Below are 115343 nucleotides of genomic sequence, written 5' to 3' on the forward strand. Positions count from 1 at the left end.
GTCATCGTCGATGACTCGGTGGCAAAGAGCAACAACCTTGTCGCAGGGGCGAACGAGGAAGGGTATCACCTACTGAATACCAACTTTGAACGCGACTATACAGGCCAGACCGCCGACATTGCAAGTGCTGCAGCCGGCTATGCCTGCCCCGAGTGCGAAGGGAGTCTTTCTGCTTCCAAAGGCGTTGAGGTTGGAAATATCTTCCAGCTCAACACCCGCTACAGCGAGAGCATGAACTGCAGTTATCAGGATGAGGGAGGAGTCCGCAAGCCTGTCATCATGGGTAGCTACGGCATCGGGGTGGGACGCCTTCTCGCCTGTCTTGCCGAGAACTATAGTGATGAACAAGGGCTTTCCTTGCCCATCTCCGTTGCACCGATGCAGGTACATCTTGTCAGCCTGGTAAAAGACGCCGAGATCGGCGAGCAACTGTACAAGCAGCTCAGTGCTGCCGGTGTTGAAGTGCTTTATGACGACCGCAAGGAGTCCGCCGGTGTCAAGTTCGCCGATGCCGACCTCATCGGGCTTCCGATCCGCATCACTTTGGGCAACCGCTCCCTGAAGGAGGGCAAGGTCGAGGTGAAACTGAGAAGAAACCTAGAAGAGACCTTCAGCTTCGAGCTGGCCACGGTTGTGGAAGAGACCAAGGCCCTCATTGCAAAACTCAAGGCCGAGCTTGAGGATCAGGTTATCGAGAAAGAGTGGAAGCAGGCATAAGCCGATGTGCTTCCTTCCAAAAAACCTTCGTCTTCGGGCGAAGGTTTTTATTTGTCCGCACCCGCTCTCTTGGCATCGGGAATAGACGGCCTTACACTGCAAAAGGAGGCTGATGATGAAACACATCTCTGCACTTCTCATTCTTTTGCTGGTTCTCATGTTTCCCTGCTTTTCTTCGGATGAGGACCTTTACCGTGCGGCGTCAGTGGGCAACCCTTCCGATGTCGTGCTCGCAGCTGTCAGTACAGGCTCCCTGTTTGTCGAAGAGGAGGACGGCTGGAACGCCCTCTTCTATGCGGCGACCAACAATGCCGATGTCACAGTCCTGCAACTGTTGCTCGACAATGGGTTTGCCGTCAACCAAACCGACAATCAGGGAATGACTCCTTTGATGTACTGTTGTGAGTATAATAAAGCTCCTTCAGTGACTGCCTTTCTGTTGGAAAAGGGGGCCGACGTACAGACACGCTCTCCCAAAGGAGAGTCCGCCCTGCATCGGGCCTGCCTCGGCAAGGCGGGCAAAGAAGTGATCGACCTACTATTGAAGGCCGGCGCTTCTGCCGGACAGACCAATATCTACGGACAGACTGCTCTCCACTTTGCAGCTTACAGCGGAAGCGGTGGAGACATCCTCACCACCCTCATCCTTGCAGGAGCAGCGGTGAATCAGAAAGATTATATCGGAAAGACGGCGTTATTGTACCTGATGGAAAGACAACCGGATAAGGATGCGATAGAAGCAATGCTCATATTCGGTGCAAATCCGGATCTTGCTGACAACGAAGGCAACACCGCATTGATGATGGCGGCGGGAAGAGCAAACGATGGAGATATTATCAAGCTGCTGGTACGCCATGGGGCCAAAGTCGAGTCGCGCAACCTCTCTGGTGTCACCGCCTTGATGTATGCAGCTGCGTACAATCAGAATCTTGATGTGCTGGATGAGCTGATCAATGCAGGGGCTGAAATCGACACAACCTCCATAACAGGGATGAGTGCATTGGCATATGCGGCCTGGCACAACAGCAACAGGTCCATCACCTCCCGCCTGCTCGCCCATGGTGCCTCGATACACAGCACCGATGAGAAGGGGCAGACACCTTTGATGTATGCAGCTGCAGCAAATCCCAATGTCGAGGTGGTCAAGCTGCTTCTTCAGGCAGGCTCGGATTCCGACAGGAAAAATCTGGAAGGCTATAGCGCCCGAGAGTTTGTACAGATGAATCCCAACAAAGAGAGTATTGCTCCTCTGTTCAAATAAACTCTTACCGCTCAGACTGTTCAATGGGGTCAATGCAGAAGCGTAGTACATTTGCTCAAGCAACGTGAGCCACAGTCAGCCTCTCATACAAAACAGGCTTTCTTCCATACCCTGGGAGAAAGCCTGACTGCTTGGATAGAGAAGATTTAGTTCGCTCCCATCTTCTTCAGCTGGTTAACAATATAGGTTCTCTTGGCAGCCTTGGCATACTCGAGTACCGAGTGGCCCTGATAATCCCTCGCATTGATGTCTGCGCCTGCTTTCAGCAGGGCTGAAATGACGCGGGTCTCGGGGTTGCTGTTCACCGCCATGATCAAGGCGGTCTCTCCGAGGTAGTTTCGGGCGTTGAGGTCGGCCCCTGCCTTCAAAAGCTCCTCGATGATCTTCGGGCTTTCGCTCTTGTTTGCTGCAAGGTGCAGGGAGTTGGAGCGGTACTTCGGCTCGGCTTCCTGAATGTCAGCCCCTGCTTCCAGCAAGGCTTTCAATACATTGACCGAGGGGTTGTACTGGGCTGCAAGCATAATGGGAGTAAGGCCCCACTCGTTCTGGGTGTGAATGTCAGCACCCTGGTCCAGAAGGCTCTTGATTTCCTTCACCTTGGTAGCGGTTACAGCAGCTGCGAGCAACTTTTTGTTCAGGGTTTCTTCACGTTTCGCCATATCACTATATCTCCTTACTCATTATTTGATTTACACTTATCTATACACAGTATTTCAAGTTTTCCTGATATTGTATAGCCTCGCAGGTGATAATTTTCTGAGTTTGGCTTTCCCCTCCCCCAATTGACTGCTTTAGGATTTGCCAGTTCATACAAATATGCTGTATGATGCTTGTATGGTAACGAAGGAAATCATCCAGCAGGTTCCGAAAGTGGAACTGCATGACCATCTTGACGGTGGATTGAGGATCCAGACCATTCTGGAGCTTGCCAAGGAGCAGCACGTTGAGCTTCCCAGCAATGATCCGCAGAAGTTGCATGACTGGTTTGTCCGCGGTTGCAAGCAAAAAAGTTTGACTCTGTATCTGGAACCCTTCGGTGTAACCACCCAGGTAATGCAGACCCAGCAGGCCCTCGAGAGGGTTGCCTTCGAAGCGGTTGAAGATCTGGCGCGCGAACATGTCTGCTATGCAGAAATTCGTTTTGCTCCCATTCTCCATGTCAACAAGGGCTTGAGTCTCGAACAGGTGGTACAGGCTGTGCTTGATGGACTGCAGCGGGGAACAAGGCAGACAGGCATGCCCACCGGCTTGATTTTGTGTGCAATGCGCAACCAGAGCCCGAGCATCAGCCACACCATTGCAGAACTTGCAGTTGCCTTTGCCGACCGGGGTGTTGTCGGATTCGACCTGGCAGGTGATGAGATCGGCTACCCTCCCAAGAAACATCTGGAGGCTTTCCAGTTCATCCGCAACAAGAACTTCAACATTACCATTCATGCAGGGGAAGCCTTCGGCGTGGAGTCGATCTGGCAGGCGGTACAGCTGTGCGGCGCCCACCGCATCGGACACGGTGTGCGTCTGGTCGAAGACATGGGGCTTGAAGGGTCAAGAATCGATGAGATGGGTTCGCTTGCGAATTTCATCCTCGACCGCCGCATCCCGATGGAGATGTGCCTGACCAGCAACGTAGGAACAGGAGCCGCCAAGGACTATGCAAGCCATCCCTTCCCTATCTTGTTCCGCAACAAGTTCCGTGTATTTTTGTGCAGCGACAACCGCCTGATGAGTGATACCAATCTCACCCGTGAGATGGAACTCGCCGTACAATATTATAACCTGAACATTCGTGACCTGGAGAAAATCACCATCAATGCGATGAAGTCAGCTTTCATCCATCACGACCAGAAGCTTTCCATCATCTACGATGTGATCAAGAAAGGATATTTGGCCATCAGGGAGCAGTACGGTATCACCGATTATTAAAGGGTTCGCTTGAACACGTCGATGGGGTTGATACGCATCCTGATCCTGCAATACAGATACCCGAAAACCAATCCGCTCAGATGCGTCAGGTGAGCTACGTTGCCGCCTCTGCCGAACACATGGCTGGACAGTTCGATGATGGCATAGAGAATGACCAAGATCGGGGCCCGAACGGGAATGAAGCCAAACACAAAGATTACCGAATAAGGGTAGAAGACGGCGAACATCAGCATCACCCCGTAGATGGCTCCTGAAGCTCCTACCAGAATTACGTTGGTTCCGGCCAGGTAATAGCTGACAAAACTGGCAATACCGCCGAACAATCCGGTCAACAGGTAGAAAAGCAGAAATTCCTTGCTGCCGATTCTTTTCTCGACCATCGAACCAAAAATGAAAAGGCTGAGCATGTTGAACAGCAGATGATTAAAACTTCCATGCACAAACATGTAGGTAAACAGCTGCCACAGATAGCCGTTGAGCACGAAGGAAGGAATCATTGCCAGGTAGTAGGCACTACGAGGATACAGAAAAGCGGTAAGCAGATAGATCAAGGCATTGATCACCACCAGCTTCAAGGTATAATTCTTATATGTACCATCCCGGAATCTCCGGTTGATGAGAGATGCTTTCTTCATAGGCTATACAGTATAAATTGCAGGTCAAATCGTCAATTGTGCAATTTTTGCACAATAATCAGAGGGTGTGCAAGCAATGCACAGTGCTTTGGGAGGAAAATCCTATCCAGACACCGTCATTTGAAGGATTTCAAGTTGGCATGCTAATTGCATTGTTATAAGTAGAACAGAGCAACATTTTTTTCATACTCCTCCTTTTTCATACCGACAGGGTGCCAAGAGATTTACCCCAATCAGCTTTTGGCATCCTTCTTTTTTTGTACTTATTCTGCGCATTTTTGTATTGCTGTAACTTTTTTTCACACTGGGTCTTTCAGTTCTACCTTCAACTCCATTACATTAAGCTATATAGCAAGTCCATATGTACAACTTATTAAGTTGGCACGCAAGTTGCAGTATAATTAGCAGAACAGAGCAACAGTTTTTTTCAAACCTCCTTAAAGTGTGATTTCTTTGGTGCCAGCGGTTCTCTCTCCCCACCCCACAAATTCCGCTGGCACCATCTTTTTGCCCTCCGGTGTGCAATCGAGAAACCATGTGAAGAAATTGCACAGGTGTCACCCATCTACATAACTCAAATACATGTCTTAAAGTATTTATACATAGCTAATAGTTGTCTATTTAATACTTGGCATGCATGTTGCATCATGATTGACAGAACAGAGCAACCGTTTTTTCAACCTCCTTTTCGTGTTTTACCTTGGGTGCCAGTGAGAAAAACCTTCCCACCCCACATATTCTCACTGGCACCTTTCTTGTACCCTTTTGCCTGCTTTGGTATAGTCTAGATATGGCAACCAGCAGAAGAGACCGTGCAGACTCCTATACAAAACGTGCACACAAGGAAGGCTACCCTGCACGCTCCGTCTACAAACTTGAAGAGCTGCAGCAGAGTTTCAAGCTCATCAAGAGCGGCGATACCGTATTGGATGTGGGTGCAGCTCCAGGGTCGTGGACGCTCTATACCCATAATGAATTGATCAAGGGCAAGGGAACAATTATTGCAGTCGACCTCAATCCCCTGAACCTCAATCCGGTACCTGTAACCGTCACATCCTATGTCGGGGATGCATTCGGAAAAGAGATGAGGGAAAAACTCATCTCCCACGGCCCCTACGATGTCATCATCAGTGACGCCGCCCCCATGACGATGGGAAACCGGGCAGTCGATACTGCACGCAGTGAGAATCTTGCCGAGCAGGTTGTCTACCTTGCCCAGGACCATCTGAAGGTACATGGAAATCTAGTGGTCAAAATCTTTCAGGGGGGAGGACAGGTTGAACTGCTCAAACTCATGCGCACGCTCTTTGCAAAAGTTAAACCTTTCAAGCCGAAAGCCTGCAGGGATGACTCCTTCGAGATTTATCTGGTAGGCTTGGATCGGTTGGAGAAGTGATTCAGGATTTTTTTGCCTTGGCAAGGTTCCTTGCTGCACCTTGGTGGTCAACCAATTCCAGAACTCTGATGAAGTATTGAATGGCCTGCTCTTTCCGATGATAATGCTCAAGCTCAAGAACTCCAAGATTGTTCAAAGCCTCTATCTGTGTCGGGTCTATTTCCACAATTGAGCAATACTGTTCATATGCGATGTCAAGATTCTTTGTCATCGCATCATGTGCTGTTTGCATACGTGAAAGAACATCAAGGACACGGTCATAGAGTTCAGCATTTGCAAGAATATCCATCCGCAAAACAATGAATTTCTTTTCTTTGCTGGAAATTACTTCCTTCTGGGCTTTTGCATACCAATCGATTGCATCCTGTCTTTTGCCGCTCAAATAGGCAATATCGGCAAGTAAGCGACAAAGCCTGAGACTTTCTCCATATGTCTGTATTGCTCCTAGAAGCTGTGTATACGCGTCTTCCATCTTGCCGGCACCAAACGTTATCAATGCCAGGTTGTACACCAATCCAACGGAGGGACCGCTGTGCTTGATGAGTTTTCGTGTGAAGCGTTCTGCTTCAGGCCAAGAATTCTGCACCATGGCGTTTAGCATTCTTCGTTGATAGTACCATTTCAATACATCCATACTTTCCCCACATGTTGATGCCGATGATTTTTTCCTCGGCATCAACTATTCACTGAGATTTTACAGTACGAATACACCAATAATCATCAGAACAGCCAACGTCGTGATGCCTTGTAACAAGGTAACACCAGTCTGCGTCTTGTAGGCGGTGGTAGTATCCATATCGGAGAACTGAGAAACCACCCAGAAATAACTGTCGTTTGCGTGTGAAACAGTCATGGAACCGGCTCCGATGGCCAGCAAGGCAAGGACCTTAGCAATCTCGCTAGTCCAGCCAAGTTGACCCATCAACGGTGCAATCATTGCACTAGTGACAATCATGGCAACAGTTGAAGCACCCATTGCGGTTTTAAGCAATGCTGCAATTAAGAAGGGAATCAGCAATCCTGCATTCATCTGCATTAAAGAGTTACTAAGTATATCGGCAATCGGCAGGGTCTTCAATACTGCACCGAGGGCACCACCAGCACCGGTAATAGCCAAAATACTCGCAGAACTCTCAATACCTTCACTGAGCCAGGTGAATGCGGCGCCTTTCTTTTCTGATTTGGGAATCAGGGTAACTGCAAGGCCTACGCCAAGAATCAAGGCGGTCACTGGATTACCTATGAAATCAAAGAAGGACTTTGCAACACCTGTTCCAAACGGAGCTGCAGGAAAGTCTGCTACTGACTTTAAAGCTATCAATACGATAGGAAGCAGAATTGGCGCAAAAGAACGAATTGCTCCAGGAAGCTTTCCATATTTTTCAACCAATTCTTCAAGAGAAACCTCGGGATTGGCTGGAATGTCGAACTTGCTGGAAATCTTCATTGCATAGAGATATCCAACCAACATGGGTGCAAGGGAAACCAATAAGCCAACAAGAATCACCAGACCCAAGTCAGCATTGAGCGTACCTGCCATGATGATCGGTCCCGGAGTAGGAGGCACCAGGCAGTGCGTCGAGTAAAGACCGCTGCTGAGACATGTCGCCATCACCGCAAGCGAGATGCCGGATTTTGCAGCCAGTGCTCTATTGATTGGAGAAAGAATGACGAAACCGGAATCGCAGAATACTGGGATACTGACAATATAACCTGTGATACTCATCGTAAGGGGAGCGCGTTTCTTTCCTACTATATTCAAGATGGTATTGGCCATTGTCAAAGCAGCACCGGTTTTCTCGAGAATCGTCCCGATGATGGTTCCTGCAATGATGACAATTCCGATGCTTCCCAAGATGGAGCCGAAACCGGAGGTCAATGTGTTGATTAGTGCATCAACCGGCATTCCTCCCAGAATCCCTACAAAATACCCTGCTAGCAACAACACGATGAATGGATGCCACTTGAACTTGGATATCAAGAGTATCATTCCTACGATTGCGACAATGATGATTAGAAACAAATACCATCCTGCCATTTTTTCTTCCTCCTGTACTGATACTAAAAACCTTATTCTTCAAGAATAAGGGAAGATCCCAATGTATTATGAAAATGCATCTCGGAATTCTCTGTTGCCAAAACAATGGCATCGTTGCCGCTGCAATGGGATATTCCTAGAATTGAGATTCCCTGCCTTTTAAATTCATCAATTGTGGTTTTTGTACGACTCATATCTGATTCAACCAGATGGGTCCCTCCCAGCAGTGCATAGATAGGCGAAGAAAACTGCTGGCGTACCGTATCAAGCATATTGAGGATTCCTGGATGGGAGCATCCGACCAAAACAATCAATCCTTTGCTGCTTTCTACAACCAGAAGTACTTCATCCGAAAAATGATCCGGCATCCAACCGTTCGATGTCCTCACAACAAATCGGGGATGGATGGTCTCTTCAGGATGGAGATTGAAAAAGTTCGTGACCATCCAAATCCCTGGAAATATTTCTTTCTTTTCTTTGATTATTTCATGCTTGATACCGTGTTGTCTCAGATACAACGTATTAAAGTCATTGCCCAGATATTGGTAGGAAGCATTGAACCGAGCATATTTCGGGTTGAAAAACCCATCACCGGTATACAGGGTGTAGGGATGATTCGGGTACGTCTCTACCAATGGCCGAAACCCACCACTGTGATCATAGTGGCCGTGACTGAGTACTATATGCTCAACAGCATCCAAAGGCTTGTTCAGTTTTTGTGCGTTTTGCAAGAACGCTGAGCTTCTACCGGTGTCAAACAATACCGATATAGAATTCATCTCCACTAAGAAAGAGAGCCCGTGTTCAGCAATCATGCCGGTGTGCTCTCCTTCGGTATTCTCTTCAAGTGTGGTTATTTCAAGTGCCATCATAGATCCTTAATGAACATCTAACTCATCAGAGGTCTGACAAGTTGAGCTAACAATAAACCCTCCTCAGTCACCTTGTCAACGAAAATTTTTACAGAGTCCCATAATGCAATTGAATATCAGATAGAGCGTTTCGCAAGTGATCTTCCATTGCTTTGCTAGCTTCCTGTGAATCATGGTTCTTGATAGCTTGAAGCATCCTGCCATGTTCGATGATGGATGATTGTAATCTTCCTGGAGCATGCAGGCTCGCATACCACCCCTCATTGAGCGTTTGGTCCATGGTGCGCATCAGCACTGTAAGTGTTCGGTTCTTTGTTGCTTTTGCTATAGCCAAATGAAATGCGCTGTCACTTGCTATCGCCTTGGAAACATCACCATCTCCGACATGGGCGACGAAGGCGTCGTAATGAGACTGCAGAGCTTCCAAATCTTTTTCTTCGGCACGTTCACATGCCACCCAGGCTGCGTGTGGCTCGATCAACAAGCGAACCTCGAAATGTTCCCGCAAGGAATCTGCATTCTCTACCACCCACTCCTTGACCGGATGCCTCTTTGAAGTCATGTCGTTGATGAAAACACCCTTGCCCTGATAAACTTTCACTACGCCTGATACTTCCAACATACGCAAAGCCTCACGAATTGAAGACCTGCTTACTTCGAGTTTTGCTGAGAGTTGCTTTTCACTATAAAGCTTATCCCCCGGCTTGAGTTGTTCAGTCCGAATAATTTCGTTGATGGCATCGGTAACCATGATTGATAGACGTTCTTTCTTGAGCGATTGCATGTGCGTATCGTAACGCTTAGTGTGCAATGGTGCAAGTAATCTTACTCTGGCAATCTATGTGTGTTTCTTCTATACTGGTTTTATGGAACCCATACACACAGTCGTAGTCATCGACGGCCAGGGTGGAAGCCTCGGAAAAAGTTTGGTTGAAGCAATAAAAAAACGATTCGAACAGGTATACGTACTGGCCATCGGGACCAACAGTCTTGCTGCAAGCGCCATGCTGCGCAGCGGTGCAGATGGAATTGCCACCGGGGAGAACCCGGTCGTGGTTGCTTCCCGGAACGCCGATCTGATCATCGGACCGTTGGGAATCATAACAGCCGACGCCCTGCACGGGGAGATTACACCGACAATGGCTGTTGCCGTTGCCCAGAGCAAGGCCCATAAGATCCTGCTTCCGATCAGCAAGTGCAATGTGAGCATCGTAGGAAGGCAGGACCTGAGCCTGACAGAGATGATCGAGCTCGCCCTTTCCGAGATTGCAGCCTTTCTTGACAACCAGCCATCTGGCTAGTACAATACGCCCAACCAAGCCCTATGAAGGGGCTGATCCTAAACCGTTTACCTGTTTACGAAAAGAGCCATGAAGGCAGAGAAGGATGACAGTCCTTTGCTTTCATGGCTTTTTTTATGGAGTTGTCCGTGGAACTGTATAAAAAGCCCCTTCCAGAGGGAACCACCTTATGTGTCTACAACCGTGACCGGCTCATCTTCTCAGACAGCGGCCGCTGGCTCACCCCGCTCTTCGCCCTTGAGCGATTCCTGGCTACATACAGCGGCGAACGCGATTGCCTCTGCGCCCACGACACCGCAGCAGGGAAAGCGGCTGCGGTATTGATGAGCCGCATGGGAATCAAGCGATGTCACATAAATTTGGTAAGCGACCTTGCTGTTGCATTCTATGAAGAGCACGGCATTGTGGTAAGTTGGGAGAAACGCATCGAACGTCTGGCCTGTAAAACTGAGGAGTTGCTTGCCGATATGACCAGCGAGGAGGAGATGTACCGCCTGCTCAGAAGACGCGCCAAGCTGGTACGAGGGGTAAGCATTGAAGCCAAAAAGGTCTCGTTTGCCTACGCAGACCAAAAACCGATACTTGAAAACCTGTCATTTTCTGTCGAAGAAGGGGGAAGGCTCATCATCCAAGGCGACAACGGCATGGGTAAAACCACCCTGCTCAATGTACTGATGGGAAAGCTCAAGCCTACCGGGGGAGTCGTTCTCATCGACGGCAAGGAGCCCTCGACTTTAGCAAAAAGAACCATCGGATACATCAAGCAGCAACAGACCCAAGAACAGTACCCCGTCTCGGCGCGGGAGGTGGTCAGCATGGCCGTCGATCCAAATCTGGACACCAAGCAACAAAAATGGGAGATCGACACAGCCCTTAGGAGGACCGGTGTCTTTGAGATGGCTGATCGGAATTTCTTCACCCTCAGCGGTGGGGAGCGGCAGAAAGTGTCGCTCTCACGGACGCTCTGCCAAAAGGCCCGGCTTTTGCTTCTCGACGAACCCACATCATTTCTGGATGCCAAGAGTCGGACGACCCTTGTAGAAGTACTGCACTCCCTCACCGTCGATGAGATGCCGACCATTGTGATTGTCACCCACGACAAGGAGCTTGAGGCCGATCTCGCCTGGCCTGTTCTCCGTCTGGAGGGCAGGCATGCATGATTTTCTGTTCGCCCTCAGTCTCCCCCCGGTTGCACGGGGTCTGGTTGCGATGGCCATAGCAGGCCTGTGCTTTCCGGCAAGCGGAGTGATGGTATTGCGTCTGAATCTGGTACCGATGCGCTATATGCTCATGCATGGGGTGATTCTCGGCGGCGCACTGTCGCTTGCATTCTCCCTGCCGGTACTACCCACCAGCATCCTGCTCAATGTTCTGCTCGTCTTTCTCATGCTGCACTTGAAAGGAAATTCCTCCCATGGCTTCGGGCTTGCCAGCGCCGCTGCAATGGTCTTCTCCATGGCCCTAGCCTCCTTGGTCATGCATGTGTGGGATGTACCGGCCAAGGATACCCTGCAGCTTTTATGGGGGAGTCCGTTCGCCCTTGATGCACTGGATATTGCAGGCTTGGTTGCCATTGCCGCACTCTTGGTTCTCTATCTGGTGCTTGGTTTCCGAACCATCAGCGCAATGTTTTTCGACCAGGAGATCGCCCAGTCGTTGGGAATGAGGGTGAAGCTGCATCATACTCTCATGGTACTGCTCATCGCCTTGGTCATCGCTTTTGCGATGAAACTGCTTGGAGCGTTGCTCATCGACGCCCTTCTGATCCTTCCGGTCATGGTTGCAAGCAAGCGTGCAACGAGCTTGAAGCACCTCTTATGGTATTCGTGCCTTACCGGTCTATTCATCTCGACTCTCGGCTACTTGCTGGCCGTTGCCACCGACCTTCCACCCAGCGGAACGATTGCCTTGCTTTCGGCTCTGCTGTATCTCGCCCCAACATCACACAAGAAAGGAACCGTTGTATGAAAAAATTGAGTATCGTCACCCTGTTGCTCATCGTATCCGCCTCACTCTTCGCCCAGGGAGTGCCGGAGGACGTGGCGGCCTCGGCGGCATCCAGGCCCGCCGCCATTGTCGCATCCACCAGCTGGACAGCAGCATTTGCAGACTTGGGCGGCCTCGATGACGTCCCCTTCATCGCCCCGGCAAACCTGATACATCCGCCGGAGTACGAGATCATCGTCGGTGATGTATTGAAGATCAACAACGCCGACTACTTCATCTATGCCGGCTATGAGCGGATGATGCAGAGCATGGGCTCCTCGATCAAGAAAGACGAGGCTTCGATGATCAAAATCAACACCAACAACAGTATTGAAAACGTCAGGGAGCAGGCAAGCCTTATCGCTGCTGTGATGGGGACGCAGGCCGAAAGCTCCAAGCGTGTTGCACAGTATGTACAGGTTGTGGAAGATGGAGCCCGGAAGGTCAGGGAACAGGGTCTGGACCAGCTGAAAGTCTACTGCCACAGCATGCAGGTGTTTCTTGCCAAGGACCTGGGTCTCTCAGTGGCTGGAACCTTCGGCCCCGGTCCCGTCACGGCCGCCCAGATTGCAGAGGTTGCCAAGGGTGGATACGACCTTATCATCGACAACATCCACAATCCGATCGCCAAGCCTTTCTTGGAGGTGTCACCAACAACCAAGGTGGTGGTATGGCGCAACTTCCCCGACAGAGGTGGGAGAGACAGCCTCGCCGAGATGGTCGGCGAAAATATTGAAGTATTGCTGCAGTAGAGAAAGTGAAAAGAGCTGGGAGATAAACATTGCTTTTTCTCCCTTTTCGTTAGTCTATAATCTCGTCCTTCTTTGTGGGTTTGTACATGTTACATAGACTTCAACTGGGTTGTTACTACAGCTATGAACTAATTATTCTGACCTACCCAGCAAAACCTATTCAAAACTTCTCTATTTAGAGGTTTCCAGCACCATGAATTTATTTGCTTAGGTAAACAGAGCGGCAACTGCATCAACAAATAAAAAGAAGCAGCCATGATATGGTAGTTGAATCCATACTTGATCAGTTTTAAAGTTTTTTCTACTGTATCAAACTGTTGATAGCTTTCTGGATATGTTCTTCCATTATCGAACGTGCTTGCACTGCATTCTTTTCTTTCAAAGCTTTCAATATCTTTTTATGGAAGTAAAGGCCATCTGAGTAGCCATACAGGACATTCAACAATTCCAAATTACGCAAAGTCTTGTCAAAAACCTCAGAAAGAGCTCCTAAGAGCAAATGATTCTGGGATGCCTTTGCAATTTCCAAGTGAAACATCAAATCATGTTTTACAAACTCTTCGGAATTGCCAATATTGGCCTGCATTTCATGGTAGCTCTCGTCGAGCATTGCAAGAATATCCCCACCGATTCGACCGGCGGCAAGAAAGCAAGTGATCGGTTCAATGGCAAGCCTGAATTCAAGTACTTTCCTGACATCCAAAAAATCTTCTGAAGTTATGGCATTTCTTGAGGAGGTTAGAAGTGAAAGTTGGTTCGTCAGAACGAATGTACCTTTACCGTGGATACTTTCCACTATTCCTTGGGATGCCAGACTCTGGATTGCCATACGCAAACTATGTCTGCTCACCTTCAACTCTTGGGTCAAGGTATTTTCCGAAGAAATCTTCTCTCCAACCCGCCATTCACCCGACTCAATTTTATCCCGCAAATACATTGTGATTTGTTGGACTATCGGAGTCCGATCAAAGCTCATAGAATCCATCCTTCAAATAGCAGTTGGTTGTCTCATACAATATTGAACATAGTATCGCAGAACGTTGTTGAAGAAAAGTCCAACCAATAACATAATCACTTTTTGTTGAATTTCCACCATTCCACAACCAAATTCCACAATTTGATTATAGGCTACTCAGTCTATGTTGAAATAGCCTATAACCATTACAAACACTCACTTTATTTCACTAAATATCCGCCATCAACAGGAATGATTACTCCGTTTAAATAGTCTGAAGCATGCGATGCCAAGAACAATACAGGTCCCTTTAGATCAACAGGAGTTCCCCAACGCCCGGCAGGAATCCGCACAGTGGTTTCATCCCTTCTAGACTGGGACATGGTTGCACACATCTCAGTGTCCATGTATCCTGGAGCTATAGCGTTGATATTGATTTTCCTACCAGCACAATCGACGGCTAGGCTCTTTGTCAACTGGGTCACTGCTCCCTTGGATGCAGTATATGCCGGAACCGTTGTCCCTCCAAACCAAGAAACCATTGACCCAATATTGATTATTTTGCCGCCTTCTTCTTGTTTGAGCATCACTTTAATCGCTTTCTGGCAGATTATGAAAACATGGTTGAGGTTGATGTTCAAAACAAGGTCCCATTCTTCAATCGGAAATTCCTCAGGCAAGTGACGCCGTTGTATTCCCGCAGCAGGAATCAATACATCAAGTCGACCGCCCAGAAGTTCCAAGGCTTCGTCAAACATCCGATTGATTTCGTTGCGGTCTCCAAGATTTCCACTCACTCCAAACGCTTGATACCCAAGGTCCCTATATTCCTCCACAACCTCAGCAAGCTTATCCTTTTGAAGATCCATCAGAACTACTTTAGCACCATTTTCCAGAAGCCCTTCTGCCATTCCCCTAGAAAGACCTTGGGCTCCCCCAGTAACGATGCAGCATTTATTCTCTACACTAAACTCTTTCTCGATACTAAACTTCATATTTTACCTCTGTTTTTTGTTATGGTTGTTGCATGGTCCCGTCAAACCTTCTGGTTTGCGTCCACACTGTGGTTTCCTTCGTGCAGGGATACTTGGCTGCTTCCTTCTCATTGACGGTGATACCCAATCCTGGCCGTTCGTTTGGATATACATACCCTTCTGAGTACTGTGGCAACCCATTAAAGACATCCAATAAAGCCTCCTTCGGGCCTGATAATTCCTGGATTACTTTATTCGGGGGTTCCGTACCAGACCACTCCTGATACCGCACATTTGAAGATGCAATATCGATATGAACATTGGCCGCATGTCCTACCGGGGAGAGATCCCCAGGACCATGCCAAGAAATATTCACACCATATTGTTCAGCGAAAATCTGAACCTTACGGGCTGGAGAGATTCCACCAATCTGAGAGATATGGATACGGATATAGTCAATAAGGTGTTTTTCGATCAAGGATTTCCATTCTACGGGGTTGTTGAATAGTTCTCCCAAAGCCAAGGGAGTACTGGATAATGGACGCAACCCTTCAAGCCAGTGCAGATTTTCCAAAGGAACCAAATCCTCCAAGAAGGCCAGCTGATATGGTTCCAACCCTTTCAAAAGCCTCATGGCATCGGGATAATCCAATCGCTCATGAACATCATGGCATAGATCTACATCATACCCAACCTTGTTTCTAATACCTTCAAACAATTTAACTGTGTCCCTGATATAGGATTTTGAGTCGAGATATACACCATCCATCGCTCCTTTCGGAGCGGAAGCAGGCGCCTTGCTGTAACCGCCACCACCATATCCACCCAATTGACAGCGGATGCATTTGATGCCAGATTCTTTGTATTTCTGGATGTTATCACATATTTCATCCAAATCAGCCCCATCAGCATGGCGATATACTGCCACACCTTCCCTGACCTTTCCCCCAAAGAGTTGATACAAAGGCATATTGGCCATCTTCCCCTTGATGTCCCATAGAGCCATATCAATGCCAGACATCGCATTGTTTAGAATCGGTCCATTACGCCAATATGCATTGAAACTCATCAATCTCCAGATTTCTTCGATATTGGAGACATCACGCCCAACCAGCAATGGTTTAAAATAGTCAATCAAGATTTGTTCTACTGCCAAATGCCGATATGCGAATGTCGCACAACCTAACCCATACAATTCCGGCTCAGATGTTAGAACCTTCACCACTACCAGGTTGATGCCTTCTGGTGCAGTGTTAATCACAGTGATATCTCTAATTGTTATATTCACAACAACTCCTTGAAAAAAATTTTTGCCTAATTAAACAAGGTGAAAAGTCCTGTAATTATCCATGGATTGAAAATGATCAAGACTATACCAATCATAATTACTAGAATGAATGGAACACACTCACGAAATACTTTTGCTGGCTGGATTTCGGCAATCGAAGAGGTAATGTAGACGAGTATGCCTACCGGAGGAGTGATATTGCCGATAACAGCTGCAAGAATCAAGATAACACCAAACACCGTCATATCAATTCCCAGTATATTGGCCAAAGGGAGAAATAAAGGAGCTGCAATCAAAATTGATACGGAGACATCCATGAAAGTACCAAGTGCAATCATACTAACCGCAACCACAAGGAGAAAACCTATATGGTTCAATTCCATACTAGCAGCCCAACTCACAAGTTGCTGGGGAACATGATCAGCAATCAAGACCCATGCAAATGGACTGGAAACTGCAATCAGCAAACCAATTAATCCAGCATCAATGGAACTATCCAAGATTGCTTCAAACAGTTGTTTTCCCTTGAAGGCTTTATATACAATGCCCAATCCCAGTGCCCAGACCACACCAACAACTCCGGCCTCGGAAGCAGTCACGATGCCAAATCTTATACCACCGATTATCCATACAAAAAGCAGTAGCGACGGGAGTGCTTTTAAGAATGCTATGAATCGTTCCTTGTTTGTATTCTTGATTTTTTCTAATTCATATCCGCGGCGAATTGCTACAATTTGGACATATCCCATCATTAACAAAGTAATCAGAATGCCAGGTCCGATACCCCCAAAAAACAACTTGAGAATAGAAACATCAGCAACGGATGCGAAGACAAGCATGGTAATGGCAGGAGGAATAATGTTTGGAAGTACTGCGGAAGATGCAGTGACCGCGCAGGCAAAGGCTCTGTCATACCCTTTCTTTTCCATTTCTGGAACCAGAACTTTCGTCGTACTGGCAGCATCAGCCCCAGAGGAACCAGAAATGCCACCCATCATGAGGCTGTTAAGTATATTGACCTTTGCAAGGCCTCCCTTGAATTGATTGACCAAGGTACTTGCGAAATCCATGATACGACTTGAAAGCCCACCCAAATTCATCAAATACCCGGCAATAATGAAAAAGGGTATTGCGAGAAGAATGAATTTTCCACCCCCTGCGACCATATTCTGAACCACGGCAACCGGGGGAAGCAAATCAGCAGAGGATGTGGCGGTAAAGGTCGCAAGTATCATTGAAAAGGAGACTGGAGCACCAACCAACATGAAGGTAAAGAAGAGAACCATCATGACCAGGCTAGGCTGCAAACCGAGACTTGGGATTGAATTGCCGAACCCAACGAGTATCCATATAATTACACTTGTTACAATTGCAAAGGCTCGTGGAATGAAGGTTTTCATATCTTTCATATCCTTGAATAGGATAAAGAGAAGACTCAGCAAGCAGAAAATCGGAAGTGGAATGATTTTAATATAATTCGGGAGGTTAAGAGTGATACTGTTTCCTCCTATATGCTGGATAAAACCAACAGAAGCCGAAGTCATAAGTAAAGTTGCAAGCCCAATTACTAGGTTTATGATAAATACTTGAATCTGCTTTCCAATTCCAGTAAGTTTGTTGGCAAACAAATCAATTGCAATGTGATTATTATTCAAATGACCATTTGCTATTGCGGCACAGATAATCCAGAAGAACAGCCAAGAAGCCAGCTCTTCAGTCCAACTAAACGGACTTTGTGAGATGTATCTGGTTACTACTCCTAGTATGACGACAATGGTTAAAATGATGGCAAGTGCAAAGGAAATAAATCTTGTAATCTTCCCCAACCTCTTGACGGTCTGCTCCATCACATTCCTTGTATTTACAACAGGTGAATCCATAAGTCCACTCCATATAATTATCACCTTCATCCTCTCATACCTACATGAGCGATGAAGGTGAATCGTTATCGATTACTTCCCGAGCAACCCATCGAACATTTCTTGACTATTTGGAATGCTGGCACCGAATTGGTCCCAAACGGGCTTCATCTTTTCAATCCAAGGAGTCTTATCGATATTTCTAATTATGGTGGCCCCATTATCTGCTGCCTTCTGTAAGGCAGAAACATCCTGCTTTCTGAGCTCAGTATGGATGTAGGAAATGGTCTTACCAGTAAGGTTGGAAATGGTTTTCTGATCATCTGCAGACAGTCCATCATACCAATCCTTGCTGCAAACCCAAGCAGCCACAGCATAAATATGATTCAGCTCTGAATAGTATGGCGCAGCTTCGTAGAATTTCCAGGACCAATAATTCGTTGGAGTATTATCGAAGAAGTCGACAACCTTGGTTTGCATCGAAGTGAAGATCTCATTTGCAGGAATTGATACAGGAGTGGATCCAACGGATTTCCAGAGTGCAAGATGGATGGGGCTCTGGATAACACGAATTTTCTTTCCTTTCACATCATCAGGTGTATAAATTGGGAAAGAACTCATCGGATTGCGTGCACCATTAATGGAGAATCCGATTAAATGAAAGCCTTGCTTCTCAAATTTGTCCTGCAAATAGCCGGCGAGCCATGTGGTTCCGTTGGTTGCCTCCTCATCTTCTGTAAATAAGAAGGGCATGTCGAGAATCTGCAGTTCAGGAATCCAGGATGTGAGCACACTGGTAGTGATTGAACCCAATTGGATTGAATTCAGCTTGATACCTTCAGCGGTTTCCAATTCACCACCAAGCTGACTACTCGGGAAGATTGTGATGTCGACCCTACCATCAGTCTCAGTCCTGAGCTCGTCTGCAAAAGACTGAAAGGCAACTGCTTTCGGATGATCAACAGGCACGTCAATGTTAAACTTGCCTTTGCTTACTTTCTGAGTGGTATTTGCTTCAGCTGCACCACCGGCGAATAGACCTTGGGCAAGCATCAGCATGCCACAAATCAAAACGATGATTGTTTTCTTCATAATAACATAACCTCCAGTTCTTTCTTGTTGGTTGTCCAACAAGTTGATTTACTTAATCTTACACCAAATTTGATATCTGTCAATATTTTTTTAATCTCTTTTTCTTCTCTTTTTTTTAAGAAAATTGTACTATCCCAAAACTTGTGCTATTTGGCTCTTTCCAATTCACTTAGAGATTCTTCATTGACGCTATTCATCATCCTCAATCAATGCTATGCAATATTTCATTCAAATGGAAAAAGGGTCACAGACAAGAAGCTCTCTATTGCCGTGAGAGAATGAAATATTACGGTTATCAGAAATAAGCCAACAAGAGCATAGTGGTCATAGGTTCTGTAACCCTGACCAAGGATGGAAAAGGTAGTATATTTTCAGCTTTATATGCTCTATTACACGGAAGTTATGCGATCGCATACTTACCCATCAATGGGGCCAACTAAAAAGCCGTCACAATGTTACTTTTGCAACGGCTCAATGATTTGCTTAGTGATAATACTTGCCGAAAGTCCCTTTCAGGAAGGCAACAGTACGTTTTGCAGCAGTATCGGGATCAGGATACGGCAGGATTTCTGCGGTAGTCCAGCCATCGTAACCGATGGACGTCAATGCTCCAAAGACTTCATCCCAGTTCATGTGTCCGTCGCCCGGGGCATGCCGGTTGGTATCGGCGAAGTGCACATACCTGACATACTCCTTGTTGCGGATGAAGCTCTCTCCGATTTTGTCATCCTCGATGTTCATGTGAAAGACATCGGGCATCATGACAAAGTTCTTGCGATTGAGCTGCCTCAACATCGCAGTACATTCATCAAGGTTGTTGATGAAGTCGATCTCATAGCGGTTCACCGGCTCCAGGATCAACTCGACCCCGCGCTTCTCGGCGTGGTCGGCAACCTTATGGGCCATATCCAAAAAGAGCCGTTCAACCAAGGCTTTATCGCGTCCGGCGTAAGGCCCGCGGGTCCGCCCGATATTGACCAAACCTCCGAATTCACCGGCAAGGTCTATGAATTCACAGAACGTCTTGTAGAGTTCCGCCCTATTTTCCTTATTCTCATCGGTGAAATGAAGGCCGCGGGCGGCGAACACCTGACCCGAGGAGATTGCGCTTACTTCCAAGTGGTTCTCTCGAAGCCATTGCTTGAGCTCTTGTGTATTCACCTCATCAGGATTCTTCAGGGCGAGCTCCACACCGTCGTACCCGAGCTCATGGGCCTTGATGATTGACTCTTTGACTCCCCTGAACACAACAAATGCATTGGGCATCGCCTCCTTGGAGGCAATGGCTACCGCTAATTTCATAGTTTTACTTCTCCCTTATCGACAGAAGCAGGACACCGATGGGCGCCCTGCTTCCAGGAAACAACCTTACATCTCCTTGATCAGGGAGAGGTCTCCAGAGGCGGCTGCACGGAGCAGCGGCCCCATGTAGACGTCCACATCACCGCTGGTCATCGGCACGGGCATGTTCTTCAGCTTCATCTCAAGCTGGGGGTCCTTGGCTGCAGAGAGAGCCCGCTCGATATGGGCATCGGTGAAGCCCTTCAAGTCGCTAAGCTTGGAAGGAGCCTTGATGGACTTGCTGAAGGCGATCATTGCATCGGCTACCGCCAAAGCAAGTTCACGGCCTTCCAGGCTCTCAACAGAGGAGCCGAAACCGAAGGAGGAGAAGATGGAACCAACAACCTTCAACTGCTTCTGGATGGCCTTGCTGTAGAGCACAGCGTAGTACGGGTTCATGATGCCGCAGGCTGTGCCGTGACTGACGATGTCAACGAGGGAGAAGCTGGTCAGGTGGGCGCCGCTGGTTCCGCCGATCATGATGGCGTAGCCGCCGAGGTCGGTGGCAAGACCGATGGCCTCACGGGCCTTTACATTCTTCGGGTCGTCAACCAAGACCTTTGCATACTCTGCAACCAGACTGATGGCGCATTCGGCGATCTGCTTTGCCTTCTCATAGGTTGCTTCCTTGGCACCGCAGAACACCTCGAAGGTGTGGGCGATGGCATCCAGTGCTCCGTCGATGGTGACCGAGATCGGCATGGAGACGGTGGTCTCGTAGTCGAACAGACCTACGGTGGGAACCAATGCATTGTCGACGATCAGCTTCTTCTGGCCGACCACCGGATCGGTGATGTTGGAATACTTGGTCAGATGGGCGCCGCTGGAGGCGGAAGTCTGCACGGCGATTACGGGAATCAAGGTGGTGTTGGTCTTTGCAAGAGCATCAGTTATCACATTGGTTCCGAAGTAGTGGTCGATTTCAGGGGTTACCTTGGCGCCCAGCGCGGCCAGGGCGTTGGCAGCCTTCACGGCATCGATTGCCGAACCGCCGCCGATGACAACAATGCTGTCCGGCTTGGTATGCAGAATATAGGACTCGAGTCGATAGACGTCCTCACGGGGGGCATTGGGCTTGGCATCGGGGGCGATGACATTGCCGGCAAGCTCGACACCGGAGCCCTGCAGGTAGGAAACAACACGATCGGCAACAGGCTTCATATAGGTGGTGTTGCTGACCACCAGTGCACGCTTGCCGAAAGCTGCAGCAAGAGGTCCTACCTGGTCAAGGACACCCAGACCATGGACATAAGAGTCCCCTTTCCACTCTTTCAGAAGTTCATACGCACGTTTCATTTGATCCATTATTCATTCTCCTTATTTGCAGAGTGCTTTTGCACGGTTTGCAATGTTCTCTGCGCTGATTCCATACTTTGCCAAGAGCGGCTCGTAAGGGCCGGACTCGGTAAACATATCTTCAATACCTATTGCATCAAATTTACAGGAAATTCCCTGTTTCATAAAGGCCTCGCTGACAACACCTGCGAAACCACCGGCCAGCACATGCTCTTCGATGCAGAGCAACTTTCCGGTTTTTGCCACACTCTGTGCAAGCGGAGCAACATCGAACGGCTTCACTACAGGAACGCTGAGAACCTCGGCCCTGATGCCGTCCTTGGCGAGCAAGGCAGCGGCTTCCACGGCAAAACTGGCGGTGATGCCGTTTGCGGCAATGGTTACATCGGTTCCTTCTACTGCCCGGACAGTTCCGATGGTCTTGGCTGCAGGAAGGTCGGGCATGGCGTTTCGGTTGAGCCTGATGTAGACCGGTCCTTTCTGGGTCAGGGCATACTCAAGGGCTTGTTCAGCCTGCGCACTGTCGGAGGGGACGATCACCTGCATGTTCGGCAGGGCCCGCATGATGGCGATGTCGGTGATGGACTGGTGACTTGCACCATCGAAGGAGTCGGACAGGCCGCCGTACGCGCCTGCGATGATCACCGGAAGGTTGTTGTAGCAGATGGTATTGCGAATCTGGTCGGTCGCCTTGAGGGCAAGGAAGATTGCAAAGGCATTTACCACCGGGTGATACCCCGCAGTAGCCATACCGGCTGCAATGTCCACCATGTTGGCTTCGGCAACCCCTACGTTGAAGAAGCGGTCAGGGAAGGCCTTGCCGAACAAGGCACTCTTGGTGGAGGAGGATACATCGGCATCCAATACCACCAACTCGGGATGGGTAGCGCCCAGCTCGGCAAGCTTCTTGCCGAAGGCATCTCGCATGGCAATGCTCATAGTGCAGCCTCCTTCTTGCTCAAATCGGAATTCAATTCTTCGATACCCTTTGCATAAGAGTCGTCATCGATGACCGCCCCGTGCCAGGTATTCTTCCCTTCGGTGAAGGAAACACCCTTGCCCTTGATGGTGTCGTAGATGACGGCCTTCGGCCAGACATCGTCGCCGTCCATCCAAGCGAACGAGTCAAGGATTTCCTGTGTATCGTGACCGTTGTAAGCCTTGGGGGCAACGTTCCAGCCGAATGACTTCAGCTTCTCGGCAAGCGGTCCGAGGGGCATGATCTCGTCCACGGTTCCATCGAGCTGAACCTTGTTGTAGTCGATCATCAGAACAAAGTGCTCAGGCTTGAACTTGGCTGCACTCATGATGGCTTCCCAGCTCTGACCCTCGTTGAGACATCCCTCTCCGCTGATCACGTAGGTCCACCAACTCTTCTTGGAAAGTTTTGCCGCCATCGCCATACCGAGGCCCACAGAAAGCCCATGGCCCAGAGCTCCGGTGGACATGTCCACACCCGGGAGCTTGTTCATGCATGGATGACCCTGCAGACGCGAGTCAAGCTTGCGGAACGATGAGAGTTCCTCGACAGGGAAGAACCCGCGGTGAGCAAGAATCGTATAGAGATTCATCGACGCATGGCCTTTGGAAAGGATGATTCGGTCGCGGTCCTCCCAATGGGGATTGGCTGGGTCGATTGAAATGCGATTGAAGTAGAGAGCGGTGGTCAGCTCCGCACTGGATGCCGCCCCACCCCAATGGCCGGTTCCCCTGTCGTGCAGGGTATCGAACATTACGGTCCTGAAATATGCTGCCAAGGCGGAAAGTTCTTGTGCATTGAACGTTCGGTCCGGTTGGGAGAGCAACTCCTTGATACGTTTACTCATCTAGGAAACTCCTTGTTTTGTACAGATTCCGGCGTACGATACACCGTAACGAATCTGTATTGTGTACTGTATACAATATAGATACCATGGAGAGAGAATCTTGTCAAAGGGATTCTTGTACATATCAATATTTTTACAGAAAATACAGCGCAATCTATGCGTATCTCACAATAAAGCAGGAATAATGGCAACCTGGGAGGGCCAATGGCAGTGAGGAGTTTTTTTGTACACAATTATCATTGACGAACTACACTTTTCCTTTTACAGTTATTGGAGAGTAGTTAAGGAGACATCACATGCCCAAATGTATACAAAACAGCCTATCCGACCAAGTTTATACGATGCTCAAGGACCAGATTTTGTCCGGACAGCTGAAGGGAGGCATGAAGATTCCCGAGGAATCATTGGCTGAGCAGTTCGGGGTTTCACGAACGCCCATCCGTGAGGCCATCAGACGCTTGGCCGAGTACGGCTTGATCACCATCAAGCCCAGGAGCCATGCAACCGTCTCATTAATTTCCGAGCAGGAAGCCAGCGACATAGCAAAGGTTCGTGTCACCTTGGAGCAGCTTGCCATCGATTCCATCGATGAAGCCTCCTATACCAAGAACGTAAAGGAACTCTCTCGCTATGCCGCCGATTGCCAGTATGCCATGGGCATCGGAGACAGGGCGACTGTTTTCGAACAGGACAGCCTGTTTCATCTCGCCTTGATCCGATCCTCGGGAAACAGCGCCCTGATCAGCATCTGCGAACGCCTGGATGCAAAAATACAGCAGCTGAGAATCGCCCAGAACCTGCCTGAGGATGAACTGTCCTACTACCTTGGTCAGCACGCCCAAATGATGACGTTACTCAAGAACGGGGAGAAAGAGGCTTGCAAACGCCTGCTGTATGAACATATCACCCACGATTTGACCAGCCATGTCGGGAGCCGGCAGGCATGACAAAAGAAGAAATTATCATCACCTACGGGTCGGATGCTTCAATGATGACAAAGGCTCTCCTGAAACGTATCGACATCGAGAAGCTTCTTCCTGACAAGCAAGCCACCATTGCCCTCAAACCCAACCTCGTTGTTGCAGTAACGGCGGACAGCGGGGCTACGACCCATCCCGAGATTGTGGTTGCCATTATCGAGCACCTCCAAGGCCTGGGGTATAAAAATCTAAGCATCGTCGAAAGTGCCTGGGTTGGTGATTCCACCAAGGAAGGATTTCGAGTAAACGGCTACAACCAGATCAGCAAACACTACAAGGTGCCTTTGGTGGATGTGAAGGACGATGAGTATGTCAAGAAAACAGTTGACGGCATTACCATGGAGGTCAGCAAAACCATCCTGGAGACCGACTTTCTCATCAGTCTTCCCGTTCTGAAGGGACACTGTCAGACAGCGATGACCTGCGCGCTTAAGAACATGAAGGGAGTTCTCTCCGATCGTTCCAAACGACTCTTCCATACGCTGGGTTTGAACCGCCCCATAGCTGCGTTGAACAAGGTCAGGGCCGCCGACCTGGTCATTGTGGACAGCCTCAACGGCGACCTTGACTTCGAGGAAGGAGGCAATCCTGTTGAGACGAACCGGATGTTCGCCTGCCGCGACAGTGTGTTGTGTGATAGCTTTGGAGCAAGCCTGATGGGCTTTGAGACCAAGGATATCCCCTATATCGAGCTGGCACAGCAGCTGGGAGTTGGGTCTGCCGATCTTTCACAGGCTGTCATGGTCCAGCTCAATGAGCCGAGTGACGAGCTTCCTTCAAGACCAAGTGGAAGGGCCTCCTACCTTGGCAGGTTCACCGAGCCCGACAGTGCATGCTCAGCATGTTACGGGAATCTCATTCATGCCCTCAAGCGCCTGGACGAGGTGGACCGCCTCAAGGATGTGAAGCAGCAGATCTGCATCGGCCAGGGCTACAAGGGTAAAAGCGATCCATCCAAGGTCGGAGTGGGAATCTGCACGAGAGGACTCGGGAAAAGCCTCCCGGGTTGTCCCCCGAAGGCTATTGATATGATTCGTTTCATCAAGGAGTTAGAGTAGTGTCCGTGCCAGTGAATCGATGATCGCCCAGTCCTTGGCGGTAATGACAAGCTCTTGCGCCTTGCTGTTCTCTTCGATTTGGCTTGGCTTTCTTGCTCCGCACAAGACGTTCATCGTACTGGTTGCCTGCCTGGTCCATGCAATAACCAGATTTCCCACACTTGTATTGTACTTTTGTGCGAGGGTTTCAAGCGAGGTAAGTAAAGCCAGCACTTTGGTCCTGTTCTCCAACTTGTACCAGACCACCGAGGCTTTTGCCGTCCCTACAACACTTTGGGAGAGAGCCTGCTTGCCGGTCAGGACACCACGCTCGAGCGGGCTGTAGGCCTGGAAGGTGATTTGGTTCTCTGCACAGTAGCCAGCAATGTCCGCCTTGGCTCGGGTAAGCAGGCTGAAACGCTCCTGCACCAATGAAGGAGTTCCGTACTTCTGATAGGCTTTCAACTCATCGAGGCTTACGTTGCAGGCTCCATAGCTGCGAATTTTCCCCTGTTGCCTGAGCAATTCGAACGTCTCGATTGTCTCTTCGATCGGGGTATGGAATGGAGGAATAGACTGCCAATGGGTGAGAAGCAGATCGATGTAATCGGTCTTCAATCTTCCAAGACTCTCCTCAACCTGCTTAAGAATGCTATGCTTGCTGAGGTTGCGCCGGATGATGACTCCATCACGGCTTTTGTGTACCGACCCTTCATCGTCCGATCCCCAGACCAAGCCACACTTTGTGGCCAGTACCGCTTGATTTCGCTTGCCTTGCAAGGCAGTCCCAAGCAGCTGCTCACTCAAGCCATTGCCGTAGGCAGGGGCTGTGTCGATGAAGTTGATGCCAAGCTCGAGAGCTTGGTGCACGGTTTGAATCGCCAACGAAGGGTCACTATCCCCCCAGCTGTCCCCTCCTCCCATGGCCCAGGTTCCCAAGGCGATGGGAGAGATATCGATGTCGGTGGTACCGAGTTTCATAGTACGCATCTCCATGCAGACAACAGAGTCCGTTTGGCATTTGCAACCACCAAGTCGGCATCCTCCCCAGCTTGGGGTTTCACCTCAAAAGAGAGAATATTGGAGCTGCCTTCAGCAAGATAGCCGATGTCCTTCATCTTCTGCAGGAATGATGCAAGATACTCGGTGTCGTTCTCGCTGCCGGGGTAGCCGAAACGCGGGTGCAAGTCGCCATAGCTTGGATTTGCGGGGTCGCTGATCAAGGTGTTTCCTACATGTACGTGGCGGATATAGGGAATTATCGGGTCGACAGCCTCATCGACGGTCTCCCCTATCATCGGGATGTGGGAGCAGTCGATCATGATGCCGAAATTGTCGTACTCACTGCATACCGCCTGGGCATACTCCTTGACCAAGGAGGCAGGACCAAGCAGTGATTTCTTATCGATGGTGTGGTCGAATACCTCCAGAACCACCGGCATGGAGCCTTTGCTTTTTGCATACGCGCAAATCTCTTTTGTGCTGGCGATTAAAGCGTTTAGGTATGCCTGCTCTTTTCCCGGTTCATATGAGCGGGAGAGGAATTGGAATTCCGAGCAACCCAATTCATAGGCCTCATCAATGCCTTCCTTCAACGCCGAAACAGCTAGTGCCCGTTCACTCTCATCGAGGCTGTTGATATTCAATTTCCGGGAAAAGAGCAGTGAATGGCCGCTGAAGGTGGAAGTGCAGTGAGCGGTTTCCACCATGGTCGGAACTGCCTGCTTCAAGGAGGCAAACGGCAGGGAGCCGAGTTCCACGACATTGAAGAAAGGGTCGGTCAGGATTGTTTTCAGGCAACAGCGGTACTCCTCTTCGCTTTTGATACAGGATGGGTAGGCCATGGAGAGGACAATGCCGAGGTTGCAGTAATTGTGGATGCTCTCTTTCATATCACATAGCCTCGAGCATGTGCTTCACTTTCTCGCAGCAGAGAATCGGGGAAGCCAGAACAGGGACTCCGGCAATTTTCTGCGCTTTTTCTTGCAGATGTCCCATGGATGCCTGGGCAAGGACAATACAATCGAATCCCTTCACTTCCCTGATCATCTCAAGGACAAGGCGGTCATGCGTGGTCATGTCACCGGCGCGCATTGCGGTATACGCAGGTTCGTGGTCCTGGGCATCCACCTCGATTTCAACACCGGCGAGTGCTGCTTCCTGCTCGAGCTTGGCGATGGTCGGCTTGAGGGTGCTCATGGCGGTTGCCACTACCTTGATTTTTTTCCCGATGCGTACCGCCTGTTCGGTCATGGCATCATCGATGGCGACAATAGGTACATTGATGAACGGACGGATAAGCTGCACGGCAGGGGTGAGTGTTGAACAGGTAACAATAATCAAATCGGCCTTGGTAAGTTCACAAGACTTCAGGTCGTTGAAAAGACGATTGCGGTTCTCAACAGAAAAGCATCCAATCTCTGCCGGGTCCGAAGCCAAGAACTCATCCAACAGGTTATGGATCTTCAACGGCTGCCCCACCACCTGCTCAAGCAGCTGGGGAAAACTTGCGAGTACCGGCCGTACCGTATGAACAATTGCTACACGTTTCATATTCTCACCTCATTGATTAAGTAAAAGGGATGAGTGTGATTATACCCCTCATCCCTTATATTCAAAACATCTGATGCCCTTGCATCTGATTTTCCTTATTTCCCGATGGAAGCAAGGTAATCCTTCTGGAACTGCATGCCATAGGTTCTGAAGGTCTCAGAATCCATGTAATCGGGAACCAGCTTCTGCTTCTCGATGTAGCCCTTGTTCCAATTCTCGGTCTCGGATACTTTCTTGAAGACGTCGGTCCAATAGGCTACAGCTTCAGCACTCATGGACTTGGGCGCTACGATGGATCTCCAGTTGGGAACCTCGACGTTCTTGTAGCCGAACTCACTGAGGGTGGGTGCAGAATTCAGGTTGCCGGGGAAACGACTGGTGGAAAGAGCCAAGATCGGTTTAATCTTGCCAGCTTCGACATACTGGGAAGCAGCAGCAGGCTTGGAGATCAAGAGGTCGAAGTGACCACCCAGGATTGCAGTGATGGCACCACTGGTTGCGTCGTGTGCGATGTAGGAGAACTGGTCCTCGGTTACACCGATTTCCTTGATCAAGGCAGCATGGCAACCGATGTCGTCACCCTTGGAACCACCAAGCACAATTCTCTCGCCTCTCTTGAGGGCGGCCAAGACTTCCTCAAAGCTCTTGTACTTGGAGTACTCGCCGATGAAAAGCAGGTGCTTGTCAACAGCCATGTGAGCGATGGGTTGGAAGTTCTCAAAGCGGTTGGCAGTGTTCTTCACCATCGGCATGAGATCGCCGCTGTTGAAGGTAAGCAGAGTGTGGTCAGCCTGTACACCTGCCTTGATCTGGGAGACCAAGAGGCGTCCTACTTCACCAGCTCCGTCGGTCTTGTACTGGACAACAACGTTCTGGCCGTTGAGCAGGTTCTCTGCAACTGCGATATCCATGATGGTGCGGGTGAAAATATCGGAACCACCACCGGGGGAGCTGGTAACATACCATTCAATGTTCTTGGTAGGAACGAAGGCCTTTGCAGCACCAGTAGCTTCAGCCTGACCGGCAGCGAATACGGACATGCTTACGAGTAGCAGAATGCCAAGCAGAATAGCAAGTTTTTTCATAGTCTTTTCTCCTATTTGTTTCTTTCAGGACACCTGTCCTGGAATTCACATCTCATTTCCAACCAAGTTGGATTACTTCTTTTTTAAAATGCCCGCTTTTCTCAATACAAACTTCACAACAGGGGTCAATACTATGGCAAAGAGAACGAGCAGCAGGAAGGCCGAAATCGGTTTGTCGAAGAAGATGCCAAGCTTTCCGTTGCTGATGATGAAAGCCTTTCTCATATTCGATTCAAGCAGCGGTGCAAGTACGAATGCCAGGAGCATCGGAGCAACACTGTAGCCATTACGGTCGAGAATGTAGCCGAATACGCCTGAGAGGAACATGATGATCACCCCGTACATGGAGTTTGAGGTGCTGTATCCGCCGACGACGCAGACAACAGTGATGATCGGAATCAACATACGTACCGGAACAGTCAGGATCTTGATCAGGAAAGGGATGATTCCCACTGCAATAATCAGGGTCAGGATGTTCGCAAGGAACAGGCTGGCGATCAAGCCCCAGGCGAAGTCAGGATTGGTGGAGAAGAGCAGCGGCCCAGGATTGAGGCCCCACATCATCAGGCCGCCGAGCAGGACGGCACCGGTACCGGAGCCCGGGATACCCAAGGCAAGCAGAGGAGCAAAGGCACCAGCTGCAGCAGCATTGTTGGCAGATTCACATGCAGCAATACCCTCGATTGCACCGCTTCCGAGCGGCTCTTCACTCTTGAAAGCCTTCTGCATTGCATAGCCAAGGAATGCACCGGTGGTTGCTCCTGCGCCGGGTAAAACACCGACAAATGTTCCCATGAAACCACTTCTGATAGCAGGAGGCAACAGTCTCTTCAGATCGTGAAAGGTCAGCAACGATCCTTTGATGGTCAACTTCTGGTTTACCTTGCCATCAATTGTCTTGTTCCTTTCTTCCATCAGTTTGAGCACTTGGCTGAAACCAACAGCACCAATGACAAAGGGAGTGAACGGGATGCCTCCAAGCAGATACATGTTTCCAAAGTCATAGCGCGGACTGCCGGTAAGAGTGTCCATACCCATTGTTGCCAGAAGTATGCCGACCATTGTCAGCACAACACCTTTTGTCGGATTCTCGCCGACCAACCAGCCGATGGATGTCATCGCAACCAATAGAAGCGATGTCATTTCCGCTGGACCGAACTTCAAGCCTACGTTTGCAAGCAGGGGGCCCATGAAGGTAAGAATCAGAATTCCGATGGTACCACCAGTAAATGAGGATATGTTTGCAGTAAACAAGGCTTGACCAGGACGGTTTCGCTTGGTAGCCATCGGATATCCATCCAAGGCAGTCATAACTGCCGGGGAGTCACCGGGGATATTGAGCAGAATGGCACTGAAGGCACCGCCGTACATATTGGAGTAATACAGGGCTCCAAGCATGATGATTGCGGTTGTGGGATTGAACTTATAAGTAAGGGGCAAAAGCAAGGCAACGCCTGCAAGAGATCCGATACCTGGCATGGCTCCTACAATCAACCCAAGTATTGCTCCTAATAAGGTTGCAAGGATGTTTTCCATGGTAAAAAGGACTGAAAAGCCCATGAACAGCATTTGTAAATTTTCCATATCCGCCTCTTAGTACGCAATCAGGTTGTAGATGAAGCCCTTGGGGAAAGGGACCCCAAGCCACATCACAAACGCACCGATGACGATTGCCATAATGACGGCAAATCCAATCAGGGTGGCCTTCCAGCTGAATTTTTCAAACCAGCGCAGCCACAGCAACACAAAGATTGCCAAGCTTGGCAGCATCCCGATTACCAGCGTTGAGAGCATGATGGCTATCACGCCGAGGGCGGGATACCAGTTTGCGATTGGAAATCCAGGGCCCTCCTCTTTCAGCGAGCCAATAAAGGCAAGAATACTCAGACCCAGCAGCATAAACCCGATGATGGTGGGGAAAAAGCCAGGGAGAGGGCCTCTCACCTCATGCATGAATCCATACTTGGTAATTCCGAAATAGATGAAAACAATAGCAATAATTGCAGTCACCACCGGAATCACCATCTTGCTTGTAATCTTCTTGGTCAGCATATGTACGATACTCCTCATGCCTGCTTCTGCAGGTGAATTGCCATGCGGGAAGCCATCTTGACTGCATTCTCAAATGCACTGGTCTTCACGATGCCCTTCCCTGCTATATCATAGGCCGTACCATGGGCACAGGTCACTATCGGAGCCGGAAGTCCTCCTGCTATGGTGATACCTTCATCAAAACCACGAAGCTTCAAGGCGATCTGCCCTTGGTCGTGATACATCGTCACCACTCCGTCGAACTCTCCGCGGAAAGCCTTGATGAAGGTAATGTCACTCGGATAAGGACCGGAAGCATCAATACCCATCTCTTTGGCCTTGGCTATTGCGGGTTCAATGACATCAATCTCCTCACGACCGCACAAGCCGTGTTCACCGGCATGGGGGTTGAGGGCTGCAAGGGCAAGGCGGGGCTTTGCGATACCGCTGTTCTTCAGAGAGGCATTTGCCAGTCTTACTGCACGGAGGATTCTATCAACGGTAAGGTTCTTGCTCACTTCAGCTATAGGGATGTGGCTGGTGGTCCTGGTGGTCCAAAGGTCACCGAGTACGTTGATCTCTCCAAAGGGTTCGGTGTGATTGAAGAGCTGAGCAAGATAGTGATGCTCGCTTTCCAGCTCACATCCAGCTTCCTTCATGCCTGCCTTGTTGAAAGGCCCGAAACAGAAGCCTTCGATTTTTTTTGCCTTGTACAGGTCAACACCCAGTTTCAATCCATCGAGGTTGGCTTTGCCAGCTTCAATAGTCAGTTTTCCGAAAGGCACGTTGACAGGGTCCTGATCCTTTCGATCGAGAACGGCCAAGTCTGCATTCCAGTCGATTTGATCGATATCGGTAACTATCTGCAAGGGTACGGAGGAGCCTACGATGCCGAAGGCACGCTGGAGAATGCGTACGTCTCCAATGATGACAGGTCTGCAATAGGCGGCAAAGAAATTCTGTACTGCAAGCTTTGCAATGATTTCAGGTCCTACTCCAGCACCGTCGCCGATTAACATACCCAACACAGGTTTATTGTTCATGAAAAACTCCCTTTCTATACTACAGAGGCACAAACAGAGTGAGCCCGTTGCTATTGATATAGCAACTTGCGTGCCAACTTTATTCTATTGTATACAATTTTGATTTTCTTACGTTTTTGTATACAAGTATCTCGTGATTGAAGAACTAAATACGTGACTGTAGGTATGGATTTTACACAGAACTGAATGGGTGCTCAGTGGATGTTGCAATGTTTCATAAATATGTTTCATGTTCCATTTGAAACGATTTTGAAACATATACAGAGCAGTGTACATCCAGAAGATGTAAAAACGCCTAACAAATATTCAATTGATGCAAAAGAAAAATCGCTGAGCAGAACGCTCAGCGATACAAACATGTTCACTTACTTATTCAGAAGCTTCAACATCTCGTCACCATACTGAGTGCTGAAAAGTGATTGCGAACCGGACATCAAACTCTTAAATGCCTGCCTATCAGGATTCTCATTCACTGTCACTCCAGCAGCTTTGATATTCTTCAGATAATTTGCATTCTCTGTATCGTTGACCGAGTATACGACGGCCTGAGCATCCTTGGCAGCCCTCTTGATGATTTCCTGCTGTTCAGCAGTCAATCGAGCCCAAGTCTGTCCGCCTGCACTGAACAACATCGGGGTGTAGACATGTGCCGTAAGTGACATGAACTTCTGGACTTCGTGGAATCTCTGATTATAGATTTCACTGAGGGGATTCTCCTGACCATCAACGACACCCTGCTGCAACGCAGAGTAGAGTTCTGACACATCCATCGGTACCGGAATGGCGCCCGCACTCTCCCATGCTTTTACCTGGAAGGTAGCCGGCAGGGTCCTGACCTTCAAACCCTTCAAATCTGCAGGAGAATTAACAGCTTTTTTGGAGTTGGTAAGATTGCGGAACCCAATCTCCCAGAACGTCAGGGGCTGAATACCCTTCTTTGCAAGTTTCTCACTGATTGCCTGGCCTGCAGGACCTGCGACCGCAGCTCGTGCTTCAGCAACCGAGTCGAACATATAAGGAAGTTCAAAAACCTGAATTTCAGGAACGAGGCTGGAGTAGTAGGCGTCACCACAGACACCAAAGTCGATTGTTCCCTGTTGCATCCCACTTACCATGGATGAGGGGGAGCCAAGAGTGGTATCATAAAACACCTTGATCTCAATCGTTCCATTCGAGTACTCGGCTACCTTCTCAGCAAACTTTGCCATGCCCTGTCCACCGGGACTAGAAGCAGACATACCCCCTGTGGAGGCACTGAACTCAAGCTTTTTGCCTTCCTGTTGCCCACCACCAAACACCATTGCCATACCAACTACGAGAACCACCACCAATGCAATTTTTCTCATTTCATGACTCCTTTCTATTTTCTCCCTACACATTTCTATTTACCAAGACTTGGCAAGAACAAAGAAATCTGTGGAACAAATATGATTAGCAAGATTGCAAAAAGCATTGCGAAAATAAACGGCATTGCCTTTTTCCCAACAACAAGTACTGGTCTTTTTGAAATATTCGAAGCAACAAACAGTGTCATTCCTACCGGAGGGGTAACCAATCCAATACAGAATGTTGCAACCATGACTACACCGAAGTGAATCGGATTGATCCCCATCGCAATTGCAGATGGCGTCAAAATCGGTGCAAAAATGAGCACTGCAGGAACAGGATCGAGGAACATACCGACCACTAATAAGATCACCGAGATTATCAACATAAATACATACGGGTTGTCTGAAATCGTAGAGCTCAGCAACGCTATTTGTTGAGGAAGTCCTTCACGGGTCATGATCCAACTGAATAATTGCGTGACGGCAACAATACCAAGGATGATACCCGTACCCTTGATGGAATTGAACAGACACCTTAAAAGAGCCTTGATCGTCAATTCCTTGTAGATGAAGAGTCCCACGATCATTGCATAAAGACAGCTGAAGGCTGCAGCCTCCGTAGGAGTGAATATTCCCGAATAAATTCCTCCAAGAATGGTTACCGGTGTAAGTAACGCCCAGATAGAGTCCTTGAACGACACAACTACACGCTTGAGTGAAAACTTTTCACTGCTTCCATATCCTTTCTTGATGGAGATGATCACCGTCACAATCATCATGGAAACAGCCATCAAGATTCCGGGAAACAACCCGGCCAAGAGCATATCGCCTACAGAATTATTCGTGGAAACGCTGTACAGGACCATAAGGATGCTGGGGGGAATCATCGGACCAAGTGTACCACCTGAAGCTTGGAGAGCAGAGGCAAAATCGATATCGTAGCCGTTCTTTACAAGTGCAGGGATCATCATGCCGCCGATGGCTGCAACACATGCAGCACCGGAACCCGTCATGGCTGCAAAGAATGCACTAGCCACAATTACCACCAATGCAAGACCACCGGGAAGGCTCCCGACCAAGGCAGTTGAGAATGATATTATTCGTTTGGAAATGCCACCAGATTCCATGAGTGCCCCAGATATGATGAAGAAAGGGATGGCCATCAAGGTATATGAGCCAACACCGCCCAGCATCTGGTTTGCAACAATACTCATCGGTATGTTCATGAAGCCGATGATATAGACGATTGCCGCAAGGCCCATTGCTCCGACGACAGGGATTCCAAAAAACAGGAACGCCATAAAAAATACAATGATCAGGCTACTTGTCATACCGAGGCCTCGCTTTCTACAGGGCTTGCCTGTATAAGGTGATACGTATCTGTGAGGAGAATGGTCAACCAAATCAAGCTTCCGATGCTCATCGCCAATGTGGTGATATACACAGGGATATTCAGGATTGCCGTAAACTGTTCAGTCCTGGCTTGCAGAAAGACAATTTTCCAACTCTGAAAACACACCACCGCAATAAATACGATGAACAGCAGATTCTGGATGATGCCGACAATCTTTTTAGTGGTTCCACGGAGGGCATCCTGAAAAATAGTAATGGTGATGTGACTTTTTGTTACACTTGCCATAGCAGCACCCATGAAAATAACCCAGTTGAACAAGAGAACCGTCAGTTCCTCATTCCAGGGTATGGCAATTTTAAAAACGTAGCGTGTAAGAATTGCTATATTCACAATCATCACCCATACAAGCACAATAAAACCGAGAATGTATTCAAAGCGTTGTTTAAGTATCATACGTTTCTGGAAATCCATACAATACACTCCTTTATACGCGTGCTATCGCCCGAACAGGGCAACCATCGATATGCTCGAATTTCAAGGGAAGACAAATAAACTCACACTCCTCGCTTCCTATTGCATGGAAGTTTGTGAGGTACTCAATCAACAAAATGTTATTACGTAAAAGGATGGTATGTGTCTTTTGCTCCTCTGGAGCAACTGCTCGCTGCTGCAAAAGACGTATGGTATAATCCTGAGGAAAATCAAATGCTACTGCAGTTGGATTCTGTTCCTTGATCCAAAGGATGGCATCATCGGTCAGGTAGGGAGCATTATCCCAGAAATCCTTGGTTTCCCAGGATGTTTCCAAACCCCAGTCAGTCCGAATCAGCAGGATGGAGTGCAGGTGCTTACCGGCAGCTGCCATCGCCAAGTCCTCTCTGGTAATGGCATGCATCGCAATACTTTGCTTTTGAACATACAACACAGAAGCCATACCGTTGTAATGTTCAAGCGGGAACTGATTGCTATCAGGATATTCCAATCCCGTATGTCGGGGGAAATCGATATGGGAGAACCAATGAGACTTCATGGTAAACTCGGAAACTTGCCAGACATCACCTTTTTCAAAAGATGAAACCGTATCCCTTTTCAGCGGATATCTCCAGTGCGACTGTATAGGCAAACTCAAATCTACGAACATGTCATCCCCCCTGGTTTTTTTCAGCACGCAGGATTCCCTTGCGCAGGGAATCTGCTCAATATTTTGCAACGGAATAGTCATCATGAATCTCGATAGTCACCATTACCAATATCCAAACAAAGAATATTGCAACAAGAAGCACTTGCATGCTTCCTGTCCCGGCCTTCTCACCCACATGCACAAACAAGCAACTTGCATGCCAACTTTTTATCTATTGTATACAATATTGATAATTGAGCGAAATAGTATACAATTAACTATTGATTCACACGACACTTATGGAACAATAGATTTTGTGATGACAGAGAAAACACTTTCCTTGAGTATGTTTCAATGTTTCATGAATTCGTTCCATGTTTCATTTGAAACTTTTTTGAAACATATACAGAGCAGTGTACAGTCGCATTCTACTGTTCGAATGCGGCAAACTTGCGCCATAGCGTCGTCCTGCTCAGACCCATCTGCCTGGCGAATTGCTCCCTGCTCAAACCGCTGGCAAGAAATTGCTGATAGAGGGCTTCATCCGATAACTTGGGTTTCCGAAGACCCTTTCTGGGCGGCTCATCGTGCATCTGCAGACTTGTCGACCCAATATCAAGCAGATCTATCTCCTTGACGGTGACAACTTCAGCCGTATTGAGGATGGCCAGCCGCTCTGCAGCATTTCTGAGCTCCCGGATGTTCCCCGGCCAGGGAAAGACCTTGAGAGCGGTTATCGCCTGTTCGGTGAGCAGCGGCTCCTGAAGAGAATGCCTTCTACAGTATTGCTGGACGAAATGCCTGAAGAGGATTCCAATGTCCTCCTGACGCTCACGCAGAGGTGTCAATTGCAGACTCAAGAGGCTGATCCTATAAAATAGGTCCAAACGGAATTTTCCCTCTCTTACCTTCTCAATTATCGCACTGTTTGCCGCACTGATGATCCGCACATCCACAGGGATGACCATGTCGGCCCCGATCTTCCGGACCTCGCGTTCCTGCAGGACCCTGAGAAGCTTTGCCTGCACGATAATCGGCATCTCGGCGATTTCATCGAGGAAGAGCGTCCCCTTGTGGGCAAGCTCGAACAAGCCTGGCTTGCCTCCCTTTGCAGCACCGGTGAAGGCTCCGTCGGTGTACCCGAAGAGCTCGCTCTCCAACAGTTGTTCCGGCAATGCTGCACAGTTGACGGCAACAAAAGGCTCCTTGGCCCGAGGCGATGCATTGTGAATGCTTTGGGCGAAGAGTTCCTTACCTGTTCCTGTCTCACCGAGAAGCAAAACAGTTCCGGGAACCTGGCTGAAACGCTTTGCCTTTTCCACCAACGCTTGCATATGGGCGTTCTGGGTAACAATATCGGAAAAGCTGTAGCGTGCCACCAAGCCTTTGCGATTGAGTTCGGTACGGATTTTATGCTCGGTCCGCCTGATGGCCTCTGCATTCTGGAACGTGTACAAAAAGCCAGCCTTCTTGTCGTCCATGCTGATCGGCTGCTGGGTTACCAGGCACTGCTGACCGTTGATGGTTACCAGCTCTTCCTTTTGATTTCCGGAAGTGAACGCTTCTGCCCACCTGCTGGAAAAATACACATCCTCCACCGGCAGACCTTCCAGGGGACTCTTGGCGAACAAGTTCTCGGCTTGTCTGTTCCCTGCGATGATCTGCCCGTTGCTGTTGATAGCAAGCAAGGCATAGGTTGCATTATTGAGCAGGGTTCCCAGAAGATTTCCCCTGGTCTGGGCACGGTCGAGGGAACGAGCAGCGCCGACTGCCTCGTTCACTGCATGCACCACCGCTTGGTAGCCGGTCTTAACATGGATATAGGAGAGGTTGCGCTCCTCACAGATCCTGCACATGGTCAAGCCGCCCACGAATACCGTACATCCAAGTTTCTGCAAGGTTGAGACACCTTCAATGACATCGTTTTGGTCGGTGACTTGGAATACAGAGACATCGAGGCCAAGCAAGGTGGTCAGCTCATCCTGCTCGCACAACTGTTCGTTGGTGATCAGGCCGATACAACCCCTGGGCGAGACGGTTTTTGCCTGGGCAAGGGCGGAGAGCAAATCGGCATTGCTCCAGTTGATGGGAACTACGTGCACCGAAGGCTTCTGCAAGGCGATAGCCGTCGCTGTAATTCCCCGAGCCACGATGATGTCGGCATCCAGGGGTTCTATGACCTGGGGGTCGGTCCCGAATATGTGCGTAGTGCTGACTGACAGGTCTTGGAGATCGAAGGTATGAATGACCTCTTCGAAAGCCTGCTGCAGTTCAAGATAGGGTACAACGATCAGAATTTTTATCACTGCGACTCTCCGCCTGCCAGTGTAGCATGGACCGCCTCTCTTTACAAAGCTTGGTCTATCTTGGTATTGTCGGCTATGACTTTTACAACCATCCTGCAATACCTGCTTTTGGCTCTTCTGGCTGTAGTGACAATATTCAACTTCTATTCATTGACCGTCGGCAAAAAGAAGCGAAACCAGGCAAAAATCAATTACCAACAGACTTTGAGCGCCCTCGAGCGGAAAGCATTCGAACTGATGAAGCAGAAGAACCTGAAGTTCGATGTAAAGCAAGGGTATATAAACGACCTCAATGACGGGATCCTGCTGACCTTCGACACCACGCATAAAACCGTTGCCGTGGTGCTCAAGGATGCCGAATACCTGTTCGGATACGATGAATTCATCTCCTCTACCCAACACTACGAGACATTGGAGAACAACAAAATCTCCAACATCACCGTAGAGATTGAGACGAAGGACAGCATCATCAGCCTGCTCTTCGGGTCAAAAGCATGGAAGCCAAACTCCTACCTGGGAAAATTCCTGATCTCGGATTCCCGTGAGTTCTGTACCCTTCTGGAGCGCTATTGCTTGGAGAAGGAATCTAATTCGCCTTCGGCTGATCAATGATGTGCACGTCAAGCTGATTGAACGGAACGGAAAAGCCGGCTTGTGCCATCTTTTCGAGAATTTCACCATTGAATCTCCAATAGACCTTCCAATAATCGGCAGGCTTCGTCCAAGGGCGCACGACAAAATCCACTGAAGAAGTATTGAGCTTGTTGACTTCAATGACTGGTGCAGGTTCGGCTAGTACTTCAGGATACGTATCGATGATATTCTTGATCACTTGTTTTGCCAAGGCGAGATCAGCCTTATAAGGAACGCTGACGGTCAGCTCCACTCTTCTGCGTTCAATGTTCGAATAGTTTACGATGGGATTACTCCATACCAGTTTGTTGGACATGGTGATCTTCTTGTTGTCGGGAGTTGAGAGGATGACACATATCATATCCATATCAGTGACAGTCCCGCTGAACGCTCCGGCCTCTATGTAGTCCCCGATCCTGAACGGGGCGTTGATGACGATCATAACGCCGCTGAGCAGATTGCCGATGGTCTCCTGAAAGGCGAAACCGAGAATGACACCGGTGATTCCCAGACCGGCAAGAACGGGTCCCATATTCAGGCCCATGTGCTGCAGAAAGGCTATGATCAGAAAAATCCAACCAACAATATTGACCAGCTGCAGAATGAAACGAGCCATCAGGTCATTGATCTTCTTTGCCCGGGCAAGTGAACGCCTTAGGATTCGGCTCAACCATACGATGAGAATTTTTCCTACCAGGACCATGAGAAGGCCGGTGCCCAACGTAATCAGAAACGATACAGGCCCAAGTTGAGTCCACCCGTCGATCTTATACATGAGCCGGCCGAAGAACGAATCAGAAACTGCCGCCTCACTGCTTAATGCCATGATTGCTGGAAGCATATATACATCCTTTTTGAGAATAGATACTAAAAACGTACCATCAGAGCACAAAAAAGGCAAGGCAAAGAAGTTCTCCTTGCCCTGCCTTGTCAATAACTGAAAACTTGGGTTACTTGCTCAAGAGACTGTGCAGCTTCTTGGTGAAGGCAACAGGGTCCTTGGGCATCACGCCCTCTGCAAGCAGCGCCTGGTCGAGCAGTACCGAGCACAGGTCCTCGATGTACTGTGTATCATCGCTTGCATCAATCTTCATGATCATGGGATCATCGACGTTGATTTCCAGGATGGGTTTCACATCCTCGAAGTCACCTTGACCCATGCTCTTGAGAATCTGTTGCATCTGTACCGACGGGTCGTTCTCATCGACAACCACCACGGCAGGAGACTCAACGAGGCGCGAGGAGACTACTACGTCCTTGACCTTGTCACCGAGAGCCTTCTTGATCTTCTTGACCAGACTCTTTGCTTCCTTGGTCTTCTCGGTATCCTTCTCCTCTTTCAGGTCGTCCACCGCACCGCTCTTGTTGATGGCCTTCAACGGCATTTCCTTGTAGGTTCCGATCGAGCCTACAACAATATCGTCGATGTCATCACTCATGATCAGAACCTCGAAGCCCTTCTTTCGATAGGATTCAAGCAAGGGGCTTGCCTTCAGGGTTGACTCCTTTCCTCCGGCGATGTAGTAGATCGACTTCTGGTCGGCGGGCATCCGCTGCTTGTAGGAAGCAAGGCTGACATAGCCGTCCTGAGAGGAAGACTTGAAGCGAACCAGCTCAAGCAGTGCATCCCGGTTGGCATAGTCAGAGTAGAGCCCTTCCTTGAGCGGTCTGTTGAACTGTTCGATGAACTTGGTATAGAGCTCAGGGTTCTGCTCGCTGATCTTCTGGAACTCACCCAAGAGTTTCTTGACCGAGGCGTTGCGGATGGCGCTCATGACCCTGTTCTGCTGAAGAATTTCGCGGCTTACGTTCAGAGGCAGGTCCTCACTGTCGATGACGCCCCGGACGAAACGCAGATAGGTGGGAAGCAGCTCTTTGTCGTCGTCGGTGATGTACACCCTCTTCACATAGAGCTTCACACCCGGCCGATAATCGGCATGATAGAGATCGAACGGTGCCTTGGAGGGGATGAAGAACAGGGTTGTATACTCGGTGGCCCCTTCAGCACGCGTATGGACATAGAAAAGGGGATCTTCGCTGTCGTAGCTCGACTGCTTGTAGAACTCCTTGTACTGCTCATCGGTGAGTTCGCTCTTGCTGCGTCTCCACAAGGCCGAGGAGCTGTTGATCTGCTCCACCTTGTGCTCGACCTTCTTAACGGCGTTCCCTTCCTTGTCCTTCTTCTTGTCATCATAGGTTGTCTGGTCGTAGGAGAGGAAGATCGGATAGGCGATGTGGTCGCTGTACTTCTTCACCAGCTGCTCGATCTGCCAGCGGTTGGCATACTCATTGCCTTCCTCGTTCAGATGGAGGGTGATCGTGGTGCCATGGCCGTCGCGGACAGCCTCTTCCAAGGTGTAGCTGCCCTTTCCGGTGCTGCTCCACTTCCATGCCTGCTCTTCACCAGCCTTGAGGCTGATCACTTCAACCTTGTCGGCCACCATGAATGCGCTGTAGAAACCTACACCGAACTGGCCGATCAGGTTGCTGTCCTTCTTCTGTTCCTCGGTCAAAGAAGCAAGGAACTTCTTGGTTCCGCTTGAGGCGATGGTTCCCAGGTTGTCACTCAGGTCGTCATGGCTCATTCCAAGACCGTTGTCACTGATGGTCAGATTCCGTTTGTCGCCCTCTTCGGTAAAGGAGATGTCGATTCGCGGATCGAAAGAGAGACCTTTGAGTTTTTCATCGGTCAGGTTGAGATACTTAAGTTTGTCCAATGCATCGGACGAGTTGGACACCAACTCGCGAAGGAAAATTTCCTTGTGTGAGTAGAGCGAGTGGATGATGAGCTGAAGCAGCTCTGATACTTCAGTCTTGAACTTCTTTTGTTCCATCGTAGTTTCATACCTCCAAAAGGATATACGCAAACATACTGATTTTTCACGCCGTCGGCAATTGTTCCTTAACAAAAATCACAAGGTGGGCTATGCTCAATGCATGAAGTTTTCACAGCCCAGTAGCGCCCGAACGATCAATCGGCTGCGCGTGTTGAATTTGCTCGCCCAACAAGGGGAGATCAGCCGAGCCGATATTGCCAGATTGTTGGATTTGAACAAGCCCTCCACCAGTGAAATCGTGGAACAACTGCTTGCAGAGGGCCTTGTCGAGGAACAGGGCAAGGTGACCACCAGCAACGGCAGGAGACCCACTGCCCTCTCGCTGAGATCCGATGCCCGCTTGGTACTGGGAGTCGATGTTGGAAGCAGAACCACCACATTTCTGCTTGCCGACCTGCAGGGGAAAATCCTGCGGTTCGAGCGTCTGCCCACCCCGCTGCAACCGCAGCCCAAGGAGTGGGGGGAGACCATCATCAGGACCTGCATGAAACTGACCAAGTTCGCCACCACCACGATCGCCGGTATCGCCATCTCCACCTCAGGAAGCCTGAGTCCCGACGGACAGTCGATTCTCTCTCACGAGTACTGGTCTTGGGAGGATATTCCCTTGGCAAAGGCTGTTGCCGTCCACACCAAGCTCCCCACCCTGCTTGTCCACCATGTCCAGGCGATGGTTGAGGCCGAGCGTTGGTTCGGAGGCGAGCAGTCCAAGAACTTCCTTTACGTCAACTGGGGCGAACACATTGCATCGGCTTTTTATACCGGCCATTCGATTATTGCCGAGCGAAGTAGATTCGGCCACCTTCCCATCGCCCCTACCGGCTTGTGCCGTTGCGGGGGTATCGGGTGCCTGGAGACGGTGAGTGCCGGGTGGGCCCTCAGCGAGAAGCATCAAGGACTTTCAGTCAAGCAGCTTGCACAGGGCAATTCCAAGGAAGCACAGCAATCGCTTCAGGGCGCCTGTCAGGCCATGGGCATGTCCCTTATTGCTGCAAGTGTCGTAACCGGAGCACAAAAGATTATTCTCGGCGGTGGTATTGCAAATCTGGACGACCGATACCTGGAAATGGTTGCTACGTTCTATCGCGAGCATGCCCACCACGAACTTGCTTCGATTCCTATCTGCCGGTCTGCACTGAAGGACCAGAGTTCTGTTCTGGGAAGCATAGCTGTAGCACTCGATCGATGGGTGTTTCAACGGCGGATGCTGGAAACGATGCAGGACCTGGACAGTAAAAAACCGCTACTCGAAACCGAGTAGCGGCAACCTCCTTGAGAACCCCAGGACTCCTCTCCTAAGGTACGCGTCCACCCGCTGGATACTTCGGACTGGACTCGAGCAACGACACTCATGATTATTGCACGCTTTCGTCCGGCTGTAAAACGATAATTTTACAATTCTGCTACTATTTTTCAAATCCCTTGTTTAATTAGCCCGATGGTGCGAAAAAGAGCAAATAAAACAGAATTAACTGCCTTCAGTATAATTAATCATGAAGGAACCTGCATACGTTCCTGCAGAGAACACATCTTCCGCACGCTTGCGAAGCTTGACGGTGAGTTTTCCGATGGGGACATCGTCCTGAGGTCCGGCAGGGAATGTGGTATGAAACGTATCGCCATTCTCTACAAAGGTAAGTAGATTCTCCGAAGTAAGCTCCAAGGAGGTTCGAAGACTATTTACGTCATCGAGGGAAAGATCGCCGATTTGAAAGATCAACTTACCGGCCTTCTGCTTGGCCAAGTGTGAGGAGTAGCGGAAATAGATGGATTGACTGACTTCCCACTCCTCAAGGTTCGGAAACACGAAGCTAAGCAGTGCATCCTCGCGAGTCAGCTCTTCTCCGGCTTCATTATAGATGCGTATCGCTAAATCCTTGGGCTTGATCTCCCCTACAAGATAGACGGTAGCTGCAGGAAACTTGGGCATCTCTTCCGCCCCGAGGGGGAGAAATAATATAATCAACAGTACTATGGAAAGGAGCTTTTTCATGTATATCTCCAATAAATCAAAACTAGCTATATCCTAGCAAGAGAATGTAAAACTTGATAGTGGGAGAGATAAGAAAAGCTGTGCAGTTGCCTGCACAGCCCAAACTCTCAACACAAGGAGAAAAATCAGGAAGCGGAGATTGCGATAGTCACAGTTGCAGTATAAGCACCAGGGGTTGCATCACCAACATATTGACCAGCACCAATAGAAGTCCCAAGATGGTCCGTACCCGTTGCAGTTGCAGGAACAATTGTGAATGTATCTTCACCGGTATGAGTTACCGTTCCAAGGCTTGTAGCATTGTTTTCAGAGAACAACAGATAATATGACTGACCGGAAACTGGATCTATGGATACATTGCTCTTCTTGACGTCAGCAATTTTGACAATGCTGGATCCATTCGTATGCAAGAAATTTCCAACTGTCATCCTAAACTTAAAAGCGCCCTGTGCATTTGTGCGATATCCATACACAAAGGAAGGATTTGTCTCGAATGCATCAAGAATCTCAATTGAGCTCTGATATTTAACAGAGTTGACGGTAAAACCATGCTCAAGGAATTCTCCAACATTTGCCTTTAACAGAGCTTCAACACTCGTAGGAACAGTGACGGAATAGGTAGCAAACAACCCACCAACAGCAAGCAGTAGAACCAAAGCAAGTGCAATCAACTTTTTATTCATTCTCAACTCCTTTGGGAGGTAATCCTTTTATGGCACGATCCCTTTATACATGCATAGCCTACTACCGAGTCAGACTTATGTCAAGATTAGAGATATGATTTTTGATTATTTTCATAATAATTTTTTTTGAAATTTTTATATCTTTTATTTATATATATTTATCATATATCCTACTTATTACACATGTTAGACAATCATCTAAATATATCTAGATGTTAATTACGATAATGATTTTTATTAAGAAGAATATATGGTAGCAATACGGGTACTCCTGTCACAACTATGTATGTAAGTAATTGGATTTCCATAACAAAGAGGGTGCCTTTTCGGCACCCTGCTTCCCTAAACACATGAGTCTCTTAATTATTCGGGGTTATCCCGATTGAAACCGTTGATTCATACGCACCTGAAGGAGCGTTTTGTACCTGGGTTTGATTGGCAAGGACGGTCAACGTATATGCATAGGTAGCCATACCCGAGGCATTGGGAGTGAACTCCACAAGGTTGTAGGTACCGCTGGTTGAGTCCACCGGAGCTTCGCTGAGAATCGCCGCTTCACTCTCCTGTACATAAATCTTGTCGATCCCAACCTGATAGGAGGTGGGGGCGTATTGCAGGTTGAACGGTGAAACCGTAGCCGTCACCTTCAGTGGAATGGATACGTTGGTCTGGATGGCATAGGTGAAGGAAGCTCCACTGGTATTGAATGCATCGTCCACTTCGGTTGAGGAGACAATGACCTGAGAGCCCTCTGTTGTCTTGAGAAATCCGTGTACGAGGTACTCGGGAACCCTGGTGGTAAGCGAGATGGTGACTTGTGCTGGATTTACTGGAGCTGCAAAGAGACTCAGCTGAAATATAAGCAGCAACGCAATAACAGTATATCGTTTCATGAAGCTGTAGTTCCCTCCCGGAAAATCGTGCAAGAGTTTTCCCGTCATCTTCAGTTAGAACTATACTGCGAGAGAAAAACATATGTCAATACACAAGGTATTTGTCTTACATGGTTCATCACCAAAAAAGCATTTATTTTCTTATTTCTCTACATTATATATTTTTATCATGTTTCTTGCTTATGACATCTTTTTTCTTTGCAATTGAAACAATATACAGTAGATTCTCAATACATATACATCTTTATTTCCTGCATATGAGGCGATTGTTCTGTCACAATGAAAGAAGTTTTTGCTAATGTAACAAGTGATTTTGTGAAGCAAATAATCGGCATTGCGGAACAAACCACTACTTTATCAATAATTATAAACATCCAGTAAAATAAATTCTTTTTCCAAACTTATAACATATACCACTGTTAGACGATTGCTTTTCAAGATATAATAGCGTATATAAGAGGTTGTAGGATGTATACAGTTGCAACTACAGACGTCAAACGGTATCACCAAGGAAGTAGACAAGATGAGCGGAAACAACATTACAGGATCTGAGACAAAATCGACCGTAATTGCAAACAAACTCGAGGAGGAAATCCTCGCTAAAAAATATAAGGCCGGGGAGACGCTGCCAAGCCAGCACGACCTGGCAGCCCAGTTCTTCGCATCAAGCAGGAGCGTACGCGAGGCTTTCAAAAATCTGGAGGCAAAGGGGCTTATCAGCGTAAAGCAGGGCAAGAAAGCCATCGTCAAGAGCAACAGCCTCGACCAGTTTGTGGAGTCGCTCTCTGCATCCATGATCAGCAAGCAGGCTCCGGACAAGAAGCTGCTCACCGACTTGATGCAGGTACGAACGACCATCGAGGTATCTGCGGCAAGAGAGCTCTCCCGAGACCCCAACAGAATGCTGATCGTCCGGTCCCTCGACCGCGCCTGCACCAAAATGGAGCACCTGCTGCCCAGCCTCGAAACCGGCAAGGATGCAGAAGCGACCAAGCAGTTCAAGGCAACGGAGTTCGAATTCCATGCCGCTTTGATCAAGTCGAACGACAACATCATCCTCAGCAGCATCTATGAGAACCTCGCACCGCAGCTCTATGCTGCAATGGACAGGTTGCCTGAGACCTACAACGAGCAAAAAAAGAAAGTAAACGAGTACCGCTATTTGGTGGAAGCATTGGTAAACGGGCAGACCGACCTTGCGGTAGCCCTCACGCTGGTGAACCTCACCAATATCAGGGATAAATTCGAGACCCTCGACCTGTAAAAAAGGTCCTTACTTGAATAAACGCTGCCGTGGATTTTGGCAGCGTTTTTTTGTGCCGGTTGACACATCTTATCTCATATGTAACGATTACATAAGAGGTTAGTATGTATATAGCAATAATAAATATTCACGGGCTTGTTCGTAGCGAGCACATCGAAATGGGTAGAGATGCCGATACCGGGGGACAGACCCGATATGCAGTCGACCTCGTCAAGGAGCTTGCAAAGCACCTGGATGTCGAGGTGGACCTTTTCACCCGCCTGATCAAGGATGCGCGGCATGACGCCGATTATGCAAAAAGCATCGAGCCGATCGGAGAGAGAGGGCGCATCGTTCGTCTCAGCTGCGGTGGCAATGCATATGTACGGAAGGAACTGCTGTGGCCGCATTTGGATGAGTATGTAGATAATCTCATCAGCTTTTTTAGGACACAGAAGAAAATACCGGATATTTTGCATGCTCACTATGCCGATGCCGCCTATGTAGCCAATGAACTTGCAGCCTACTTTGACATCCCGCTGGTCTTTACCGGCCACTCCCTGGGAAGAAACAAGTTGGAGTACCTGAAAGAACAGAATACCAGCGAAGAAAAACTGAATCAGTACTACCATATTCAAACGAGGATCCAGAACGAAGAGAAGATTCTTGAAAAGGCAGACCTTGTCATCACCAGCACCGAGTATGAGAAGGAGAGCCTGTATGCACCGTACGAGAAGCGTAACCTATCCGTCATGCAGGTAATCCCGCCGGGACTCGACCTGGCGTCGTTCTTCCCCTACTACCATTATGAAATTCAGGATCCCTCGATCACCGAAGAGATGAAGCATGCCCAGTACTCGATGATCAAGGAGCTTGAACGCTTTCTCACCACCATGGACAAACCCTTCATCCTCGCCCTGTGCCGACCTGATGGAAGGAAGAACATCGACCAGCTGATCGAAATCTACGGCAAAAGCCAACGATTGCAGGCACTTGCCAATCTGGTCATTGTCGCCGGCATCCGTGATGACATCTCCACCATGGAAGAGGGAGAGAAGCAGGTGCTCACCGACATGCTGCTCTTGATGGACCGTTACGACTTGTATGGGAAAATGGCCATACCCAAGCATCACAACCCTGATTCGGATGTCCCGGAAATCTATAGGCTTGCCGCCATGAAACGAGGCTTGTTCGTCAGTACAGCCGCCTTGGAGAACTTCGGCCTGACCTTCATCGAGGCATCTGCAGTCGGCCTCCCCTTCGTTGGAACCAACAAAGGAGGGGTGCAGGACATCCAGAAGAATTGTGAAAGCGGAATCCTCGTCGACATAGGTGATCACAAACATGTGGAACAAACCATCCACGACCTGCTCACCGATGCAAATCTGTGGGATACATTGTCTCATAACGGAGTTGAACGGACCCGGACGGTCTACAATTGGGAGGCCCATGCAGAGAGATACCTGCACGCCCTGAAGAGCATCAAAACCGACAAGACACCGCTGCCAACACTTGAGAAGCGGCTTGGTTCGATCAAGCACCTTGTGGTCTGCGACATCGACAACACCCTTACCACCGACCAGGCTTCGGCACAGAGACTCATTGCGGCCCTCAAGGAGCATCACCAGCATCTGGGTTTTGCCGTTGCAACCGGGAGAAACATCGATTCCGCCCTGTCCATTCTCAAACAGTACGGCTATCCGAATCCGGACATCCTCATCACCTCCGTCGGCAGCGAAATCCACTATGGACGACAGGCAATGCCTGACAAGGGGTGGGCTGATTACATCAAGCGCGCGTGGAAACCGAAGGCGATCATGGATGCCCTGCAGGAATTCAAGGAGCTCGAATTGCAAACAGAGGAAGGTGCCCAACGCACCTACAAAGTCAGCTATACCGTCAAAGCGGGTACAGATACGGCACTACTGGTTAAAAACATCAAGGAAGCCTTGCATAAGGGTTCGGGCAAACAGCATATCATCCTCTCGCATGACACCTATCTGGACATCCTTCCCTACCGTGCCGGCAAGGGAAATGCAATCCTCTACCTGGCTTGGAAGTGGGGCATCGCCGAACAGGATATCGTTACGGCCGGCGACAGTGAGAATGACCGAGACATGTTCACCAAGGGCCTTTCGTCGATCATTGTGGCAAACCACGAGAAGAGCCTTGCCAAACTCCGAAGAACCAAACATCGGTTCTTCGCATCCAAGGCGGAAGCGGCAGGGGTGCTTGAAGGCCTTTCGCACTTCGGCATAATTGAGTAATGCAGTCCATGCGAGTAAGGTTCTTCTGTGTGGGAGAACCTTATTTCTTGTATTATCTGGATGTACAAAGCAAGAAAGAAGTACTTCAATCCTATGTCCGATGTTGGGGTTTGACTAACTAACTTATTACACGAATTACAACTGATGACATCAATTATTTTTTTGATATCCAAGTATTGCATATAGTTAGAAACTATACTATAGTTGGCGTGTAAGCAAACATAGAACGTATGACATGGTTGGGTCTTACATTGCTTCGCTCAACAAGGAAGAAGAAATGGACTACATTTCACAAACAAAATCAGCAAGAATTGCTTCATCCTTGGAAGAAATGATCTTGGACAACCGTCTTAAAAGCGGATCATTCCTACCATCACAGCAAGTCCTTGCCGATCAATTCAATACATCGAGCCGCCCCATCCGTGAAGCTTTGAAGCTTCTCGAAGCCAAGGGGTTGGTTATTATTTCACAAGGACGAAGGGCCCAGGTCAGGAGCAACAATCTCGACCAATATGTCGAGTCCATCTCCACCACCATCGTAAACAGCAAGATAAGCCAGGCAAAACTGATGCGAAACCTCATGCAGGTGCGTATCACCGTCGCCACGAGTGCCGCCAGGGGCTTCAGCCGCTTGGAGAACCGTGACGAGTACCTTGCCCAGCTTTGGAATTCCAGCAACCGTATGGAAGCCTCCGTTCCCCATATCTTCCAAAAGGATGCCAAGGCTCATGCCGAATATCTGAAGGCGGAAGCCGATTTTCACAGAACCTTGGTATTTGCAAACGGCAACCAGATTCTCTCCTGCATTTATGACAATCTATCACCGCTTCTGGATACGGCGATGAACTCAATCAAGTTCACCCCTGTCCAGATGGAAAAACGTTCCAAGGACTACTCGTATCTGTGTGAAGCGCTGCAGAACGGACAGACCGACCTTGCAGTCGCCCTGGTGCTGGTCACCCTCACCACCTTGGAAACCAAGGTGATGGACCACTATCCGGATGAAAGCATGGCGATGATCTCATACGCCTGACCGTCCTGCTTTGGCAAGAATCCTCTCGCGTGATATAGTCACGTGGGAGGATTTTTTATGGACGAATGCATCATGCAGCTCGAGCATGCGACAGTCCGCCGCTCAGGCGTACCCATTCTCGACGATATTTCTTTTCAGGTTAAGCGCAACGAGCATGTTGCAATCATCGGCCCCAACGGGGCCGGCAAGAGCACCCTGGTGCAACTGCTGAGCGAAGAGATACATCCGCTGTACTCTCCCCGGACCAAACGTATCCTCTTCGGCAAAGCCAAGTGGGAGGTCTTGAGCCTCAGGGCCCATCTAGGCATTGTATCCCAATCGCTTCAATACCTGTGCAACTCAAGCTACAAGGGATGGGAGATTGTCATCTCCGGGTTCTTCAGCTCCATCGGACTTGATTTCCATCATCACTGTAACGACCGGCAAATGCAAAAAATGGAGGAGACCATGCACCGATACGACGCCTGGCACCTTCGGGACAAGCAGATGAACCGCATGTCCAGCGGCGAGGCTCGAAGAATCCTCCTGGCACGGGCGAATGTGCACGATCCACAGGTGATGCTGCTCGATGAGGCTGTTTCCAATCTCGATTTCCCAAGCCGCTCTCAGTACCGTTCGACACTTGAGCAGCTTGACAGGGAGGGGAAAACCATTATCCTTGCCACCCATGAACTGAGTGAGATCATCCCCGCCATCAACCGCATCGTGGTCATGCAGCATGGCCGTATTGTAGCCGACGGGCCGAAACGTGAGATTCTCAACGAGCAATTGCTGTCCGAAGTCTATCAAACAAAGGTGTTCATCGATGAGCGGGAAGGCTTGTTCAGCGCGTGGTGCTGATGCATTTATTCCACGAACCACCCTTTGTGTAGTATTATTGAAGCAAGAACAAAACAAGCGAGGTCACCACATGAAGCGTTGTTCCATCATCATTCACAGCGTAAGCGGCAACTGCTACATCATTGGCTCCTACCTTAAGGAACTGATGTCCGCACGAAATGTCGATGCCAGGCTGTATCGGGTTGAAGACCCTGATTTGCATATCTGGGCGAACACCCAAGAGACGACCAATGATTTCTATGAAGATATCCTGGCGCTGCCGATCGTCAGTACCTCGACGCTCCTGAAAAGCGACATGGTGATTCTTGGCAGTCCCACCCGCTTTGGCAATATTTCAGCGGAGATGAAGACGTTCCTCGACACCACCCTGCCCTTGAGCAAGGACAAGAGCCTGGAAACCAAGTTCTTCGCCTGCTTCACCAGCTGCTCGAACTCCACCTGTGAAGGTGCCCATACCTTGACTGCCATGATCTATTGGGCCCAGTCGATGGGGATGCTGCACATCCCGTTCGGGGTTCACGACGAGCTTGACTTCTGCGACCAGCCGGTCGGCGGAATCGTCCATCTCGCAGGCAAGGAAGGCGCCATCCGACCCAGCGACAGGCTGGGCAAGGAGATGGAAGTATACGCCGATATTCTAAGCGCGTATATTCAGGAATAGGAAGAGAAAGTACCGGGGGAAGTGCACAGAGCACTTCCCCTACTTCTTTGAGAAGAAATACTTTACCCGGTTCAACCAACGCTCGGCACGTCCTCTCCCATAGCGCATCTTGTAGTCGGACGTGGCACTCTCGATGCTCACTTCCTGGCTGCCGCTCATGTGCTTGAGGTTGTCCCAATGCCTGACAATCCACATGTAGAGGTCGGCTTCGGTATTACCCGGGAAAGAAGAAAGCAACTTCTCCCTGCGCACCTCTTCGATGATCGGCTGATACACATTCTCATACCACGACACCGCCCCGGCTTGAAAACTCAGCTCCTCACTCTTTCCCTCATTCAGATAGTACTTATGCACCAGAATATGGTTGACCATCTCAGGGTAGGATCCCGGGGAGGTGAACTCAATTTGGTCCATGGGCAGATAGGAAGGATTGTATTGCTCCAGAAAGCGCTTGCGTTCATAGTCGATCACACGCTTTCTCAGCTGTTTCATCGTAAGGCCCGCCTCAAGCGGAATCTGGCTGTCCAGCTCAACGACCTCGGCATCGATGAACTCAACACCTTGGGTCTTGGCCACTGAAACCCGATGGTTCCCGTCCCGAACGAAATACCACTGCCCAAGCTTGTACACAGAAATGGGGGGAAGGTTCACATATTCCTTGACCGCCCTGTCGATGCTCCGCCAGCGGGCTCTGAGCAACTCCTTCTTCGGATAGAAGGCCAGTGAAAAGTCCTGGTACCGCCCTTCACTTCCGATTATCTGCTTGACGGGAATGGTTCGCATTCCCAGATATGTCTCGTTTCGAGGTTTTATCAACTCGGTAACTGCATAAAAGCTCAATAAATCAGAGTTCTTCCATGCCAGACCGCTGAGCAAGGACTGGATTCGCCCGCGGCTGCGGGCTTTCTCAAAGTCCTCATTCGTCTGGGAAAGCAAATCAGTCCCTATTCTTCCCATGCTTGCTCCCTCTCCCCAATTTCTGGTCCTGCAGTATATAACTTTGGAAGATATTAATCACCTGTGTTTGTTTGTATACATGGTGACGGTTTGCATTCATATCGTGCAAATGGATGTGTCCATGCAGAAGGTACTTGGGCTTGAACCACTGCATGAAGGTCAGGAATGTAGAAAAACCCTGATGACAACGATCGGTGTCGTCACCGAGGCCCAACGGGGCTGCGTGGGTGACCAGAATGTCTACATACCGTCCATGAAACACTCTATTGAACAGAAGTCGGGGTGCCATCTTGAGCATTCTGAAAAACATTTCCTGCTCGGTGAATTGATGCTTGCCCTTGTTGTAGCGCATCGAACCGCCCAGGCCGGCAACGATGAGGTCCTGCTTGCGGTAGTAGAGCACCTTTCCGTCGACGTAGTCTCCACCGAAGCTGGGAAGCACCTGCATTTTTCCGTCGGTGTATCCATATTGCATGATCGGCTGGGCATTCGAGGTGAATTGATGAAGGAACTCAAGGTTATGATTACCAAACACAAAGAAAAGCGGTTTGTTCAGGCTGGAGATGATGAACTCATAGTACTTGAGCGGAAGATCGCCCGCTGCAATGACGACATCGACGTCTGCATACCGTGAAGCTATGTTTTTGGAGTAGACCAATGGATCGGTTTCGTCGGCAATACACAAAATTTTCATGCATCACCCCGCTAAGTATCCAGCATCGATGGTGATCACCTGTGCTGTCATGGCCGTACATCGGCTCAAGAACTGAACCGCCAAGGACACCTGGTCGGCATCGACCAGACAGCCCAACAATGCACGCTGTTCATAAAGCTTTCTCAACGGATTGGTCTCATCAAGGTAGGGAGCCTCGAGCAAGCCGGGTGCGACAGCGTTCACCCTGACAAGGGGGGCGAGTTCACGAGCAAGGCTCATGGTGTATGAGACCACCGCTCCTTTGGATGCATCGTAATGGACGGTTCCTCCGAAGCCCGGATGGAACGCGTTGATGCTGGCAACATTGATGATAGAGCCCTTGGAGGCCTGAAGGAAGGGAGCCATGCGCTTGGTCACGCGCATGAGGCCTGTAACATTAATGTCAAAAATCCGCTGGATTTCCTCGGTCTGGAGCTCCTCCACCGAAAAGACTGAGAACACACCGCTGTTGTTGACAAGGACATCCAGGCTCTGGATTTTACTTGCAACATCATCGATGCTTGCTTGGTCTGTGACATCGAGCCGGACAGGAACCAGAGAAGAACCCAACTGCCGTACAAGCTCTTGTGCCTTCTGCTCGCCACTGGAATATCCGCAATAGACCATTGCACCCTCTGCAATGAACCTGCTGCAGACGGCTTTTCCCAGGGTACTGGTACCTCCACTGACCAGGACGTGCTTCATCACTCCTCCTTGCTCAGAAACTCCTCGATGCTGCTGCAGGATGGATACTGCACAAGCAGGGATCGATCACCCTGCCTGTAGGACTGACCATCGTAGGGGGGAACCATGGTGGTCGCACACAAGGTCCATCCATCCTCCTGTACAGGTTTTGTTCCCTGCCAACATCCCCCTTCGACGGTAATAACCGGGTCATAGCCATCGCTGGCCCTCCCCAGAATTCTCTCGGTGTGGCTACCATCGGGTTGGAGCACCAACTGCCGGGCTTCACAGCCTTCAAGAAAGTACCAGACTTCTGCGGTAGGCAAAAAATGGAGGGAAGAGAAGCTTTGGCCGGTCATCAGATAGTATATGGTGCTGCCTAAAGCCGCACCATTGTCGCTAAACGTATACAAGCGGCGAAAGTACCCGCCTTCGCCTTGAAGCGGCTGCAATTGCAGTTTCTGAATCAGCTTCTCTACCTCTCTCTTCATACCGGCCATTGTTTGGTAACGTTGCGGACCAGAAGGGTAAATGCTTCCTTCACCCGATCGCCCGTCTCCATCACTTCGGTGTGGTTCAGTGGTTGGTCGAGAATTCCAGCCGCCATGTTGGTGATGCAGCTGATTCCCAGCACCTTCATCCGCATATGACTGGCCGCCAAGGCTTCGGGCACGGTGGACATACCCACCGCATCGGAGCCGAGGATGCGGGCCGCTCGAATCTCGGCCGGGGTCTCATAGGAGGGCCCGGCAAAGAACATATACACACCTTCTTGGAGGGTTATGCCCAACCGCTTCGCTTCCTCGCGGGCCAGAGCGGAAAGCTTTTTGTCGTAGGCATTGGTCATATCGAAGAAGCGCTCGCCCAAGCTGTCGTAGTTCGGACCGCGCATGGGGCTGTCTGCAATGAGTTTGATATGGTCCACGATCAACATCAAGTCACCGGGCTTATAGGAGGTGTTCACTCCACCGGCGGCATTGGTTACCAACAGGTTGTTGATCCCCAAGGCGTGCATGACCTGAATCGGGAACACCACCTGATCCATCCCATAACCTTCATAGTAGTGGAAACGACCCTGCATGCACATGACCCGCTTGCCTTCCAGCGTCCCCACAACCAGCTTTCCCTTGTGGCCGAAGACCGTGGAGACGGGAAAGTAGGGAATATCCTTGTAGGAAATTGCAACAGCATCCTGCAGCTCATCGGCCAAGCCACCCAGGCCGCTGCCCAGGACCATGCCGATATGCACCGGATCGCTGCCGATCCGGGATGTGATATACATTGCAGCTTCCTGCATTTTATCCATGAGTTTGTCCATTCATTCCTCCAATTCGAAATTCTTAGAAAGGTTCTCCCGATGCCTTCGGGGCAGCGGAATTCTTTGAGAATAGCACCAAGGCAAGCAAGGTCGCCACATACGGGAAAACCTTGAAGAAGACAGGAGGCACGACCGCCAGCGAAGGAATGACCTGGCTGACGTTCGCAATGGTGGTTGCGATGCCGAAGAAGAACGTAGCTCCCAAAATCCCAAGCGGCTTCCACTGTCCGAAAATCAAGGCGGCAATGGAGAGGAAGCCCAGGCCCGCGACCGTTCCATTGAACTCCCCGGAGTAGGTGATCAGGATGACCGAGCCACCCAAACCAGCCAAGGCTCCACTCATAATGACACCGAAATAACGCATGCGATATACATTGACACCAGCCGATGCAACGGCTGAGGGGTGCTCACCGCACGCTCTGAGCCGTAAGCCGAAACTGGTTTTATACAGCAGGATCCAAGAAAGACCCCAAATTGCAAGGCACAGCCAGGTAGTCCAATAGGATTGACTGAAAAACAGCGGACCGATGATGGGAATCTGAGAAAGGACGGGAATGTTCTTGCGAACGATTCCCATGAGGATGCGTACGTTGCCGCTTCCGCTGATGGTTCTGGCCAAATACACCGTTAAAGCAGCAGCCAGCATGTTGATGGCCGTCCCGCTGATAACCTGGTCCGCCTTCAAGTTGATCGAGGCGAAGGCATGCAGAATGCTGAACACTGCTCCTGCTGCCACACCGACAAGAATGCCAACCGGAAGAGCTTGTACACCCAAGGTGGCTTCAGTCATTTTGATGGTAATTGCGCTGGCAAAGTACCCTACCAGCATCAAGCCTTCCAATCCAAGGTTGGTGACACCGCTTCGTTCACTGTACAAGCCTCCGAGGGAGGTCATCAACATGGGAATCGTATAGGCAATGGCATAAGGGAAAATGCTGACCAAAGTGTTCCACATATTACTGACCCTCCTTCTTCTCTGCAGTCTCCGGTACTGCTGCTTTTTCCTTCGCCTTGTTTCCCTGCCTCTTGAGCATTGCATCCCAGAAGCGCTTGAACAGCACGCTGGTTGCAGTGAAGTAGATGATGACGGCAATGATGGTATCGGCAATCTCAGGCGGCACGCTGGTCATGGCGTTCATAAACCCCTTGCCCGACTGCAGAATGCCAAAGAATAATGAACTGAACAACACCCCCAATGGAGTACTGGCTCCCAACAATGCAACTGCAATGCCATCAAAACCTTGGGAGGGCATTACGCCGATCTGCATATTGCGCGAGTACCCGGTATAGAAGGAAAGGCCTGCCAGACCGGCAAGACCGCCGGCGATCATCATGGAGATGACGACATTGCGGTTCACCTTGATTCCCGCATACTCGGCACAGAAGCGGTTCGATCCGACAGCCTTCAGGCCGAAGCCCAAGGTGGTCTTATCCAGAATAAACTTGATGATGAGCACTGCGGCAATGGCAACAAAGAAGGCAAGGTTCATATACGAACCGTTGAACAGCTTGGTCAGCCAAGGGGACCTCATGGACTGACTGACAGCAATGCTTGCACTCTCGGTCTCAAGCGAAGGCCCCTTCAGATAAGCAGGTATGAAATAGTAAATCGACCAGTAGGCGATCCAGTTCATCATGATCGTTGCCACTACTTCATGCACATTGAACTTTGCTTTTAAAAATCCCGGAATGATTCCCCACAAGGCTCCTCCAAGAAGAGCAGCTCCAATAAGCACCACCAGAAAGAGAGGACGCGGCAGAAAGACCTTGTGTGCCACCAACGTTGCACACAGTCCTCCGATGAGCATCTGCCCGGAGGCCCCGATATTGAACAACCCTGTCTTGAATGCGAAGGCAACCGAAAGCCCGACCAGCATCAAGGTGGTGGCTGTAGCCATGGTATTGCCGATGCGCTCGATATTCATCAAACCACCACGGAACAAATACCAGAATCCGGTAAACGGGTTGCTGCCGATCAAAGCCATCAGAATCGCTCCGGCAAGCAGTCCAAGAACCGTTGCACTTGCTGCGACGAGGAAGGCATTACTCTGTTTTTCTCGTTGTTTCATGGGTTTCATTGGGCACCTTCCTTTCGCTTCACGCCCGCCATCATGAGGCCGACTTCCTCCTCATTGGTCTCACTGGTCTTCACCACATCAATCAATTCGCCGCTGTTCATGACAGCAATCCGGTCGGAAAGATTGAAGATCTCATCCAGTTCAAAGGAAACCAGCAGGACTGCATGGCCTTTGTCCCGATGGGCTACAAGCTGAGAGTGTATGTATTCAATGGCTCCGACGTCCAGGCCGCGGGTGGGTTGAACTGCAATCAGAAGCTCGGGATCCCCTACGACTTCACGTCCGACAATAAGCTTTTGCTGGTTGCCTCCGGAAAGCTTTCCAGCAAGAGAGTAAATGCCTTCACCGCTGCGTACATCAAACTGATCAATCACCTTCTGGGCGTACTCATGCAGGTATTCTGCATCGAGCAGGCCGTTCTTACTGAAGGGTCGGTGGTAGTACTCTTTGATGGCAACATTATTGAACAGCGAGGAGGCCATGACCAGTCCGCGCTTTTGCCGGTCCTCGGGAATATGCCCGATACCGATCTCATTGCGCTTTCTGATATCTGCATTGGTGATATCGTTGCCGTCCAAGGTAATGGTTCCCCCCTCAATGAGCCTCAATCCGGTGATGGCCTCGATCAATTCAGTCTGGCCGTTGCCGTCAACACCGGCGATGCCTACAATCTCGCCGGCTTTCACCGAGAGGGAAATATCTTTTACTCCAACCAATTTCTTATTGTTCAAAACCTTGAGGTCATGCAGGTCCAAAATCACCCTGCCCACTTGTGCGGGTTTCTTGTCAACCTTGAAGTTGACAGGCCTGCCGACCATCATGGAAGCCATTTTGGAGGCACTGGTGGACTTCACATCGACCACTCCAATCAGCTGTCCGCGACGGATGATCGTACAGCGGTCGGCAACCGCCTTGATCTCATTGAGCTTGTGCGTTATGAGAATGACCGACTTGCCTTCAGCTACCAGATTACGCATGATCTGCATCAGATCCTCGATCTCCTGGGGAGTGAGGACGGCCGTCGGTTCGTCGAATATGAGAATCTCGGCATCACGATAGAGCATTTTCAGGATCTCAACCCGCTGCTGCATTCCCACCGTGATATCCTCGATGATCATATCAGGATCAATATTCAGCCCGTACTTCTCGGAGAGGGCCTTGATCTTCTTGGATGCACCCTTGCGGTCGAGGAAGAACTTTCCTTCCTTTCCAAGAATGATATTTTCCGTAACAGTGAAGTTGTGAACCAGCTGGAAGTGCTGGTGCACCATGCCGATGCCCAGATCATTGGCATCGTTGGGGCTATGGATATGAACTTCCTTTCCCCGAACCAATATTTTTCCCTTGTCTGCATGGTACAAACCAAAGAGGATGCTCATCAGGGTGGACTTTCCTGCCCCGTTCTCGCCTAAAATGGCGTGAATCTCCCCCTGCTCTACTTGCAAGGTGATATCATCGTTGGCTACGATACCGGGGAACTCCTTGCGAATGTTCAACATTTCAATGACATGACTCATCGGTGGACTCCCTATGAGGACACGCTTGGCGTGTGTTATATGCAATACCTTAGGTAGTACAGAAGGGCCACCGATAGATGGTGGCCCTTGATGATGGCATCAAGCAAGCGCTTACTTGAACAGTCCGTCGCCGACGGCGGCGACCTTGATCTCTCCGCTCTTCATCTTTGCATAGACCTTTGCAACTTCATCGGTCACGCTCTTGGTGAGGTTCGGATTCGTGACAGGAATACCAACACCGTCGTTGGTTGCGTCGAGGTGCAGAATCTGTCCGGCAGGATAAGTTCCGTTCAGCTCGGCTTCGATCATGTCATAGGAAGCGCGGTCGAGGTACTTCATGGCGCTGGTGAGGATGATGGACTTTCCGTTGGGCATAACGCCTTCAGGGTACTGGTCTACGTCAACACCGATGACCCACACGTTCTGGCCGCTGGAAGCACGGTTCTTTGCCTCGTTGATGACGCCGACACCGACGCCTCCGGCTGCTGCAAAGATTACGTCAACACCGCGGTCGTACATGGAAGCAGCAATCTGCTGGCCGGCACTTACGTTGTCAAAGCTGCCCTGGTACAGGTTGTTCTCCTGCTTCATGGCAATCTTGGTGCCGAAGTTTGCATTGGCGTACTTGACGCCCTGCTGGAAGCCCCAGTTGAACTTCTGTACAGCGGGAATCTCCATACCACCGACGAAACCAAAGTCGCCTTCCTTGACCTGGAGGGCTGCAGCAAAACCGGCGAGGAAGCCGGATTCGTGTTCCGCCCAATAGACGGCGACAACGTTCTGCTCAATGCGGAAGACGGAGTAGTCGGCACTGTGCGGCTCGCCGTCGAGGATGACGAACTTTACCTTGGGATACTTGTCCTGGGCTTCAAAAATTGCAGTTTCAAACTTAAAGCCGGGAGTAATGATGAAATTGTAACCTGCATCGACGAGGTTGCCGATTTCCTTGAGGTAGTCAGCTTCGGTAGTTCCGGCGGGCTTGAGGTATTTGACGTCCAGACCGTAGTCTTTGCTCGCCCTCAGAATTCCTTCCCAGGTTCCCTGGTTAAAAGATTTGTCGTCAATCGTACCGGCATCGGTAACCATTCCGACGCGAAGATTGCTCTTTTTGGCTGCGCCCTCGGCAGAACCCTGGGCAAATGCCACGGTTCCGAGCAACAGGAAGATACAAAGTACTACAGTCAGTTTCTTCATTCCGTTCTCTCCTATTTTGTGTTTTTTCACAAAGAGTCTATGTAACATCATTCTACAATCACCGTGTAGCCTTGTCAAACAAAGAAATACGGTCTCCTATAAGAGAAAATTGCACAAACCATTATGAAAACAATACTTATTTCCGATTGAAGAGGAATGATATTGGACTTGCGTTTACAACACTACAAACAGCATGAAAATGCTACAGTTTGTTCGTAAAAAAGCTCCCGACAGGGAGCTTTCACAATGAGCCTCAGCGACTCTGTTCTGCCTCAAGGCAGGCAAGGATGAACGGACCCACCCCCTTGAAATCATCCTCCACCACCGGTTCACAGATATAGTAGTGGAACGTACCGTCGCGATAGGGATTTCCCCCCAAGCCTGCAACACTGCAGATACCGCCAAGGTGCAGTTGACCTTTGTCATCCTTTCTCAGGTATGTGGCCTTAATCCCCTCAAGAGCCTTCAAAGCTTGTTTGCGGTAGTGCTCCTTGGAGATGAGTCCGGTTCGAAGAGCCTTGAGCAGGCTGTAGGCGAACATGCCGGTACACGAAGTTTCCAGATAGTTGCCGTCCTGTCCAGCCTTGTCCACCACCTGATACCACATCCCGCTCTCATCCTGATATGCAAGCAACGCATCGAGCACGGACACAAGAATCTTTGCCAGTTCTCCCCGCTTGGGGTGCATGGAGGGCAGGAAATCGAGAACATCCAGGATGGCCATGCAGTACCAACCGATTGCTCTTCCCCAGAAGTGGGGGGACAGCCCGGTTTCAATGTCCGACCATCGTTGGCCCCGCGATTCATCGAAGGCATGGTAGAGCAATCCGGTCTTTTCATCACGCAGTGTCTGGTACACCTTGATGATCTGGTCGACAATGTCGTCGAAGCCTGCAGTGTCGCCGCTGACCTTGCAGAACTGGGCATTGAAAGGTCCCTGCATATAGACACCGTCCAGCCAAATCTGCCAAGGATAAATCTCCTTGTGCCAAAAAACACCGCCAAGCGTCCTGGGCTGGGTTGTCAACTGCTGTTTAAGCAGTTTGGCAGCAAGCAGAAAGCGATTCTCCTTGGTTTGTTCATACAGGGCGAACAAATTCCTGCCTGCGTTGATCTGGTCGAGATTGTATTCACCCAGTCGGTACGTCGCAATCCGCCCATCACCGGCTATCATGGGATCATACATGGAATATGCCCAATCAAAGAAGTCGTTCCTGCCGTATGCTTTTCCCACCAACAGGCAGCTGTGTATTACCAAGCCATGTTCATAGTGCCAGCGCATCTGTGAAGGCTTGTACCGTGCAATCACACTTTCGGCCATTGCCAGTGAGAGGTGTTCACCCCAGTCCATCATGCGTATATTCCTATTGTCGAGGCTAAAACCGACCACCCCCTCCTTAAAGGAGGCGGCCGGAACCAATGTGCATACCGCTCTTAGTTGAGCAGGTTGTTTTCCTTGGCAAAGGCAACACCCTTGTCATTCCAATCCTGTCCGCCGAGCTTCTTGAACTCGTCGAGCCACTTGTTCCAGTTGTCCTTGTTGAGCACGCGCTTGCCGGTGATGAACTCGCTCAGACCCTGCTCGTAGAAACGCTTGAGATCGGCGTTGGGAATCGGAAGCGTATCCGAGCCAATGGCTGCAGTCCATTCCTTGGTCTGCATTTCCCGCATGACATCGAGGGCGGACATCTGCTTCTTGCTGGTCTCGGTGACGTACTTCGGATAGCGGGCATAGAGCTCGATGTCGCCGTTGTAGAACACCATGTTACGCAACTGAGTGACCGTCTGGCCGCCGGGGGCGCTGAAAGCAAGGTTTGCATCAGGAAGGTTGGCTGCCACAGGGATGCCGTTGGCATCCTTGGTGTAGTTCACCCCTTCGACACCCCAGCCGAGCAGATAGTAGCCTTCATCGGAAGCCATCCACTCCAAGAGCTCTGCAATCTTGTCCTTCTTGCCTTCCTTCTCGGCCTTTGCACTGACGGCATAGATGCGGAAGTTGGCGGTATACGGGCCAATCGAGGCCTTGCCCTTCGGTCCCTTTGGAGCATCAATGACTATCCATTGGCCGTTGGGGAAGTTCTTGTCAAACGGAGCATAGTTCGATTGTGCGGCAAATGCAGCGTTCTGTTCGCGCATGATTCCGAAGCGACCCTGTTTCCAAGCAGCACGGAAGTCGTCCTTCTTATAGGCAAGCCAGTTGGGATCGATGATGCCTTCGTCGACCATCTGCTTCAGATAGGCCATGGCATCATAGAATTCGGGCTTGAGGAGGTTCAGGCCGGCTCCGGCTGTGGTCATGTTCCACGTACCATCGACACCGAAAGCACCAAAGATCGGTTCAAGGCGGCGCCCGGGCCAAGCTTCATAGTTGTTGATCTCCTGGAAGGCACCATAGCCGTAGGTGTCGTTCTTCCCGTTTCCATCCGGATCCTTGAAGGTGAAGGCGCGCATGACTTCCAGCAGTTCATCGGTGGTGGTGGGAACGGCCAGGCCGAGCTTGTCAAGCCAATCCTTGCGGACCAACAGGCCTTCGTTCTTGATGATGGAACCCGGATCGGCCAAACCGTAGGTCTTTCCGTTGAAACGGGCATGGCTTCGGCTTACTTCATCGTAGTGGGTCTTGGTGCGGATCGGCATCTTTGCATACATGTCGTCGACCGATGCAATCAAGCCCTGGGGAACCAAGCGTGTCAGCACATCGCGGCGGACCATGAACAGGTCGGGAAGGTTGTTGGCAGCGGCAGCAGCCTGCACCTTGACGTCCTGATCGCTTTCGTTTGAAGGAAGCGCAGTCAGCTTGAGATCGATATTCAGCTTATCCTTGATAATCTGAAAGCCAACCCAATCAGCCGGAGGCGGGCCGGCTTCGGTGATGGCGGCGCCATACCACAGCTCGACGGTCACCGGGCCTGCGGGCTTTGCAGCCTCGGCGGCACCCTGACTGAAAAGCGGGAGAGAGACGAGAGACAGCAACGCGATAAGAGCGATGCATACGATACACTGTTTCTTCATAACAAATCCTCCTTATGGAATACCAAACCACATATACTCGAATCAAACCGGGAAGCAGGCTCAGCCCTTTACGCTTCCCAGCAAGGTTCCCTTGGTGAAATACTTTTGGATGAACGGATAGGCGATAACCATCGGAATGGCGCTCATAAAGACCGAAGCGGCCTTGATGGCTGCAATCGGAGCATCGCCGAACGCGTTCACCTCAACATACTCGTTCATACCACTTGCCATCAGGATGTTGCGCAGCAGAATCGGAAGCGGCTGCAGTTTGTTGCTGTTGAGGTAGAGCATTGCATGGAAGAAGTCGTTCCAGAACGATACCCCGTAGAACAGGCCGATGGTCATGATGATGGCCTTGCTCAAAGGCAGGATGATCAAAAGCAGAACCTGAATCTCTGTAGCACCATCGATACGTGACGACTCCTTCAGTTCGTTGGGAATACCCTCGAAGAAAGAGCGCATGATCAGGCAGTTGTAGGTGCTGATCGCCCCCGGCAGAAAGACTGCAGCCAGCTTGTCGATCAAGCCTAGGTTGGTGACTAACAGGTAGGAAGGAATCATGCCGACATTGAAGACATACGGAATAATGATCAGCAGGTTCAGGTACCGCCTTCCAGGCAGGCTGTGAATTGAAAGGACATAGGCAAGGGGGATGGTCAACAGCAGGGCTGTGGCGACACCCCCGATGAGAATCTTGATACTGTTGCCGAAGGCGAGGATGAACCCTGCATTGCCGAGCAGCGCTTCATATGCGGATGTCGACCAGTTCCAGGGAGCAAGGAACATGCCTTCAAGGTTGTTGCCTATGTAGTCATTGGGTCTGAAGGAGAGCGTGATCGTACTCCAAAGGGGAACGGCGATGATGATCAACAGGACAACGAGGAAGACATCAACGACGAGGTTGAAACTATGGTCGGCCGCGGTGGGTTTCACCGCCACCGAGGTGAATCGGTTGGATTGTTTCTTTTTTGCCATCATCAGCCTCCTAGTAAAGAGAGTTTCCGCCGAAGCGTTTGACCAGACGGTTGGAGCCGAGGATCAGGAACATACCGATGACCCCCTTGAACAAACCGACGGCCGTTGCGAGTCCAAACTGGAATTCCAGCAGGCCTTGGCGGTACACCCAGGTATCGATGATGTCGGCAACCGAAAGAACCGGTGTCGAATAGAGCATGAAAATCTGGTTGAAGCCTGCGTCCAGAATGGTTCCCAGTCTGAGCAGGACGACAATGACGATGACCGGTCGGATGGAAGGAAGGGTGATGTAACGAACCCGTTGCCAGGAGTTTGCACCCTCAACCAAGGCAGCCTCGAACAAGGAAGGATCGATGCCCATCAGAGCGGCGATGAAGATGATGGCGCTCCAGCCCATCTCCTTCCATGCATCACTGAGAATGACAATCCAGGGAAAAGCATTGGTATTGGTCAAGAAATCGATGGGCTTTCCGCCGAACAGCTTGACGATGTCGTTTAAGATTCCATCACCGGGAGCCAGCAGGGCAAGAAGAATGCCGTACATGATGACCCAGGAGAGAAAGTGTGGAAGGTAGGCCAGTGTCTGCACCACCTTGCTCAATCTCGGGCGGTTGCTCTCATACAAGGAGATTGCCAGGATGATGGCAAGCGGCAGGCTGAAGACCAGCTTGCCGAAGCTGTACATCAGCGTATTGCGCAGCAGTTCGACAAAGTAATAGGAGTTGACGAAGGTCTTGAAGTGTTCCAACCCTAACCAGCGACTGCCCAACACCCCGTCGAGGGCCATGTAATCCTTGAACGCTATCTGACCGTTGAAGATAGGCACGTACTTGAAAATAATGTAGTACACGAAGGGGATTGCCAAAAGGACATAGACCGACCTATGCCGCTTGACATCCCGCATCAACTGATTGAATTTGCTTCTTTCTGCCATACGCTTGTGCATCCTTACAGCCTAAGCATAGGGCAGAGGAACGGGGATTATGCAGAGCGGCTCTTGTACTTTTCCGACCTTTTTGCCTGTTTCCCCTTACGATGACAGGCAGAAAGTGCCGTCATTTACAGCAATACCAGCCTCTCGGTACTACAGGGATTAAAAAACATGCATTATACTAGGGTATGGGTTTCGTGTGTACCAGAACAACCGTTTGAAGGAGACATCCCATGAGAAAACTCGTTGTTGCCGCCTTGATCCTCACCCTGCTTCTACCGTCGGTTCTTGCCGATCAAAATGAAACGCAAGAGAATCTGTACACCCTGGTCGTGCCCACCTACTATGACATGTTGTTCGTTACCGGATCATTTGGAAGCGGTACTGCAGCCCGTTTGCAGATTGACCTTGCACCCACGGCGGCCTTCAACTTCGACGTAGGAGCCGGAGCCAACTACGATTTGTTTGCTCAGACGGTCACCACGGCACTTTCCGTCGACGCCAACCTCAACAGCCTGTTTTTGGGGACTTCGGGCATCGGACTCAATGTCGATGCTGACATCTCGTACAAGAGCTATACCCTGCAACTGGGTGGAATGCAGGGCTTCTATGGATTCGGTGTGGACCCATTGGAGTTTGATACCAGTATCGAATTGAATTTTTCTCCCTATGCTTCGGTCGGTATTGGAAGAATATACGATATCAGCCGGCTAAAGGAACTGCAGCTTATGATGCGCCATCTCGATATTGAACCTACGGCTGAGCGCTTGAAACAAGCGGCAATGGTACGCTATCGAAGAAACGAGTATCTGAACAGGTTCACCGATTATACTACGGAAAACTATGTCGCCTACTACCAGCATTTAGCCGATGCCTTCGGTGCATCACAGAAAATGCTCGACTTCCTCTACATCGACCAAGCCCAAGCCTATCAGTTCGATGTGGGGCGGTATGCAGGAATGCAATATGGATGGGAGTTGGAGGCGAGGCTGCGACCGACAATCGATTACAGGTGGTACAGGCTTGATCCCAAGACCCACTTCATCCTGAATCTCGACCTGATGGGGAGGTATGCCGCCTTCGCCATGGATGAACAGCTGTACTACTATGCCAGAGTTCTGCTCTCACCAGGTATGCTCTCTGATGGAAGCACCAGTTTCATTTTCACAACAAACGTACTGGGACAGGTACGATATCTTCCACCAAACGTTCCTTGGTATGTCGATGGTTCGCTGTCAATCGATTTCGATACTACACAAGCAACAAGAAAGTTCCAGCTCAACCTTGGCGGTAGGTTCAACTACATGATCCATCCCCTGTTCATCGCCTACGCCGGATTGGAACTTGCCGTCAACGACAGCTTCACCACCCAATCCCTGCTCGCATTCACTGCAGGAGGAACAATCAGGCTTCGATAAGGGAAATACTGGTTCAATCGGCCTGCCGTTTCAGCTTGCGGTACTGCAGGCCGAACCTGATGAAGATGTAGGCATACACTGCAAATAAAACCAGATATAAACCCAGCATTCCGCGATGGGGGTCGGAATCCAAAAAACTTAGCTGCAGGATGGTCTGGGGAATGATGACTAAAAAGAAGATGACCAGCAAGGGAATCATGCGGCCCTTGAAGACGCGGCCGATGAAATCGAGGCGGGAGGCTTCATCACAAAAAATTTCCTCATCGCCCTGCATGCGCTCCTCCCTCTTTCTGAAATAGCTGTAGCCGAAAAAGTCGAACATATACTCCCACCCGCAGTCCTTGAACATCTTCACATAGGTGTCTTGAGAACCCAACCCTTCCTTATGGTAGTCGAGTTGGTAGATTACATCCTCAGCTTCACAGGCCTCGAAAAGATAGATGCCGGGAAGGGTCACCTTAAGCAGTCTCCACCCCTCGTTGTGCCGTCTACGCAGGTACTCTTGTTCCTGTTCATACTCGGCAATGGTAAAGAATTTTAGCTCCCGCTTCTGGTTTTTCATCAAAGATCCTCCTTCATGGTCCGGTACAGGCGAGCGATACGCTCTTTTTCCTTCTGAAGCACTTCAATGCCAAGGCTGGTGATCTCATAGATTTTCCGCTTTTCCTCTTCACGGATGAACCGGATCAGACCGTCCTTCTCCATTTTGGAAAGGCTGCCGTACAGAGTCCCCGGGCTGATGAGAATCTCACCGTCGGTCAGCTCCTTCACCTTTTGGACAATACTGTAGCCGTGCATCTCCTGCTGCAGACACAAAAGAATATAGAAGCCCGTCTCGGTCATCGGGACATAGACTTTTCGGATATGAGCATCCATACAACCACCTTACATCGAATCGCTATGCATCGCACTGCGATATACTAATCCAAACATTCGTCTTTCGTCAAGTGGTTTCATTCATGGCGTCGCCATGCGAACCTTGGTAGGAGCCATCCCCTTGACCTTCCTGAACACCCTGCAAAAATATGCCTGGTCCTGGAAGCCGGTCTGACTGGCCACTTCATTGATGGTAAGGGTGCTCTGTTTGAGCAGATTTGTTGCCAGGTGGATTCGATGGCGGTTGAGGTAGTCCCACGGGGAGAGCCCGATTTCCTTGCGGAAGATTCGGGTTAGGTAGTCCTCACTGACATTGACCGCCTCGGCCAACTGCCAGCGCGAGATCGGATTTGTTGCATGCTCGCCGAGGTAGACGATGGCACGCTTGACCAAGGCTCCGGTCAGCGGAGGAAGAACCTCCTGATGGGTAAGCAGGGTGACAATGCGGGCCAGAAATTCACTGCTCTCAACCACACAGCGATGGGCTATGATCAGGCGGGGAATGAGGCTCAGCTGCTCAGCCTCCTCTCTCGTCCAATGCTCGCGGACAATGACAATAGGAGCGGGGGAGAGCTTACGCAACTGTTCATACAGTGCAGGATCGAACAAATCGCTGAACAAAAGGCGTACCTTCTTGCCCGCATACACGTGCTCGATCTCCTGCTTTTCACACAGTACAACATTGTCCATCATGCCCAACTCACCGGCAAGCGAGTAACCCAGCGATCCCATGACAACCAACACCCCGTCCTCTTGGTTGCCGAGCTTGTTTGCGATCAGGGAGGATGCAAGACTCTCATATCCTGGAGGGGCGTGGTAACACACCATGGGAGCCTTGCTGAGCTCGCGGTTGTGTACCAGAAGGTAAAGTGCGAGCTGCAATTCCGCTGAACTTCTGCGGCCGTCCCAAGCGAGGATGTCCCCTTCCAACTGAGCAAGATTCTGCTTGTTCAACGATGAGGAAGGCAGCAGCCGTACTCGGTCGAACGCTGAGAAGAGAGGGGGTACCTCGCTTTCATCCTCAGAGCCGATGTAGGTAAGGGTGGAGGACGACCGAGCAAGGCTTTCCCCTTCCAGACTCGGCCAATTCAGACGGAAAATAATCTGATTATCCTTCAACATTACCAGACCCCCGCTCATCAGAATGATTCGTTGGGCAAGAGAAATGGAGGGGTCCTGGTTTCCCAGCGAAGCCTTCCAGGTGTCAAGGGAGCTGATGAAGGAGAACTGCAGCCCCATGGTTTGCAGTTCGGTCTTGATGGTGACCAGTCCACCTTGCTTTTGGATGTACTGCAATACAATTTCAAACGCTTGGAAGAGCTTATCCCTGTCACCTTGCAGCACTGGAAGGTCGGCCTCCCCCTCATAGGTAAAGGGATGGGAGGCTTGCAGGGAAGAGAGCAATGCAGAGGGGCTGAAGACGATACGCTCCAACTCAAACGCCCCGGTATAGGAGAGCGTGAGGTCTAAAAGATGGGAAGCCGTACGAAGCTGGTCTTCCACTTGGCCCTTCAATGCTTCATCCCTGTCCTGCACCAAGAAGAGAATCGACTCCAAAGGATTACGCAAGCCTTCACTGATATTGGCGAAGAACTCGGTACGGGCTCGTTGGGCCCGCTCGGCCTCCTCCCTCGCCTTGTTGGCGGCATCGAGCAGGAAGGTACCTTTGATCGCCGAACTCAGTGAGGTTCTCAGCTCTTCCATGACACTTCCGCTGAACAACGCGGTCCTGACGACCAGATACCCAAGGGGTTGGTTGTCCATGAACAGGGGTTCTACAACATACACACCTTCTGCAAGATTCTCCTGAATAGCCGGAGGAAGCAAGAGATGCTTGGAGAACGTCTGCTTCCCGTCCAAAAGCATCTCATTCTCATAGCCGCCGATATAGGTGCTTTTCTCATCGTCCTCATAGAGCACCAGATACCCCGCACCCAGACCAAGGGTTCTCAAGTGCGCTGCCAAAAGAACAGGGATCGAAGAGAGGCTTCGCACACCCAAAAGATCACATTTCAGTGCATCCAGATGCTTGGCCTGCATGGACAACGCGTAGGCATGCTGGTGTGCGACCAAATCGCGTTGGCGTAAAAAGAGATCACGCAGGGCACAGGCTCGTTGCTCCTTGAATGAGGGTGAGGCGAAGAAGGTGCAATACCAGTGGAGAGCCTCGGAGAGAAGGTTCGGGTCCCCTCCCCGGTCGAGAAAGTGATGAACAAGGTCCTGCGCAAGATCCAGATAGGCTTGCTCATCATCAGAGTCGGCTTCGTCCAGAAGTCTCTGCAACCGGCTGCTTTCAGCTTCAGGGACCCTGAAGCTCTGCACCAACCATGCGAAAAACAAGGAGTGTGTTCCCACAGTCTGTCTGGCTTGTTCAACACTTCCCAGCGAATAGGTACATCCGCATGATTGGCGGATAATCGGGTGGGAAGGCAGCAGAATATCGAAGCTGGGCCCTGAACCATCCTCAAGCAGGTTGGACAGCAAGTCAAAGGACATGTGCGCCAGTTCGGTGACCGGCATGCGTGCCGTCGTGCAGGGTACGCGAAGCAAGTGGCTTTCGCTGCTGTCGTTATACCCTACCAAGCGAATATCTCCTGGTATGGAATATCCCAAGGCTTCCAGCTGTTTTCCGGCGGCGAACATCATCATGTCGCTCGAACAAGCGAGGGTGTCGAAATCCTTGCCCGGCACGAGTCGCCGCTGTTCGACCAGTTGCAACAGGGCGGCCGCCCCCTCGGTCCATGCATGCGGGTCGGAAGCCAGGCGCGGGTCGAAGACCAAACCCGTCTGGTCGAGGGTATCGCAATAGGCGCGATAGCGGTCCTGTGCCGAATAGTGGTTCTCAGGTCCCCTGATAAAGGCGATTCTCCGGCTCTTATGCTTGGTTATGCAGTGCAGAAGTACACTCTGCACCCCGGAATAGGCATCAAAGGAGACAGCTGGACAACCCTCACGCTTGAGCCCGATGGAGACGCTGGGAAGAGAGCCAAGGGTTGCCAGGAAAGCCTGGACATCCTCGACCCGAACCGACCCGGCAAGTGCGGAAGCCCAGGTAAGGACTCCCTCGACATTATCGGAGTTCACCAAGGGGTAGATTGCATTGCGCAGATACTCCTGGTTTTCCTTGCACTCAAGCCTTCCTCCGGGAAAAACGAATAAAGAGGTATGCGAATGGCTGGCAAGCTTTGCTACCTCCGACCAAAGCTCGTTTGAGGCCCCGGTATGGATTGAGGCGAGCAACAGTGCAATTTTTCTTGGCCGGGATTCACTCACCACGCAGCTCCTTTTGGTCAGTCATACACTTGGACATCGCTGTTTCTCTTCGAATATATTCCAGTGATAATCCCAACGGTAGTACAGAAAAGTCCTCTTGTCCATCAATGGTGTTCTCCCTGCCTGAGAAATGAAGCCACAACAGAATTCGCCTTGACAGTCCAACAGAGAGAAGGGTATTATTTGGAACGATGTTTCAATTTTTACCCATCGAAGCAGCGCTGCGGCGCCTCAACTCTCAATTGGACCGGATAATGCCGCTGCTTACCCCCAGTGGAGTTGTGTTGGGTCTTCTACTTGGTACACGAGTTGCTTGGATGAAACCATCGGTTACCATCCTTTTTGCAATCATTACGTTCATCGGTGGATTGGGTATCAATTCCAATGCTTTTTTCAAAGTGGTCAAAAAGCCAAAAGCCATTTTTGTATTCATCCTCGGAGCAAACGTAGTCATGCCCCTGCTTACCTATGCCATCGCCGCAATGGTTTTCAGAAACCAGCAGGAGATTGCAACAGGCCTGATTCTACTGATGGCCATACCTACTGCAATAACCGGTTACATATGGAGTGGAATTTATAAAGGAAACGGGGCCCTCTCATTAACACTGATTCTTGTCTCCACCCTGCTCGCTCCCATTCTCACCCCCTACACGGTGAGCCTGCTTGCCAACACATCAGTACGGATCGACACAGCAGGAATGATGGCATCCCTTGTTCTGATGGTAGTAATTCCTTCAATAGCAGGCATTCTGATCAACAACGCAACCAAAGGCAAGGTGAATGACCATATAACCCCTTGCCTCAAGCCGTTTTCAAAAGTCGGCCTTTTCCTCATTATTGTCATCAACACAGCCCAAGTTTCCGAGCGGCTGCTAGCCAATGCTTCATGGGCCTATGTACCCATCGCCCTGACATGCGCATTCCTGGCTGTCATCGCCTATCCCATTTCCCATACCCTCGGGAGAATCGCAGGCCTTGCAGTACAGGAGAGCAAAAGCATTACCTTCGCCTCTTCGATGCGCAACATCAGTGCCGCCTTGGTTCTTGCAATCGCCTACTTTCCGCCTGAAACCGCACTTCCTGTAATTTTTGGCATTGTATTCCAACAGAGCACCTGTGCTGTCATGGCATATGTCCTGTATGGAAGAAAAAAACCCACCTGATACAACAAAGCAACAAGGAGTATAGACCATGCAATCAATCACCAGTGTTCACCAGACTGTACAGAGAAAAGAGAAGGTTCTTCAGTTCGGAGAGGGGAACTTCCTCCGAGCGTTCGTCGATTGGATGATCGACATTCTCAACGAGAAGACCGATTTCAACGGCAATGTAGTCCTCGTCCAGCCCTTGGACCGGGGCCTGAGCGATATGATCAACGCCCAGAAGGGCTTGTACACCACCGTCCTCAGGGGTGTGCAGAACAAGAAAACCGTCGAGGAGTACCGAACGATCAACAGCGTCAGCCGCTGCCTCAATCCGTACAAGGCCGACGATTACCAGGAGTATATAAAGCTCGCATCCAGTGAGGACCTGCGCTTCATCGTCTCCAACACCACCGAGGCCGGTATCAGCTACCACGGCGGTGACAAGCTGACCGACCAAATCCAGGTCTCCTTCCCAGCCAAGGTCTGCGCCTTCCTCTACAAACGCTACCAAGCTTTCAACGGGGCTTCGGACAAGGGCCTGATCGTCATTCCCTGCGAGCTCATCGACAAGAACGGAGACAATCTGAAGCGCATCGTCAAACAGTATGCACAGGAGTGGAACCTGGAGGCAGGCTTCATGACCTGGCTCGACGAAGCTTGTGATTTCTGCAACTCCCTGGTCGACCGCATCGTTCCCGGCTATCCGAGAGCCGAAGCAGAGGCAATCTGCACCAAGCTCGGCTATCAGGACAACCTGCTCGACTCTGCCGAGATTTTCCACCTGTGGGTCATCGAATGCCACAAGAACTTCCACGAGGATGAGCTGCCGTTCAATAAGGCAGGCCTGAACGTGGTATGGACCGACGATATGAGCTTCTACCGCACACGCAAGGTCCGCATCCTCAACGGAGCCCATACCATGAGCGTACTTGCAGCCTATCAGACGGGCCATGAGACCGTCCAGGACTGCATAGCCGACAAGAATCTTCTCTTCCCGTTCATGTACAAGGGCATCTTCGAGGAGATCATCCCTTCGATGGAAGGCTCGAAAGAGGAGCTTGAGGCGTATGCAGCCGATGTTTTGGAGCGCTTTGAGAATCCGTACAACCCCCACCAGTTGCTCTCCATCTCCCTGAACTCGGTTTCCAAGTTCAAAACCAGGAACCTTCCTTCCCTCTTGGGGTATGTTGCAAAAAACAGCAAGCTGCCCAAGCTTCTGGTGTTCTCCCTCTCCGCCCTGATCAGCTTCTACGAAGGAACCGAATATGAAGGTTCGGCTCTCAAGGGACGCAGGGGAGACGAGACGTATCTGATCCAGGACAGCCCTGAGATTCTTGAGGTCTTCGCTTCTCTCTATGCCGAGGGAGGCAGTCCGAAGGTAAAAGCGCAACGCCTTGCAAAAGCAGTGCTGTCCAACACCTCCTGGTGGGCCCAGGACCTGACCAAGGTCGATGGACTCGAGCAGGCGGTGGCCGCAAACCTTGAGGCCATCTGGACTGTCGGCATGAAAGAGGCCCTTGCCTCTCTAACGAAAAAATAAGGAGCATATATGCAGACCTATACCGTTTTGAAGGTCCATCCCGAGGATTCGGTTGCAGTTGCCATCCGTCCCCTTTCCCAAGGGGAGGTGGTGGATGTTGCAGGCCTTCAGATAGCTGTGGCAACAGATATTCCCGCCGGTCACAAGTTCGCCCTCAAAGCCATCGCGAAGGGGGAGAAGGTGATCAAGTACGGAGCCCCGATCGGTTATGCCGTTACCGATATCGCATGTGGTGAGCATGTGCATGCCGCCAACATCAAGACTACCCTCAGCGAGAGTGCCGAGTATGTCTATGACAAGATGCAATCCGAGCAGTTCGCCCTCAAGGCCGAGCAGCGAAGCAAGGAATGGGAAGGTCGGGTTCCTACCATCAAGGCGTACCGCAGAAGCAACGGGGCAATCGGCATTCGCAACGAGCTTTGGATCGTCCCCACCGTCGGATGTGTCAATAAAATCGCCGAGAACCTGGTGTCATGGGCCCAGGACAATCTGCAGAAAGCCCCTTTTTATGATGGGATACATGTGTGGTCGCACCCGTATGGATGCTCCCAGCTCGGCGACGACCATGAAGCTACACGCACCATTCTTTCCGACCTTGTCCACCACCCCAACGCCGGTGGTGTTCTGGTGCTCTCCCTCGGCTGTGAAAACAATACTCCCGAGTCCTTCCGCGCCCTGGTGGGCGAAGTCGATGCAAATCGGGTGAAGTTTCTCACCACCCAGGATGTCAGTGACGAACTGGCCGAGAGCAAGCGACTGTTGACCGAATTGTATGAGACGATGAAGGGCGACACGCGTGAGGATGTCGGTATGGACAATCTCATCGTCGGCTTCAAATGCGGCGGCAGCGACGGGCTGAGCGGCATCACCGCCAATCCCTTGGTCGGCCGTTTCTGCGATGCCCTCACCGCCATGGGTGGAACCGGAATATTGACCGAGGTCCCCGAGATGTTCGGAGCCGAACAGCTGTTGATGAACCGCGCTGTTGATGAGCAGGTATACGAACAGACCGTCAACCTGATCAACGACTTCAAGCAGTACTTTGTCAAACACAACCAGGTGGTGTATGAGAATCCCTCCCCGGGCAACAAGGCCGGCGGTATCTCCACCCTTGAGGACAAGAGCCTCGGGTGCATCCAGAAAGGCGGTCAGGCGATGATCACCGATGTTCTTGGTTATGGAGACCGAATAAAGAAGCGGGGGCTCAACCTGCTCAACGGTCCGGGCAACGACATTGTCTCCACTACGGCTCTTACCGCCTGCGGAGCCCATATCATTCTCTTCACCACCGGCCGTGGAACCCCGCTTGGGGCACCGGTACCGACCATCAAGATCTCTTCAAACAGTGCTCTTGCTGAAAAAAAGGCCAATTGGATCGATTTCGATGCCGGACGTCTTTTACAGGAAGACGATGAGACAGTCCTCTCCGACTTCCTCTCTCTCATCCAGAGGGTTGCAAGTGGAGATGCTATGGCAAAGAATGAGGAAAACGGGTACGCAGAAATTTCGCTGTTCAAGGATGGGGTCATCCTCTAAGGACACACAATAAGGAGAATCATCATGAAAAAGTTTATGGACGAGCACTTTTTACTACAGACTAAAACCGCCCAGACTCTCTACCATGAGTATGCAAAGGATGAGATGATCTTTGACTACCATTGTCACCTCAATCCGAGTGAGATCGCAAACAACAAGCGATTTACCACCATCACCGATGCCTGGCTTGGAGGAGATCACTATAAGTGGAGAGCCATGCGTGCCAACGGGACTCCCGAAGCCTTGGTGACCGGCAAGGATGCCGACCCGTTCGACAAGTTCATGGCTTGGGCTTCCACCATGGAACATGCCTTGGGCAATCCCCTCTACCACTGGACTCATCTGGAGCTGCAGCGCTACTTCGGCATCCATGAGGTGCTGAACACCAAGAATGCAAAGGCAATCTATGATGAGGCCAACCGACAGTTCAAGGAGAACGAGAATCTTTCGGTCAAGGGCATCATGAAGCAGTTCAAGGTCTACGCGGTGGGAACAACCGACGACCCTGCCGACGACCTGGCCTATCATGGACAGATCGCCAAGCAGGCCGATTTCCCGGCAAAGGTAATCCCCTCCTACCGCCCCGACAAGGCTTTGAATATTGAGAAGGACACCTTCCTTTCCTATATCGACAGCTTGGCAAAGGCCAGCGGGAAGAGAATCGAGCGGGCCTCTGATGTCGTCGAGGCTCTGATCGATCGTCTCGATTTCTTCGTAAGCATGGGCTGCAAAGCCTCCGACCATGCCCTCATAACCGCCCCCGCCGTCTTCAAGAGTGAGAGCGAAGTGAACGCAATCTTTGCCAAAAAACTGGCAGGGGCGACACTCTCTTTTGAGGAAGTGGAGGCCTATAAGACCTATGTGCTCACGCATCTTGCAATAGCCTATGCAAAGCGGGACATCGCAATGCAGCTGCACTTCGCCGCAATCCGTGACAATAATGGCATGATGTTTGCGAAGCTTGGACCCGATACCGGTTACGATGCTTCCCACGACAAGGAGCTTGCCGCTTCCCTTTCAGCTTTCCTGAACAACCTGTCGGCAACCGGAGAGGTTCCCAAGACCATTCTCTATACGCTCAATCCAAAGGATTACTATTCGTTGGTAACCTTGATGGGTTGTTACCAGGATGGAATACCGGGTAAAATGCAGCTTGGTTCCGCTTGGTGGTTCGCCGACCACAAGGACGGCATGGAAGAGCAGATGAAGATTCTCGGCAACATCGGACTGCTACCCCGTTTCATCGGGATGCTCACCGACAGCCGGTCCTTCCTCTCCTACTCCCGCCACGAGTACTTCAGAAGAATACTCTGTAATATTTTCGGTACATGGGCTGAGGAGGGCGAGGTCCCCTATGACCTCGAGATGCTTGGAAAGGTTGTAAAGGATATCTCCTTCGGCAACGCCAAAGCCTATTTTGAGGGGTAAAGCGATGGGAAAGAAAGAAATCGATTCAGGAAGTGAAAAGCAGCAAACCAGCGGGGTCATTCGGACCATCGCCATCCTTGAGACGCTCTCCAGGCATCAGACGATCAACCTGGAAAGCTTGGCAAAGGAAACGAAATTGCCAAAAGCCACCCTGCTTCGGTTTCTCTCCACCTTGGTCAATCTCGGATATGTATACCGCGACCCCAGCGATCTCTACAGCCTCACCTTGAAGATGTTCAGCGTCGGGTCGCACGGCCTGGAGCATATCGATCTCATCCAGATTGCCAATCCAATCGCACAAAAGTTGTGTGAGGAACTTGGTGAGACAGTCCATATGGGGGTGTTGGAGGACGACGAGGCAGTATATATCCTCAAGAAGGAGTCCTCCTTCACCATCCGCATGTACTCTCGGGTAGGAAAAACCATTCCCTTGTACTGTACCGCCATCGGCAAAATCCTGCTCAGTGATATGAATGAGCGTGAACTCGCATCCTACCTTGGCAAGGTGAATCTCAAACCATTCACCCCTAACACGCTTCGTGACAGTCAGGCGCTCAAACAGGAGCTTATGCAGATCAGAAGCCAGGGTTGGGCTTGGGACAACGAGGAACATGAGATGGGAACACTGTGCATCGGTTCTGCCATCAGGGACTATACAGGGAAGGCCGTGGCAGCGATGAGCGTATCCTGGCCGCTCTTCAGGTTCAATGTCGAGGAGAAACAAAGGATTGTCTCCTCGATTCTCCAAGCCTGTGCAAGTCTCTCCAGATTGCTTGGCTGGACCGAGGAGTAAAGCCACAACATCCCTGAGTAATCGGGGATGTTTTTTTACCAATGGTGTAGTACCATCTGACAAAAAGGAGTGTGCCATGCAACAGATTCGTTGGGGTATGATTGGATGCGGTTCGGTAACGGAAGTCAAGAGCGGACCGGGATTCCAAAAGGCTGATGGGTCGACCTTGGTTGCTGTAACAAGTCGCACACCCCAAAAAGCCCGTGACTATGCCATGCGCCATGGAATCCCGAAGTGGTACGACAATGCCCAGGACCTCATCGACGACGAGGAAGTGGATGCCGTCTATATTGCCACCCATCCCGACTCGCACAGTGACTATGTGATGATGGTTGCCGCAAGCGGCAAGCCGGTATACTGTGAGAAACCCTTGGGAATCTCCTCTCGGCAGAGCAAGGGAATGGTGGATTTCTGCAACCAGAGAGGAGTTCCGTTCTTCAGTGCCTATTATCGTCGGGCGCTTCCCAAGTATCTGATGATCAAGCGCATGATAGACAGCAAGCAGTATGGTGATGTACGAGCGGTGCATGTATTCATGCAGCAGACCATCAAAGAAGAGGACAAACAGAATGGTGGAACCTGGCGGGTACGACCCGAGGTCTCCGGTGGAGGCAAGTTTCACGACGTCGGCTCACATGCCCTGGACCTCATCGATTGGATGCTCGGGCCCATCAGTGAAGCCTGCGGGGAGGCCATGAACCAAAGCAAGGTCTATAAAGCCGATGATGTGGTGTACGGACATTTCAAGACCGAGCAGGGCATCCCAGGTACCGGACTTTGGTGTTTCAATACCTTCAAGGATGAGGATGTCACCCACATCTACCTTGAAAAAGCAAGAATTTCCTACTCCGTACTTGATATTGCCCAACCCATTACCATTGCAACACTCGAGGGAGTACAGACCATTGCAGTCCCCGACCCGCCCCAGCATGTAGCACAACCTTTGATCCAGACAATCGTCGACCAGCTGCTGGGCAGGGGGACCTGTCCCAGTACCGGAGAGTCCGGGATGAGAACAGATTTCGTTCTTGACCGCTTGATCGGCAGAGTATAAGAAGGAGATTTCACCATGTTTGTATCACATCGCGATCTAATCGAGAAAAAACAGATTTCAGAATATGTTACCAAGCAGGTCCTGGTCAGTCCCAAGGAGGGCTGGAAGGACCACGTCATGAGAATGTTCACGCTGGAAAAGGGTGGTAAGGCTCCCCACCACTCCCATCCTTGGCAGCACATCATCTACGCAGTCGAGGGGACGGGAAACCTCTATATGGAAGGCAAGGATTATCCGTTGACAGCGGGCTCGGTCGCCTATGTTCCTGATGACGCCGACCACCAGATCTCAAATGCCGGGGATGAGAAGTTTGTGTTCATCTGCATCGTTCCCGAGCGGGGGGACCAGTAAGGGTTCTAGAAGAACCCCAAGGCCATCAGAAGGGATATCCAGAGAAACAGACTGAGAAGCGACAAGGCGGTGGTGAACACGACGATTTGCCCCGCCAGCTCTGCATCCCCATCCATCTGCTGGGCCATAGTGTAGGAAGATACCGCTGCCGGAGATGCATACATGGCCATCAGAAGGATCAACTCAAGACCTCTGAACCCGAAAAGAATAGCTATCGTGATGCCAACAGCAGGGACTATCACCAATCGATTCAACACCCCGACGGCCAAGGGTTTTCGGTTCAGCTTGACCGAAGAAAACGTAACCGAGGCTCCTAGAATGACCAAGGCAAGCGGGGTTGCAATCTCTGCTATCTCAAACACGACTCCTTCAAGGCCTTTGGGCAGTCGTATCCCTACGATGGCACACAGAAGCCCCAGCACTCCCCCGATGACAATGGGGTTGAGGACGATTCCTTTGAGGATTTTCTTTCCATCGGGTTTGTTGCCCCTGAAGTATTCCAGAACTACAACACTGAGCACATTGATCACTGGAACCACCACACCCACCATCAAGGAAGCGATGCCTGCGCTGGTACCTCCATACAGGGTGGCGGCCATCGGCATGCCGAAGAAAATGAAGTTGCTTCTGCAAATACCCTGCACCAGCACTCCCCGTCTCGCATTCTCCGGTTCCATGCGGGGAATCAGGAGCATGTAGAAGCTTACCATCACAAGCAAAGAGAGAACCGCATACCACAATAAATTGAAGGAAGTGATGGTGGAAAAGTCAGTCTTGTAGATATTTGAAAAGAGCAGCGTGGGAAGAAAGACACGGAACACCACGTTGTTCATCTCCTTAAGGGTTTTTTCGGAGAGAAGCTTAAGGTTTCGAATCCCATACCCAAGGGCGATTTTTGCAAACAAGGGAAAAAGGACCGAGAAGGCGGTGGAAAATATCATGCTTGGTCCTTATTCTTCACTATGATGATCACATGAGCAGCCATCCCCATGGTGATGGTGATGTCCATGGTCATGATTGCAGGAACAACCCTCTTCATGGTGATGATGCTCATGCCCTTCTTCGGTGAACAAGTCATGCATCATATCCATGAGAATCGACTCGATCTCCTCATTCTTTCCACCGTCAACAACCATGATGCCCATTTGGGGAGCAATCTTCTCAAGAAGCGGCAGCGTACGTTTGCCAAAGCAGTGGATGGCCTGCGGCTTCCCCTCTTTCTCAAAGATTTCCAGCAGGTGGCTGATAAATGCACCATGTTCTTGTTCGTAATTTTCAACCATGAAGATGTCGAGAATCTGATGCGCCTGAGGATCGTAGACCAATTGGTAAATGGGAAAGAGCGGACGCCCTCCCTTCTCCCCCAACATCGGCTCGGGAAGCATGCCGGTGGCGGTATAGAGAATTTTCCCCGGTCTTGATTTCATCCGTTTGTAGTAACGTTGTTTTTCTTCGTTGGTGAAGAAAGCCTGAGGATAGGAGAACCCATACGCTTCATCCTGGAGAATTCTTGCAGTGACGACAAAGAATCCATCCTGCTCTTCAATACAGGGAATGTACTCCTTGCCGCCGCTCTCCTTCAGATTCAGGCAATCCAGCCAATACGAGAAGGAGTTTGTCCTGCTCGTTTTCTTATAGGAAGCAAAGTACTCTTTGGCAAAAAGAACCGCTCGGAAGATCTGTATGAGGTCTTTTCCTTCATGTTCTTCAATATACCAAGGATACTGGTATTGGAGCTTGCTTCTGAATTGGGGGTACATACCATCATCAAAGGATACGCCGCTGTCGACAATGGCTTGGTAATCGGCTTCCTCGATATCCACCCTGCTGTTGTTGAAAAGGCAGAGCAGGCACTCCTGCTCCTGCTCCATCTCCATGTATTCAAACGAATCGGTCTGTTCATCGGAGAGCGAAAGGGCAAGGTATCCGGTAAGGCCCTTTTCTCCACGGTAAGCGGCAAAAGCCGAGTCTACAAGCGAAACATAGTAGGGTGTCTTGTCTTCAGCAATAATGCAAATAAGGTCGTTCTCCGAGAAAACGGAAGAGACTGCTGACTCGGTATAGACCTTGGCGAGGCTGTATAAGGTATGGGTATCCATTCTTTTCTCCATCGGTTCATCATACAATAATCCAAAGGCTTGTCCAGTGACTTTGCCTATAGTACTTGCTATGGTAATCTACACATTGTACCATAAGTGTATGCATCATTTGAAGGATGGTTCTTCATGACAGGATTTGAGAAACTGCAGCAAGCAAAGCGATTCGATATGAAGAAAAAGCCCATCCGCCAGCGTCAGTTTTTAAGACCTGTGACCTGGCTGCTGAGCTATCCGACCGTATGGTCCCATCGTCTGAAAATCAACCGCATCAATATGGAAGGCATAAAGCCTCCATTTCTTCTCTTGTGCACCCACCATGCATTCATCGATTTCAAGGTGACTACCGCCGCCCTTTTCCCCTACCGGGCAAACTATGTGGTTGCCATCGACGGTTTTCTCAAGCGCGAGTGGCTTTTACGAAATGCAGGAGGCATCTGCAAGAGAAAATTTACTAATGACCTTCAATTGATCAGGCAGATCCGAGAGGTACTGGCAGTAAACAAGGATGTTTTGGCCCTCTATCCCGAAGCACGATACACCCTGGTGGGAACCACCGCCGTGTTACCTGATTCACTGGGAAAAATGGCGAAGCTCCTCGGGGTGCCGGTAGTCATGCTCAATATGCACGGCCATTATCTGAGCAGTCCCGTATGGAATCTGAAGGACCGGGGCAGCCGCATTGAAGCCGATTACAGCCTGCTGTTCACCAAGGAGGATCTGGCGAAGAGCTCGGTTTCCCACATCAATGCAGTGATCAGAAAGGCGTTCGAGTACGATGAATATCGGTGGCAAAAAGATAATAAGATCCGTATAAGCTATCCAAAGCGGGCTGAGGGCCTGCATAAGCCGCTGTATCAATGTCCTCATTGCCTCAGCGAGTACACAACCTATAGCGAGGGAATCCATATCGGATGCTCGACTTGTCATAAAAAGTGGGAAATGACCGAATACGGAGAGTTGCGGGCAATCCAAAGGGCGGATGACGAACAGCTGTTGGTTACTGAGTTTCCCCATATTCCCGACTGGTATGAGTTCGAGCGCAAGCAGGTGCGCGTCCAAATTGAAGCTGGAACGTATTGCCTGAAGACAAAAGTACACGTGGAAGCCCTCCCGAATGCAAAGGGGTACATTCCCCTTGGTGATGCCTTGCTCATTCACGACATGCAAGGCTTCAAGTTGGAAGGCCTGTTCGGAAAAGAGGGTTTTCTCCTTGCAAAAACCCCCCTGTCGATGTACTCATGCCACATCGAGTATGAGTATTTCGGCAAGGGAGACTGCATCGACCTCTCCACCTTGGAAGACACTTACTACATCTATCCGAAAGAACAAAAGTTCTCGGTCACCAAAATCGCTTTGGCAACCGAGGAGCTGTTTGCCTACTATAGCAAGGAGCAGGAAATTACTCCTCATATCTTGCTTGAGGCGGTTGCCCAATCACCTTCCTGACAGGATGGATGCAAGTTCCGCTTCACTGATATAGCGTGCTTTGTAGGTGACTTTGTACCGGTCAAGCTGTCTGATAAAGGCACGCATGTGGTTCTCCGATCCCTTCAGGAGATTGGTATATACCCATATTTCAGCTTCATCAGTAGTCTTTGAAAGATACTCCTTCAAATCGTAGATATCCAAATCCTCGATGATGGCTCCTACCAAATAGGCTTCTTGGATTGACTTCATGCCCTGTTCCACCAAGGAGGTGTAGAGAGCAGCCAGGTCGGCGTTCTTGAACTCACCGGCTGCAGAACCTGCAACAGGATCCTCGATGTTTCGTACTGCAAGCAGTGCTCCCACTGCATCCATGTGCTGTTGTTCAGCCTTTGCAATATTCAGGAATGTCCTGGCACCCCATCTTTCATATAAGGCGAGATACACATCGCGGGCAAGTTTCTCTTCCTCACGCATATACAAAAGTCCGTCTTCTGTTGAGCCGGATTCGGCCAAGAGAGCTTCGACCGCTGGAGGCGAATTAACTTGCACCTCTTCAATCGGCTGTGCAGCTAGAGAAAACGAGGTACCTAAAATCAGTGCCAAAACTATGATGCTTGTATGCTTGTACATATGCAGCTCCTATGATTGTTGAATCTGACTCAACAATACTGCTACCGAGTACAGGCATTAAGAATGTCAGGTAAAGGTTGGGTAAAGACAGTTTTCAACGATCATGTCTTGAGAAAGTCCTCACGACAGGGGGTGAATACATCCAAGACCGCTCCCTTTTCGAGACAGAGCGTCCCATGCGGTGTATGAGGAGTGAAGAGCAGGGTGTCCCCCTTCTTTACAACAACGGGTTTTCCATCGATGGAAAATTCGAAGGAGCCTTCCAGAACATAGGTCACCTGTGTATGGGGATGAGTATGCACTGCTCCAACACCACCCTTTTCAAACATAACTTCAACCTGCATCATGGTCTCGTTGTAAGCCAGGATTTTCCTTCTGACTCCTTCTCCCACCGACTCAATACCTGCACTAGCAGCAAAAACAACCGTGTTCATGGCACTTCTCCCGATTGGTAAACCGTATAATAGTCTCAGCATGCTTGAGGATTTTGCAATATGCAAGGCCTGTCAAGCAATTTGTTCAGGACATACTTTCGTCTGATTCCACTGAAAAAAACAGGGAGTGTCATAAAACACTCCCCCGATACAAACACATGAGGCTTAGCGCTGTACGCGTCCGCTTCCATCACCCTTGAGCAGGGCTTCAACCTCCGCCTTGGTGGAAAGGTTGAAGTCTCCGTCGATGGAGTGCTTCAGAGCAGAAGCTGCAACGGCAAAGTTGATGGCATACTGCTCATCGTCCCCGTACTCGCTGAGGGCATAGATGAGACCTGCAGAGAAGGAGTCTCCGCCACCGACACGATCGATGATATCGGTGATCTCATAGTGCCTGGAGAGGTAGAAACCGCTCTTTCCACTGAGGGCTGCACTCCAGCCGTTGTGGTCTGCACTCTTGCTTTCCCTCAGGGTGACGGCAACCACACTGATGTTGGGGAATTGAGCCTTGACTTCTGCAGTCAGGGCCTTGTACTCCTCGATATCCAGTTCGCCGGTAGTCACATCAACCTTGGCTTCGATGGCCAGGCACTTCTGGATGTCTTCCTCGTTTGCCACGATTACATCGGCAAACTTGACCAGTTCGCGCATTACCTCGGGAGCTTTCTTGCCGTAGTTCCACAGCTTCTTGCGATAGTTCAGGTCGATGGAGACGGTGGCGCCGGCCTTCTTTGCGTGCTGCATGGCGGCAAGGCAGCTGTCGGCTGCTACCTGGCTGATAGCCGGGGTGATGCCGGTTACATGCAGCCATTCTGCGTCTGCCATAATGGAAACAAAATCAAAATCGGAAGGTTTGCTCAAGGCGATGGAGGACTCTGCGCGGTCATAGACTACGCTGCTCGCTCTCTGGTTTGCACCGGTCTCCAGGAAGTAAATTCCAACACGTCCGCCTTTGGTCATCTTGATCGAAGAGGTGTCGACACCGTATTTTCTTACTTCACGAACGGCAGCCTCGCCGATTGCGTTGGCAGGAAGAGCGGTGACGAACTTGGCATCCTTGCCCAGAAGGGAGAGAGAAACGGCAACGTTTGCTTCACCACCTCCAAAGGTTGCTTCCATGAGAGGAGATTGAAAAAAGCGTTCATGGCCGGGGCTCTTGAGCCGCAGCATAATCTCACCAAACGTTACATACTTCTTACCCATACAAGCCTCCTGGATATTTTTGTCGGGAATACTGATTGCCTCTTGATATTTGGAATCATAGAGGGTATGCTTGGGTCTGTCAATATTATTTTGAAACAACGTTTCATAATTGAAATAAAGGAGTGACTCCATGCACGAAGCACTGTTTGAAAACATTCACAAAATCGGTCTGGTACCTGTAGTTAAAATCGATGATGCTGCAAAAGCTGTAGGGCTTGCAAAGGCCATGGTCAAGGGCGGCCTTCCCTGTGCTGAAGTCACTTTCCGCACCGCAGCCGCAGAGCAAGCGATCAAAAACATCACGGCGGCTGTTCCTGAGATGCTGGTTGGAGCCGGAACGGTTACCAATCTCGACTTTGCCAAGAAAGCTGTTGCAGCCGGTGCCAAGTTCATTGTCTCTCCCGGTTTCAACCCGACCGTCGTCGATTGGTGTCTTGAGAACAACGTGCCCATCGTACCCGGTGTATGTACCCCCAGTGACATCGAGGCAGGCCTCTCACGAGGACTTTCCACCCTCAAGTTTTTCCCTGCAGAAGTAAGCGGCGGCGTCGAGATGCTCAAGAACCTTGCAGGCCCCTTCCCCAACCTGATGTTCATGCCTACAGGTGGTATCAGCCCGGCAAACCTTGCCTCCTATGCAAAGCAGTCCAACGTACTGGCGGTCGGCGGCTCCTGGATGGTAAAGCCCGAGCTCATCGAAGCAGAGAACTGGGATGCAATTTCAGACCTGTGCAGTGAAGCTGTAGTTGCCCTCCAGGGCCTTGAGTTCGCACATCTGGGCATCAACAATGAAAATGCTGCAGAGGCTGAGAAAACCATTGCCGCCCTTGGGGCTTTCGGCATGGTAAAGAAGGTCGGCAACAGCTCCACATTCCTGAATACCACCATCGAAGTCCTTCCCAAGATGTACTACGGCAGACTCGGCCACCTCGGTTTCAAGTGCTTTGATATCGAGCGCACCCTCGCCTACCTCGGCCGCCATGGGTTCACAGTCAATGAAGAGACCATCACCCGTGACGCAAAGGGTAAGATCAAGGTCTGCTACATCCAGCAGGAGCTCAGCGGCTTTGCCGTACACCTGGTCAAGGCCTGATTCCAAGAAAATACAATCCAGACGCCGGTTCTCATCTAGCAGAGCCGGCGTTTTCTTGTTTACAGTAGGTGCATGCGAATAGTACAAAACCATATACTTGCCAACGAGCAAATCAAAGCGATTGAACAGCTCCAGGATGTCGCCCTCCTTCCCGAAAGCTTGGAGAATCGTGTATTCCTCTCCTCGGAAATGAATGTATACAAGGACTTGGATTGTTTCTTCCTTGGGTATGAGGACAACCAGCTTATAAGCTTCCTTGGTGCATTTTTTCCCAGCCGCAAGGAGGTGGAGTTCAACGGCTTCACCCATCCCGATCATCGCAGGAAAGGACATTTCAACCGTCTGGTGGAGCATGCCCTCTCCTTATATAAAGCATACCCATTCAACCAGGCACTCTTTCAACGGGAGCTTAACAGCAAAAGCGGCCTCTCCTATCTACAGAAGCGGTATCCGGAGCTTGACCGCAGCGAGTACCTGATGACACTTGAAAAACAACACTGGAACAACAAGCAACAAATCGGGACTCTTGAGTTGGTTGCTGAACATAACAAAGAGGAAACCATCACCGTCATGAGTGACGCCTTCGAGGAAGCGAGGGATGAAAGTACGCACGTCTTGTCCTATTTACTCTCAAGCACAGACCGAAAAGTATTTCTGTATCGCTATGAGGACAAAGCGATTGGGGTTCTTAATGCAGCCATGGAAGATGGAGTGTGGGTTGTTCACGGAGTAGGAATCATCCATGCCTGTAGGAACCAAGGCATGGGAAGACAGATGCTCAGCCTTGCCTTCGATCAGCTCTTCAAGGATGCAGATACAATCCAGCTTGAAGTGGATTCCCAGAACCCCCCTGCCCTTGCCCTTTACCAAAAATTAGGGTTCTCCACTACCAGTCAGGTCGATTACCATAGACTGATTTTGCGATAGTGTGACCGTTTTGGCCCTTGGTTTTCTCGTCCAATCACATATTGCCGCTGGCCCATTGCAAGGCATATTCCATACCACACTTAACTGCTTCAACGAGATTTTTCCCATTAAGCAAGGAGTGTGTCATTGCTGCAGTCAAGGCATCACCACAGCCAATCGTATTGAGTACAGGGGTGTCTTTATTTGGAATTACCACTAAATGCAAGCCATCATACACCCAGGTATCAAACTTGCCTCGTGTCAACACAGTACGTACTTGGAAATCGCGGTATATTTTTCCAGTTATTGCTTCAATCTTATCAAAAAACTGTTCAGTATCTTCATTCTCAAACACTGTACTTTCGGGAACGAAGGTCGAAATGAATTCAGATAGGTTTGGTTTGATGATATCAGGATGAAACTGAAGACAATTTTTCAAATCCTCACCTTTAATATCCAAAACTACAAGTTTGCCTAACTCCTTTGCCTGACGAACCATCTGTGGGAAGATTGAATCTTCAAACCCAGGAGCCTTTGTTCCAGAGATTACTACAGCATCACGACCAAGAATTTCCTTACGAAACAATGCAAGGACCTCCTCACCCACACATGGACTGACCACTGAATTCTCTTCTATAAGTTCGGTGCTTGTGTGCCCGCCCCTATTGATGATAGTAGTGCAGGTCCTAATTTGAGCCTTGCTGTCAACGTACTTGATGTTGATATTTTCCTGATGACATAGGTCTAGATATTCCTCAATTCGACACCCACCCAACTGAGTTAGACACAGCGTATCATGACCGAAATATGATAGGCCACGTGTAACGTTGATACCTTTCCCAGATGCCCTTAGATTGTACTCGAAGCAGCGATTTACCTCATTCTCATGGAACGAATTAAAGTAGAGCATTTTCTGGAACGTAGGACTCAAACAGATGGTCAATATTGAAGACTGGTTCATAACAACATTATCCTTATTTAAAAATTTTGCATTCAGACGATGCATGAATATCAGTGAGCATTCAGTCGTCGAATCAATTCCCCTCGACATACAGAGGTACCGATTACCAAGGGGAGCTTGAACATAGTACGATTAATCAATACGTCATCGTCATAAAAAAACTTTGACCCATTCCAATACTGGAAATCCATTCCTGCTTTCTTTGCGATGGCATGTGCAGGAGCGATATCCCACACATAACAAGTTGGATCTAAGCAAGCCTCAATCCCTTTGAACACCACTGCGCTGACAATATGGATGATAGAACACCCATAAGAACGAAAATGACATTTTGCTTGAGCAAAAGGTAATTCATGAATTATCTTCGATCCGGTTGTCACTTCCCTGGGATTATCTTTCTCTCCAATCGCTATCGAATGGACAGATAGAACTTCACCATTCAACCAAATTCTATCCTCATCCGGGTCGGTACGTAGAAATAGTTCTTCGCAGCCACATCCGAATCTCGGAGCATAAACGATGGAACCAACAGGGTTTCTCCGGCTATCCAAGATTCCAAGCCCTATGCACCAAGCCGGGAAACCCTGACTATATGAATCTGTTCCATCAATAGGATCAAGAACGAATGTGTATGGCGCCTGAGGGTTGAATTGCCCCTGAACAATCTCCTCGGTTACGATATTTACTCCAGGAAACAGCTTGATGAGCTTATCGAGAACCCGACGAGTGATATACAAATCTGACTCTGTAAGAATGCTCCCATCAACTTTCAAGGACCGCCGGATTTTAGCTTGTTGCGCTTTTGCATATAGGCCGCATTCACGAATCGTCCTCTCCAGCTCATCAAATTTCTGTTTCATCTTGCTTCCCCCTGACTCAAAGCTTTCCAACACTTCCAATCACATCAATTCTACTTTCGACAATTTTTGCACAGGCTTCGATGACTTTGACGGAAACCGAACGTGGATCTGAACCAGAATCAGAAGCGTATGCCTGCTTGGAAACATCAAAGACTCCATGTACCTTCAGCTCTGTACCGACATTGATTTTGCGAACTCCCAGTTGTATTGCTTTCTTAAAATCATCGTCAGAAACACCTGTTCCCCCATGAAGAACTAATGGTATTGTGGGAACCAATTCATGAATTCGAGCGATACGAGGAAAGTCAAGCTTTGGTTCGCTCTTGTAAAAACCATGGACGGTACCTACAGCTATAGCCAAAGCGTCGACACCGGTATCCTTGATGAAACGTTTTGCATCTTCAGGAACGGTGAATAGCGCTTCGCGCTCATCGACTTTGATATGATCTTCCTGACCACCAACATGACCCAGCTCAGCTTCAACTGAAACACCATACTTTGCTGCATATTCAACAACTTGGGCAGTGATATCAACGTTTTCCTGATAAACCTTGCTAGAGGCATCAATCATCACTGAAGTGAATCCATTGTCGACACAACGACGGATTAGATCATAATCGGTTGCATGATCAAGGTGAAGCACCATATCAACATCATAATCACGTGCTACTCCGTAACAAGCTCCGACTGTCCCTTTCTCCCCCATTATTTTCATGGCTCCCACTGATGCCATGGCTATGACTGGGCTATTTTTACGCTGTGCAGCGAGCCCAATTCCAATCAAATTCTCATAGGTGAAGAAATTGAATGCACCAATTGCATAATTTCCCTTCATTGCCTTTTTCATTAGATAATCTAAAGTTACTAAAGCCATTTTGCTCTCCTTACTCCACTAATCTAGATTTAATCGCATCCAATGCTTGCTGGAACGCTTGGTCCGAACTTCGATAAGTCAACACCAATTTCATGTTTGCATCCCAGGAGGGAGAACTGGTGTCCTGATTACTGTAATAGGAATACCAGTTTTCAATAATCTCCCCGTCCCTATCCGAATTGCGAGACCGTATCATTTCAAAATGTAGTTCGCTATCTGGTACGAGATATATTCCAATCGTATATATTTGGCGTTCTAAAAAATCTTTTTGAAGTACAGAGAAAAACCTTGCGTCACGAACTTCTCTCGTCAAAGGTGCAGACAAAATGCAATCAATACCCAAGTTTAAATTTTCTATCACAGGTGCCCATAATGTCTCATAGCTTGTGTCCCGCCATTTTCGATAGAAAGCCAGTTTGCTGTCTGAGATACCGTATTCTGCTTCAATACGCTTAAGATGAGAAGCATTAAGTGTGTCATAGTCGAAATACGGCCAATGAAGCTCCATTGCCAGCTTCTTGGAAATAGTCGACTTGCCAGTTCCTGGTAATCCAGCGATTACTATCAAGCAAGGTTTATTTGCATATATCATTTTGCGTACTCCAAAATATTTCGGGCTGTTGATACATCAGTGATAAGCGTATCAACAGTCTGACACTTTAAGAGACCGATGATGCTCGCAACTTTCTGATATCCAGCAGCGATGGCAATCTTGTGCTTGACAGCCTGTATCTTATTCCAGGGCATCATTTGGCGTCCATGCATTATCGGTTCATAAACATTTCCTTCAGTATCGAAAAAATAATTCAGATAATCTCCTGTAATATCCTTGCCTCGCAACTCACCGGTGATTTTCTCTCCAAACATCGCCTTTCTGACATTTGGCTCGCGAGAAAACGGTACACCGATACCACCGATTATTATGTCCAGAGAATTCCAATACTCGGTGACATCGAAGGTTGGGGATTCCTGATTGATCTCCTGGCGGACGAGCTCCATGAAATTCCGATCTGTCTGGCCACCCCAGAACCTAATGAAATTCTCAGTGATGTTCCGATAATCAAAGTAGTCTAATTTGTCGTCAAGCGTACGATTACATATTAAGTTGTAATTCAATACTGGATAGTATCTCCAACTATTACGTCGATCTGTAGTTCTGACCTTGTAAGAGGATATCTCATTCATTGTCCTCCCTAAGCCAAATCCAACATTAGTTTGGCTTTTTGGAAAAGACCGCAACAGGTACTCTGAAGCTCCTTCCACCAAAAATGAATACATATGTTTCTCACTGTTCGCACCAGGGACAAGAACAAGTTCAGGCAATCCATAGATTTCTTTGAAAAGCAAGGAATAACGCTTTTGTTCGTCCTTGGTGACATAGGGAGGATTTATATTGATTTCTACAATACCCCGATCATGCGCGAGCTTGAGATATTTGCCAACCTGTACATGTGAGACACCATATTCATCTGCAATTTCCTTTTGCCGACGCCCGTTGAGGTAGTAGGCGACGGCGACAGCAAATAGTTTTTCGTTGGATATCATTCTTTGACACCTCCTGCAAGTCGGTTGATGAAAAAATCTTGGGACACGGTAAATAATACCATTGCAGGAACAGCTATTATAACACTTGTGGCCATGAGTCCTCCCCAGTTGATGAATTCACCATGGAATGTAGTTAGTCCGACTGTTAACGTATAACTTGAATGTTTCGTAATAAATGACGAGGCGATGAGAAACTCCTGCCAAACCTGAATGAAGGTATATATGCTAACGGCGACAATGCCACTTACAGCAAGAGGGAGCATTACGTACGTGAAAGTTTGGAAGAGGTTACAACCGTCGATAATCGCAGCTTCTTCTATCTCCATTGGGATATCGACAAAATACGTTGAAAGCAGGATGACGGATACAGGAATCTGCAATGCGATATAGGGCAGTATCAACGAACCCTGAGTTCCGTAAAGATTCAATTTGGCACACATCAAAAAGAGTGGTACCAACAGTACAACTACCGGGAACATCTGTGTCATCTTGAGAAAGTTCTGAAATTGCTTGCTTCCCTTGAACTCTAAACGGGTTACTGAGAAAGATGCACAGGTAGAAATGATCGTCGTACAGAGGACTGTTATAATTGTTACAAAGAGACTGTTTAGAATAAACGTCCCGATTTGATACACCTCAAATGCTTCAATATAATTGAAGAGATCAAGACGGACTGGTATGATACTAGGCGGAACCTCAAAAATTTCAAGGAACGTTTTAAATGATGATAATACAATCCAGTAGAAAGGAAATACAATAATCAAGAAAAGAACTATTGCCAGGACCGCAATTAATAGTTTCTGACGAGCACTCCTCCTGCTACGAATGAGCATGAAAGATGAATTATTAGGATTCGTTTTCCTAGACATGCCTTACCTTCCTTAACAGTTTTCCAGCAAGATTGACTATGACGATGATACCGACCATCAAGAAAAACATTATGACACTCATTGTCGATGCATTGCTGATCTCATAATACTGAAACGCTTCACGTTGTACCATTATCGACATAGTTGTTGTCAGTTCAGCTGGGCCTCCATTTGTCATTACTTTTAAGATATCATACGCGTTGAACGACCAAATAAAACACAAATAAGTACAAGTAATTATCGTCGACTTGATATAAGGGAATGTGACATATCGAAATAATTGTTTTCGGTTTGCACCTTCTATGGTTGCTGCTTCGACATGATCTTGAGGAATTGTGTTGAGCTTTGCAAACAACATTAAGGTAAAAAATGGAAAAGCTCGCCAGGTATTGGCCATAATGGCCGCTGCCATGGAAGTCGCACCGGTTCTGAACCATGAAAAGTCCTTCGGAACGATTTGAAGCAACTTGAGACAATAGCTTATGATTCCCGCATCTTCCTGCAGCATGAGAGACCAGATATACCCGGTGATGACTGAAGGAAGGACCCAAGGAATCAGCACAAGTGATTTAATAAACCCTGAACCTCGAAAGCCTCCGCTGAGCAATAGTGCAGAACCAAGACCAAGAAGAAGTGCACTACCAACATTGAAGAACGTCCAAATAAATGTCCGCTGAACAGCTGCCCATACTCGGATATCTGAAAACAACTTGATGTAATTGGAAATGCCCACATTTGACTTTCCAACCTGTAATAGACTATAATTCTGAAAACTTAGTATTACATTCATTATCATGGGATAAATCATGAATATGCAAAGCATCAGTAAAGCTGGAAGAATGAGAAGATATGGAACTATGCTGTATTTATTCCTGACAAGCATTTATATTTCCTTATTTGGACGATTAATCTAATTGCGGTGGGGGAATCCCACCGCTACGAATCTATCAAACACGTTGTAATAATTATTTCAGATCTTTGTTGAATCCATCAAGGATTTCCTGGACTTCGATTTGGCCTAGTCGGACGGCTGCTTCTGGAGTAACAATACCCAACAGAGCTTCCTGAAAACGGCGGTTCCAAGTTTCTGCAATGCGAGTGAAGACAGAAATCAGGGGAGCAGGATAGGCACTGCTGGCAAGTTGCTCACGGAACATATCGTAGTCAGATACATTATATGGAGGATAATCGAACGCATTCGTATCAGCCGGCAGGCCTCTTGCTATCAGAGCTTGATTTTCCGGTTGCAGGACAAATTCGAGGAAAGTCATTGCTGCTTCCTTGTTCTTTGAACCAGCGCCAATCCCCCAATGATAGCCACCCATGGCAGATCCACGAACTCCAGTCGGTCCCATTGGCATGACGGAGAACTCGAGATCTTTGCGGTTGGGGAACTGAGGAATGACACTCTTGATTTGAGAAGGCGTCCACCATAACATCGCCACCTTGCCTTGAGCAAACATTGAACGAGCCAAAGTATCATTGATGTTCGTATCTTTTGGCATATACTTGTACATCTCAACCGCCCACTTCAAGAACTCAAGCGCCTGAGGAGTATTAAGCTGGGCAACATACTTGCCGTCTACTTCGTCATACACCTTTGCATCGAAACTGAGCATGAATCCACCTAGATCATACATGCAAAAAACATTCTTACTAATTTGACCTGCCATTGCATATACGCCGAGCTTCTCATAAGCAGTCCTAGCGATGGTAAGCATATCATTGGTGGTCTGAGGAGCGGACAATCCTATTTGATTAAGGATGTTTACATTATAGGCCAAAATACGACAATCTGGGTCAAATGGAAGCCCAAAAACCTGTCCTTTGATCTTGCCAGCAGCTATAGCTGCCGGGGACCACGTGGAAAAATCCAAATTAGTTTTTGCCAGAAGTGAATCCATAGGGGCAAGAACGCCACCGGCATACAACGGGTTCAATGAAGTAGTTATTACCTGAATGACATCATAATCGTTGCCAGAAGCATGTGCCAGCAAGATCTGCTTGTCGAGACTGTCATATGCAACTTTCTCGAATTCCACATCATAATCAGGATATACCGCTTCAAACTTTGCTTCAATCTCGTTCGGTAATATGTTTGAGTTGAATGTCGAATCCCAAAGCAAGACTCGTATCTTCTGCGGTTTTAAGGAACTAGTAGTCTCTTTTGATCCAGCAGCAAAGATGACCCCTGCTACAAGCATCAAAACCAAAGTGACGCTGAGAGTTTTTCTCATCATTCTCATGTAATACTCCTTTATTGTTAATAATGAAACTTATTTTTTTGTTTCATTTGTAACTTTATATAGTTTACATTAATTTTACTTAATTGCAAGTAGAACAGTTTGAATAGCAAATTATCGTAACCAGACACCTCAATGAAATGCTGGGTATGAAGGACCCGAACACTTGTACTGGTTCTTTGTGTGGCTGGTTGCAGATAATTTCGGTGTACTAAACCGTGTGTGTCATGCTATGGGGGAACTATCGATCACCCTTGTACGGTTTTCGTTGGGAAGAAGGGCCGAGGTGGCCCGAATCGGTATGAATCGAAGTGTGACGGAAGGAATTGAGACAAGCACCCCCTTACCCCCAGGACCGGGGGCAACGACAATGGAGGTGGTGGTATGAGAGAATGTCAGGCCGGCGAAGCCCGGGCCAGTGCCTGCTGGTTTAGCAGACTCCCGCACCTGGGACAGAATCTCGGGTCGCGGCCGAGAATCCTGAGGACAAGCTCAAAGGGTGTCTCAAGGTTTTTGTCTTTCTTCTTGTTCCGCTTGCTGCGAAACCTTGCGGCTAGTGCCATACGGTACAACTCGAGCCGCTTGCTCTTGTTGCATGACGAGTACAAGCCGTAGTGGCGAATCCTGGTGAAGCCGTGGGGAAGCACATGCAAGAGGAACCAGCTATTGAGTCCAACTTTCTAATATCACAAGAATGGCTGTTTCCACAGATTTGTTTTGCAGTATAGGGGTTTCGGCATTAGAATCCTGACTTTGACAGCTAAAACCCAGAAAAAAGCTTTCAACTTATTCAGATGCAAGCTTTTATTTTGCCCTTCCAAAACACAAATATGGTTGGATAGATTTAGCCTTCGTAATCTTTTTTCTTGGTCTGCCCGATGATTCTTCTGATGTCCGACTGCTGCAGGAACTTCCTTGATATGTCTATATCCAGGGTCTTGAGTATGGTGTCGACTATCACGTCATAGTATGCGACCTGGTAGATGTTTGAGTTTGCAAGCTGCAGGGCGTTGAAGCTGGAAAGCGACTCCTGTATCGACTTGGCCGAGTACTGCCAGCCGAGCTGCAGCTCCAGCAGCCTTTCCAGGACCAGGGAAATGAAACAGATAAGGAAGTGGGCCCTGATCCTGTCCTGCCTGCTGTGGAACACCGGCCTCAACGACAACATCCCCGTCTTGGTGACCTTGAACGTCTCCTCGATCTTCCACAGCCCTCCGTAGATGTCCGCTATCTCCGAGGCCGGCACCACATGGTTGAGCACCAAAAACCCGTCCGAATCCCGGTAGTATGCATGGCCGGACGGCTTGTCCGGGTTTATCCCGGATTCGTCCTCGACCCCGATGACGTTGGTGCAGATGAGGTAGTAGCCGTCGTACTTCTCGTCCTCCTCCAGCCTCGCGGCGTCGAACTCGTAGAGGCACCAGTCGGCCTGTACCAGCTCCCCCGCCTTGACGGGGCTCTTTCTCAGGTACTTGCTCTTGCCGTAGCTGGAGTCCTTGAATTCCTTCGACCGTTTTCCCTCGGACTGGAGCGCCTTCTCGACCACCGCCTGCCGTTCGCGCTTCGCCCTGTCGCTGTACTTCCTGCTCCAGATGAACACCTGCCTCTCGTTGTAGATTCCCGAATGCCTGCTGTCATCCATATCGCCGTATGCAGAGGCCCTCTTGGGGATCGTCCTCTCCTTGATCATCGACACCACGTTGCCGTTGTCGTCCAGCGTACGCTCCCACCCCTCGCACGAGAGCGCGAACTCCTTGGTCTGTGAGTCGGACTTGCGTATCGACTGGCTGATCACATACCCGTTCCGTGCATCCCGGATCTTCATGATGTTGTAGTAGCTCATCATCCCCTTGTCCGCCACCACGATCTTCCTGCTGTCGGAAAAGTCGATGATGCTGTTGTCCATGGCCTGTGGAAGCGTCTCACAGTCGTTGGTGTTGCCCCTGAACAGCTCGTAGGCGATGGGAATGGAAAGCTCGTCCATGAACAGGCCCATCTGGATGATGGGCTCGGGCCGGTGCTCCTTGCAGGGGCCCTTGGCCCTCAGCCCGTCCTCGTCGTCGGCCTCGTCCCGCTCGAAGTAGTAGTTGGTGACGTCGTAGAACACCACCGTGTCCCGTCTTCCGAACTTCTCCTTCACCTTGGCGTCCAGGTGCTTCAGCAGGTCGGTCCTCCATTGCAGCAGGCGGTCCATGCTCCGGTAGACGTCCTGCAGGCCGTAGCCCGTGTCGCCGAAAAACCGATCCTTGTGCTCCCAGGTGTTTTTCTTGGAGGCCGGCCACAGGCATCGCGAGTAGAGCAGGTGCTGGAAGATGACGTTGATGTTGAACCCGCAGTCCAGGTACCTGCGCCGGTTGTTGACGAACTCGTCAAGCTCCAGGCGGTGGTACAGCCTCGAGTAGGCGGCGAACCCGAGGTTCCTGCAGTCGTCGGAAACCTGCAGGTCGCCCTCCCCGGAAAGGCTGAGCCTGATGGTGAAGTCGACCTGGTAGTTCATCGTCCTGACGACATTCCTGGACATCTCGCGTAGCTCGTCGGCCCTTCGGTTCACATAGGCCTGCGGGTCCTGCTCGCCGAGTTCCCGCAGTTCGTTGGCGGAGTACTTCTCCACCATGACCGTCTTGCGCTTGGTCTTCTCCCCCGGGATTCTGCTGACGGTGTTGATGTAATAGATCGTATCGCCGCTCTTGAGCTCGTTCCTGGTTACTGCGTAGGCCATGGGTCACTCCTTGCCATCAGTATACATGATGCAAGCATGGTTGTAAATAAGTTAACGTATGCGTACAAAGAAATGTTTTGAAAACCTAGGGGTATGGGCAAGAAAAAACCACCCTGGGGTGGCTGGCGTGTGGTTCTGGGGTTTGGGCTTAGCTTATGCTGCTGTCAAAGTGTGGAATACATATCCATGGCCCCACAACCGGATGCCATTGCAACCAGGACAATGGCTGGGGCGTTCCCAGCGGTAGGCTTTCCCTTGAGCTTGTAATTCTTTCAGTTTCACATGATAACTCAAAGTTCGCATACTGCTAGGCCCTAGAATTTTGGATGAAAAGCAAAGGAAAAATTTGGAGATTAATTAATAATTACATATAATATATAGACATAAGCTCGAATATCTCGTATAATGGATGTACTATAAACCTATACAAGACAAGGAGCTTATGCCTAACATGTTGAGGGATTTTACCAACAATACCGATGCCATTACAAGTCAAGTCAGTGCTTTTTCCCAGAGATTTAAAGTCGGAGCCATCCTTCGCCATTGTGGTGCACACAAACAAAAGGGCATAGAAGTCCGGAAGGTCTTCTCCTACCTGTCTACCCTGCTGTTCTGTGGAATATCCATGAACAGGGATCAAAAAACCCGCAAGTACGGGAACATGGTGAAAAAGGATACAAGCCATCGGTTCCTCCAATCCATGAAGATGGACTGGAACCGGTTCCTTTCCCTGTTGGCCAAAGAGATCATCGACAAGGATTTCCGCCCGATATGCCGCAACGATTGCAAGGGAGTGCAAAAGCCTTTTTTCCTGGTGGCCGATGACAGCAGCTACTGTCGCAACAGGTCCAAGAAGGTGGAGCTGAGCGCCAAGAACTGGGACCATGCCCTCAAACGCTACTACAAGGGATTCAGGATGCTTACCCTTGCCTGGACCGATGGCGTATCGGTCCTTCCCGTATCTTTTTGCAATATGAGCACATGCGACGATACGAAGGTGCTCAGGGGATCCAAAGGGCTTACCGCCAAAGAAAAGGAAACCTTTGGCTTCAAGATACGCAAGCTGGCAAAACAGAAGATGAACGACACGCTGCTGGACCTTCTGGATGTCGCTGCAGCGGCGAATCTCCAGGCCCGGTACCTGCTGTGCGACAAGTGGTTCGCCAACCCCGTCACCATCTTCGCCATCAGAGACAAGGGATACGAGGTGATCTGCATGCTGAAAAACTCCTCCACCTATTATCTCTACAAGGGAGAAAGGAGAAAGCTCAGCCAGATTTTCCGCATGTGCGCCAAGGAGGAGAGGCTCCAGCGCAAACTGGACCGAAAGGCCGGAAATGACGACTCGAAAGGCAGGAAATTCCTGTTCTCCGCTGCCATCTCACTGATCAACAAGGATGAGAAACCCAACCAAGAATCGAAAATCGTGTTCGTCAGGAACAGGAACAAGAAGAGTGAATACCTGGCGATTCTCTGCACAGACAACAGCCTGTCAGAGGACCAGATAGTTGAATATTACTGCAGCCGATGGGGGATAGAAACAATGTTCCATACCTGCAAGTCATTCCTGCGCCTGCAAAAGAGCACCCAATCGCTGGATTATTCAGAAATCCATGCCAGCACCGCCATAGTCATGTTCCAATATGCGATGCTCTCCTGGCTGAACCGCCAGAACTCTGATGAAATAGGTTTCGGTGAACTGTTCTACCAACTCCTGGAAGAGGTCCAAGATACTGCTCTCTTTCATGCCATTGAACTGGTGTTGACATTGTTCGTCGAGACCCTCGCTTCTGAATATGCCATGCCACCGGGAAAGCTCAATGAAGCGATGAACAAATTCCTCAAGCAACTGCCTGAGAGGCTGAAAACCTGTCTGGATCTAGCTGCTTAGGCATGTGCGAACTTTGAGTGATAATACAGTACTATGTTTATAGTTTGGGGAGCAGGCATCTTTGGTTGGAGGCTGCTCCCCTCTCCTTTCCTATGATGCCAACATCATACTATATAAAGTGATACTTTGTCTAAGACACCTTGATAATATTAAGAGTTGTGCAATTGTTTAATGTGGAAGCCAACAATCCGCACCACCGATGGACAAGCTGGAAGCGGCAAGATACAAGGCCTGGACCACCGTTGAGAGAACCAACAGTGAACTCAAGGACGGGTACCTTCCCGACAAGATCTACAGAAGGGGCCGCCATGCAAGGTATGACATCGAGCTGGCAATCCTGCTGACAACCCTGAAGAAAGCCCGCAATGTCCTGCTGGCCAGGGAGGAAGCGAGGGTCGGCAAACCGGCTTGAGAGAACTTGGAAAGCGTTGAACATGCACCCTCTTGCTTGCAAGGGTGGCCTGCTCATGCCCGAAAACCATACTATCGTACTTAAGGTCGACTGAAAGTCATCGCGGTTCTCATTGCTTGGCTATTGAACAATCTGGACTGGATGATATTGCATCGTTATGCATGAATGGATGCATATTTATTAGCCGATTTGTTATTTTGAAATTGGCTCTATATAGTGTCGAAAGAAGGGAAAGTGTAATTTAAATCTCTGGGAAAAAGCACTGACTTGACTTGTAATGGCATCGGTATTGTTGGTAAAATCCCTCAACATGTTAGGCATAAGCTCCTTGTCTTGTATAGGTTTATAGTACATCCATTATACGAGATATTCGAGCTTATGTCTATATATTATATGTAATTATTAATTAATCTCCAAATTTTTCCTTTGCTTTTCATCCAAAATTCTAGGGCCTAGCAGTATGCGAACTTTGAGTAACCAAGTATCAGGAGGGATATATGAACTGTCATGTTGGAATCGACATTGGGACTACAAATACAAAATGTCTAGTCATGGATACGAATGGGACAATCGTACTACGGTTGACAGATAAGACTCCGAAACATCTCATTCACTCTCTTGAATTCTTTGATGTACATAGAATTGATTCTTTGATTGATTCGTTTATCACTGAAGTCCAAAGTAAGTATTCAATCCGTTCCATTGGTTATTCGAGTATCGGGGAAAGTGTCATCCCTATCAAAAATGGCAAAATCTGTTTCGACTGTCCTCTGTGGAGTGTTGCGAGCATCACATCTACACCACACCAACGCGATATCATGAAACAGTACTGTGGTTTTGAAAACACCGGTACCGTCCATAATGGATTATTCTCTTTGGACAAGATTCTATGGATGAGAGATCATTTCCAAGAATGCCGGGAAGTAGACCTGTGGCTTCCGATGACAGCCTACCAAGTATATCGCAAGACTGGTGAAGGAGTATGGGACTATACTCAAGCTTCCCGTTCTTATATGTTCAATGTTCATACAAAACAGTGGATAGTACCTTTGTTGGAGGCCTTCAATATGAAGGAACCTGGACGGCTTGCAATGATAGGGACCGCAGTATCAGGAAAAGACGGAATAGTCCATGGTATTGGGGGACATGATCATATGGTTGGCCTCTTTGGAATTGAAAAGATCTTCTCTCAGGATGGAAAATCCATTCCTCTTTTCTATGATTCCATGGGAACTTCTGCCGTATTGACCATGATTTCAGGATCTGAAAGCCATGTTGATATTTCCGACCATATAACTTACAACCCAACAGGAGGTTGTCTGCTTCCAGGCTTTTCTCAAGATTCTTTCATTCTCACAAGATCATTTAGAATGTTTGGAAGCTTACTTGCGTATGTTAAGCGTATAGGACAACAGGGAATTTCTAACTACCAGTTTCAGGACATCAATGAAATGTTATTACAATGCATTCCTACGCAATGCCGCACACTCATCACATGTGATGGAGACTTCATCCTTGGAACAACGGGAACCGGGGAGGTAAATTTCCATAATGTGGATTTGAACGGAGACATTACAAGTCTTCTGCACAATACATATTTGTACCTAGCAAGCCTTACCAAATTAATGCAGGACGACCTTTATAGATTCTCCACGACAAAAAAAGCACTGACCTTCATCAGTGGAGGAGGAATAACTGATAATACGCTGTTCATGGAATACCTGGCTACGGCATGTAATTGTCGTATTACGGTTTTACCTACAGCTGAGATCAGTGCTCTTGGAGCTTTGATAGTCGGATTGGTAGCTTGTAAGGATGATACAATGTTAAAGATTGTCTCCAATCTCCAAGAAAGATGTACCTTCGTTGAACCATCCCTCCGGTTGAAACCTGCGATCAAAGATGCACGAATTCAATATCTGAAGCTTCGTGAAACAATGAAAAGCTAGAGAAGTAACAGTTCCATTTCACCTTACAATGTCAAGAATTATTTTGGTTCAATCACCAGGAATCGAGGGTGTCGCTGCGCCCTTTCTCGTCAAGGACTTGCAGTCTCGATTCGTCTCCGTTTATTGCAGGCTGGGTGAGTATGTAGTCCCTGATCGCCTGCGCCACGGGTTTCAGCTCCGAACCGGCCCGCAGGTGCCAGTTCGCAAAGTTCTGCTCGCTCAGCTCGATGCCAAGGTTCCTGAACCGCTTCGATATCCTGGTGACGGACAATCCGTAGAAGAACTTGTCGACCAGGGATGCGGCGACGAGGCTGTCGCCGGCAAGGCCTCCGGGGATGAAGCGACTGGGGGCCGAGGCGGTGATGATGGTGCGTTTCCTGACGCCTTTGGCGTCATGGGTCTCGCCGCAATCGGGACAGTAGCCCTTGTGCCTTGCCTGCTGGATGATGTGCAGGCTGTTGCGCACGATGTCGATGTGCTCATGCACGTCGGGGCTGCCGATGTCGACAAGGCCTGCGCCGCAGCTCTGGCACGTGTCGGCAAGCATGAATTCCTTGCGCTGCCTGGGATATGAGGGGTCGAAACCCTGCCGGCCGCAGCCGTTGCCGCGCCTGCGGCTTTCGGGGTTTCTGTTCCTGCCCCCCGTTTCCTGTGATCCAGTCTCGTTCTTGGCGCATTGCTGCTCAACCGCCTGCTTGGCTTGTGCGAGGATTTTCTTCTCCTCCTCGCTGAGAGAGCCTTCCTCTTCCTTGCAAAGGAGCTCTACGGGTATGTTGAAGAGCTTGCGGTACTTTTCGCTGGAACTGCCGAACCTGAGGAAAAGGCTGAGCCGCAGTTTCTCCTCGCCGGCGCGCACCGCCCGCGAAAGGACCTGCACATCCTCGCTCAGCTCGGCGTTCTCCTTCACGAGTGATCCGATCTTCTTGTCGAGGGCGTCAATCTTCTTCCTTTCCTTCGCGTTCGCCTTTTCCAGCTCGGTGACGCGCATGCGCAGCCGGGTGAGTTCCTCTTCGTTCGTCATGGGGGAATTGTATCGGATTCTGCAAAACTAGTCAACACAACTCTTTTCATGCAAACAATTTAGACACGCGATTGCCTCTAAAAACACTACCCAGCGGGAAGCTGTGGCAGCTGCCTGTCGGGCCCTGGCCGGTCTTCAGCAAAAACACCAAAATGCAGAAAAGAGGGCGTACAGGACCATGGCTGTCCTCGGCAAATACACACCGAATATAAATTTACATGATTTTTCTCAGATGTGCAGGTCCATCCGGGTCACCAGTGCGCGCGCCTTGAGTTGTTCCAGCGGAACGGGGTCTGACAGCAAATCCCTCAGCTGTCCCTCCGTCATCTGTGCCGCAGAGCTCTTGTCCATGGGCCAGCAATAGCAGCCATACCGGATGGACCTGCAGAGCATCCAGCACCCGGCCCCCTCGCAGTAGACGATGCGCATCTGCTTCCTGTTGGTTGAGCAGAACACGAACATCGACTGCTCGTCCATGCTCATGTTCATCGCTCCCACCACCAGCGATACCATGCCGCGGACCCCCCGACGAAAATCGGTGGCCCCTACCCTGAGGAAGATCTTCTTTCCCTCCAGGCTCGTGTCGAACGGCAGGCTCATGAGAGCTTGCGCCTCAGCTCCGCCAGCATCCTCCTGTTTCCTTCTGTATAGGAAAGCCGGTACAAACGAGTGCTGCACTCATGCACGTCTGCCTGGAATGCAATCATCTCCTCAAGGCTCAGACCACTCTCGGCTTTGCGACTGCCGCCCGTTCCAATGGTGTAGCACACCATGCGGGGATCCTCGGATTCCGCTTTGCCCGGGTTCATCTTGGACTTGCCGTTCGTTCCCCCTTCTAGTTCCCTCACCCACCTTCCAAGCGTCTTGGTTGATACGGGTATGTCGGGTGAGCTGCAGAATGATATGAGTGTGGCTCCCGATTGCTGGAATCTCGTGATTATATCCAGCTTGCTCTCTTGCGAATATGCTTTGAATCCTTGCATCTTCAATCCTCCGTAGCCTATGTTACAGAGTTGCAGCATCCCCTGGGTATGGTGTATTTGGTTTGATGCTCACCTCTTTGATGCCAGCAGGAAAGGCTATGTCAGGAACCCTGTGGCTGAGAGAATCCCACAGGATTTATGATAGAGCCAAATTTTTAGTAAATCTGTAGCCATGGTTTGCATTCTTCTGATACATTCATGAAAGAGAGAGGTTGCAAAGCGATGAAATCATATAAGAATCAAGTATTGGTAGTCTGCCTTAATCCTACTTTCCAGGAAACTCTAGTGTATAAACGGCTCCAGATAGGTGAAGTAAACAGGACTCGATTGCATCGATTGGATGCCTCAGGAAAGGGGATGAACGTTGTTAGAGTTCTCACTCAGCTTGGAACCAATTGTACGTTGTTAAGCCACCTTGGAGGGAGTCGTATTCAAGAGTTTCTAGAACTTGCCAATAAAGATAAAGTAAATATCGTCTGGACAGATAGCAATAGTCCAATTAGAACTTGCATTACCATATTACAGACTGAAGTTTTTTCAACCACCGAGTTGATTCAAGAGTCTGAATCCGTGCAGATAGGAACAGAAGAAGAGATTAGGCATCTCTATACAAAGCACCTAAAAGAAGTAGATGCAGTAATTTTTTCAGGCACTCGTTCCCCCGGCTATTCTGAAAATCTTTACGCACAGATGGTTAAAGAGGCAAAAGATACAGGAAAATTTGTAGTATTGGATTATCGTGGCGAGGATCTTAAAAGATCCTTAAGCATGAAACCGAATATAATCAAGCCAAATCTATCGGAGTTCTGTTCAACGTTTTTTCCATCCTATGATGTGATAGCGGAACAACAAGATTCTGGGCATTTGAAGCAACAGGTTTCTCAAATTATGAAAGAGTTGTATGATAAATATCAAACAATGACAATCATAACCCACGGGTCCAAAGATCTCTGGGCTTATGATGGAGTTAGTTGGTATGAAATACCGGCAAAAAAAGTAAAGGCAATAAATACCATCGGTTGTGGCGATGCTTTCACTGCCGGGTTGGTGCATGCATATATTAATGAGCAGTGTTTTTCACAAGCACTAGATACAGCACTAAATGCAGCAGCACTTAATGCAACTTGCATAACTCCTGGCAGTCTCTATGATAATAGTTTGAAAAATTTTGCAAGGTAGTGACCTATACCGTCATTGTCATTATCCGCAGTTACATCATCTACGCAGGCTTTCAATAAATTTGAACTATTGCCCATTGCCACTCCCCAGCCCACAGACATAAGCATTTCACGATCATTTTCTGCATCCCCAAAAGCAAGCATCGAGGAAAGCGGAATATTCATTCTTTTAGAAATGAGATCAAGACCATTTCTCTTATTTGCCTTGCTATTCATAATTTCAATATGGTTCTTAAAAGTCGAGACAGCTGTAAAGGATTCTGGATACCTATGAGCTAACTCACCAAGCAAGTCCTGACCGAGACTCTCTGTTTCTCTGCCTGTGATCATTGCCTTGACAATAGGTTCACTTTTCATAAATGCATTGCTGATCGGCTGGCATGTTTCATATGCAATTGGATCCAATTGTTTATAAAGAAGAGAATCCTCCATATCTAAATAGACCTGGTTCTCTGTATAGAGATGAAGTCTTAATGCTGTATTTCTTGTAATCTTAATAAGTTGAAAAACAATGAAGTCATCAAGGTGAACCGAATATAGCTTCCCATTCGAATCTGGGTCAATAATTATTGATCCGTTGAATACAGTAAGTGGTAATTGAGATGAAATTGATTGGGTATAGGCTTGTGCAGAAACAGCGCTTCTCCCTGATGCAAATCCAAGCAATATGCCTCTGCGCTTTACCTCCATAAGCACGTTTCTTGTATAGGGAAGTATTGTTTTATGGGAAGACAGCAATGTCCCATCCAAATCCATGAGTATTGTTGTAATTATTGATGATTGCATTCATTCTACCTTTAATAATGTATTTCTTGTAAGGTATGATTGAACAACAATACTGTCAATGATTAATACAATCAGTTTTAATCATAAAAAAACAGATAGAGGGTAAATAAATCGCGTTTTTCCTTGACAGCAGTGTAAACTAGTCTCACTATAAATGTATAAAAAAGCAAGTGTGTGCTTTCGCATGGCACTAAGCAATTTTGGCGTATGCCAAGAAAATCAAGGAGGAGATGATGAAAAAAAGTATTGCTCTACTCATCATCATGGTTTTGTTTGTTGCAATGACCCCGATGTTTGCACAAGGCTCAAATGAACAACCACAGACATTAACAGTCTATGTTGGGTTGCTCGAAGAACACGGTGCTGCAATTTGTCAGGCATTTGAGAAAGCTACTGGAATTAAAACTCAGTATGTTCGTATGAGTGGTGGAGAGATTTTTGCTCGAATCAAGGCAGAAAGTCAGAATCCCCAAGCTAGTGTATGGTATGGCGGTGGTTCCCTGACATTTATCGAAGCTGATAATAATGGATTGCTGGAACGTTATGTCAGTCCCAATGCTGCAATTATCAGTGACAAATTTAAAGATCCCAATGGTGCTTGGACAGGTATTTATAGCGGTTACTTAGGTTTCTATGCTGATGGTGACTGGCTTAAAAGAAATAATGTTGCAATGCCAAAAACCTGGAACGACTTGTTAAATCCTGCCTTTAAGGGTGAAATTGTCATGGCTCACCCCGGTTCATCCTCTACTGCATACAATATGCTTACCACAATTCTTCAACTACAAGGCGAAGAAAAAGGATGGGATTACCTACTCAAACTGAATGATAATATTCGTCAGTATACCAAGAGTGGTTCAGCTGGTGGCCGAATGGTTCAGCTGCACGAGACAGCGCTGACCATTGGATACTTGCATGATGCAGTAGCTTTTAAGCGTGAAGGATATGATCATATCGTAATTGCAGCTCCAGAGGATGGAACAGGTTATGAGATTGGTGCTGTTGGTATAATTAAGGGAGCTCCTCAGCTTGCAGCAGCAAAAAAATTCGTTGATTTTGTATTAACCGCAGAAGCTCAAGAAATAGGGCAAACTGTTAATGCCTTGCAGTTCTTGACAAACCCCAACGCACGCCCGCCCAAGGAAGTTGAGTCTATCAAGAATGCAAAACTAATTAATCAGGATGACGCATGGTCTGGTGCCAATCGCTCTGATTTCTTGAATAAGTTCAATCAACTGACCAGAACAGCTCCTCCAAAATGAGATTAACGCAGTATGCTGGGTGCCATTTCGGCAACCCAGCATTTCTCTGTTAAACAAATCTCCTATCGAATTCATTAACTGAATCCAAAGTATTGATATGTCTGTTCAATATGATGCTTCGGGAGATGAATTCTACATGATTTCAATATTCGTACCGGCTTTAATTACAATTGAATACATCAACTCAAGAGGTTGGGAGTTGACTTGGTGGCAACCGTAGCTCGGAACATATCACGCAGGGAATTCGGGAATATTGTATTGCTTGCTAAGTGATATTTCGTAAGATGTATAGGTAAATTTTGGTTTAGTGCTGTTCAAATAAACCTTTACATGATGTACCTTTGGGGAGAACTGTCCCAATAAACAACCTTCTGCATGCTACTGATAAAAGAGCATTGCATATCGCCGATAAGGCCTAAAGTTATGATTTTTATATTATGAGGACTTTTATGCAAGAATCTCAAAATGCGCTTTACAATGAAGATTCGGGTTTTAAAAGATACTTCAAGCAATTGAAGTTTTCATTACGCGATCCAGTTCTACTTGTCTCTGTCATTTCTGTAACCATCATCGTTGCAATGTTTATTGTAATCCCCCTCTTCTCGATACTCCGTGAAAGTGTAGAAGCAACTGGGACTTTTTCATTAAAGTCCTATTCTGCAATTTTTCGAAGCAGTTATGATCTAGAGATTATCTGGAATACTATAAAGCTCGGGTTGGTTGTAGCGACTTTAGGGACTGCTGTTGCATTTTTATTTGCATATGCAACTACCTATCTGAAAATTCCAAATAAACGTTTCTTTAAAGTATTGTCCATTCTTCCTATGATATCTCCACCCTTTGTCATTTCGCTTGCAGCAATTTTATTGTTTGGCAGAAGCGGGTTGGTTTCTTATAAATTATTTGGTGTGAGAAATGACATTTATGGATTCTGGGGATTAGCACTCACCCAGGTACTTTCATTCTTCCCTATTGGATATTTGATGCTTACAAACCTTTTACAAAACATCGATCCATCAGTAGAAGAAGCCGCTCAAGCACTTGGATCCAATCAAGCCCGTGTTTTTATGACAGTTACTATTCCGCTTATGCTACCTGGATTAGCCAATGCAGCACTTTTAATTTTTATCCAATCTCTTGCTGATTTTGGTAACGCAATTGTTATTGGTGGAAATTTCACCACCATGGCAGTCCAAATATACCAACAAGGAATCGGAAGTTATGACATGCAGGGAGCTACTGCTTTGGCTGTTGTTCTTCTCATGATTAGCGTACTTGCATTCTATTTACAAAACAGTGTAATCGGAAAGAAATCCTACATCACCGTTACAGGAAAAGCATCAAAACAAAGAATCATGAATGCTAATAAAAAAGTCACAATACCTGTATATATCATTTGCATGGCGATTTCAGTAACTGTTGTAAGCATGTATCTCCTAGTTCCTTATGGTGCGTTTGTTAGGTTATGGGGTGTAGATTTCAGTTTCACTACACGATGGATTAAATATGTATTAACCATCGGAATGCGCTATATCAAGGACACAACAATTCTGGCTGCACTTGCTACTCCAATTTCTGCCATCATGGGCATAGTTGCTGCATACCTGATTGTTAGAAAAGATTTTCCAGGCAAGAAAGCATTGGAGTGGTCAATTCTCATGGCTATTGCCTTACCTGGAACTGTTTTGGGCCTTGGGTATGTACTTACTTATAATACACCTCCTTTAATACTGACAGGATCAGGATTCATCTTAGTTGTAGCTTTGGTTATCCGAAGCATGCCAATTGGAACACGATCAGCAATTGCCGCGTTAAAACAGATTGATCCTTCCATTGAGGAAGCTGCAAGTATATGCGGGGCAGGAAGCCAGAAAGTGTTCATATCCGTCACAATCCCACTTATTCGTCCTGTTTTCTTTAGCGGTCTCGTCTACTCTTTTATAAGAGGGATGACTTTGGTCAGTACAATCATTTTCTTAGTATCTGCTCGCTGGCAGATGCTTACAGTGGCTATTATGAATCAGGTTGATCAAGGTTTGTATGGCGCAGCGAATGCATATTGTCTGGTCTTAATAGTTATCGTCGGTGGTGTAATGCTACTCATGAACTTATTTATTAAGACACTTGGAATAAATCTAAATGAGGGGTATTAATATGATAGAGAATTCTGCAAAAGCAGTTGAATTGGTAAATTTATCCAAGACCTTTATAACAAGTACACGAGGTAAGGTCCATGCAGTTCAAAATGTCAACCTGACTATTAATCCTGGGGAGTTTGTCACTTTGCTTGGACCCTCCGGTTGTGGGAAAACAACACTACTGAGAATGATAGCTGGTTTTGAGATGCCCTCTGATGGTCATATAATGATTAACGGGGAAGATGTAATCTCAAAAACACCCGATAAGCGAGATCTTGGCATGGTCTTTCAGAATTATGCTCTATTTCCTCATTTGAATGTTTTTAATAACATCGCTTACGGCTTAAAAATCCAGAAACTTTCTAAAGAGGAAATGGAGAAACGTGTTTTAGAGGGATTGAAAACTGTACAGATGGATAATTTTGCTGAACGAGTACCAGCTCAGATGAGTGGAGGTCAACAACAGCGTGTTGCTCTTGTTAGAGCATTGGTTCTCCATCCAGGTGTCTTATTGTTTGATGAACCACTATCGAATCTAGATGCAAAACTCAGATTACATATGCGGGATGAAATACGAAGAATCCAGAAAGAAATTGGTATTACTTCGATTTACGTAACTCATGACCAAAGTGAAGCCATGGCAATGAGTGACAAAATTGTTATTCTCAAGGATGGCATTATCCAACAGGTGGGCAATCCTCAAGAGATTTACCAACATCCTGCTAATGAGTTTGTTGCGAACTTTATCGGGAAAGCAAACATTCTCGAAGGGAAAATCATTTCTAAAGAGAAAAACGATGTAGTTATTGATATAGACAAGGTTAAGTACGAAGTACATACCAACACTCGTTGGAATGTAAATGATTCAGTAAAAATTGTTGTCCGGCCTGAAGCCATCGAAGTTGGTAAGGAAGATATGACCGGGACGGTTGTCAAGACTATTTACATGGGGGTAAGCCAGGACTATTGGATTAACTTCCAAGGAAAGGAGCTGGAAGTTTCAGACTATAATCCTTCATCAAAGCAAATCTATCCTGAAAATGGACCAATTTTCTTTGGCTTCAAGGAGAAGTCTCTGCATATCCTTGAACCAGAAACTTAAGGAAGTTTAACCTTCTAAATTTTATTCTTCCAAGTGGGAATCAAAACCGATCCAAGAAGAGTCGATCCTTTTATTTCAGATTAGAATACCATCTACTACTAACATTAAGGCCAACGAGGATTCAATCCCGTCGGCCTTAAGCTAATTAAAAGAAAGCAACTAGCGATACAGATGAGCTCTATTGGCATCTTTAAAAAGATCAATCTTTTGATAGATAACCTGCTTCATTGACTCGATACACGGTGGATAGATTGCGTTAGGTTCTCTTAAGGAAAGATCTTGCAATACCTCTCTGCATTTATTGTAAAAAGCTTTTTTTATATCACTGGAGATATTTATCTTTGAGACTCCAAGCTCAACTGCTTCAGCAATTTCATTATCGGGATTATCTGATCCTCCATGTAATACGAGAGGAATGGATGTTCTGCTTGTAATCTCTTTGAGCAAATCGAGCCTTAACTTTGGCCTTTTATCTTTTGGATATATCCCGTGAGCAGTTCCTATTGCAATAGCCAATGTATCAACTTTCGTTGCAGTAACAAAGGTTTCCACATCATTAGGATTTGTAAAGATAATGTCTTCGGTTCCAGCCTCACCACCGTTACCTGTTGCTCCAATTGTCCCAAGTTCCGCTTCAACAGAAACCCCGGCAGCGTGTGCAAGCTCTACGATTTTTTGAGTAATCTCTATGTTTTGCTCAAATGAATAAGTTGATGAATCTATCATGACTGAGGTAAATCCACACGCAATAGCCCTCACTACTTGTTGAAAGGATGAGCCATGATCAAGATGAATGCAAACCGGAATCGAAGCCTTATGGGCTTCTTCTCTCACGGCAGCAACAAAACTTTCATTTGTGAACGAGAGTTCATCCGGGTGGATGGCAATGATTACCGGGGCTAGTTTTTCTTCACAGGCTTCCATGACTCCCTTGAGAATCATGCTGCTACTAGTGTTGAATGCTGGTACGGCAAACTTGTTCCTTTGTGCAACTTCTAGAATTTCTTTCATGGTTACAAGCATACTACTATTCTCCTACTTTATACGGTGACGACATCCGCACCGTATTGTTTTAATAATTTTAGATTATCTTCACTGATATTGGTATCTGTGATTAAAAGCCCGGTGTTCTTGAGCGATTCGACAAAAGTGAATGCAGTAGTCCCAATCTTTGAGGAGTCAGCTGCATATATTGTACGTTTTGCATTATTGCCCATAATTCTCTTTACTGCTGCTTCCTGCGGATTGGCTGCAAAGTATCCATCAGGAATAAGAATCCCACTTATTCCTAGAATCGCTTTATCTGTTCTATATTGCTTAAGAAATTCTTCACAGCTAGTACCAATAATTGAATCAGTATTCTTCTCAAGCTCACCGCCGGTAATAAGCACCTTGTTCTCATTGACACCAGCAAGGGTCTGAGCTACAGATGGCGAATTTGAGACAACCATTAATCTTTTATGAGATAGAAGCGCTCTGGCAATAAGCAAGGAAGTACTCCCTGAATCGAGAAAAATACTTTCTCCATCAGATATCAACGAAGCCACATAATTTGCAATCCTTTCTTTCTCTGCTGTTTCATTCTCTAACCGTGCCCTAATATTCGTCGTTTGCCAGATAGAACGGTCAAGACAGCTGATTGCCCCACCATGAGTACGAACAAGTTTTCCAGAATCTTCAAGAAGAATTAAATCTCTTCTAATAGTAACTTCGGTCACATTAAACTCTTGAGCCAGTTCATACACATCAGCCCTTCGTTTTTGATTGATGTATTGTATTATTCCCAGCCTTCGTTCTTCAACAAATTCCTTTTTCATCATATTCCTATACTCCTACTGAGAGCAAACCCGCAATAAAGGCATCTCCCAATCCAATAGTGGTAAGGCAATTTTCTCGTATTGCATAACTTGGAACACAACATAGATTATCATTTTTTTCACAAAACTTTTGCATTATTAATCCTTCCGGGCAATAAGGCAGATTCATAGGGATTTTTGCCTGATTGAGAAGGTGGCATGTCGCAAAATCAACCCCTGTCTGAAGTGCTTTCTTAATTCTCAATGCATTTTCCCCACAGGCAATCACATACGATTGTGTATGAATAATTACTATTGGTACTCCAAGCATCTGTCTGACAGACATAATTGACTGGATTTTTTGTTCAGCCGTTAATAAAGGCCCATGTACAAGTTCCATCAATTCTTCTTCGTTCATACTATAGATGGAAAGGCAAGGGCAAAGGTAATCAATAACAAACTCTCGATAAGCAGGCTTATGAAAACATCCATCTTCATAGATGATAGTTAAATTCTTATTCAATAATGATATTTGATTCAATATCTCCAAAAGACGAGTTTCAAGGATTCTTACATCATGAATAGCATTGAATCCGCTGAGTAAAAGAACTTCATAATCTTGTGCACGAAAAAAGAAATCATAATTAATTCGCATGTTTCGAACTACAGGATTATTATTAATAATTATCCTATTTGACTGCAATGCTATAATAATTTGCTGATCAACCTGTACTTGTAAACCTTGGTTGAACTGAATAATGTAATGATGCCTTAACTCCTCATTTTTATAACTGGTAACCACTTCTACAAAAGAATCAATAAATTCTTTATCTTCATCTGTGTAAGACACACAATGAAGCAAAACCTTATGTCCATTCTTCACGAGTAAGTTAGCAGCCCTTGCTGCTGTTCCTCCAATCGATTCAATATAAGGAAAATTTTCAGATAATTGTTCAAGAACTTGGGGATTCCAAATATAATACTCTCCGCCTTTTTGATGTATAATGCAATCTAAAAGTGTGCAGAGAACCTCTTTTTCTGTCTGCAATTTGGCATAGAACCTGATATCATCACCATGAATATGAAGACGATCAATACTTTCTTGCAATAATGAAGAGTTCATAGTAATTAAACGATCAATATTATTACCGAAACCTAGTGCAATCCTATGTTTATTCTGCATCAAACCCTCATATATAGCATACTTTAGAACAGATTACCCCGTCAATGATAAAAACAGTATTAATTATGCAATATGAATGATTATTTATGAAAGAAAAAGTCAGTTTTCAAATTATCTAGATTCATTAATAAATCTGTAAGTATCTCAAATTCCCGACCTAATTATATCAGGTCTCCTCGTCTTCCTGTTCGTCATCATTTTCAGGCTCTATTGGCTTCTCAAGATTCACTATCTTTCCCTTCCAATGGTACTCTATCTTTAAGAGGCTGAAGATCAGCCTCTGGGCCTTGGTGGGTACCGTCCACAGGTCCTTGTAGGTGCCGGTGAAGTGGATTCTGGAATAGGTCGACACCTTGTTCAACATGTCCTTGAAATCCCAGTACTTCCTGTCCCTGGGCTTGATGGCCGAGACCTTGCCTCTCAGGTCGTTGAGCAGGATGAGGGTGATGAAGTTGACGAAAAGCCTGCCCTTCATGGTCTTCTCTGTGTGCACGTTGAGCCTGTTGCAGTCCAAGAGGTTCTTGTGAATGTCAAGGAGTTTTTTCTCTGATGGTAAAAACATCTTACCGCTCACAGGTTCTTCATGTCGTCGAAGTGGAACTCGATGTCGCACCTGCGGTTGTAGTGCCCCAGAGCCTTCGATGCATCCTTCTCCGCATTGGTGAGGATGATCCAGAACCCGCTGTAGCCGTCGATGTAGGCATTGACGGCCTGCTCGTTGAGGCTGACCTTCCTTCCCCTCTTGGGTGTATCCTTGACGGTGAAGTAGGTGTCGTACAGGTTCCTGTGTTTCTCGAAGGCAGCCCCGCTTGCAAGCTCCTCCTCGCACTTCCGCAGCTTGAGCATCAGCGATGCGATGTCCTGCTCCTTCCTGACGGGGTCGAAGTAGACATGCCTCCAGGTCCTGCCGTAGGACTCGGTCTTGTAGTCGGTGACGCCATAGATGTAGGACTTGTCGTCCTCGGGATTGCGGATGATGTTGGCGGGTCTTCGGATTGAGGGCCTGACCTTGTCGATCAATTCCTTCTGCCACTTGAGGCTGGAGGGGACGGGGATGGTGAACTTCTGTCCCTTATCCGCTATGTTCCTGAGGTTCGCCTCGCTGTAGAAGCCCCGGTCGCCGACCAGGTTGATGTCCTTCACATCGAGCTTTTCCAGGCTGCGCAGCACATGGTCGAGGACGAGTGAATCGGACATGCTCCCGGGCAATTCCGAGTACCAGAGAGGGACGTTCGACGAGTGGGCGCTGAGCAGGCCGAGGTTTATCTGCCTCAGGTTCTCGTGGTCCCGGTTGTACCCCCGCTCCACATAGGTGTTGTTTTTTCCATAGGACGAAATCGAGGTTATATCGAAAAGCAGTGCCTTTTTCTTCGCCTGCTTGGCAATCCAAAGCTGTGTTTTGTCAAGCAAAAATCCTTGGTCTAATCACCAGGGAATCCCGTGTCTAATCACGGGAAATTCCCGGGTTTTATCATCTGCACAGGAATCTATGCAGATATCCAGAAACTATGGCTTGTAATCAGGGACATCCTCATATTCATCCTCAATCACAAAGATCACGTTTGGATCCGTTTCCCCATGCAGCTGATGTGCAATTTTACCTTTCAGGTAGGCAAGCTTGTTGCCCAGGTAAGCCATCTCGTTCTCGATCTTGTCCAAGCCGTACAACAGTCGAAGCCTTCCTTCAGGGCTTTGGTACTGCATTACTATCTTTCTGGCCTGCTCATGCAGGTCCTGTTCCGAGTATTCATGCGGGCTGGGTTCTATCCCCAACCGGTCCAATATGATCTGCTCGAGCTCCTCGGTGAATTTTGTACCGTCGTATCGGTAACACGAACGCAATTCACGCAAGTATTGTTTGTCAACGACCATGTTCGTCACCCCCTTTCGACCGCTCGGATGCGGTCTTCCGCATCAATGCATGCTCCATCCGGTAGCTCTGCCCCTCGAACACAAGCAGGTGCCCATGGTGGATGAGCCTGTCGATCATTGCTGCAGCCATCTGCTGGTCGGTGAAGATGCCACCCCACTTGGAAAACTCGAGGTTCGTCGTAAGAATGAGGCTTTTGCTCTCGTAGCTGTCGCTGATGATGCGGAACAGGAGCTGGGACCCCTCCTTGTCCACCGGTACGTACCCCCACTCATCAAGAATGAGCAGATCCAGTCTGCGTATGTCCGACACCAAGCGTTCCAAGACTCCGTTCTTCCGTGCCTCGGCCAGTTTCAGCACCAGCTCGGTCACCGTATAGAACCGGGCTGCAAGGCCCATCTCGCAGGCCTTCATCCCCAGTGCTATGGCCATATGCGTTTTCCCGGTTCCCACCGGTCCATAGCAGACCAGGTTGGTCTTCCTGCCAATGAATTCGCAGCCTTCCAGTTCCACCCTGGTAATGGAAGGCGGCAGGCGCACATGAGAATAGTCGTAGCCTTCCATGCTCTTGGGCATGGGAAACCGGGCCCGGTTGAGCAGCCTGGAGCGTTTTGAGCGTTCCCGGCTCTCCACCTCCATTGACAGCACGTCATGCAGGAACTCTTCCTGCCTCGGCGTTGCCTGCTGGCACAACGCTACCAGTTGTTGGGAAAGGAACAGTTTCCGGCACATGTCCGATATCTCTTCCCTACGTTGGATGCGGATGGTTGAAGTCATCATCATGGCTGCACCCTCCGTTGTTCCAGAAGCTGGTCGTACAACGAAAGGTCGGGACCGGCGTCCAGGTCGGTTTGGTCCCCGAACTCCGCCATCCTCGCCGCAAACACCATTGCATCGCTGAACGGGGCGTTGCCGGGGTTCCTCAGCACCAGGTCGAACGCATCAAGTGCTCTTTCGAAGCTGTAGCGCTCGCTCAGCAGGTTCATCGTTCGCAGGGCATCCTTCAGCGATTCCCTGTCCAGCGCATCGAGATAATCGCGTACGGGGGAGGACACCATCTCCCTCACACCGCTGTTGGGCCACGCTCCCACATTTCTCATGAGTACGGCCATGGAGGTTCTTGGGTCGACGCTGTCGGACCGCTCCTTGCCGAATTTGCGGACGTGGCTCACCAGGATCTTGCGCTTCTCGTCATAGATGTCGACGGTGTGGGCCCGGATGCCCACCAGCACTTCGCTTCCCCGGTATTCGGGACGGGTTGAGTAATGGTGGTTGCCGTCAATCTCCACCTTCCCGTACCCGTCGGCCTTGGCGTACACATACCGACAGACATCAAAACGGTGTCGGGGCAGCGGCAGCAGTGCCTCGCGGTCCTGTTCGAAAAGCTCGCCTATGATTGTGTTCTTCTTGTAATGGGTATTTCCCTGAAAGCTCGTCGCCTGCTCCAGCAAGCCCTTGTTGTATTGCTGCAGGTCGTCGAACTCGGGCAGGGGAACGAACCGGTTCCTGCGGACCGTGCCGATTTTATTCTCGACGCACCCCTTTTCCCATCCACTACCCGGACTGCAGAATCGTATGGAGAAGCCGTAGTGAGCCCTGAATTGGGCGAAGAGCTTCGCTTCCCGTATCTCCTGCCCGATGCGACGACCTGCTCCGGTGGCATTGTCTATCACAACCAGGGGGAAGACTCCGCCGATGAACT

General features: G+C 48.9%; 110 protein-coding genes (2 of these 110 cut by a window edge). 36 read left to right on the forward strand and 74 right to left on the reverse strand.

Annotated elements, in window-relative coordinates; all coding sequences use genetic code 11:
• Both MUG09_RS15770 and MUG09_RS15775 read left to right on the forward strand, forming a co-directional pair.
• Nucleotides 1-717 carry the final stretch of a proline--tRNA ligase gene (locus MUG09_RS15770; protein ID WP_244772390.1) on the forward strand. Its footprint begins 1050 nt before the window's first position, so 717 of the gene's 1767 nt are visible here — the last part of the coding sequence; its start codon lies beyond the left edge, outside the window; its stop codon occupies nucleotides 715-717.
• 115 nt (nucleotides 718-832) lie between these two features.
• On the forward strand, nucleotides 833-1978 hold the full coding sequence (locus tag MUG09_RS15775) for an ankyrin repeat domain-containing protein (protein ID WP_244772391.1): 1146 nt from the start codon (nucleotides 833-835) through the stop codon (nucleotides 1976-1978).
• A gap of 146 nt (nucleotides 1979-2124) precedes the next feature.
• Here MUG09_RS15775 and MUG09_RS15780 read toward each other — a convergent pair whose 3' ends face one another.
• Complete coding sequence (locus tag MUG09_RS15780) at nucleotides 2125-2637, reverse strand: ankyrin repeat domain-containing protein (protein WP_244772392.1); 513 nt, start codon at nucleotides 2635-2637, stop codon at nucleotides 2125-2127.
• Nucleotides 2638-2812: 175 nt separating this feature from the next.
• On the opposite strand from MUG09_RS15780, the gene MUG09_RS15785 reads away from it, so the two are divergent.
• Complete coding sequence (locus tag MUG09_RS15785) at nucleotides 2813-3901, forward strand: adenosine deaminase (RefSeq protein WP_244772393.1); 1089 nt, start codon at nucleotides 2813-2815, stop codon at nucleotides 3899-3901.
• On the opposite strand, the gene MUG09_RS15790 is transcribed toward MUG09_RS15785, so the two are convergent.
• Complete coding sequence (locus tag MUG09_RS15790; RefSeq protein WP_244772394.1) at nucleotides 3898-4536, reverse strand: rhomboid family intramembrane serine protease; 639 nt, start codon at nucleotides 4534-4536, stop codon at nucleotides 3898-3900. The genes MUG09_RS15785 and MUG09_RS15790 overlap by 4 nt on opposite strands.
• A 790-nt stretch (nucleotides 4537-5326) precedes the next feature.
• On the opposite strand from MUG09_RS15790, the gene MUG09_RS15795 reads away from it, so the two are divergent.
• Nucleotides 5327-5932, forward strand: coding sequence for an SAM-dependent methyltransferase (locus MUG09_RS15795; protein WP_244772395.1), 606 nt, complete (start codon nucleotides 5327-5329; stop codon nucleotides 5930-5932).
• A gap of 1 nt (nucleotide 5933) precedes the next feature.
• Here the strand turns inward: MUG09_RS15795 and MUG09_RS15800 are convergent, their stop codons facing one another.
• From MUG09_RS15800 to MUG09_RS15815, 4 genes are all read right to left on the reverse strand, one after another.
• Nucleotides 5934-6566 (reverse strand): tetratricopeptide repeat protein, encoded by a 633-nt coding sequence (locus tag MUG09_RS15800; protein WP_244772396.1) that lies wholly within the window; start codon nucleotides 6564-6566, stop codon nucleotides 5934-5936.
• Between the two features lie 60 nt (nucleotides 6567-6626).
• Nucleotides 6627-7970 carry a GntP family permease gene (locus tag MUG09_RS15805; protein ID WP_244772397.1) on the reverse strand — a complete coding sequence of 448 codons (1344 nt, stop codon included), beginning with the start codon at nucleotides 7968-7970 and terminating at the stop codon, nucleotides 6627-6629.
• Nucleotides 7971-8002: 32 nt separating this feature from the next.
• Nucleotides 8003-8842 carry an MBL fold metallo-hydrolase gene (locus tag MUG09_RS15810; protein ID WP_244772398.1) on the reverse strand — a complete coding sequence of 280 codons (840 nt, stop codon included), beginning with the start codon at nucleotides 8840-8842 and terminating at the stop codon, nucleotides 8003-8005.
• Between the two features lie 88 nt (nucleotides 8843-8930).
• Nucleotides 8931-9626: a FadR/GntR family transcriptional regulator gene (locus MUG09_RS15815; RefSeq protein ID WP_244772399.1), complete on the reverse strand. Its 696-nt coding sequence runs from the start codon at nucleotides 9624-9626 to the stop codon at nucleotides 8931-8933.
• Between the two features lie 82 nt (nucleotides 9627-9708).
• On the opposite strand from MUG09_RS15815, the gene MUG09_RS15820 reads away from it, so the two are divergent.
• The 4 genes from MUG09_RS15820 to MUG09_RS15835 all read left to right on the forward strand — a co-directional run bounded on the left by MUG09_RS15820 (nucleotide 9709) and on the right by MUG09_RS15835 (nucleotide 12881).
• Nucleotides 9709-10143: a DUF3842 family protein gene (locus tag MUG09_RS15820; RefSeq protein ID WP_244772400.1), complete on the forward strand. Its 435-nt coding sequence runs from the start codon at nucleotides 9709-9711 to the stop codon at nucleotides 10141-10143.
• A 128-nt stretch (nucleotides 10144-10271) separates the two neighbouring features.
• Nucleotides 10272-11303 (forward strand): DUF1893 domain-containing protein, encoded by a 1032-nt coding sequence (locus tag MUG09_RS15825; RefSeq protein ID WP_244772401.1) that lies wholly within the window; start codon nucleotides 10272-10274, stop codon nucleotides 11301-11303.
• The gene (locus MUG09_RS15830) at nucleotides 11296-12111 is read left to right on the forward strand and encodes a metal ABC transporter permease (protein WP_244772402.1); all 816 of its coding nucleotides are present in this window, start codon (nucleotides 11296-11298) and stop codon (nucleotides 12109-12111) included. Before MUG09_RS15825 ends, MUG09_RS15830 begins: the two co-directional genes overlap by 8 nt.
• Entirely contained in the window at nucleotides 12108-12881 is a 774-nt protein-coding gene (locus MUG09_RS15835) for a metal ABC transporter substrate-binding protein (protein WP_244772403.1), read from the forward strand. The genes MUG09_RS15830 and MUG09_RS15835 overlap by 4 nt, the downstream gene beginning before the upstream one ends.
• 301 nt (nucleotides 12882-13182) lie before the next feature.
• On the opposite strand, the gene MUG09_RS15840 is transcribed toward MUG09_RS15835, so the two are convergent.
• From MUG09_RS15840 to MUG09_RS15880, 9 genes are all read right to left on the reverse strand, one after another.
• Nucleotides 13183-13857 (reverse strand): FadR/GntR family transcriptional regulator, encoded by a 675-nt coding sequence (locus MUG09_RS15840; protein WP_244772404.1) that lies wholly within the window; start codon nucleotides 13855-13857, stop codon nucleotides 13183-13185.
• Nucleotides 13858-14057: 200 nt separating this feature from the next.
• Complete coding sequence (locus MUG09_RS15845) at nucleotides 14058-14831, reverse strand: SDR family NAD(P)-dependent oxidoreductase (protein ID WP_244772405.1); 774 nt, start codon at nucleotides 14829-14831, stop codon at nucleotides 14058-14060.
• Nucleotides 14832-14850: 19 nt separating this feature from the next.
• On the reverse strand, nucleotides 14851-16098 hold the full coding sequence (locus tag MUG09_RS15850) for an enolase C-terminal domain-like protein (protein WP_244772406.1): 1248 nt from the start codon (nucleotides 16096-16098) through the stop codon (nucleotides 14851-14853).
• A 26-nt stretch (nucleotides 16099-16124) separates the two neighbouring features.
• On the reverse strand, nucleotides 16125-17978 hold the full coding sequence (locus tag MUG09_RS15855; protein WP_244772407.1) for a TRAP transporter large permease: 1854 nt from the start codon (nucleotides 17976-17978) through the stop codon (nucleotides 16125-16127).
• 72 nt (nucleotides 17979-18050) lie between these two features.
• On the reverse strand, nucleotides 18051-19049 hold the full coding sequence (locus MUG09_RS15860) for a TRAP transporter substrate-binding protein (protein WP_244772408.1): 999 nt from the start codon (nucleotides 19047-19049) through the stop codon (nucleotides 18051-18053).
• 483 nt (nucleotides 19050-19532) lie between these two features.
• Complete coding sequence (locus MUG09_RS15865) at nucleotides 19533-20351, reverse strand: sugar phosphate isomerase/epimerase family protein (protein WP_244772409.1); 819 nt, start codon at nucleotides 20349-20351, stop codon at nucleotides 19533-19535.
• Between the two features lie 66 nt (nucleotides 20352-20417).
• Nucleotides 20418-21695: an iron-containing alcohol dehydrogenase gene (locus MUG09_RS15870; protein ID WP_244772410.1), complete on the reverse strand. Its 1278-nt coding sequence runs from the start codon at nucleotides 21693-21695 to the stop codon at nucleotides 20418-20420.
• A 12-nt stretch (nucleotides 21696-21707) separates the two neighbouring features.
• Nucleotides 21708-22625, reverse strand: coding sequence for a transketolase family protein (locus MUG09_RS15875; RefSeq protein ID WP_244772411.1), 918 nt, complete (start codon nucleotides 22623-22625; stop codon nucleotides 21708-21710).
• Entirely contained in the window at nucleotides 22622-23512 is an 891-nt protein-coding gene (locus tag MUG09_RS15880) for a transketolase (protein ID WP_244772412.1), read from the reverse strand. The genes MUG09_RS15875 and MUG09_RS15880 overlap by 4 nt, the downstream gene beginning before the upstream one ends.
• Before the next feature lie 296 nt (nucleotides 23513-23808).
• On the opposite strand from MUG09_RS15880, the gene MUG09_RS15885 reads away from it, so the two are divergent.
• The gene (locus MUG09_RS15885) at nucleotides 23809-24459 is read left to right on the forward strand and encodes a GntR family transcriptional regulator (RefSeq protein ID WP_244772413.1); all 651 of its coding nucleotides are present in this window, start codon (nucleotides 23809-23811) and stop codon (nucleotides 24457-24459) included.
• Entirely contained in the window at nucleotides 24456-25550 is a 1095-nt protein-coding gene (locus MUG09_RS15890; protein WP_244772414.1) for a DUF362 domain-containing protein, read from the forward strand. Before MUG09_RS15885 ends, MUG09_RS15890 begins: the two co-directional genes overlap by 4 nt.
• On the opposite strand, the gene MUG09_RS15895 is transcribed toward MUG09_RS15890, so the two are convergent.
• The 12 genes from MUG09_RS15895 to MUG09_RS15950 all read right to left on the reverse strand — a co-directional run bounded on the left by MUG09_RS15895 (nucleotide 25542) and on the right by MUG09_RS15950 (nucleotide 38349).
• Nucleotides 25542-26510 (reverse strand): aldo/keto reductase, encoded by a 969-nt coding sequence (locus MUG09_RS15895; protein ID WP_244772415.1) that lies wholly within the window; start codon nucleotides 26508-26510, stop codon nucleotides 25542-25544. The two genes, MUG09_RS15890 and MUG09_RS15895, sit on opposite strands and share 9 nt — an antisense overlap.
• Nucleotides 26507-27421, reverse strand: coding sequence for a TIM barrel protein (locus tag MUG09_RS15900; RefSeq protein WP_244772416.1), 915 nt, complete (start codon nucleotides 27419-27421; stop codon nucleotides 26507-26509). Before MUG09_RS15900 ends, MUG09_RS15895 begins: the two co-directional genes overlap by 4 nt.
• Nucleotide 27422: 1 nt before the next feature.
• Nucleotides 27423-28082 (reverse strand): aspartate/glutamate racemase family protein, encoded by a 660-nt coding sequence (locus MUG09_RS15905; RefSeq protein ID WP_244772417.1) that lies wholly within the window; start codon nucleotides 28080-28082, stop codon nucleotides 27423-27425.
• A 95-nt stretch (nucleotides 28083-28177) separates the two neighbouring features.
• Entirely contained in the window at nucleotides 28178-29167 is a 990-nt protein-coding gene (locus MUG09_RS15910) for a Bug family tripartite tricarboxylate transporter substrate binding protein (protein WP_244772418.1), read from the reverse strand.
• A 72-nt stretch (nucleotides 29168-29239) separates the two neighbouring features.
• The gene (locus tag MUG09_RS15915; RefSeq protein WP_244772419.1) at nucleotides 29240-30751 is read right to left on the reverse strand and encodes a tripartite tricarboxylate transporter permease; all 1512 of its coding nucleotides are present in this window, start codon (nucleotides 30749-30751) and stop codon (nucleotides 29240-29242) included.
• Nucleotides 30752-30760: 9 nt separating this feature from the next.
• Nucleotides 30761-31219: a tripartite tricarboxylate transporter TctB family protein gene (locus MUG09_RS15920; RefSeq protein ID WP_244772420.1), complete on the reverse strand. Its 459-nt coding sequence runs from the start codon at nucleotides 31217-31219 to the stop codon at nucleotides 30761-30763.
• Nucleotides 31220-31233: 14 nt separating this feature from the next.
• Nucleotides 31234-32241, reverse strand: coding sequence for a 4-hydroxythreonine-4-phosphate dehydrogenase PdxA (locus MUG09_RS15925; RefSeq protein ID WP_244772421.1), 1008 nt, complete (start codon nucleotides 32239-32241; stop codon nucleotides 31234-31236).
• Nucleotides 32242-32606: 365 nt separating this feature from the next.
• Nucleotides 32607-33587, reverse strand: a complete 981-nt coding sequence (locus MUG09_RS15930; protein WP_244772422.1) for a DctP family TRAP transporter solute-binding subunit — start codon at nucleotides 33585-33587, stop codon at nucleotides 32607-32609.
• 35 nt (nucleotides 33588-33622) lie between these two features.
• Nucleotides 33623-34900, reverse strand: coding sequence for a TRAP transporter large permease (locus tag MUG09_RS15935; protein ID WP_244772423.1), 1278 nt, complete (start codon nucleotides 34898-34900; stop codon nucleotides 33623-33625).
• Nucleotides 34897-35394 carry a TRAP transporter small permease gene (locus MUG09_RS15940; RefSeq protein ID WP_244772424.1) on the reverse strand — a complete coding sequence of 166 codons (498 nt, stop codon included), beginning with the start codon at nucleotides 35392-35394 and terminating at the stop codon, nucleotides 34897-34899. Before MUG09_RS15940 ends, MUG09_RS15935 begins: the two co-directional genes overlap by 4 nt.
• A gap of 13 nt (nucleotides 35395-35407) precedes the next feature.
• Nucleotides 35408-36148: a cyclase family protein gene (locus MUG09_RS15945; RefSeq protein ID WP_342345916.1), complete on the reverse strand. Its 741-nt coding sequence runs from the start codon at nucleotides 36146-36148 to the stop codon at nucleotides 35408-35410.
• 323 nt (nucleotides 36149-36471) lie between these two features.
• Entirely contained in the window at nucleotides 36472-38349 is a 1878-nt protein-coding gene (locus MUG09_RS15950) for a sigma 54-interacting transcriptional regulator (RefSeq protein WP_244772426.1), read from the reverse strand.
• Between the two features lie 75 nt (nucleotides 38350-38424).
• On the opposite strand from MUG09_RS15950, the gene MUG09_RS15955 reads away from it, so the two are divergent.
• Nucleotides 38425-38961, forward strand: coding sequence for a hypothetical protein (locus tag MUG09_RS15955; RefSeq protein WP_244772427.1), 537 nt, complete (start codon nucleotides 38425-38427; stop codon nucleotides 38959-38961).
• Here MUG09_RS15955 and MUG09_RS15960 read toward each other — a convergent pair.
• Nucleotides 38936-39823: a mechanosensitive ion channel family protein gene (locus MUG09_RS15960; RefSeq protein WP_244772428.1), complete on the reverse strand. Its 888-nt coding sequence runs from the start codon at nucleotides 39821-39823 to the stop codon at nucleotides 38936-38938. The genes MUG09_RS15955 and MUG09_RS15960 overlap by 26 nt on opposite strands.
• Nucleotides 39824-39932: 109 nt before the next feature.
• Nucleotides 39933-41816, reverse strand: a complete 1884-nt coding sequence (htpG, locus tag MUG09_RS15965; RefSeq protein WP_244772429.1) for a molecular chaperone HtpG — start codon at nucleotides 41814-41816, stop codon at nucleotides 39933-39935.
• 103 nt (nucleotides 41817-41919) lie between these two features.
• On the opposite strand from htpG, the gene MUG09_RS15970 reads away from it, so the two are divergent.
• Nucleotides 41920-43080 carry an ROK family transcriptional regulator gene (locus MUG09_RS15970; RefSeq protein ID WP_244772430.1) on the forward strand — a complete coding sequence of 387 codons (1161 nt, stop codon included), beginning with the start codon at nucleotides 41920-41922 and terminating at the stop codon, nucleotides 43078-43080.
• Nucleotides 43081-43287: 207 nt separating this feature from the next.
• On the opposite strand, the gene MUG09_RS15975 is transcribed toward MUG09_RS15970, so the two are convergent.
• The 3 genes from MUG09_RS15975 to MUG09_RS15985 all read right to left on the reverse strand — a co-directional run bounded on the left by MUG09_RS15975 (nucleotide 43288) and on the right by MUG09_RS15985 (nucleotide 45388).
• On the reverse strand, nucleotides 43288-43812 hold the full coding sequence (locus MUG09_RS15975; RefSeq protein WP_244772431.1) for a hypothetical protein: 525 nt from the start codon (nucleotides 43810-43812) through the stop codon (nucleotides 43288-43290).
• A gap of 125 nt (nucleotides 43813-43937) precedes the next feature.
• Entirely contained in the window at nucleotides 43938-44495 is a 558-nt protein-coding gene (locus tag MUG09_RS15980) for a hypothetical protein (protein WP_244772432.1), read from the reverse strand.
• A 359-nt stretch (nucleotides 44496-44854) separates the two neighbouring features.
• Entirely contained in the window at nucleotides 44855-45388 is a 534-nt protein-coding gene (locus tag MUG09_RS15985) for a hypothetical protein (protein WP_244772433.1), read from the reverse strand.
• Nucleotides 45389-45866: 478 nt separating this feature from the next.
• Between MUG09_RS15985 and MUG09_RS15990 the strand changes: the two genes are divergently transcribed.
• The 5 genes from MUG09_RS15990 (at nucleotide 45867) to MUG09_RS16010 (ending at nucleotide 51432) form a co-directional block, all read left to right on the forward strand.
• Entirely contained in the window at nucleotides 45867-46652 is a 786-nt protein-coding gene (locus MUG09_RS15990; RefSeq protein WP_244772434.1) for a FadR/GntR family transcriptional regulator, read from the forward strand.
• A 104-nt stretch (nucleotides 46653-46756) separates the two neighbouring features.
• Nucleotides 46757-48898 (forward strand): HAD-IIB family hydrolase, encoded by a 2142-nt coding sequence (locus tag MUG09_RS15995; RefSeq protein WP_244772435.1) that lies wholly within the window; start codon nucleotides 46757-46759, stop codon nucleotides 48896-48898.
• A gap of 277 nt (nucleotides 48899-49175) precedes the next feature.
• A complete protein-coding gene (locus MUG09_RS16000) occupies nucleotides 49176-49931 on the forward strand; it encodes a FadR/GntR family transcriptional regulator (protein ID WP_244772436.1) in 756 nt (251 codons plus the stop codon).
• Between the two features lie 57 nt (nucleotides 49932-49988).
• Complete coding sequence (locus MUG09_RS16005; RefSeq protein WP_244772437.1) at nucleotides 49989-50771, forward strand: ABC transporter ATP-binding protein; 783 nt, start codon at nucleotides 49989-49991, stop codon at nucleotides 50769-50771.
• Nucleotides 50772-50841: 70 nt separating this feature from the next.
• Entirely contained in the window at nucleotides 50842-51432 is a 591-nt protein-coding gene (locus MUG09_RS16010; protein WP_244772438.1) for a flavodoxin family protein, read from the forward strand.
• Between the two features lie 39 nt (nucleotides 51433-51471).
• Here MUG09_RS16010 and MUG09_RS16015 read toward each other — a convergent pair whose 3' ends face one another.
• The 13 genes from MUG09_RS16015 to MUG09_RS16075 all read right to left on the reverse strand — a co-directional run bounded on the left by MUG09_RS16015 (nucleotide 51472) and on the right by MUG09_RS16075 (nucleotide 64795).
• Nucleotides 51472-52389 (reverse strand): transcriptional regulator, encoded by a 918-nt coding sequence (locus tag MUG09_RS16015; protein ID WP_244772439.1) that lies wholly within the window; start codon nucleotides 52387-52389, stop codon nucleotides 51472-51474.
• The gene (locus MUG09_RS16020; RefSeq protein ID WP_244772440.1) at nucleotides 52370-53083 is read right to left on the reverse strand and encodes a metallophosphoesterase; all 714 of its coding nucleotides are present in this window, start codon (nucleotides 53081-53083) and stop codon (nucleotides 52370-52372) included. Before MUG09_RS16020 ends, MUG09_RS16015 begins: the two co-directional genes overlap by 20 nt.
• 3 nt (nucleotides 53084-53086) lie before the next feature.
• Nucleotides 53087-53788 (reverse strand): SDR family NAD(P)-dependent oxidoreductase, encoded by a 702-nt coding sequence (locus MUG09_RS16025; RefSeq protein WP_244772441.1) that lies wholly within the window; start codon nucleotides 53786-53788, stop codon nucleotides 53087-53089.
• Nucleotides 53788-54258, reverse strand: a complete 471-nt coding sequence (locus tag MUG09_RS16030) for a cupin domain-containing protein (RefSeq protein ID WP_244772442.1) — start codon at nucleotides 54256-54258, stop codon at nucleotides 53788-53790. Before MUG09_RS16030 ends, MUG09_RS16025 begins: the two co-directional genes overlap by 1 nt.
• Nucleotides 54255-55085 carry a purine-nucleoside phosphorylase gene (locus MUG09_RS16035; RefSeq protein WP_244772443.1) on the reverse strand — a complete coding sequence of 277 codons (831 nt, stop codon included), beginning with the start codon at nucleotides 55083-55085 and terminating at the stop codon, nucleotides 54255-54257. Before MUG09_RS16035 ends, MUG09_RS16030 begins: the two co-directional genes overlap by 4 nt.
• 22 nt (nucleotides 55086-55107) lie before the next feature.
• Complete coding sequence (locus MUG09_RS16040) at nucleotides 55108-56040, reverse strand: ABC transporter permease (RefSeq protein WP_244772444.1); 933 nt, start codon at nucleotides 56038-56040, stop codon at nucleotides 55108-55110.
• Between the two features lies 1 nt (nucleotide 56041).
• A complete protein-coding gene (locus MUG09_RS16045; RefSeq protein ID WP_244772445.1) occupies nucleotides 56042-57163 on the reverse strand; it encodes an ABC transporter permease in 1122 nt (373 codons plus the stop codon).
• The gene (locus MUG09_RS16050; RefSeq protein WP_244772446.1) at nucleotides 57160-58680 is read right to left on the reverse strand and encodes an ABC transporter ATP-binding protein; all 1521 of its coding nucleotides are present in this window, start codon (nucleotides 58678-58680) and stop codon (nucleotides 57160-57162) included. The genes MUG09_RS16045 and MUG09_RS16050 overlap by 4 nt, the downstream gene beginning before the upstream one ends.
• Before the next feature lie 111 nt (nucleotides 58681-58791).
• Entirely contained in the window at nucleotides 58792-59874 is a 1083-nt protein-coding gene (locus MUG09_RS16055) for a BMP family lipoprotein (protein ID WP_244772447.1), read from the reverse strand.
• Nucleotides 59875-60127: 253 nt separating this feature from the next.
• Nucleotides 60128-61228, reverse strand: a complete 1101-nt coding sequence (locus MUG09_RS16060; RefSeq protein WP_244772448.1) for a glycoside hydrolase family 88/105 protein — start codon at nucleotides 61226-61228, stop codon at nucleotides 60128-60130.
• Between the two features lie 80 nt (nucleotides 61229-61308).
• The gene (locus MUG09_RS16065) at nucleotides 61309-62886 is read right to left on the reverse strand and encodes an extracellular solute-binding protein (protein ID WP_244772449.1); all 1578 of its coding nucleotides are present in this window, start codon (nucleotides 62884-62886) and stop codon (nucleotides 61309-61311) included.
• A 60-nt stretch (nucleotides 62887-62946) separates the two neighbouring features.
• A complete protein-coding gene (locus MUG09_RS16070) occupies nucleotides 62947-63861 on the reverse strand; it encodes a carbohydrate ABC transporter permease (RefSeq protein ID WP_244772450.1) in 915 nt (304 codons plus the stop codon).
• A gap of 10 nt (nucleotides 63862-63871) precedes the next feature.
• The gene (locus MUG09_RS16075) at nucleotides 63872-64795 is read right to left on the reverse strand and encodes an ABC transporter permease (protein WP_244772451.1); all 924 of its coding nucleotides are present in this window, start codon (nucleotides 64793-64795) and stop codon (nucleotides 63872-63874) included.
• A gap of 230 nt (nucleotides 64796-65025) precedes the next feature.
• On the opposite strand from MUG09_RS16075, the gene MUG09_RS16080 reads away from it, so the two are divergent.
• Nucleotides 65026-66210, forward strand: coding sequence for a hypothetical protein (locus MUG09_RS16080; RefSeq protein ID WP_244772452.1), 1185 nt, complete (start codon nucleotides 65026-65028; stop codon nucleotides 66208-66210).
• 13 nt (nucleotides 66211-66223) lie between these two features.
• On the opposite strand, the gene MUG09_RS16085 is transcribed toward MUG09_RS16080, so the two are convergent.
• From MUG09_RS16085 to MUG09_RS16095, 3 genes are all read right to left on the reverse strand, one after another.
• Nucleotides 66224-66772: a DUF2812 domain-containing protein gene (locus MUG09_RS16085; RefSeq protein ID WP_244772453.1), complete on the reverse strand. Its 549-nt coding sequence runs from the start codon at nucleotides 66770-66772 to the stop codon at nucleotides 66224-66226.
• A complete protein-coding gene (locus MUG09_RS16090) occupies nucleotides 66772-67086 on the reverse strand; it encodes a PadR family transcriptional regulator (protein ID WP_244772454.1) in 315 nt (104 codons plus the stop codon). Before MUG09_RS16090 ends, MUG09_RS16085 begins: the two co-directional genes overlap by 1 nt.
• Before the next feature lie 81 nt (nucleotides 67087-67167).
• Complete coding sequence (locus tag MUG09_RS16095; protein ID WP_244772455.1) at nucleotides 67168-70359, reverse strand: helix-turn-helix domain-containing protein; 3192 nt, start codon at nucleotides 70357-70359, stop codon at nucleotides 67168-67170.
• 191 nt (nucleotides 70360-70550) lie between these two features.
• On the opposite strand from MUG09_RS16095, the gene MUG09_RS16100 reads away from it, so the two are divergent.
• The 7 genes from MUG09_RS16100 to MUG09_RS16130 all read left to right on the forward strand — a co-directional run bounded on the left by MUG09_RS16100 (nucleotide 70551) and on the right by MUG09_RS16130 (nucleotide 78206).
• Nucleotides 70551-71522 carry a bile acid:sodium symporter family protein gene (locus tag MUG09_RS16100; protein WP_244772456.1) on the forward strand — a complete coding sequence of 324 codons (972 nt, stop codon included), beginning with the start codon at nucleotides 70551-70553 and terminating at the stop codon, nucleotides 71520-71522.
• 28 nt (nucleotides 71523-71550) lie between these two features.
• Nucleotides 71551-73044, forward strand: a complete 1494-nt coding sequence (locus tag MUG09_RS16105) for a tagaturonate reductase (protein ID WP_244772457.1) — start codon at nucleotides 71551-71553, stop codon at nucleotides 73042-73044.
• A 9-nt stretch (nucleotides 73045-73053) separates the two neighbouring features.
• Nucleotides 73054-74580 carry a UxaA family hydrolase gene (locus MUG09_RS16110; RefSeq protein WP_244772458.1) on the forward strand — a complete coding sequence of 509 codons (1527 nt, stop codon included), beginning with the start codon at nucleotides 73054-73056 and terminating at the stop codon, nucleotides 74578-74580.
• A 24-nt stretch (nucleotides 74581-74604) separates the two neighbouring features.
• Nucleotides 74605-76008 carry a glucuronate isomerase gene (gene uxaC, locus MUG09_RS16115; RefSeq protein WP_244772459.1) on the forward strand — a complete coding sequence of 468 codons (1404 nt, stop codon included), beginning with the start codon at nucleotides 74605-74607 and terminating at the stop codon, nucleotides 76006-76008.
• Nucleotides 76009-76012: 4 nt separating this feature from the next.
• Nucleotides 76013-76801, forward strand: a complete 789-nt coding sequence (locus tag MUG09_RS16120) for an IclR family transcriptional regulator (RefSeq protein WP_244772460.1) — start codon at nucleotides 76013-76015, stop codon at nucleotides 76799-76801.
• Nucleotides 76802-76877: 76 nt separating this feature from the next.
• A complete protein-coding gene (locus MUG09_RS16125) occupies nucleotides 76878-77855 on the forward strand; it encodes a Gfo/Idh/MocA family protein (RefSeq protein WP_244772461.1) in 978 nt (325 codons plus the stop codon).
• 15 nt (nucleotides 77856-77870) lie between these two features.
• A complete protein-coding gene (locus MUG09_RS16130; RefSeq protein WP_244772462.1) occupies nucleotides 77871-78206 on the forward strand; it encodes a cupin domain-containing protein in 336 nt (111 codons plus the stop codon).
• A 5-nt stretch (nucleotides 78207-78211) separates the two neighbouring features.
• Here MUG09_RS16130 and MUG09_RS16135 read toward each other — a convergent pair whose 3' ends face one another.
• Together MUG09_RS16135 and MUG09_RS16140 are read right to left on the reverse strand one after the other, a co-directional pair.
• Nucleotides 78212-79147 carry an AEC family transporter gene (locus MUG09_RS16135; protein ID WP_244772463.1) on the reverse strand — a complete coding sequence of 312 codons (936 nt, stop codon included), beginning with the start codon at nucleotides 79145-79147 and terminating at the stop codon, nucleotides 78212-78214.
• 9 nt (nucleotides 79148-79156) lie between these two features.
• Nucleotides 79157-80317, reverse strand: a complete 1161-nt coding sequence (locus MUG09_RS16140; protein ID WP_244772464.1) for a DUF6930 domain-containing protein — start codon at nucleotides 80315-80317, stop codon at nucleotides 79157-79159.
• A gap of 114 nt (nucleotides 80318-80431) precedes the next feature.
• Between MUG09_RS16140 and MUG09_RS16145 the strand changes: the two genes are divergently transcribed.
• Nucleotides 80432-81751 (forward strand): lysophospholipid acyltransferase family protein, encoded by a 1320-nt coding sequence (locus tag MUG09_RS16145; RefSeq protein ID WP_244772465.1) that lies wholly within the window; start codon nucleotides 80432-80434, stop codon nucleotides 81749-81751.
• Here MUG09_RS16145 and MUG09_RS16150 read toward each other — a convergent pair.
• The 3 genes from MUG09_RS16150 to MUG09_RS16160 all read right to left on the reverse strand — a co-directional run bounded on the left by MUG09_RS16150 (nucleotide 81740) and on the right by MUG09_RS16160 (nucleotide 84000).
• Nucleotides 81740-82363, reverse strand: coding sequence for a DUF2202 domain-containing protein (locus tag MUG09_RS16150; RefSeq protein WP_244772466.1), 624 nt, complete (start codon nucleotides 82361-82363; stop codon nucleotides 81740-81742). The genes MUG09_RS16145 and MUG09_RS16150 overlap by 12 nt on opposite strands.
• Nucleotides 82364-82464: 101 nt before the next feature.
• Nucleotides 82465-82797 (reverse strand): cupin domain-containing protein, encoded by a 333-nt coding sequence (locus MUG09_RS16155; RefSeq protein WP_244772467.1) that lies wholly within the window; start codon nucleotides 82795-82797, stop codon nucleotides 82465-82467.
• A 165-nt stretch (nucleotides 82798-82962) separates the two neighbouring features.
• Nucleotides 82963-84000, reverse strand: coding sequence for a sugar kinase (locus tag MUG09_RS16160; RefSeq protein WP_244772468.1), 1038 nt, complete (start codon nucleotides 83998-84000; stop codon nucleotides 82963-82965).
• Between the two features lie 130 nt (nucleotides 84001-84130).
• On the opposite strand from MUG09_RS16160, the gene eda reads away from it, so the two are divergent.
• Nucleotides 84131-85093 (forward strand): bifunctional 4-hydroxy-2-oxoglutarate aldolase/2-dehydro-3-deoxy-phosphogluconate aldolase, encoded by a 963-nt coding sequence (eda, locus tag MUG09_RS16165; protein ID WP_244772469.1) that lies wholly within the window; start codon nucleotides 84131-84133, stop codon nucleotides 85091-85093.
• 72 nt (nucleotides 85094-85165) lie between these two features.
• On the forward strand, nucleotides 85166-86020 hold the full coding sequence (locus MUG09_RS16170) for a GNAT family N-acetyltransferase (protein ID WP_244772470.1): 855 nt from the start codon (nucleotides 85166-85168) through the stop codon (nucleotides 86018-86020).
• A 34-nt stretch (nucleotides 86021-86054) separates the two neighbouring features.
• Here MUG09_RS16170 and MUG09_RS16175 read toward each other — a convergent pair whose 3' ends face one another.
• The 8 genes from MUG09_RS16175 to MUG09_RS16210 all read right to left on the reverse strand — a co-directional run bounded on the left by MUG09_RS16175 (nucleotide 86055) and on the right by MUG09_RS16210 (nucleotide 93354).
• A complete protein-coding gene (locus MUG09_RS16175; protein ID WP_342345917.1) occupies nucleotides 86055-87050 on the reverse strand; it encodes a 1-phosphofructokinase family hexose kinase in 996 nt (331 codons plus the stop codon).
• Nucleotides 87011-87820 carry an inositol monophosphatase family protein gene (locus MUG09_RS16180; protein ID WP_244772471.1) on the reverse strand — a complete coding sequence of 270 codons (810 nt, stop codon included), beginning with the start codon at nucleotides 87818-87820 and terminating at the stop codon, nucleotides 87011-87013. Before MUG09_RS16180 ends, MUG09_RS16175 begins: the two co-directional genes overlap by 40 nt.
• A 16-nt stretch (nucleotides 87821-87836) precedes the next feature.
• Nucleotides 87837-88694, reverse strand: coding sequence for a class II fructose-bisphosphate aldolase (locus MUG09_RS16185; protein WP_244772472.1), 858 nt, complete (start codon nucleotides 88692-88694; stop codon nucleotides 87837-87839).
• A gap of 10 nt (nucleotides 88695-88704) precedes the next feature.
• Nucleotides 88705-89286 carry a P-loop nucleotide/nucleoside kinase family protein gene (locus MUG09_RS16190; RefSeq protein ID WP_244772473.1) on the reverse strand — a complete coding sequence of 194 codons (582 nt, stop codon included), beginning with the start codon at nucleotides 89284-89286 and terminating at the stop codon, nucleotides 88705-88707.
• Nucleotides 89283-90239 carry a sugar-binding domain-containing protein gene (locus tag MUG09_RS16195; RefSeq protein WP_244772474.1) on the reverse strand — a complete coding sequence of 319 codons (957 nt, stop codon included), beginning with the start codon at nucleotides 90237-90239 and terminating at the stop codon, nucleotides 89283-89285. The genes MUG09_RS16190 and MUG09_RS16195 overlap by 4 nt, the downstream gene beginning before the upstream one ends.
• Entirely contained in the window at nucleotides 90236-91108 is an 873-nt protein-coding gene (locus MUG09_RS16200; protein WP_244772475.1) for a carbohydrate ABC transporter permease, read from the reverse strand. The genes MUG09_RS16195 and MUG09_RS16200 overlap by 4 nt, the downstream gene beginning before the upstream one ends.
• Nucleotides 91101-91841, reverse strand: coding sequence for a carbohydrate ABC transporter permease (locus tag MUG09_RS16205; protein ID WP_244772476.1), 741 nt, complete (start codon nucleotides 91839-91841; stop codon nucleotides 91101-91103). The genes MUG09_RS16200 and MUG09_RS16205 overlap by 8 nt, the downstream gene beginning before the upstream one ends.
• 232 nt (nucleotides 91842-92073) lie before the next feature.
• The gene (locus MUG09_RS16210; protein ID WP_244772477.1) at nucleotides 92074-93354 is read right to left on the reverse strand and encodes an ABC transporter substrate-binding protein; all 1281 of its coding nucleotides are present in this window, start codon (nucleotides 93352-93354) and stop codon (nucleotides 92074-92076) included.
• A gap of 381 nt (nucleotides 93355-93735) precedes the next feature.
• Here MUG09_RS16210 and MUG09_RS16215 point away from each other — a divergent pair, with 381 nt between their 5' ends.
• On the forward strand, nucleotides 93736-93966 hold the full coding sequence (locus MUG09_RS16215; protein ID WP_244772478.1) for a hypothetical protein: 231 nt from the start codon (nucleotides 93736-93738) through the stop codon (nucleotides 93964-93966).
• A 229-nt stretch (nucleotides 93967-94195) separates the two neighbouring features.
• Here the strand turns inward: MUG09_RS16215 and MUG09_RS16220 are convergent, their stop codons facing one another.
• On the reverse strand, nucleotides 94196-96070 hold the full coding sequence (locus MUG09_RS16220; protein ID WP_244772479.1) for an IS1634 family transposase: 1875 nt from the start codon (nucleotides 96068-96070) through the stop codon (nucleotides 94196-94198).
• Nucleotides 96071-96521: 451 nt separating this feature from the next.
• Between MUG09_RS16220 and MUG09_RS16225 the strand changes: the two genes are divergently transcribed.
• From MUG09_RS16225 to MUG09_RS16235, 3 genes are all read left to right on the forward strand, one after another.
• On the forward strand, nucleotides 96522-97961 hold the full coding sequence (locus MUG09_RS16225) for an IS4 family transposase (RefSeq protein WP_244772480.1): 1440 nt from the start codon (nucleotides 96522-96524) through the stop codon (nucleotides 97959-97961).
• A 199-nt stretch (nucleotides 97962-98160) separates the two neighbouring features.
• A complete protein-coding gene (locus MUG09_RS16230) occupies nucleotides 98161-98373 on the forward strand; it encodes a hypothetical protein (protein ID WP_244772481.1) in 213 nt (70 codons plus the stop codon).
• Between the two features lie 497 nt (nucleotides 98374-98870).
• Entirely contained in the window at nucleotides 98871-100322 is a 1452-nt protein-coding gene (locus tag MUG09_RS16235) for an FGGY family carbohydrate kinase (protein WP_244772482.1), read from the forward strand.
• A gap of 52 nt (nucleotides 100323-100374) precedes the next feature.
• Here the strand turns inward: MUG09_RS16235 and MUG09_RS16240 are convergent, their stop codons facing one another.
• From MUG09_RS16240 to MUG09_RS16250, 3 genes are all read right to left on the reverse strand, one after another.
• Nucleotides 100375-101343, reverse strand: coding sequence for an IS66 family transposase (locus MUG09_RS16240; RefSeq protein ID WP_244772483.1), 969 nt, complete (start codon nucleotides 101341-101343; stop codon nucleotides 100375-100377).
• A 228-nt stretch (nucleotides 101344-101571) separates the two neighbouring features.
• On the reverse strand, nucleotides 101572-101943 hold the full coding sequence (gene tnpB, locus MUG09_RS16245; protein ID WP_280529410.1) for an IS66 family insertion sequence element accessory protein TnpB: 372 nt from the start codon (nucleotides 101941-101943) through the stop codon (nucleotides 101572-101574).
• Nucleotides 101940-102326 (reverse strand): helix-turn-helix domain-containing protein, encoded by a 387-nt coding sequence (locus MUG09_RS16250; protein WP_244772485.1) that lies wholly within the window; start codon nucleotides 102324-102326, stop codon nucleotides 101940-101942. The genes tnpB and MUG09_RS16250 overlap by 4 nt, the downstream gene beginning before the upstream one ends.
• Before the next feature lie 198 nt (nucleotides 102327-102524).
• On the opposite strand from MUG09_RS16250, the gene MUG09_RS16255 reads away from it, so the two are divergent.
• Entirely contained in the window at nucleotides 102525-103505 is a 981-nt protein-coding gene (locus tag MUG09_RS16255) for a 1-phosphofructokinase family hexose kinase (protein WP_244772486.1), read from the forward strand.
• On the opposite strand, the gene MUG09_RS16260 is transcribed toward MUG09_RS16255, so the two are convergent.
• Entirely contained in the window at nucleotides 103472-104290 is an 819-nt protein-coding gene (locus MUG09_RS16260) for a Cof-type HAD-IIB family hydrolase (protein WP_244772487.1), read from the reverse strand. The two genes, MUG09_RS16255 and MUG09_RS16260, sit on opposite strands and share 34 nt — an antisense overlap.
• A 233-nt stretch (nucleotides 104291-104523) precedes the next feature.
• Between MUG09_RS16260 and MUG09_RS16265 the strand changes: the two genes are divergently transcribed.
• The 3 genes from MUG09_RS16265 (at nucleotide 104524) to MUG09_RS16275 (ending at nucleotide 108792) form a co-directional block, all read left to right on the forward strand.
• A complete protein-coding gene (locus MUG09_RS16265; protein WP_244772488.1) occupies nucleotides 104524-105552 on the forward strand; it encodes an ABC transporter substrate-binding protein in 1029 nt (342 codons plus the stop codon).
• A 449-nt stretch (nucleotides 105553-106001) separates the two neighbouring features.
• A complete protein-coding gene (locus MUG09_RS16270) occupies nucleotides 106002-107705 on the forward strand; it encodes an ABC transporter permease (protein ID WP_244772489.1) in 1704 nt (567 codons plus the stop codon).
• A gap of 1 nt (nucleotide 107706) precedes the next feature.
• Complete coding sequence (locus MUG09_RS16275) at nucleotides 107707-108792, forward strand: ABC transporter ATP-binding protein (protein ID WP_244772490.1); 1086 nt, start codon at nucleotides 107707-107709, stop codon at nucleotides 108790-108792.
• Between the two features lie 159 nt (nucleotides 108793-108951).
• Here MUG09_RS16275 and MUG09_RS16280 read toward each other — a convergent pair whose 3' ends face one another.
• The 8 genes from MUG09_RS16280 to istA form a co-directional block, all read right to left on the reverse strand.
• The gene (locus MUG09_RS16280) at nucleotides 108952-109815 is read right to left on the reverse strand and encodes a ketose-bisphosphate aldolase (protein ID WP_244772491.1); all 864 of its coding nucleotides are present in this window, start codon (nucleotides 109813-109815) and stop codon (nucleotides 108952-108954) included.
• 17 nt (nucleotides 109816-109832) lie between these two features.
• Entirely contained in the window at nucleotides 109833-110612 is a 780-nt protein-coding gene (locus tag MUG09_RS16285) for a DeoR/GlpR family DNA-binding transcription regulator (RefSeq protein ID WP_244772492.1), read from the reverse strand.
• A 4-nt stretch (nucleotides 110613-110616) separates the two neighbouring features.
• Nucleotides 110617-111771, reverse strand: coding sequence for an ADP-dependent glucokinase/phosphofructokinase (locus MUG09_RS16290; protein ID WP_244772493.1), 1155 nt, complete (start codon nucleotides 111769-111771; stop codon nucleotides 110617-110619).
• A gap of 166 nt (nucleotides 111772-111937) precedes the next feature.
• Nucleotides 111938-112333 (reverse strand): hypothetical protein, encoded by a 396-nt coding sequence (locus tag MUG09_RS16295; RefSeq protein WP_244772494.1) that lies wholly within the window; start codon nucleotides 112331-112333, stop codon nucleotides 111938-111940.
• 8 nt (nucleotides 112334-112341) lie between these two features.
• Entirely contained in the window at nucleotides 112342-113181 is an 840-nt protein-coding gene (locus MUG09_RS16300; RefSeq protein ID WP_244772495.1) for an IS1634 family transposase, read from the reverse strand.
• Nucleotides 113182-113277: 96 nt separating this feature from the next.
• Complete coding sequence (locus MUG09_RS16305) at nucleotides 113278-113643, reverse strand: hypothetical protein (RefSeq protein WP_244771476.1); 366 nt, start codon at nucleotides 113641-113643, stop codon at nucleotides 113278-113280.
• Nucleotides 113633-114424: an IS21-like element helper ATPase IstB gene (gene istB, locus MUG09_RS16310; RefSeq protein WP_244771475.1), complete on the reverse strand. Its 792-nt coding sequence runs from the start codon at nucleotides 114422-114424 to the stop codon at nucleotides 113633-113635. The genes MUG09_RS16305 and istB overlap by 11 nt, the downstream gene beginning before the upstream one ends.
• Nucleotides 114421-115343 carry the 3' portion of an IS21 family transposase gene (gene istA / locus MUG09_RS16315; protein WP_244771474.1) on the reverse strand. Its footprint extends 541 nt past the window's final position, so 923 of the gene's 1464 nt are visible here — the last part of the coding sequence; its start codon lies beyond the right edge, outside the window; its stop codon occupies nucleotides 114421-114423. Before istA ends, istB begins: the two co-directional genes overlap by 4 nt.

This window comes from Sphaerochaeta associata, from assembly GCF_022869165.1.
Lineage (GTDB): Bacteria > Spirochaetota > Spirochaetia > Sphaerochaetales > Sphaerochaetaceae > Sphaerochaeta > Sphaerochaeta associata.

Coding starts and splice junctions, on each gene's coding strand:
- MUG09_RS16050 (WP_244772446.1), bottom strand. CDS start 58,680: ATGAGTCATGTCATTGAAATGTTGAACATTCGCAAGGAGTTCCCCGGT.
- MUG09_RS16085 (WP_244772453.1), bottom strand. CDS start 66,772: ATGAAAAACCAGAAGCGGGAGCTAAAATTCTTTACCATTGCCGAGTAT.
- MUG09_RS16280 (WP_244772491.1), bottom strand. CDS start 109,815: ATGCTTGTAACCATGAAAGAAATTCTAGAAGTTGCACAAAGGAACAAG.
- MUG09_RS16210 (WP_244772477.1), bottom strand. CDS start 93,354: ATGAGAATGATGAGAAAAACTCTCAGCGTCACTTTGGTTTTGATGCTT.
- MUG09_RS16175 (WP_342345917.1), bottom strand. CDS start 87,050: ATGTCGAGGGGAATTGATTCGACGACTGAATGCTCACTGATATTCATG.
- MUG09_RS15895 (WP_244772415.1), bottom strand. CDS start 26,510: ATGAAACTCGGTACCACCGACATCGATATCTCTCCCATCGCCTTGGGA.
- MUG09_RS16285 (WP_244772492.1), bottom strand. CDS start 110,612: ATGATGAAAAAGGAATTTGTTGAAGAACGAAGGCTGGGAATAATACAA.
- MUG09_RS15905 (WP_244772417.1), bottom strand. CDS start 28,082: ATGAAACGTGTAGCAATTGTTCATACGGTACGGCCGGTACTCGCAAGT.
- MUG09_RS16230 (WP_244772481.1), top strand. CDS start 98,161: ATGGACAAGCTGGAAGCGGCAAGATACAAGGCCTGGACCACCGTTGAG.
- MUG09_RS16080 (WP_244772452.1), top strand. CDS start 65,026: ATGAGAAAACTCGTTGTTGCCGCCTTGATCCTCACCCTGCTTCTACCG.
- MUG09_RS16045 (WP_244772445.1), bottom strand. CDS start 57,163: ATGAAACCCATGAAACAACGAGAAAAACAGAGTAATGCCTTCCTCGTC.
- MUG09_RS16275 (WP_244772490.1), top strand. CDS start 107,707: ATGATAGAGAATTCTGCAAAAGCAGTTGAATTGGTAAATTTATCCAAG.
- MUG09_RS16305 (WP_244771476.1), bottom strand. CDS start 113,643: ATGGTCGTTGACAAACAATACTTGCGTGAATTGCGTTCGTGTTACCGA.
- MUG09_RS16020 (WP_244772440.1), bottom strand. CDS start 53,083: ATGAAAATTTTGTGTATTGCCGACGAAACCGATCCATTGGTCTACTCC.
- MUG09_RS16035 (WP_244772443.1), bottom strand. CDS start 55,085: ATGGACAAACTCATGGATAAAATGCAGGAAGCTGCAATGTATATCACA.
- MUG09_RS15955 (WP_244772427.1), top strand. CDS start 38,425: ATGACTTTTACAACCATCCTGCAATACCTGCTTTTGGCTCTTCTGGCT.
- MUG09_RS16225 (WP_244772480.1), top strand. CDS start 96,522: ATGTTGAGGGATTTTACCAACAATACCGATGCCATTACAAGTCAAGTC.
- MUG09_RS16055 (WP_244772447.1), bottom strand. CDS start 59,874: ATGAAGAAACTGACTGTAGTACTTTGTATCTTCCTGTTGCTCGGAACC.
- MUG09_RS16105 (WP_244772457.1), top strand. CDS start 71,551: ATGCAATCAATCACCAGTGTTCACCAGACTGTACAGAGAAAAGAGAAG.
- MUG09_RS15860 (WP_244772408.1), bottom strand. CDS start 19,049: ATGAAGAAAACAATCATCGTTTTGATTTGTGGCATGCTGATGCTTGCC.
- MUG09_RS15785 (WP_244772393.1), top strand. CDS start 2,813: ATGGTAACGAAGGAAATCATCCAGCAGGTTCCGAAAGTGGAACTGCAT.
- MUG09_RS16150 (WP_244772466.1), bottom strand. CDS start 82,363: ATGTACAAGCATACAAGCATCATAGTTTTGGCACTGATTTTAGGTACC.
- MUG09_RS15985 (WP_244772433.1), bottom strand. CDS start 45,388: ATGAAACGATATACTGTTATTGCGTTGCTGCTTATATTTCAGCTGAGT.
- MUG09_RS15840 (WP_244772404.1), bottom strand. CDS start 13,857: ATGAGCTTTGATCGGACTCCGATAGTCCAACAAATCACAATGTATTTG.
- MUG09_RS16000 (WP_244772436.1), top strand. CDS start 49,176: ATGGACTACATTTCACAAACAAAATCAGCAAGAATTGCTTCATCCTTG.
- MUG09_RS16235 (WP_244772482.1), top strand. CDS start 98,871: ATGAACTGTCATGTTGGAATCGACATTGGGACTACAAATACAAAATGT.
- MUG09_RS16240 (WP_244772483.1), bottom strand. CDS start 101,343: ATGACGAACGAAGAGGAACTCACCCGGCTGCGCATGCGCGTCACCGAG.
- MUG09_RS15885 (WP_244772413.1), top strand. CDS start 23,809: ATGCCCAAATGTATACAAAACAGCCTATCCGACCAAGTTTATACGATG.
- eda (WP_244772469.1), top strand. CDS start 84,131: ATGCACGAAGCACTGTTTGAAAACATTCACAAAATCGGTCTGGTACCT.
- MUG09_RS15980 (WP_244772432.1), bottom strand. CDS start 44,495: ATGAATAAAAAGTTGATTGCACTTGCTTTGGTTCTACTGCTTGCTGTT.
- MUG09_RS15960 (WP_244772428.1), bottom strand. CDS start 39,823: ATGCTTCCAGCAATCATGGCATTAAGCAGTGAGGCGGCAGTTTCTGAT.
- MUG09_RS15970 (WP_244772430.1), top strand. CDS start 41,920: ATGAAGTTTTCACAGCCCAGTAGCGCCCGAACGATCAATCGGCTGCGC.
- MUG09_RS16270 (WP_244772489.1), top strand. CDS start 106,002: ATGCAAGAATCTCAAAATGCGCTTTACAATGAAGATTCGGGTTTTAAA.
- MUG09_RS16040 (WP_244772444.1), bottom strand. CDS start 56,040: ATGTGGAACACTTTGGTCAGCATTTTCCCTTATGCCATTGCCTATACG.
- uxaC (WP_244772459.1), top strand. CDS start 74,605: ATGAAAAAGTTTATGGACGAGCACTTTTTACTACAGACTAAAACCGCC.
- MUG09_RS16075 (WP_244772451.1), bottom strand. CDS start 64,795: ATGGCAGAAAGAAGCAAATTCAATCAGTTGATGCGGGATGTCAAGCGG.
- MUG09_RS15815 (WP_244772399.1), bottom strand. CDS start 9,626: ATGCAATCGCTCAAGAAAGAACGTCTATCAATCATGGTTACCGATGCC.
- MUG09_RS16195 (WP_244772474.1), bottom strand. CDS start 90,239: ATGATATCCAACGAAAAACTATTTGCTGTCGCCGTCGCCTACTACCTC.
- MUG09_RS15775 (WP_244772391.1), top strand. CDS start 833: ATGAAACACATCTCTGCACTTCTCATTCTTTTGCTGGTTCTCATGTTT.
- MUG09_RS16260 (WP_244772487.1), bottom strand. CDS start 104,290: ATGCAATCATCAATAATTACAACAATACTCATGGATTTGGATGGGACA.
- MUG09_RS15930 (WP_244772422.1), bottom strand. CDS start 33,587: ATGAGAAAAATTGCATTGGTGGTGGTTCTCGTAGTTGGTATGGCAATG.
- MUG09_RS16025 (WP_244772441.1), bottom strand. CDS start 53,788: ATGAAGCACGTCCTGGTCAGTGGAGGTACCAGTACCCTGGGAAAAGCC.
- MUG09_RS16190 (WP_244772473.1), bottom strand. CDS start 89,286: ATGATATATGCAAATAAACCTTGCTTGATAGTAATCGCTGGATTACCA.
- MUG09_RS16060 (WP_244772448.1), bottom strand. CDS start 61,228: ATGATGGACTGGGGTGAACACCTCTCACTGGCAATGGCCGAAAGTGTG.
- MUG09_RS16140 (WP_244772464.1), bottom strand. CDS start 80,317: ATGGAGAAAAGAATGGATACCCATACCTTATACAGCCTCGCCAAGGTC.
- MUG09_RS15845 (WP_244772405.1), bottom strand. CDS start 14,831: ATGAAGTTTAGTATCGAGAAAGAGTTTAGTGTAGAGAATAAATGCTGC.
- MUG09_RS16290 (WP_244772493.1), bottom strand. CDS start 111,771: ATGCAGAATAAACATAGGATTGCACTAGGTTTCGGTAATAATATTGAT.
- MUG09_RS16155 (WP_244772467.1), bottom strand. CDS start 82,797: ATGAACACGGTTGTTTTTGCTGCTAGTGCAGGTATTGAGTCGGTGGGA.
- MUG09_RS15935 (WP_244772423.1), bottom strand. CDS start 34,900: ATGACAAGTAGCCTGATCATTGTATTTTTTATGGCGTTCCTGTTTTTT.
- MUG09_RS15790 (WP_244772394.1), bottom strand. CDS start 4,536: ATGAAGAAAGCATCTCTCATCAACCGGAGATTCCGGGATGGTACATAT.
- MUG09_RS15975 (WP_244772431.1), bottom strand. CDS start 43,812: ATGAAAAAGCTCCTTTCCATAGTACTGTTGATTATATTATTTCTCCCC.
- MUG09_RS15855 (WP_244772407.1), bottom strand. CDS start 17,978: ATGGATTCACCTGTTGTAAATACAAGGAATGTGATGGAGCAGACCGTC.
- MUG09_RS16255 (WP_244772486.1), top strand. CDS start 102,525: ATGAAAGAGAGAGGTTGCAAAGCGATGAAATCATATAAGAATCAAGTA.
- MUG09_RS16130 (WP_244772462.1), top strand. CDS start 77,871: ATGTTTGTATCACATCGCGATCTAATCGAGAAAAAACAGATTTCAGAA.
- MUG09_RS15940 (WP_244772424.1), bottom strand. CDS start 35,394: ATGGATTTCCAGAAACGTATGATACTTAAACAACGCTTTGAATACATT.
- MUG09_RS16070 (WP_244772450.1), bottom strand. CDS start 63,861: ATGGCAAAAAAGAAACAATCCAACCGATTCACCTCGGTGGCGGTGAAA.
- istB (WP_244771475.1), bottom strand. CDS start 114,424: ATGATGATGACTTCAACCATCCGCATCCAACGTAGGGAAGAGATATCG.
- htpG (WP_244772429.1), bottom strand. CDS start 41,816: ATGGAACAAAAGAAGTTCAAGACTGAAGTATCAGAGCTGCTTCAGCTC.
- MUG09_RS15910 (WP_244772418.1), bottom strand. CDS start 29,167: ATGAAAAAACTTGCTATTCTGCTTGGCATTCTGCTACTCGTAAGCATG.
- MUG09_RS16120 (WP_244772460.1), top strand. CDS start 76,013: ATGGGAAAGAAAGAAATCGATTCAGGAAGTGAAAAGCAGCAAACCAGC.
- MUG09_RS16010 (WP_244772438.1), top strand. CDS start 50,842: ATGAAGCGTTGTTCCATCATCATTCACAGCGTAAGCGGCAACTGCTAC.
- MUG09_RS15900 (WP_244772416.1), bottom strand. CDS start 27,421: ATGAAAGAGAGCATCCACAATTACTGCAACCTCGGCATTGTCCTCTCC.
- MUG09_RS15780 (WP_244772392.1), bottom strand. CDS start 2,637: ATGGCGAAACGTGAAGAAACCCTGAACAAAAAGTTGCTCGCAGCTGCT.
- MUG09_RS15890 (WP_244772414.1), top strand. CDS start 24,456: ATGACAAAAGAAGAAATTATCATCACCTACGGGTCGGATGCTTCAATG.
- MUG09_RS16100 (WP_244772456.1), top strand. CDS start 70,551: ATGTTTCAATTTTTACCCATCGAAGCAGCGCTGCGGCGCCTCAACTCT.
- MUG09_RS16090 (WP_244772454.1), bottom strand. CDS start 67,086: ATGGATGCTCATATCCGAAAAGTCTATGTCCCGATGACCGAGACGGGC.
- MUG09_RS16145 (WP_244772465.1), top strand. CDS start 80,432: ATGACAGGATTTGAGAAACTGCAGCAAGCAAAGCGATTCGATATGAAG.
- MUG09_RS15865 (WP_244772409.1), bottom strand. CDS start 20,351: ATGAAATTAGCGGTAGCCATTGCCTCCAAGGAGGCGATGCCCAATGCA.
- MUG09_RS16215 (WP_244772478.1), top strand. CDS start 93,736: ATGAGAGAATGTCAGGCCGGCGAAGCCCGGGCCAGTGCCTGCTGGTTT.
- MUG09_RS15800 (WP_244772396.1), bottom strand. CDS start 6,566: ATGGATGTATTGAAATGGTACTATCAACGAAGAATGCTAAACGCCATG.
- MUG09_RS16185 (WP_244772472.1), bottom strand. CDS start 88,694: ATGGCTTTAGTAACTTTAGATTATCTAATGAAAAAGGCAATGAAGGGA.
- MUG09_RS16265 (WP_244772488.1), top strand. CDS start 104,524: ATGAAAAAAAGTATTGCTCTACTCATCATCATGGTTTTGTTTGTTGCA.
- MUG09_RS16200 (WP_244772475.1), bottom strand. CDS start 91,108: ATGTCTAGGAAAACGAATCCTAATAATTCATCTTTCATGCTCATTCGT.
- MUG09_RS16065 (WP_244772449.1), bottom strand. CDS start 62,886: ATGAAGAAACAGTGTATCGTATGCATCGCTCTTATCGCGTTGCTGTCT.
- MUG09_RS16295 (WP_244772494.1), bottom strand. CDS start 112,333: ATGTTTTTACCATCAGAGAAAAAACTCCTTGACATTCACAAGAACCTC.
- MUG09_RS15805 (WP_244772397.1), bottom strand. CDS start 7,970: ATGGCAGGATGGTATTTGTTTCTAATCATCATTGTCGCAATCGTAGGA.
- MUG09_RS16125 (WP_244772461.1), top strand. CDS start 76,878: ATGCAACAGATTCGTTGGGGTATGATTGGATGCGGTTCGGTAACGGAA.
- MUG09_RS15995 (WP_244772435.1), top strand. CDS start 46,757: ATGTATATAGCAATAATAAATATTCACGGGCTTGTTCGTAGCGAGCAC.
- MUG09_RS15925 (WP_244772421.1), bottom strand. CDS start 32,241: ATGAACAATAAACCTGTGTTGGGTATGTTAATCGGCGACGGTGCTGGA.
- MUG09_RS15915 (WP_244772419.1), bottom strand. CDS start 30,751: ATGGAAAATTTACAAATGCTGTTCATGGGCTTTTCAGTCCTTTTTACC.
- MUG09_RS15835 (WP_244772403.1), top strand. CDS start 12,108: ATGAAAAAATTGAGTATCGTCACCCTGTTGCTCATCGTATCCGCCTCA.
- MUG09_RS15920 (WP_244772420.1), bottom strand. CDS start 31,219: ATGCTGACCAAGAAGATTACAAGCAAGATGGTGATTCCGGTGGTGACT.
- MUG09_RS15870 (WP_244772410.1), bottom strand. CDS start 21,695: ATGGATCAAATGAAACGTGCGTATGAACTTCTGAAAGAGTGGAAAGGG.
- MUG09_RS16180 (WP_244772471.1), bottom strand. CDS start 87,820: ATGAAACAGAAATTTGATGAGCTGGAGAGGACGATTCGTGAATGCGGC.
- tnpB (WP_280529410.1), bottom strand. CDS start 101,943: ATGAGCCTGCCGTTCGACACGAGCCTGGAGGGAAAGAAGATCTTCCTC.
- MUG09_RS16170 (WP_244772470.1), top strand. CDS start 85,166: ATGCGAATAGTACAAAACCATATACTTGCCAACGAGCAAATCAAAGCG.
- MUG09_RS16220 (WP_244772479.1), bottom strand. CDS start 96,070: ATGGCCTACGCAGTAACCAGGAACGAGCTCAAGAGCGGCGATACGATC.
- MUG09_RS16005 (WP_244772437.1), top strand. CDS start 49,989: ATGGACGAATGCATCATGCAGCTCGAGCATGCGACAGTCCGCCGCTCA.
- MUG09_RS15820 (WP_244772400.1), top strand. CDS start 9,709: ATGGAACCCATACACACAGTCGTAGTCATCGACGGCCAGGGTGGAAGC.
- MUG09_RS16250 (WP_244772485.1), bottom strand. CDS start 102,326: ATGCAAGGATTCAAAGCATATTCGCAAGAGAGCAAGCTGGATATAATC.
- MUG09_RS15795 (WP_244772395.1), top strand. CDS start 5,327: ATGGCAACCAGCAGAAGAGACCGTGCAGACTCCTATACAAAACGTGCA.
- MUG09_RS16135 (WP_244772463.1), bottom strand. CDS start 79,147: ATGATATTTTCCACCGCCTTCTCGGTCCTTTTTCCCTTGTTTGCAAAA.
- MUG09_RS16110 (WP_244772458.1), top strand. CDS start 73,054: ATGCAGACCTATACCGTTTTGAAGGTCCATCCCGAGGATTCGGTTGCA.
- MUG09_RS15830 (WP_244772402.1), top strand. CDS start 11,296: ATGCATGATTTTCTGTTCGCCCTCAGTCTCCCCCCGGTTGCACGGGGT.
- MUG09_RS15810 (WP_244772398.1), bottom strand. CDS start 8,842: ATGATGGCACTTGAAATAACCACACTTGAAGAGAATACCGAAGGAGAG.
- MUG09_RS15875 (WP_244772411.1), bottom strand. CDS start 22,625: ATGAGCATTGCCATGCGAGATGCCTTCGGCAAGAAGCTTGCCGAGCTG.
- MUG09_RS16030 (WP_244772442.1), bottom strand. CDS start 54,258: ATGAAGAGAGAGGTAGAGAAGCTGATTCAGAAACTGCAATTGCAGCCG.
- MUG09_RS16015 (WP_244772439.1), bottom strand. CDS start 52,389: ATGGGAAGAATAGGGACTGATTTGCTTTCCCAGACGAATGAGGACTTT.
- MUG09_RS15880 (WP_244772412.1), bottom strand. CDS start 23,512: ATGAGTAAACGTATCAAGGAGTTGCTCTCCCAACCGGACCGAACGTTC.
- MUG09_RS16160 (WP_244772468.1), bottom strand. CDS start 84,000: ATGGGTAAGAAGTATGTAACGTTTGGTGAGATTATGCTGCGGCTCAAG.
- MUG09_RS15945 (WP_342345916.1), bottom strand. CDS start 36,148: ATGATGACTATTCCGTTGCAAAATATTGAGCAGATTCCCTGCGCAAGG.